40 protein-coding genes and 2 pseudogenes are annotated in these 105448 nt (G+C 61.5%); 23 read left to right on the top strand and 19 right to left on the bottom strand.

The genetic code is table 11. From position 1 onward, the window contains the following. Positions 1-204: 204 nt before the first annotated feature. Positions 205-636 carry a nuclear transport factor 2 family protein gene (locus ACOZK9_RS05200; RefSeq protein WP_058411198.1) on the top strand — a complete coding sequence of 144 codons (432 nt, stop codon included), beginning with the start codon at positions 205-207 and terminating at the stop codon, positions 634-636. A gap of 65 nt (positions 637-701) precedes the next feature. On the opposite strand, the gene ACOZK9_RS05205 is transcribed toward ACOZK9_RS05200, so the two are convergent. Then, positions 702-1256 (bottom strand): YceI family protein, encoded by a 555-nt coding sequence (locus ACOZK9_RS05205; RefSeq protein WP_421555396.1) that lies wholly within the window; start codon positions 1254-1256, stop codon positions 702-704. 95 nt (positions 1257-1351) lie between these two features. On the opposite strand from ACOZK9_RS05205, the gene ACOZK9_RS05210 reads away from it, so the two are divergent. After that, positions 1352-1846 (top strand): PaaI family thioesterase, encoded by a 495-nt coding sequence (locus tag ACOZK9_RS05210; protein WP_152751089.1) that lies wholly within the window; start codon positions 1352-1354, stop codon positions 1844-1846. 44 nt (positions 1847-1890) lie between these two features. Continuing rightward, the gene (gene yghX / locus ACOZK9_RS05215) at positions 1891-2778 is read left to right on the top strand and encodes a YghX family hydrolase (RefSeq protein ID WP_152751091.1); all 888 of its coding nucleotides are present in this window, start codon (positions 1891-1893) and stop codon (positions 2776-2778) included. A 29-nt stretch (positions 2779-2807) separates the two neighbouring features. On the opposite strand, the gene ACOZK9_RS05220 is transcribed toward yghX, so the two are convergent. Both ACOZK9_RS05220 and ACOZK9_RS05225 read right to left on the bottom strand, forming a co-directional pair. Then, positions 2808-3992, bottom strand: a complete 1185-nt coding sequence (locus tag ACOZK9_RS05220; RefSeq protein ID WP_058411202.1) for a DUF2252 domain-containing protein — start codon at positions 3990-3992, stop codon at positions 2808-2810. 52 nt (positions 3993-4044) lie between these two features. Further along, positions 4045-4935, bottom strand: coding sequence for a LysR family transcriptional regulator (locus ACOZK9_RS05225; RefSeq protein ID WP_152751093.1), 891 nt, complete (start codon positions 4933-4935; stop codon positions 4045-4047). A 130-nt stretch (positions 4936-5065) separates the two neighbouring features. On the opposite strand from ACOZK9_RS05225, the gene ampC reads away from it, so the two are divergent. After that, complete coding sequence (ampC, locus tag ACOZK9_RS05230) at positions 5066-6208, top strand: class C beta-lactamase (RefSeq protein WP_421555397.1); 1143 nt, start codon at positions 5066-5068, stop codon at positions 6206-6208. 44 nt (positions 6209-6252) lie between these two features. Here the strand turns inward: ampC and ACOZK9_RS05235 are convergent, their stop codons facing one another. Continuing rightward, positions 6253-7200, bottom strand: coding sequence for a polyprenyl synthetase family protein (locus tag ACOZK9_RS05235; protein ID WP_421555398.1), 948 nt, complete (start codon positions 7198-7200; stop codon positions 6253-6255). A 307-nt stretch (positions 7201-7507) separates the two neighbouring features. On the opposite strand from ACOZK9_RS05235, the gene idi reads away from it, so the two are divergent. Then, complete coding sequence (gene idi, locus ACOZK9_RS05240) at positions 7508-9037, top strand: isopentenyl-diphosphate Delta-isomerase (protein WP_421555399.1); 1530 nt, start codon at positions 7508-7510, stop codon at positions 9035-9037. 127 nt (positions 9038-9164) lie between these two features. Then, positions 9165-10364: an MFS transporter gene (locus ACOZK9_RS05245; RefSeq protein WP_421555400.1), complete on the top strand. Its 1200-nt coding sequence runs from the start codon at positions 9165-9167 to the stop codon at positions 10362-10364. On the opposite strand, the gene ACOZK9_RS05250 is transcribed toward ACOZK9_RS05245, so the two are convergent. After that, positions 10320-10922 (bottom strand): MiaE family protein, encoded by a 603-nt coding sequence (locus ACOZK9_RS05250; RefSeq protein WP_099236368.1) that lies wholly within the window; start codon positions 10920-10922, stop codon positions 10320-10322. The genes ACOZK9_RS05245 and ACOZK9_RS05250 overlap by 45 nt on opposite strands. A gap of 157 nt (positions 10923-11079) precedes the next feature. On the opposite strand from ACOZK9_RS05250, the gene ACOZK9_RS05255 reads away from it, so the two are divergent. Continuing rightward, on the top strand, positions 11080-11943 hold the full coding sequence (locus tag ACOZK9_RS05255) for a universal stress protein (protein WP_058411208.1): 864 nt from the start codon (positions 11080-11082) through the stop codon (positions 11941-11943). Between the two features lie 502 nt (positions 11944-12445). Here ACOZK9_RS05255 and ACOZK9_RS05260 read toward each other — a convergent pair. Next, positions 12446-12916 carry a DUF1289 domain-containing protein gene (locus ACOZK9_RS05260; protein ID WP_058411209.1) on the bottom strand — a complete coding sequence of 157 codons (471 nt, stop codon included), beginning with the start codon at positions 12914-12916 and terminating at the stop codon, positions 12446-12448. Between the two features lie 394 nt (positions 12917-13310). Between ACOZK9_RS05260 and acnB the strand changes: the two genes are divergently transcribed. Then, positions 13311-15920, top strand: coding sequence for a bifunctional aconitate hydratase 2/2-methylisocitrate dehydratase (gene acnB, locus ACOZK9_RS05265; RefSeq protein ID WP_421555411.1), 2610 nt, complete (start codon positions 13311-13313; stop codon positions 15918-15920). Between the two features lie 112 nt (positions 15921-16032). On the opposite strand, the gene ACOZK9_RS05270 is transcribed toward acnB, so the two are convergent. Then, entirely contained in the window at positions 16033-17310 is a 1278-nt protein-coding gene (locus ACOZK9_RS05270; protein ID WP_058411211.1) for a serine/threonine transporter, read from the bottom strand. Positions 17311-17533: 223 nt separating this feature from the next. After that, complete coding sequence (locus ACOZK9_RS05275; RefSeq protein ID WP_259642699.1) at positions 17534-18484, bottom strand: LysR substrate-binding domain-containing protein; 951 nt, start codon at positions 18482-18484, stop codon at positions 17534-17536. A 180-nt stretch (positions 18485-18664) separates the two neighbouring features. Here ACOZK9_RS05275 and ACOZK9_RS05280 point away from each other — a divergent pair, with 180 nt between their 5' ends. From ACOZK9_RS05280 to ACOZK9_RS05295, 4 genes are all read left to right on the top strand, one after another. Beyond that, a complete protein-coding gene (locus tag ACOZK9_RS05280) occupies positions 18665-19555 on the top strand; it encodes a TauD/TfdA family dioxygenase (protein ID WP_058411213.1) in 891 nt (296 codons plus the stop codon). Further along, the gene (locus tag ACOZK9_RS05285) at positions 19552-20181 is read left to right on the top strand and encodes a LysE family translocator (RefSeq protein ID WP_058411214.1); all 630 of its coding nucleotides are present in this window, start codon (positions 19552-19554) and stop codon (positions 20179-20181) included. The genes ACOZK9_RS05280 and ACOZK9_RS05285 overlap by 4 nt, the downstream gene beginning before the upstream one ends. Before the next feature lie 83 nt (positions 20182-20264). Continuing rightward, positions 20265-21107 (top strand): helix-turn-helix transcriptional regulator, encoded by an 843-nt coding sequence (locus ACOZK9_RS05290; protein ID WP_235592369.1) that lies wholly within the window; start codon positions 20265-20267, stop codon positions 21105-21107. Between the two features lie 392 nt (positions 21108-21499). Further along, positions 21500-22840 carry a diaminobutyrate--2-oxoglutarate transaminase family protein gene (locus ACOZK9_RS05295; protein WP_099236374.1) on the top strand — a complete coding sequence of 447 codons (1341 nt, stop codon included), beginning with the start codon at positions 21500-21502 and terminating at the stop codon, positions 22838-22840. A gap of 59 nt (positions 22841-22899) precedes the next feature. On the opposite strand, the gene ACOZK9_RS05300 is transcribed toward ACOZK9_RS05295, so the two are convergent. The 9 genes and pseudogenes from ACOZK9_RS05300 to ACOZK9_RS05350 form a co-directional block, all read right to left on the bottom strand. Next, positions 22900-24858 (bottom strand): MacB family efflux pump subunit, encoded by a 1959-nt coding sequence (locus ACOZK9_RS05300; protein WP_152751288.1) that lies wholly within the window; start codon positions 24856-24858, stop codon positions 22900-22902. Positions 24859-24860: 2 nt separating this feature from the next. Then, complete coding sequence (macA, locus tag ACOZK9_RS05305) at positions 24861-26012, bottom strand: macrolide transporter subunit MacA (protein ID WP_058411217.1); 1152 nt, start codon at positions 26010-26012, stop codon at positions 24861-24863. Positions 26013-26134: 122 nt separating this feature from the next. Beyond that, a complete protein-coding gene (locus ACOZK9_RS05310; RefSeq protein ID WP_421555401.1) occupies positions 26135-47335 on the bottom strand; it encodes a non-ribosomal peptide synthase/polyketide synthase in 21201 nt (7066 codons plus the stop codon). 339 nt (positions 47336-47674) lie between these two features. After that, complete coding sequence (locus ACOZK9_RS05315) at positions 47675-67171, bottom strand: amino acid adenylation domain-containing protein (protein ID WP_421555402.1); 19497 nt, start codon at positions 67169-67171, stop codon at positions 47675-47677. Next, the gene (locus ACOZK9_RS05325; protein WP_478372195.1) at positions 67168-72168 is read right to left on the bottom strand and encodes an amino acid adenylation domain-containing protein; all 5001 of its coding nucleotides are present in this window, start codon (positions 72166-72168) and stop codon (positions 67168-67170) included. Before ACOZK9_RS05325 ends, ACOZK9_RS05315 begins: the two co-directional genes overlap by 4 nt. Positions 72169-72177: 9 nt before the next feature. Further along, positions 72178-73713: pseudogene (locus ACOZK9_RS05330) on the bottom strand (condensation domain-containing protein); the annotation flags it as partial. Further along, positions 73696-76749: pseudogene (locus tag ACOZK9_RS27460) on the bottom strand (non-ribosomal peptide synthetase); the annotation flags it as partial. The pseudogenes ACOZK9_RS27460 and ACOZK9_RS05330, both read right to left, overlap by 18 nt. Positions 76750-76994: 245 nt before the next feature. Then, entirely contained in the window at positions 76995-86666 is a 9672-nt protein-coding gene (locus ACOZK9_RS05345) for a non-ribosomal peptide synthetase (RefSeq protein ID WP_421555403.1), read from the bottom strand. A 474-nt stretch (positions 86667-87140) separates the two neighbouring features. Beyond that, complete coding sequence (locus tag ACOZK9_RS05350; RefSeq protein ID WP_152748400.1) at positions 87141-88838, bottom strand: cyclic peptide export ABC transporter; 1698 nt, start codon at positions 88836-88838, stop codon at positions 87141-87143. Positions 88839-89191: 353 nt separating this feature from the next. Between ACOZK9_RS05350 and ACOZK9_RS05355 the strand changes: the two genes are divergently transcribed. The 7 genes from ACOZK9_RS05355 to ACOZK9_RS05385 all read left to right on the top strand — a co-directional run bounded on the left by ACOZK9_RS05355 (position 89192) and on the right by ACOZK9_RS05385 (position 95474). Beyond that, positions 89192-90007, top strand: coding sequence for a helix-turn-helix transcriptional regulator (locus ACOZK9_RS05355; protein ID WP_058411223.1), 816 nt, complete (start codon positions 89192-89194; stop codon positions 90005-90007). Positions 90008-90067: 60 nt separating this feature from the next. Next, entirely contained in the window at positions 90068-91507 is a 1440-nt protein-coding gene (locus ACOZK9_RS05360; protein WP_152748401.1) for an efflux transporter outer membrane subunit, read from the top strand. After that, positions 91504-91713, top strand: coding sequence for a hypothetical protein (locus ACOZK9_RS05365; protein WP_058411225.1), 210 nt, complete (start codon positions 91504-91506; stop codon positions 91711-91713). The genes ACOZK9_RS05360 and ACOZK9_RS05365 overlap by 4 nt, the downstream gene beginning before the upstream one ends. Before the next feature lie 57 nt (positions 91714-91770). After that, on the top strand, positions 91771-92370 hold the full coding sequence (locus ACOZK9_RS05370; protein WP_152747077.1) for a TetR/AcrR family transcriptional regulator: 600 nt from the start codon (positions 91771-91773) through the stop codon (positions 92368-92370). 151 nt (positions 92371-92521) lie between these two features. Continuing rightward, positions 92522-93472, top strand: a complete 951-nt coding sequence (locus tag ACOZK9_RS05375; RefSeq protein WP_058411227.1) for a 2-hydroxyacid dehydrogenase — start codon at positions 92522-92524, stop codon at positions 93470-93472. Positions 93473-93616: 144 nt separating this feature from the next. Further along, positions 93617-94684 (top strand): phosphotransferase family protein, encoded by a 1068-nt coding sequence (locus tag ACOZK9_RS05380; protein WP_122250811.1) that lies wholly within the window; start codon positions 93617-93619, stop codon positions 94682-94684. Positions 94685-94706: 22 nt separating this feature from the next. Then, the gene (locus ACOZK9_RS05385) at positions 94707-95474 is read left to right on the top strand and encodes an SDR family oxidoreductase (RefSeq protein WP_058411229.1); all 768 of its coding nucleotides are present in this window, start codon (positions 94707-94709) and stop codon (positions 95472-95474) included. Between the two features lie 368 nt (positions 95475-95842). Here the strand turns inward: ACOZK9_RS05385 and ACOZK9_RS05390 are convergent, their stop codons facing one another. Further along, on the bottom strand, positions 95843-96472 hold the full coding sequence (locus ACOZK9_RS05390; protein WP_152748403.1) for a DNA-3-methyladenine glycosylase I: 630 nt from the start codon (positions 96470-96472) through the stop codon (positions 95843-95845). A 240-nt stretch (positions 96473-96712) separates the two neighbouring features. Between ACOZK9_RS05390 and ACOZK9_RS05395 the strand changes: the two genes are divergently transcribed. Together ACOZK9_RS05395 and ACOZK9_RS05400 are read left to right on the top strand one after the other, a co-directional pair. Further along, positions 96713-97213: a DUF4822 domain-containing protein gene (locus ACOZK9_RS05395; protein ID WP_421555404.1), complete on the top strand. Its 501-nt coding sequence runs from the start codon at positions 96713-96715 to the stop codon at positions 97211-97213. A 54-nt stretch (positions 97214-97267) separates the two neighbouring features. Beyond that, complete coding sequence (locus tag ACOZK9_RS05400; protein ID WP_421555413.1) at positions 97268-97708, top strand: hypothetical protein; 441 nt, start codon at positions 97268-97270, stop codon at positions 97706-97708. Positions 97709-97817: 109 nt separating this feature from the next. Here the strand turns inward: ACOZK9_RS05400 and ACOZK9_RS05405 are convergent, their stop codons facing one another. Then, entirely contained in the window at positions 97818-102689 is a 4872-nt protein-coding gene (locus ACOZK9_RS05405; protein WP_421555405.1) for an NAD-glutamate dehydrogenase, read from the bottom strand. Positions 102690-103198: 509 nt separating this feature from the next. Here ACOZK9_RS05405 and ACOZK9_RS05410 point away from each other — a divergent pair. After that, entirely contained in the window at positions 103199-104878 is a 1680-nt protein-coding gene (locus ACOZK9_RS05410) for a dermonecrotic toxin domain-containing protein (RefSeq protein ID WP_152748406.1), read from the top strand. A 179-nt stretch (positions 104879-105057) separates the two neighbouring features. After that, complete coding sequence (locus ACOZK9_RS05415; RefSeq protein ID WP_152748410.1) at positions 105058-105354, top strand: hypothetical protein; 297 nt, start codon at positions 105058-105060, stop codon at positions 105352-105354. Positions 105355-105448: the final 94 nt, after the last annotated feature.

Consider the following 105448-nt stretch of genomic DNA (forward strand, 5'->3'; position numbering starts at 1 on the left):
CGTTTTTTTTTTTTTTTTTTTTTTTTTTTTTTTTTTATTATTTTTTTTTTTTTTTTTTTTTTCTTCCCCCCCCCCCCTCCCACATTCGCTCCATGCATTTCCAGATATTTCAAAATTTAACTTTCTTTCCTCACGGTAAATATTGCATGGTTGTACGACGACTCAAATCGTCGCCTCCGCCCTAACAACAATAAGGAAACACCCATGCCAAACGTCAAAGTATTGATCGGCTTTCTCTGCCTGTTCTCAGGCTATGTCGCCGCTGCGCCTGCCGCTGCTGAAAAGGATGTGGCTCAAGCAGTCGACCACCTGACCCAAGCCATGCTGCACCTGGACCTTAAGCAACTGCATGCCTTGACCGCCGACTCGCTGACCTACGGCCACTCCAGCGGCAAAGTGCAGAACAAGGCGCAATTTATCGCCGACCTCGAAACCCACACCAGCGCCTTCAAAACCCTCGAAATGCAGAACCAGACCATCACCCTGAGTGGCGACACCGCCCTGGTGCGCAACCACTTTCACGCCCTGGCGGTGAACAGCGGCGTCGAAGTGCCCACCGACATTGATAACTTTCAGGTCTGGCAGAAGCAAAAAGGCAAGTGGCTGCTGATCGGGCGTCAGGCTTACAAGTACTGATCCCGACAGGCGCGCCGCCAGCGGCGGGCACCGAGTCAGCCTGGCGTCATACTCGGCTTTGCCCGCTAGCGTTGCGGCGCGACCATCTTGAATTTGATATTGATGTCGTTGGACACCACGCTGTTGCCCGCCCACTCGCCCTCGCCGATTTTGAACGCGTCGCGCTTGAGCACGAATTCACCGTCGAACACACCGATGCCGCTTTGCTCCTTGAGCACCACCGCAATATTCACCGGCCGCGTAATGCCCTTGATCGTCAGGTTGCCGATGATCTGGTAGCGGTTGTCGCCCAGCGCTAACGCACTGCTGGACTCATACACGCCGACGGGATAGGCCGCGGTGTCGAACCAGCCAGGCTGTTGCAACTGGGTATTAGCGTCCGGGCTGCCAGCATCGATGCTGGTGAGTTGGATCTTGAGCAACGCATGCGCCGCCTCGGGCTTTTGCGTGTCGAAGGTCAGGGTGCCTTCAAAGTCGCTGAAGGTGCCGTAAACCCGTTGCCCGAATTGTTGAAAGGTAAAGCTGATCTGGCTTGCCGCGCGGTTGACGTCTTTGTACTCGACAGCCTCGGCGCGGGGCAACCCACCGCAGGCCACTGCCAGCAGAACGACGAAGGGCATTCGACGCGTCATGATTTTATTCGCCTCAGGCGTATGCTCTGCTAAATAGAGCGCTGCCAAACAGCGTAGTCGCCCCCGAACAAAAAGGATTTTGCATGCATACCCTGTCTCTGCAGGACACCGCTGCGCCCGAAGGCATCTGTTACGGCTGCGGCGGCAACAACCCGCATGGCCTGCACCTCAAAAGTCGTTGGGACACCGATGCCGTCCATGTGATTGCCGAGCATCAACCCGAGGCAAAATACAGCGGCTGGCCCGAACTGGTCTATGGTGGGCTGATCGCGATGCTGGTGGATTGTCATTCGAACTGGACCGCCATGGCCTACCACTACCGGGCCGAGCTTCGCGAACCCGGGAGTTTGCCGCGCATCGACTGCGTCACCGGCAACCTCGCTATCAAATTCATCAAACCTGCGCCCATGGGCATAACGCTGAGGCTGCGCGCGCGCGTCGAGGGCGAGGTAGGACGTAAAAGTCGGGTGGTCTGCGAGGTGTATGCGGGTGACGTGCTCACCGCGATTGGCGATTCGGTATTCGTGCGCGTCGACACCGCGCAATTGGCCGCCGCTGCGCATGGCCGCGAGGGCTGATACTGGTCTACATTAACTGTCACCGCTAATCGAGGATTGCACCGATGACTCGTCTCACCGCGAAAGACTTTGCCCCCGAACTGCTCGAACTCTACGACGGCTACGCCCATGGCAAGATCAATCGTCGCGAATTTCTCGACCGCGCCGCGCTGTTTACCTTCGGTGGCCTCACCGCCTCGGCGCTGCTGGCGGCACTGAGCCCCAATTACGCGCTGGCCGAACAGGTTAAATTCACCGACCCCGACATCGTCGCCGACTACATCACCTACCCTTCGCCGAAGGGCAATGGCAGCGTGCGCGGCTACCTGGTGCGCCCGGCCAAGGCTGCCGGTAAATTGCCGGCGGTGGTGGTGGTCCACGAGAACCGTGGCCTCAACCCGTACATCGAAGACGTCGCCCGGCGCCTGGCGAAAGCCGGGTTTATCGCCCTGGCGCCGGATGGCCTCACGTCCGTCGGCGGCTACCCCGGCAACGATGAAAAAGGCGTTGAGTTGCAACAGAAAGTCGACCCCACAAAACTCATGAACGACTTCTTTGCGGCCATCGAATGGCTGATGCACCACGACAGCAGCACCGGCAAAGTCGGCATCACCGGCTTCTGCTACGGCGGCGGTGTCACCAATGCGGCGGCAGTGGCTTACCCGGAATTGGCGGCGGCGGTGTCGTTCTATGGTCGTCAGCCTGAAGCCAAAGACGTGCCGCGCATCAAGGCGCCGATCATGTTGCACTTCGGCGAGCTGGACACGCGCATCAATGAAGGGTGGCCGCCGTATGAGAAGGCGTTGAAAGCGGCTGGGACTACGTATGAAGCATTTATCTACAAGGGCGCCAACCACGGTTTTCACAATGACTCGACGCCGCGTTATGACGAAGCGGCGGCGAATCTGGCGTGGGAGCGCACGTTGGGCTGGTTCCACAAATACCTGGCCTAGGCACACGTTGAGCCCTGATCAACTGAGGCTCAGTGTTCCAGTGCGTACCGGCGGCAATGGTTGAGGTAGCCCTGCTCGTGGCTGCCGACCAATTGCACCACGCTGGTCCATAACCAGGAAGGCGCGTCCAGTTGCCTGGAGCGGTTCTCCTGGAGCACGCCCATCCACGCCTTGCGGGTTGCCCGGTCCATCTGCCGGGCGTGGGCGATGCCGACCACGCGTGCCAGGTAACCGGCCGCGTGCATCGCGTCGATCTCGCTTAATTCATCCAGCTCCAGCTTCATGTCCTGGGGCAGCAGTTCGCGGATGAAAAAACCGTGATCGAGAAAACGTGTCGCCAACATGCGCTCACCCAAGCCCGGGGACAGCTGGCGGGCACCTTCGACGACGCGCCGAGCGTTGTCGCGCGGCATCTTTGCGCGCGCCGAACGCGGTGCGGCGGCGCCCACCGCTTCCTTGATATCGATCAGGCAATATTCCTGATCATCCTTGTCGCCCACGCCCAGCAACGCCGCGTAACGCAACAGGCCGAGGGAACTGCAGCCCTTGACCCAATAAGCCGAGTCGAGCAATTCGACTTTGGCGTCTTTGGGGCGGCCTTTGAGTGAGGTCACCAGCTGGTGCAGGTCTTCAGAGGCGCACAGCGTTGCAAGGGCGCTCTTTTCTGCGCGCGACAACGACCAAAAGTGCTTGCCCAACGGAATCGTCGGCCGGGCACTTTCGATACGCTCGCGGGCGAGGTTTTTCCAGGTGCGCTCTACCGCACTGCGCATGCCCGCCTTGACCTGCGACGGGCGCGGCGGTGCTTCGTCGGGTTTGTCCTTGAAGGCCTGTGCATAGCCCAGCATCATTTCTTCAAGCATCCGCGCGGTGGTCACACCGGGCAAATCCGAACCGCGCGCGGCGGTCGCCAACGACAAGGCCAGGCGCACCAGGTCATGCGCCGGGTTACCGATCACCGTTTGGTCGAGGTCGCGGATATGCATGTCGATGCGGCCATTGTTGTCGCCGGTGGGGCCAAGGTTGCCCGCGTGGCAATCGCCGCAGATCCAGATCGCCGGGCCATGCGGCAGGCGCCGACCCGATTGGCTGTGCAGCCATTCGTAAAACTGCACGGTGCTGCCGCGGACATAGGCGTGGGCGGAGCGCGCCATCTTCAAATTGCGCAATTGCGTGAGGTGGGGAATGCGGTCGGAGGGGCGCGGGATTTTCATGAACACACTCAATACGGGAGAAACGGTAGAACCTTTGCGCCGGGAAAATGTTTCATTTTGTTTCTGAAAAATGACAGGACACTTCTTGCAACCAGCCCTTGAACGCCAGCATCGCTGAGGTTTCGACCCGTGACTGCAGGCGCGTCAGCCAGTAACTGCCGGTCGTAATACCCACCGCGAACGGCTGGCGAATCACATCCGTCGCCAGTTGCCGCGAAAACATCATCGCCGGTGCCAGTGCCACGCCGACGCCTTGCAACGCGGCCTCCATCATCGAGAGCGACGAGTCGAAGACGATGTTGCGCGGTATCAAGGTGTCGGCGGGCAACCCGGCGGCCTGAAACCACAGGGTCCATTCATCGGCGCGATAGGAACGCAGCAAGGTGTGTTTCAACAGGTCGGCCGGCGTGTGCAGTTGCTCGGCAAGCGCGGGCACGCACAGCACGGTGAGCGGCGCCTCAAGCAATTGGCAGGCTTCGGTGCCGTGCCACGCGCCAGCGCCAAAGCGGATCGCGTAATCCAGGCCTTCGGCGGCAACGTCAACGCGGTTGTTGTGGGTGGACAAGCGCAGATCGATAAACGGGTAGCGCCGCTGGAAGTCCGGCAGGCGTGGCAACAGCCAGCCGACGGCGAAGGTGCCGACAGCGCCCACCGTGAGCACTTCGCGATAATGCCCGCCCTCGAATTGGCCCAAGGTATGCGCAATGCGGTCAAATGATTCGCGCAGCACCGGCAGCAATGTTTCACCTTCGCGGGTCAGCATCAAACCGCGCGGCAGGCGTTTGAACAAGGTGACATTGAGTTGCGCCTCAAGGCTTTTGACCTGATGACTGACGGCCGCCTGGGTGACGCACAACTCGATGGCCGCGCGGGTAAAACTCAAGTGCCGGGCCGATGCCTCGAATGCACGCAAGGCGTTGAGTGGCAGATGTGAGCGCAGCATGCGCTACCCCTAATTTTTCTAATGGCTGGTGCGAGATATGATCGTTTGCCGCACGCACAAAATCCACCTAGATTTGCCCCGCCTGCGCAGGCTTTGATCGTCGGGATGACTCACATGGAAACCAACCAGCATGAAACATACCTATCAAAAAACCCTTATTTCAGCCTTACTGTTGGGCTGCGGCTATTGTGCGGCCGCCACCGACATGCGCCAGGTGGTGGGCAGCCGCGTTGAACCGTTGATGCGCCAACAGGGCATCGCCGGCCTTTCGGTCGCTGTGTTGAACCAAGGCAAGGTGCAATACTTTAACTACGGCGTGGCCTCCAGGGAAACGCAGCAACCGGTTACCGAAGACACGCTGTTTGAAGTCGGTTCGCTGAGTAAAACCTTCACCGCAACCCTGGGTGGTTACGCGCAAGCCATCGGCAAGCTCACGCTCTCGGACAAAGCCAGCCAGCACCTGCCCGCGTTGGCCGGCAGTGCTTTTGACAGCATCAGCCTGCTGCAATTGGCGACCTACACGCCAGGCGGCCTGCCGTTGCAGTTTCCCGCTACCGCCGACAGCGCGGCGACCATGCTCACCTACTACCAGCACTGGAAACCTGCGTACGCGCCCGGCACTCAGCGTCTTTATTCCAACCCAAGCATTGGCTTGTTTGGCTACCTGGCGGCGCAGAGCCTCGGCCAGCCCTTCAATGTGCTGATGGAGCAGACCCTGCTGCCGAAGCTCGGTTTAAGTAACACCTACCTCAGCGTGCCCGCGAACAAGGCCGGCCACTATGCTCAGGGCTACGACAGCCAGCAGAAGCCAGTGCGCGTAAGCCCTGGCGCATTGGACAGCGAAGCGTACGGCATCAAGACCAGCACGCAGGACCTGGCCCGCTATGTGATCACTAACATGCACCCCGAAACCCTGGAAAAGCCCCTGCAACAAGCCGTCGCCACCACACACGCCGGCTACTACAGCGTGAATGGCATGACTCAGGGGTTGGGTTGGGAGCGTTACCCTTATCCGATCACCTTGCAGGCTTTGATCGACGGCAATTCCACCGCAATGGCGATGCAGCCGCACACCGTTACCTGGCTGACGCCCGCCCAGCCGCAACCGGCTGACGTTTTGTATAACAAAACAGGATCAACCAGCGGTTTTGGCGCCTATGTGGCCTACGTGCCGAGCAAAGACATGGGCGTGGTGATTTTGGCGAACAAAAACTACCCGAATGCCGAACGGGTGAAGGTGGCGCATGCGATCTTGAGCGCGATGGCTCCGTGAGAACCGATCGCTGCGGCCGCACGATGGCGTGGTAACTTTCGACCTCAGGCCAGGCACTGCAGATAGTAATTATCGGCAGGGCCAGGCTGAAACTGGAGTTCACTCAGCACTTCCACCAACGCAGCGATGTCGTGCTCGGGGTGGTTATGCCGGATAGCTTGCAAGCGCTCATCGAGCGTAGCGTAAGTGCCCACTATTAACGCCAGCGCGGCATCAAATACACCCGCACGACCATAGGCTTTTATCACCTGTTGTTTTTGCAGGTCGGTTTTTTTACCTTTAACTAATGGCTGACCGGCAAGAATCATTAAAATAGACTTTGGCCCGCCCTCAAGGTCCGGGGCAAATCCTTTTTTTTCGAAGTGCGGAATATGGTTAACATCACAGTAATCGTTGACATAGCGATAATACACACCTAGTTCCAGCAGCAGGTGCTTGAGCGCCAGGTAACTGTCGTCATCCACTGGGCTCAGGCACTGACAGACTTCCAGCAACAAAACAAAAAAACCACTGGTATTGGCCTGAGCAATCAACGTGTATTCGGCCATTGTCGGCAGAACACTGCCGTTGCTGAATTTCAGATCCAAGTGCTGCCCGACGTGCAGGTATTCAAGACTCGTAAGGCAGGCCCGCAGAATATTCACATTGGACAGCTCTGCCAGACGTTGCAGGCTGGCGATGTAGCCGTACATACCCGAATTCAGAGCAATTTCAACGCCATATTTGGCCCATACCGAAGGAAGCCCACGGCGCACAAGATCGCCGTCGAGCACATCGTCATGTATCAACGAGGCGGTATTGATAAGTTCTACGGCTTCGCAGAATAAACGCGTCTGATCGGCCGGGAGTTTGTAAACAGCTGCAAGCGCACACCCGATAGCCGTACGCACTTCTTTGCCAGACACTTGCGCTTGGTAGTCGAACGCCTCACGCCATTGCGCTTGCGCCGCCTTATAGTTTTTTTGCCTTGATAACACGTGTGGACCGATCATTGCGTCAGCCTCTAGCGGGCCCGTCAGGCAAGCGTATGTACCCCGCCTTAAAGGCACATGGATTAACTAGAAGTAAAAGACCGGAACTGCAGCGGACACCCCTTTACCTTAACCACTTCAATCTAGTCGATCGGCGAACAATCAGAGACTTATTTTCATGGGTTTTTATCATAGCCGTATAGCGAAAAAATATAACCTTTGCGCAATGGCTCCCTCGTTAATTCCTATACGCTCTAATCTCGAGGCGACGCCCTGCCCTTGAAATGGACCGCATTACCGTCCGACATAAATAGCCCGGGAGGCTGATATGGAAGACGTGCTGATTCTGGTTGACCTGAATGACCAACCCACAGGCTTCGCTGGAAAACAGCAGGTGCATGATGAAGGCCTGCTGCACCGTGCATTCTCAATATTCATATTTGATGAGCACGCCAGGCTGCTTCTGCAACAACGCGCAGACACTAAGTATCACTCCGCGGGATTGTGGAGCAATGCATGCTGCGGGCACCCGCGCCAGGGCGAGAAAACCGCCGACGCGGCGCGGCGCCGGCTGTTCGAAGAGATGGGCCTGACCTGTGAGCTTGAGCAACACTCCACGCTGGTCTACCAGGAACAGGTTTCACCCACCATGACGGAGTATGAATACGATCATGTATTTGTAGGCCGCTGCGCCACCAACCCCATTGCCAACCCAGAAGAAGCCAAAGCCTGGCGCTGGGTGGACGCCGTGCAGCTACAGCAAGAACTGCACAACGCGCCGCTGACGTTCACCGTCTGGTTGCGCACACTGGTATTGCGCGCCGGGTTGACGGGCATCAAGGGGTGGGCACCTCAGCCTCGGCTGGGCGACTCGCAGCCTCTGTCCGATAGCGCGTTTGACCTGCCAGGCTGGCTGGCTGAAGCGGATTACCCGCTCAGCCCCTTTGCCGACGAAGTGCAACTTCACACACGTCAATGGCTCAAGAGCATGGGCCTGGAAAAAACATCACATGACACGCATCAGCAGGACATTTACGTGCCCGGCCTGTATGCCGCGTACATGTGGCCCGATGCGCCGCTGGCGCTATTGCTGATTCTGTCCGACCTTTTAGGCTGGTTCAGTTGCCAGGATGACAGCGCGGACGAGGACTGCACCGACCCGCAAGCGTTGGAGCATTTGCTTCGCGGCGTCTATAGCAGTGCATTCGCAGGCTCCGCCACTGCGCAGGGTCCGCTGGCCGCTGGGCTTACCGATATTATTCGGCGTGCGGCACGCCTCGCGCCGCCACTCTGGAAAGCTCGAGCAGCCCAGCAATATGCAAATTATCTCGAACCCTGCGCCACCGCTTTGATGCACCGAACGCATCACACTCAACCCGGCGTAGAAGGCTACGATAGTCTTTGGCGCAACGCAGGCGGGTTTCAGCTTTGCCTGGAATTCACTTATTGGGCGCAGAACATTTACCTGCCGTCCTCCCTCTACTACAGCCAACCCTGGCAGGAGCTGCGCCTCTTGGCACTCAACCTGTTCAAAGCGGTGAATGATTTACTCTCGTTTCGGATCATGGAAAATCCCGATGAGGATACCTATAACGTGTTGACTCATTTGCGGCACACCCAGGGTTTATCTGCGCATGAGGCTGCTCGCGAAGTATCGCGGCGCATTGATCAATGGGCCCATGCATTTTCGGCTGCGCAGGCACAATTGCCCCATCGCCTGGCCGAGTTGGGCTATGACGAGCAAGCAGTGCACGCCGTGGTGACGTGCGCGCACGCCCTGCATAACCAATGGCGCGGCAACATTGCCTGGCACCTGGCAGTGCCGCGCTACCGGGAAATTCGCTTCAAGGGCGTTTAGCGCACAAAACCGCCACGCCACCTCACTTCAGCGTAGGTGAGCAGATTGAAGTGCGCGCATTCCAGGTGGCAAGCTATGCGGCACACGCGGTTGCCCGCGATCTTTAACGCCATTCACAGGGAGTTGTATGCGCAAGGATTACCTGGCGTTCTTTGTTTCGCTGTTCCTGTCGCGGCTGGCGGATCAAATTCTGCTGTTCATCGTGCCACTGGTGGTGTTTCAGACCACCCAAAGTGTGTCGTGGGCCGGGCTGGCGTTTTTTGTCGAATCGCTGCCGCGTTACCTGGCATTCCCGGTGTGCGGAGCCTTGTGCGACACGTTTTCGCCGGTACGCATTCTGCAGATCAGCCAGCGCTACCGGGCGCTGGCGTGTGGCCTGGCGGTGGCCCTGTACGCGCTGTTCGACGGTCTGTTTTGGTTGGTCGCGCTGTCGGCGCTGTGCGGCGTGTTGACCACGCAGGGCATCATGGCCCGCGAAGTGCTGATGCCGCATATTTTCAAGCATTACACCTACGCCAAGACGCTGTCCTACTCACAAATTGCCGACCAGAGCGGGCTGGTGCTGGGGCCGCTGCTGGCAGCGCTGATGCTGCAAGTCTGGGCGTGGCACTGGGTGGTGCTGGGGGTTGCCGGGCTGTTTGTGCTGGCGGACCTGGCGATGCGGGTTTGGCAGCGCAACAGCACGGTGAACCTGCACACATTCGAGCAGCATCAGGGTATCTGGCTGCAACCGCTGCGCATTGCGTTCACGCATATCCGCAACGTGGTCGAGTTGAAGCGCATCATCACGCTGGCGTTGGGTGTGAACCTGATCATCGGCGTGACGCTGGCCACTTCTGCCGCGATGGTCACCGGCCACTTTGCAGCGGGCAACGATGCTTACGCGCTGCTGCAGGCGGCGGGCGCGCTGGTCACCATCGCCATTCTGTTTTACCTGGCACGCGCCACGTTACCGTTGAAGGTCATGGGCGGGCTCGCGTATTCGCTGATCGGCGCAGGCGCGTTGATCATGGCCGTCAGCACCCACTTATGGGCTTACACCGTGGGTTTCCTGCTGGTCAGCGGCTTCGACAAGATGTTTAACGTGTACCTGCGCAGTACCCGTCAGCGGGTGATTCCGCGGCAGGATTTTGGCAAGACCGTGGGCGTGATCACCTTGCTCAACAATCTGGCTCAGCCATTGGCTGGCTTGATGATTGCGCTGCTGGCGGCGCCGCTGGGCACGCAAACGGTGATCTTGCTGTTGAGCGCAATCACCGTGCTGCTCGGGCTGGCCGTGGCGTCAGGCTGGCACGCCACTGTGAAAACGGAACTCGGTGTCGGGTGACTCGATCAGTTCCTGCTCGGCCGCCCTGACCCGCTCGATCACCTGGGCGATGTCTTTAGCGTCACCGTACTGGTACGCCAGTTTCAAGTAACCCTGAAAGTGCCGCGCTTCGCTTTTCAGCAATCCGAAATAGAACTTGCCGAGTTCTTCGTCCAAATGCGGCACCAGTGCTTCGAAACGCTCGCAACTACGCGCTTCGATAAACGCGCCAACCACCAGCGTGTCCACCAGCTTGACCGGCTCGTGGCTGCGCACCACTTTGCGCAAACCCGAGGCATAACGGCCCGCATGCAGTTGGCGCAATTCGACTTTGCGCTTTTTGATCAGGCGCATGACTTGCTCGTGGTGCACCAGCTCTTCGCGGGCCAGGCGCGACATCATACTGATCAGGTCGACGTGCGCGTGGTACTTGGCGATCAGGCTCAGTGCGGTGCTGGCGGCCTTGAATTCGCAGTTCTTGTGGTCGATCAGCAAGGTCGGCTGATCGGCCAACGCAGCCTGTACCCAGGCGTCGGGCGTGCGGCAGCCGAGGAAGTCGTGGATTTCGGGCAGGTTCATCGGGCTCACGGGCAAGAGGGTCACAAAAGGTCGCCGATTATACCGACCGCGCCGCAGACCACCAGCCACCGACTGTGATGTGTATCAACATGCCGTCTGGCGGGCAGCAACTATAGTGATTGCAGGCACCTTCTTTTGCGTCTCTGGAGATCAGTCCATGCAAGCTATCCGCAGCATCCTGGTGGTCATCGAGCCCGAGCATCCTGAAAGCCTGGCCCTGAAGCGCGCCAAGCTGATCGCCGGGGTCACCGGCGCGCACCTGCATTTGTTGGTCTGCGACAAGCAACACGAGCATTCGGCTTTGTTGAGCCAGCTCAAGTCCGGCTTGCACGAAGCGGGCTACAGCGTGACCACCGAGCAGGCGTGGAATGACAGCCTGCATGAAACCATCATCGACGTGCAGCAAGCCGAAGGCTGTGGCCTGGTGATCAAACAGCACGTCGCCGACAGCCCGTTGAAAAAGGCCTTGTTGACGCCGGCGGACTGGAAACTGCTGCGCTACTGCCCTACTCCGGTGCTGCTGGTGAAAACCTCGACGCCTTGGGCCGGCAAAGTGGTGCTGGCGGCGATTGATGTGGGCAACAGCGACAGCGAACACCAGGCGCTGCACAACACCATCATCGACCACGGCTTTGATATTGCGCGCCTGGCCAAGGCGCAACTGCACGTGATCAGTGCGCACCCGTCGCCGATGCTGTCGGCAGCGGACCCGACGTTTCAGCTCAAGGAAACCATCGAGGCGCGCTATCGCGAGCAGTGCAAGGCTTTTCAGGCTGAGTTCGACGTGGATGACGCGCACCTGCACATCGAAGAAGGCCCGGCAGACGTGCTGATCCCGCATGCGGCGCATCAGTGGCAGGCGGCGCTGACCATCATCGGCACCGTGGCCCGCACCGGGCTTTCGGGGGCACTGATCGGTAACACGGCGGAAGTGATACTCGACGCGGTGGCAAGCGACGTGCTGGTGCTCAAGCCACAAGCCTTGATGGATCACCTTGAAGAGCTGGCCACCAAGGCCTGACTCAAGGGTTTCACACCATCAAAAAAGTGCTGTCAGCCAGCAAACCCCGCCCTCGCAAACACTGGAGATCACTGTGAGAGGGGGCTTGCTCCCACAGTTTTTATCTGTGTTGCCAAGCGGCAAAAGCATCCCTCAGGAAACCCGCCTCGATTCAGCGACGGCAATGTCCAGTCTCAAAACCCTGCCCTCCCAAACATTGGAGGTCACTGTGGCAAGGGGCTTGCTCCCACAGTTTTTTTCTGTGTTGTCAGCTAGCAAACGCATCCCTCAGCAAACCCGGCTCGATTCAGGGGCGGCAATGTCCAGCACAAAACCCTGCTCTCCCAAACATTGGAGGTCACTGTGGGAGGGGGCTTGCTCCCGATGGCGGTGGGTCAATCGGCAAACGCATCCCTGAGGAAACCCGGCTCGATTCAGGGGCGGCAATGCCCAGTCACAAAACCCTGCCCTCCCAAACACTGGAGATCACTGTGGGAGGGGGCTTGCTCCCGATGGCGGTGGGTCAGTCGGCAAACGCATCCCTGAGGAAACCGGGGGCGATGTAGCGTTGATAGTGCGCTTCGGACAGGATGAAAAACTCCCGGTCGATGGCGTCGCGCAGTTCCGGCAATGCCCAGTCGCGAAACTCCGGCAGCAGCACCATGCCGTAGGCTTCCAGGTTGGAGATCACCCGCGCGCCGCGCGCGATCAATTGGTACGCCCAGCAGTACTCGGACTGGTGCGGCACGAAGCGGATCTTGCGTTGCTCCAGTTGCCCGCGCAGGGTTTTGGGGTCGAAGACCTCCAGTTTACCGGCCATCACCTGCACCAACAGCTGCTCAAGCCGGAGCCAGACCGCGCGTTTTTCCTCTTCGTTATAACCATTCCACTGGATGACCTCGTGGTGGAACCGCTTGCAGCCGCGGCACACAAGATCGCCGTAAACCGTGGAGCACAGGCCGACGCAGGGGGTTTTGATGGTGTGGTTGGGCATGGGCAATGACACGCAAATCAGCGAAACAGTGCGCCATGTTAGCCCTTTGTCTAAGGTTGATCACCCAGCAAACTTGGTTAGGCAACTTACCTTTAAATTTTTTTTGCCGTAGAATCATCCGGCCTTGTAAGGCGCCAATAATCCGCTGGAAGCTGTTTTCAAAGCGTCACGAGCACAGTCGTTCCTTCAGAACGGTGTTGGCGCGGGCATGACCCGGTAGGTCAAACCCGCGCCAACCCTCATCAGCACCGTTCTGCAGGCGTAAAACTTTGAAAGCAGCTTCTGTGAGAAATGCCGGCAGCGCTGGCTTTGCGGCCCAAAAAGCCCCCGAGCGCACGCGTGCCGATCATTTCTGGATGAGCGTCCCGTGGGACCACTGATGAGGGTAATAACTGTGCTTGAAGCCTACCGCAAACATATCGAAGAGCGTGCAGCACTGGGTATCGTTCCCCAGCCGCTTAACGCCGAACAAACCGCAGGCCTGGTCGAGCTGCTGAAAAATCCCCCGGCTGGCGAAGAAGAATTCCTCGTTGACCTGATCACCAACCGCATTCCACCAGGCGTTGACGAAGCTGCCTACGTTAAGGCCGGTTTCCTGTCTGCCCTGGCCAAGGGCGAAGCCACTTCCCCCCTGATCGACAAAAAACGCGCTGTTGAACTGCTCGGCACCATGCAAGGCGGCTACAACATCGTCACGTTGGTCGAGCTGCTGGACGACGCTACGCTTGCGCCTGTCGCTGCCGCCCAACTCAAGCACACCCTGCTGATGTTCGATGCGTTCCACGACGTGGCTGAGAAAGCCAAGAACGGCAACCCGCACGCCAAAGCCGTGATCCAGTCCTGGGCTGACGGCGAGTGGTTCAAGAACCGCCCAACCCTGGCCGACAAGATCAGCCTGCGCGTGTTCAAGGTCACCGGCGAAACCAACACCGACGACCTCTCCCCTGCGCCTGATGCCTGGTCCCGCCCGGACATCCCGCTGCACGCCCTGGCCATGCTGAAAATGGCTCGCGAAGGCATCGTGCCGGACGAGCAAGGCAAAACCGGCCCGATGACGCAGATCGAAGAGATGCGCGGCCAGGGTTTCCCGATTGCCTACGTCGGCGACGTGGTCGGTACCGGTTCGTCGCGCAAGTCGGCAACCAACTCGGTGCTGTGGTTCTTCGGCGACGACGTGCCTTACGTGCCGAACAAGCGCGCCGGTGGCTTCTGCTTCGGCAGCAAGATCGCTCCAATCTTCTACAACACCATGGAAGATGCTGGCGCACTGCCAATCGAATTCGACGTCACCAACATGAACATGGGCGACGTGATCGACCTGTACCCGCATGCTGGCAAAGTCTGCAAGCACGGCACCGATGAAGTGCTGACCACCTTCGAAATGAAGACCCCGGTGCTGTTGGACGAAGTCCGCGCCGGCGGCCGTATCCCGCTGATCATCGGCCGTGGCCTGACTGAAAAAGCGCGTACAGAGCTGGGCCTGCCACCTTCGACCCTGTTCAAACTGCCGGAAGCGCCGGCTGAAAGCGACAGGGGCTTTACCCTGGCGCAGAAAATGGTCGGCCGTGCGTGTGGCCTCGAAGAAGGCAAAGGCGTTCGTCCTGGCACCTACTGCGAACCGAAAATGACCACCGTGGGCTCGCAGGACACCACCGGTCCGATGACCCGTGATGAATTGAAAGACCTGGCGTGCCTGGGCTTCTCGACCGACCTGGTGATGCAGTCTTTCTGCCACACCGCGGCCTATCCAAAGCCGATCGACGTGACCACCCACCACACGCTGCCTGACTTCATCATGACCCGTGGCGGCGTATCGCTGCGTCCGGGCGACGGCATCATCCACAGCTGGTTGAACCGCATGCTGCTGCCGGACACCGTCGGCACCGGTGGTGACTCGCACACCCGTTTCCCGATGGGCATCTCGTTCCCGGCCGGTTCCGGTCTGGTCGCGTTCGCCGCAGCCACCGGCGTCATGCCACTGGACATGCCGGAATCGATCCTGGTGCGCTTCAAAGGCAAAATGCAACCTGGCATCACCCTGCGTGACCTGGTGCACGCCATCCCTTACTACGCGATTCAGGCTGGCCTGCTGACCGTGGAGAAAAAGGGCAAGAAGAACGCCTTCTCCGGCCGCATCCTTGAAATCGAAGGCCTGAACGACCTGACGCTGGAACAAGCGTTTGAGCTGTCCGACGCCTCGGCCGAACGTTCGGCTGCCGGTTGCACCATCAAGCTGTCGAAAGCCTCCGTCACCGAGTACCTGAACTCCAACATCACCCTGCTGCGCTGGATGATCGGCGAAGGCTACGGCGATGCTCGCACCCTGGAACGTCGAGCCCAAGCGATGGAAGCCTGGGTTGCCAACCCGGAGCTTATGGAAGCCGATGCCGACGCGGAATACGCCGAAATCATCGAGATCGACCTGGCCGAAATCAACGAGCCAATCCTTTGCGCACCGAACGACCCGGACGATGCCCGTCTGTTGTCCAGCGTTGCCGGCGAGAAGATTGACGAAGTGTTCATCGGCTCGTGCATGACCAACATCGGCCACTTCCGCGCTGCCGGCAAGTTGCTGGAGCAGGTCAAGGGCAAGCTGCCAACGCGTCTGTGGCTGTCGCCGCCGACCAAGATGGACGCTCACCAACTGACCGAAGAAGGCTACTACGGCATCTACGGCAAGGCTGGCGCGCGTATGGAAATGCCGGGCTGCTCGCTGTGCATGGGTAACCAGGCACGCGTAGAGCCGAACTCGACCGTGGTGTCGACGTCGACGCGTAACTTCCCGAACCGTCTGGGTGATGGCGCGAACGTCTACCTGGCTTCGGCTGAGCTGGCGGCGGTCGCCTCCACGCTGGGTCGCCTGCCGACCGTCGAAGAGTACATGGGTTACGCAGCGAAACTGGACACTATGGCCAGTGACGTCTATCGCTACCTGAACTTCGACCAGATCGCCGAGTTCCGTAAAATCGCAGCAAGCGCCAACATTCCGGTGATTCAAGCCTAAGCTGTGTTGATGTAACAAATGAGAGGGGGCTTGCTCCCGATTGCAGTGGGTCAGTCAATAGCTTCAGTGACTGATTCACCGCTATCGGGAGCAAGCCCCCTCTCACGTTGGCTCAAGCAATAAACGAATACACCAGTGCAGTAATCGCCACCAACCCCACCGCCGTCACGAACACGTTCGACGCCTGCCCACGGTACTTGGCCATCGCCGGCACCTTGCGGATCGCGTACATCGGCATCAAAAACAAAATCGACGCGATAATCGGACCGCCCATGGTTTCGATCATCCCCAGAATGCTCGGGTTCAACGTCGCCACAGCCCAGCACACCACCAGCATAAACGCAGCCGTCATGCGGTCCAGCACCTTGGCGGCCGGACGCCGACCCGTCTTCAACACCAACCCTTTAAGACCTTCACTGGCGCCGATGTAATGGCCCAGGAACGACTTGGCAATCGCCACAAACGCAATCAACGGCGCGGCAAACGCAATGGTCGGGTTATCAAAATGGTTGGCCAGGTACGACAGGATCGACAGGTTCTGCGCTTTCGCTTCAGCCAACTGTGCCGGCGACAGGGTCAGCACGCAGCTGAACACGAAGAACAACACCATCACCACCATCAGCAAGTGCGCACGCGACAGAATCTGCGAACTGCGTTCATCGGCATGCGCGCCGTACTGGCGCTTCTGGTCCACCGCAAACGCGGAAATGATCGGCGAGTGGTTGAACGAGAACACCATCACTGGAATCGCCAGCCACAGCGTGCTGAGCAACGCTGAGGGCGCCGGCACTTCACTTGCGGTGCTGAGAATGCCGCCGTTCCAGTGCGGGATCAGGTAAACCGCCAAAAACAGCAACGCGACGATAAACGGATACACCATCAGGCTCATGGCCTTGACGATCACTTGCTCACCGCAGCGCACCACGGCCAGCAGGCCGAGGATCAGCACAAACGCCAGGATCGCGCGAGGCGGCGGCATGATGTGCAGTTGGTGTTCCATGAAGCTGCCGACGGTGTTGGTCAGCGCCACGCTGTAGATCAGCAGGATCGGGAAGATCGCGAAAAAGTACAGCAAGGTGATCAGTGCACCGGCCGTGAGCCCGAAGTGTTCTTCGACCACGTCGGTAATGTCGGAGCCTTCACGGCCGGACAATACGAAACGGGTCAGCCCGCGGTGGGCAAAGAAGGTCATCGGGAATGCCAGCAGCGCCAGGATCACCAGCGGCCAGAAGCCTCCCAGGCCCGCGTTGATGGGTAAAAACAAAGTGCCGGCGCCAATGGCGGTGCCGAACAAGCCGAGCATCCAGGTGGTGTCCTGGCGGCTCCAGCGTGTGAGGGTTGCAGGTGTCGTTGCATAGCGTTCGTCGACGCTATTGGCATGATCATTCATCCGGTCGGATCTCCGCATTTCCACAGCCGGGACGAGTCAGAAAAACCTGACAGGCAGCGCCCCGACCGTAACAGGGGCGCGATTGTCCGGGATTATCGTGAGTATGCAAAGACTTAGCTGAGGAATGGTGCTGCGGTGCAGCCTCTCAACGGCGGTTATAAACCACGCGTTTCATGGATTTTTCGCCCTCTGCCAGCAGTTTTTCAGGGTATTTTGAGGCGGTTCAACTCAAGAACTCCAGACCCCGCTGATTGATCACCGGCACGCTCTCCAGCAAGTAACGCCTGAAGTTGGCCAGTGTCGCATTGCTGTTGCTGCGCTTCGGCCACACCAGGTAATAGCTGTCGCCGGTGCTGACGGCTTTGTTAAAGGGCAGCACCAACGCGCCCTTCACCAGTTCATCACCCACCAGCGTCAGGTCGCCCATGGACACGCCACGGCCTTGAATGGCGGCTGATATGCCCAGCTCCAACGTGTCGAAAATCTTGCCTTTCTGCCACGAAACGGCGGCGATCATGCCCACGCGTTCCAACCAACACTGCCAGTCACGCCGGTCTCGGGACGGGTGGATCAACCCGGCGGAGAACACATCGTGCGCACTCAAGTTACGCTGTTCGAGCAAGCCGGGTGAACAAACAGGGATCAGCCACTCATCAAACAGTTTAATCGACTCAAGGTCGCTGGAAAATCGCCCATTGCCTAACAGCACAGCGCAATCGAACGGTTCAATATCGAAGTTGACAAAGTCTACGTCCATCCATTCGCTGGACAACTGAACCTGCTCTTCAGTGTCCAACGTGTTGAACGTATCAAGTACCTGTAACAACCAGCGCATGGTCAAGGTAGAGGGCGCTTTGACGCGCAGTATTTTCTCCTTGCGGCTGATAGTCGTGCAGGCTTGTTCAATCAATCGAAAACCAATCTTGAGTTCCTGCGCCAACAACTTTCCGGCCTGGGTCAAATAGATTCTTGGCCCTCTGCGTTCGAACAGCGCGCAGCCAAAATGCTCTTCAAGGGTTTTCACGTGGCGGCTGACGGCACTTTGAGTAATAAAAAGATGATCAGCAGCCAATGTGAATGAACTGAAACGTGCCGCCAGCTCAAAAGCACGCAGTGCATACAGCGGCGGCAGGCGGCGTGGCGTGTGATCTAGAGCATCATGACTCATACTCATCCTTACCCATCCTTTTTTTCTGCTTTTAAAGGCAGCGAATTTGCCAAATACTTAGCGGCATAAATAAGACTTATAAAAATCGGAAAGCGGATCAGCCCTATTTCGACTACTTAATTTGTGTATCGGACGCTTATTCCTCTGCAGCCCTTACTCTAGTTAACACATAGCAGACTCCTTAAAATGCCCGATTTCGATCATATTCTGTCCCGCAGCATCACTCACACAAAACTCGACGAAACCCTTCAGTCGGCCCTCTTAAATTTTCGGTTATTTGGTAATAAAAAAGGTTACCTGCACCTCGAAAACTTACCCATTGGTGATATTCCGCCCACGCCCATGGACCGTGCCACGCTGCAAAAGAATTGCACAATAAGCGAACATACAATTCTTAAAGCAACGGCTGTACTGGGTGATCCGATCGGCTATATACAAGAGTCGAACGGCGACATTATCAACAACTTTTTTCCGCAAAAAAAACACTCCAAAGACACTAACTCAGACAGCTATGACTGTGAGCTGGAGTTGCACACCGAAAACGCATTTCATACTGTTTCACCTGATTATCTGGTGCTCTTGTGCCTGCGCCAGGATCCGGCTGCCGAGGCAGCAACCTTTATCAGTTCCATCGACCGTATTCGCGACCACCTTACGCCTGACGACATCCGCTATTTCCTCGAAGAAAAATACAATTTCCTTTCGGACTATTGCATCACAGAAAAAAACTGTCGCATTGACATCAACCAAAAACAAACCGTTCTCTACGGTGATCCTGACGCTCCGTTCTTTCGCTTCGACCCTCAGTTCATGGTCGCGCGGAGCAAATCCGCGCAAATGAAGTTGGAGGTGTTGCGCAAGGCCGCCTGGCAAGTGGCGGAGCCCGTGCACATGAAGGCCGGCGACTTGCTGATTATCGACAACCGTAAAACCGCCCATGCACGCAGTGCCTTTTCGGCCAATCTGGATGGCAATGATCGCTGGATGCAGCGCACCTTCGCTGTGACCGGCTACCGCCACTACGCGCAAAAATTCGGAAAAAACCAACGCGTACTTGATCTGGTAACCAGCCGATGAACTCGTTGCACCTGACCTTTGCCCTCGCCGTATTTTTCCTGATTGCCTCTCCTGGTCCGGTGGTGGCATTGGTCATCTCCGACGCCAAGCATGCCTGGCCTGCAGCCACTATCACTGGGGGTGTGGTGTCCGCCCAATTATTGCTGCTGATGACCCTGACACTCATCTACACCGCGCTGGACGTCAGCCCGGTTCTGCTTGATTGGGGCCAATTGGTCGGCGGCCTTTACTTGGCCTGGTTGGGCATAACCGCCCTGCTGCGTAAGGCCGACGGACCTGCAAGCATTCAATACAGTCAACGGCACTTTTTCTGGCGAGCCCTTAAAGTCGGTTTGTCGAACCCCAAAGACATTCTGTTTTTCCTGGCTTTCCTGCCCGGCTTCATCGAACCCGGCGGTAGCTTCCTCCAGCAGGGCCTGATACTGGCAGTGATCTGGGGCGTCATCGACGCCTCAATATTACTGGCCTACGGTGCGGTCTCCCGACAACTGCTGCCCTATAACGACGTGCAAAAAATCATGGCCAAGGCACCGGGTATTTTTCTGCTTGCGATTGGCCTGTTGTCGATTTACATGGGCACCGAAAAACTGCTGGCCGTGAAAAACGTACAACTTATTTTTAACTAGTCGTTCGCACTGATCTGTGGCTCGTGCCAATCAAACTCACCTAACCGTTCCCCCTTTCAACCCTGAAACATCCGGTGAAAATGATGAACTCACAAACGTTGTTCCCGCGTATCGGTAAGGTCATCGCCAATACAGGCAAACGTAACTTCTCGCGACTGTTGCACGATTTAATACTGACCAAATTGCCCGTGGACGCTACGCACATTACTCAACTTCGGGTAAAGAGCAGCGCGCTCTCATCCGAGGGGGCGAACGATGCCAGTGTTGAGTGGGTAAGTCCGGCCTGCATGGATTCATTGATCGGGTCCAACTTCATGAAAACTCCGCCATTGCTCGTTGACGCTGATGAGCGCGCCATTCATCGCCGCCTCACCGACTTCTCGTCCGATGTGCCTGACCGTCGCCCGGTAGAGTTCAATTCCCAGTTGCACCTGACCTCGCGTAAAGACGAATACTGCTACATTATTTCGGTTTATCGCGAACAACAGGCGAACGATTTCTCCGCACAAGAGCAGCTAATGCTTAAGGATTTCTCGTCCCTGCTGCTGCCGTTGGTAGAGAAACACATTAATGCGATAAGTCCACAGACGCGGATCAATAAAAATCTTCCGCCTGACCTGCTTGTCCCGGAAAACCGGGACATCCATACCCTCAGGCAACGCTTTGAAGACCGCCTGGCGCAATCGGGCCTGCACCTGTCCACGCGTGAAAAACAAATCTGCACAGGCCTTCTGTCGGGGCGCACTGCACCCGAGCTGGCTGAAGCGCTTTCGCTGAAGGTCAATACCGTCGAGAGTTACCTCAAGCGCGCGGTGATAAAAATGGGCATCAGTGGTCGGCATTCACTGATTCGCTGGATGCACGCGGCACCCGGCACTCCTTCACTGATGACGGCCTCAGCGCAACCTGATCGCCGCGTTCACTGAAATAAAGCCCGTTTCGTTTACACCTGACAATGAGGCAGAACGTGCTCGCGTATGCCTCATTACCCTGCGGCTGATTTTGCATCAGCAACACTAAGCGATCGTTGACCTGCCTTTTATATTCAAACTTTCATGCGTATGGCCTGGCAGCGGTCATATTTATCAGCCGTTAAAAAAAACGCCTAAAGACATAGATTTCAGGGACATCCCACGCCTGAATACATGGCGATCAAGACCTCCTTCCTACACACTTTAAAACACGCGTAAACGTTGGCCCTGCGGCTTAACTACCGGCTAATTAACACGCTGGCCGGTTATGCGTTTACACGCTCCCGTGGTTTTGTTTCATCAACTATCCAGCGCTGTTCTTTCCCACAGCCGATGAGTGCATGAATATGGAAGAGTTAAGTTATCTGAAAAAAATCGAGTCGAATGCGCGCAGCTATGCGGCGACATTCCAACGGCTGTTCGTCAGCGGCAAAGGCGTGTGGGTCAAGGATGCCCAGGGCAAGGAGTACCTCGACTGCCTGGCCAACGCCGGCACCCTGGCGCTGGGGCACAACCCGCCCGCGGTGAAAGCCGCCGTAATGGACTTTCTCGGCAGCGACCAACTGCAACAAGCCCTGGACCTGGCCACACCGGCCAAGCATGCGTTTGTGCAGGAACTGTTCTCCCAACTGCCGGCCAACATGCGCGACTCGAGCAAAATCCTGTTCTGCGGCCCGAGTGGTTCGGACGCCGTCGAAGCTGCAATAAAGCTCGCCCGGCATTACACCAAGCGCTCAACACTGATGGCCTTTCATGGCGGTTACCATGGCATGACAGCCGGCGCGTTGTCGGCGATGGGTAACCTCGGCCCCAAAAGCATCAATAACGTCACCACGCAGAACACCCATTTCCTGCCCTTCCCTTATCGCTTCCGCTGCCCTTTCGGCACCGACGGCAAGCAAACCGACCAACTCTCGATTGATTACATTCGCACCGTGCTGTCGGACCCGGAAGGCGGCGTCACGCGCCCGGCCGCAGTGCTCGTCGAAGTGGTGCAAGGTGAAGGCGGTTGCATTCCGGCCTCGGCCCAATGGCTGCGCGGGCTGCGAGAAATTACCCGCGAGCTGGGCATTGTGCTGATCGTTGATGAGGTGCAGACCGGCCTGGGCCGTACCGGCAGCACCTTTGCCATCGAGCACGCGGGCATCACGCCCGACATTCTGGTGCTGTCCAAGGCGATTGGCGGCGGTTACCCGCTGTCGGTGATTGTTTACGCCGAGCACCTCGACACTTGGGGGCCGGGCATGCATGCCGGCACGTTCCGGGGTAATCAGATCGCCATGGTCGCCGGTCGCGCGACCATGCGGCATATCCAGCAACACCAACTGGTTGAGCACGCTGCCGAGCGCGGCGAACAATTGAGCAATGGTTTGCGCGACATTGCCCTGCGTTATGAGCAGATCGGCGACGTACGTGGGCGCGGCCTGATGCTGGGTGTCGAGATCACCAAGCCGGGCGCCGAGGACCGACCGGGCCAAGGCGACGGTGCGCTGGCCCGGGCGATCAAGCTCAATTGCTTCGACAATGGCCTGATTATCGAAACCGGTGGCCGCCACAGCTCGGTCTTGCGCTTCCTGCCTGCGCTGACCATCAGCGCAGCCGAGGTCGGCAGCGTACTTGAACGTTTTGAAGATGCGATCAGCGCGGCAACTGAAAACCGCCTGCACGTCGTCGGCCAATCGGCCTGAGCCAACGCCACAAAAAAGCCCGCCACCGGTCACGGTTGGCGGGCTTTTTTTACGCCGCCTCAGTCGCGGGCAAGCGCTTCAATCGGGTCCAGCCGCGCCGCATTACGTGCCGGCACAAACCCGAAGATAATGCCGATCAGGCTTGAACACACGAACGCGGTAATAATCGACTCCAGCGAAAACACCATCTGCCATTCCTTGATCAGCAGCGAAAACACAAAGCCGATACCGAATGACAATGAAATACCGATAACCCCGCCGATCAGGCAGACCATCACCGCCTCCACTAAAAACTGTTGGCGAATATCTGACTGACGTGCACCCACGGCCATGCGGATACCAATTTCGCGGGTGCGTTCGGTCACCGATACCAGCATGATATTCATCACGCCGATGCCGCCCACCACCAACGAAATCAACGCGATCAGCGACAGCAGCAAGGCCAGCGACTGGCTGGTTTTCTGCACGGTTTGCATAATGCTGTCGAGGTTGTAGGTGAAGAAGTCCTTGGTGCCGTGGCGCTGCTCCATCAGTTTGACCACGTTGTCTTCCACCACCTTGCTCGGCTGGCCGTCCTTGATGCGCACGGTGATGCTGTCCAGGTAACGCTGGCCCAACAGCCGGCCCGCCGCGGTTTCGTAAGGCACCCACACATTCAGCGCCTTGCTGGTGTTGAAGATGTTTTTGTTGTCTGCCGCCACGCCAATCACCGTGCAGGGCAAGTTACCCACCAGGATTATTTGGCCGAGGGCGTCAACGTTCGGCCCGAACAAGCGGTTACGCGTGTTGTGATCGATCACAACCACCTGCGCCTGGCGGGTGTCGTCATCCTGGCTGAAGGTGATGCCTTCGGCCAACTTGATCCCGCGCACCTGGAACGAGCTGGCGCTGACCCCGTTGACCGTCGCGTCGACGTCGATATTGCCAAAGCGCAGCAACAGGTTGCGCCCGGCGTTGGGGGTCGCGCTGTCGATGTAATGCAATTGGCTCAGCGCCGTGACATCTGCCAACACTAGCGTTTCGATGGCCGAGGCATGGCTGTCGCCAAAATCGGTGCCGGGGTAAATGTCGATGGTGTTACTGCCAATCGCCTGAATGTCACTCAGCACGTAGCGCTTGGCGCCCTCGCCGATCGCCACGATCGACACCACCGAGGTGATGCCGATGACAATACCGAGCATGGTCAACAACGTGCGCATGCGGTGTGAAATCAACGCGACCCACGCCATCACAAACGCTTCCTTGAACAACCCCAGGCTCGCCACCAGGCGGCGACCGGGTTTGGCCTTGGTCGCGGTGGCGTCGGGGGCTGCCAGCTCCACGCCGACGCGCTCATTGACGCGGTCACTGAGCACCTCACCGTCACGCATTTCAATAATGCGCTCGGCGTTCGCGGCCACCTTGGGGTCGTGGGTCACGATGATCACGGTGTGGCCGGCCGCGTGCAGCTCCAAGAGGATATTCATCACCTCTTTGCCGCTGGCGGTGTCGAGGGCGCCGGTCGGTTCATCGGCCAGAATCACTTGCCCGCCATTCATCAACGCGCGCGCAATACTCACGCGTTGCTGTTGCCCGCCAGACAACTGGCTGGGGCGGTTGGCCAAGTGCGTCGCCAGCCCGAGCCGCGCCAGCAGTTCCTTGGCGCGGCTGTGGCGCTGGCCCTCGGGCACGCCTGCGTAGATCGCCGGCATCTCGACGTTGTGCATGGCGCTCAGGTGCGGCAGCAAGTGGTAGCGCTGGAAGATGAACCCGAAGTGGTCACGGCGCAGCTCTGCCAGTTCCTGGTCGCCCAAGTCGCGGGTTTCGCGGCCGCTGATGGTGTAACTGCCGTCGGTGGCGTAATCCAGGCAGCCAAGAATGTTCATCAGGGTCGACTTGCCGGACCCCGACGCGCCGGTGATGGCCACCATTTCCCCGGCGTTGATGGTCAGGTTGACATCCTTGAGGGCCATAAAGGCCTTTTCGCCCGCGATAAAACTGCGGCTGATGCCTTTGAGCTCCAACAGTGCTTGGGTCATGGTCAGATCCCCGCCACGGCCGGCGTCGGATCACCGATCACCACCTTGTCACCTTCAGCCAGGCCGTCGTTGATCTGCGCCTTGACGTTGTTGTTGATGCCCACTTTAACGTTGCGGTCCTGCGCATGGCCGGTCTCGTCGAGCACACGCACCACGTAGGAGCCGTCGGTGTTGCGTTTGCCGAGTGCGGCCACCGGCACCAACAACACATCCTTGGCGGTATCGCGCACGATGCGCACTTGGGCGGTCATCGAAATACGCAGGCGGTGGTCCGGGTTGGGTACATCGAACAAGGCGTTGTAGAACACCGCCGTGTTGGTTTTGGGCGTACCCGCCGCCTGCGTGTCGAGGTAGTTCTGCGGCGCCGGTTCAGTGCCGCGCAGTTTGGCGTAATAACGCTTGTTGGCTTCGCCAAGAATGGTGAAGTACACCTCTTGGCCCGGCTGGATGTGGATCACGTCCGCTTCCGACACCTGAGCCTTGACGGTCATGGTGTCCAGGTCCGCCAGTTTGAGCAGCACCGGTGCCAATTGCTCGGCGATCACGGTCTGGCCTTCCTGGGTAACGATGCCCACTACGTCGCCATCGATCGGCGCAATAATGCGCGTGTAGCCGAGGTTGACCTTGGCGGTGTCGATCTGGATGCGTGCATTTTTCAGCTGGGCATCCAACGCGACCAGGTTGGCGTTTTGCACCAGGTAATTGGATTCAGCGGTTTCGAAATCCTGCTTGGAAATCGCCGCATCCGATTGCAGTTTGCTGTAGCGCTCCCACACCGATTTGGTCTGCGCCAGTTGCGCCGACGTGGCCTTGCGCTGCGCCTCCAGGTTTTCTTCGCTGACTTGGGCCTGACGCAGGGTGTTCTGCAGCACCAGCGGGTCGATTTCCGCCAGCCACTGGCCCTTCTTGACCTTATCGCCGAGCTTGACCTTCAGTGACTTCAATTGGCCCGAGACTTGCGCGCCCACGTCAACCTGCTTGACCCCTTGCAGAATCCCGGTGGCCAGCACCGAGTTTTCAATCTCGCCACGTTCCACCTTGGCGGTCAGGTACTGCGGCGGCTCAGCCGGCGCTTGCACGGAATAGATAATCAGCCCTGCCACAACAACCAGACCCAGGCCCCAGACAATCTTGCGAAACTTTGGCTTTTCCATAGATGACCACTAATACGTTTAAAGGTAGACCCGGCCAATCGCCGGGCTGCGCACTAAGCTGCGTGACGGTTCGCTTCAGATAAGGGCGCAAGCGCCTGTGCCGGCTCCCCCTTTGACATGGTTCATGACGTCACCTTGCCTGCCGGTACGACCAAGCCGTCGTGCCACCACGACGCGAGGCTGTACACGTGCGGCGCCTTGAGCAGCGTGAAATGGTTGCCTGGGCCGTACCAGGTGTCCAAACCCTCTGCGTATTTGCCCCAGCCTTCGATCATGTCGGCTTGCTCGCGTTGATTGCCCTGCGCATCCAGGCTCGGATCATCGGCCAGCACCAGGCGCACCGGGCCGATGTAGTGCTGGCGTGGCCGGTAAACCGTGCGTAACGCCGCGCCGAAAGCGCGCGCCGGTCCGTACATCACCTCCGGCGTCGAACGCGCCGACAGCATGCCCGCGCGCACCATTCCCGCGTGCAACGCCGCCAGTTGTTGCGCTTCGTTGAGGCTGACAAACGCTTGCCGGTCAATGCCCAGGGGTTTGCCTGCCGCCAGTTGCATGGTGTCGATCAGCCGCTCCAGCACTTGCGTTGCGGTGTAGGGCTTGCCGACCACGCCATTGCCGCCGGGCGACTCGCTGTCGACCAAGGTCAACGACGCCACTTCACGCCCACGCGCCTGCAACTGCAGCGCCATTTCGAACGCCACCCAGCCGCCGAAGGAATGCCCCAACAGATGCACCGGGCCACTTGGGCACACCTGCTCAAGCGCGACAAGATAGGCACTCGCCGCCGCTTCCACGCGGCTATGCGGCACCGCTTTGCCGTCCAGCCCGCGCGGTTGCAGGCCATGAATCGGCCAAGTCGGGCCGAAGGCATCGGTGAGGCCGATAAAACCGGTCACACTGTCGCCGGCGCCCGGCACGCAGAACACCGGTGCAAGCCCTGCCTGCCCACTTTGAATGGTTAACAGCGGTTGATACGGCGCATTAGTCGCAAGCGCCGGTGCCTTGGAAAGCGCTGCGCCAATGGCTTGCCCGAGTGCCTGGATATGCGGCGCCTGCATCATGCTTTGGTGATCGCCCGGTACATCGATGCGCTGCAACAACGTAGCCGGAACCACCTGATCCCAGCCCAACGTTGCGCTGCTGCGCGAGGCCTCGTCGGTACGCTGTTCGGCGGTAAATAAATGCACCGGGACGGTCAGCGGGCACACGGTGTAATGCGCCTGCGCATGCCCATGCGCCACTTCACGGTCCAGGTAGGCAAACAACGCCTCACGCGGCAGCGCCGCCAGTTGCGGTTGCAGCAACCGGGCGTCACGGCAACGTTGCCACAGGCTGTCAAAATCGAGTTGCGCCACCTCGCGCTCAAGTGTTGCCAGGGTGGCCGGCGCTTGCGGGTCCAACGGCGGCTGCGCGGCGCAGAACGCGCTGCACAGCTCCAACAGGTGCAGGCTGTGGGCGTTGGCCGCCGACCAGCGCGCCTTGCCTTGGTCGACCAGACGCGGCACATGGGTGTCGATCAGCCCGACGAATTCCACCGCCTCGTCCATGCCGAGCAACTGCGCGGCGATCTCATAGGCCAGCACGCCGCCGAACGACCAGCCGGCCACGCGGTACGGCCCGTGCGGCTGAACCGAGCGCATCAGTGCGATATGCCGCGTCGCCAGGCACTCCATGCTGCGCAGTTGCGGTTCACCCCACGCCAGCCCCGGCAAGCCATACACCGGAATCTGCGCGTCGATGTGTTGCGCCAACGCCGGGAAATACACGTCGAGCCCGCTGAACTCATGCACCAGGAACAGCGGGGTTTGACTGCCGCCACGGCGCACCGTGACCAGCCCATCGTGCTGCGGCTGTGGCGCCTGCGTGCGCAGGCGCAGCATCGCCGCCATCGACGCGACACTGGCGTGCTGGAAGCACTCCGCCAACGTCACCTGAACATTCGCCTGCGCCAGTTGGCTGGTCAGACGAATCGCCAGCAAGGAATGCCCGCCCATTTCAAAGAAATTGTCGTGGCGCCCTACCCGCACCAGCTTCAAGGCCTCGGCCCAGCACGCAGCGAGGGTTTCTTCCAGCGCATCCGCTGGCGCCTCGTAGTCGCGGCTGAGCACCGCCTGTTCAGGGGCCGGCAAGGCTTTGCGGTCGAGCTTGCCGTTCGGCGTGACCGGCAGCGTGTCCAGGTGCACAAAGGCACTCGGCAGCATGTACTCCGGCAGGTGGGTCAACAGCTCTTCGCGCAGTTGCTCAAGCGTGCCCGTCGTACCACAGAGGTACGCCACCAACTGCTTGCCGCTGACCTGCCCGGCGCTGTCGTCGCGCGCCATTACCACCGCCGCACGCACGCCTTCGCAGGCCAGCAGCGCACTTTCGACTTCGCCCAGCTCGATGCGGAACCCACGGATTTTCACCTGATCATCGTTACGCCCGAGGTATTCCAGGCTGCCATCCACCAGCCAGCGGCCGAGGTCGCCGGTTTTATACAAGCGGCCCACGCCGTCGCTGAACGGGTCACTCAGAAAACGCTCGCTGCTTAACTGCGGTTGATTGAGGTAGCCACGCGCAACACCAACACCGGCGAGGTGAATTTCGCCCGCCACGCCCACCCCGGTCGGGTTGCCGTGCGCATCCAGCACGTACGCACGCATGTTGGCAATCGGCTTGCCGATCTTGCGTGGCTGCGGGTTGGCGGCGAATACTTCACTGGCGGTGGCAATAATCGTCGCTTCGGTCGGGCCGTAGGTATTCAGCAAGCGCGGCGTATGCCCGCTGCGCAGGAACCAATGCTGCACCGCGTCCGGGCTCAGTTCCTCGCCACCCACCACAATCATGCGCACCGAGGCCGGGATTGCGGCGTCGCGGTCTTGCGCCAGGCCCTGCCAGAAACGCGTGGGCAGGCTGATAATCGACAAGCGTGCTTGCGCCGCCAATGCCCAGAAGTGCGCGGCATCGGTCAACCAGGCGGCACTGCGCAGCACCAGGGTGGCGCCACAGGTCAGCGCGCCGAAAATTTCCTCAATCGACGCGTCGAAGTTGATCGTTGCAAATTGCAGCGTGCGGTCACCAGCGGTCAGCCCGGTCAAGTCGCGAATCGCCTGGATCTCGTTGCACAGCCCGGCATGCTCGATCATCACGCCCTTGGGCTGCCCGGTAGAACCGGACGTGTAGAGCACGTAAGCGAGGTGTTCGGCGGTCAGCCCACGCTCCTCGGCCAGCGGGTTGTGCGGGCTCAAATCGCGCCACGGCTGCAGCACACTGTTCAAGGTCAGCACCTGCACGCTTTCCGGCAGTGCACCGAGCAACGGCAGTACCGCGTACTCGCTGAGCAACACGCGCGGGGTGCTGTCGGCGAGCATGAACGCCAAACGTTGTGGCGGATACGCCGGGTCCAGCGGTACGTAAGCGGCACCAGCCTTGAGGGTCGCGAGCAACCCCACGATCATCTGCAGGCCACGCTCCAGCGCGATGGCCACGCGGTCATCCGGTTGCACACCGAGGGCGATCAGGTGATGCGCCAACTGGTTGGCCTGGGCATTCAGTTCGGCGTACGTCAATTGCTGACCTTCATACTCCAAAGCGATTGCATCGGCGTGGAGCAGCACCTGCTCCTCGAACAGCGCGTGGATCAAGCAATCCTGCGCAGCGTCGGTACGCGTTTGGTTGAAGTCCAGCAGCACCTGGCGGCGCTCGGCCAACGGCAGAATATCCAGGCTGCTCAACGAGGCGTCCGGGGTTCGCTCCAGGGCATCGACCAGGCTCTCCAGCGCGCCGTGCATATAGCCGCAAAGACGCTGCGCACCCACGCCCGGGGTGACCTGGACCGTGAGGCCAAACGCCTCGCCAAAATCATCGACGTCCAGCGACAGCGGGTAGTTGCTGCGTTCTTCGCCGCCCAGCGCCTGAATGCCCGCCCATACCGCGATGTCTTCACTGGAAGCCGCACCGGCACTGTGCCGGTAATTGAGCAAGGCACTGAACAGCGGCGCCGGAGCGGCCACGCCGCTGCAACGCTGTGCCAGCGCCAGCGAAGCGTGTTCGTGGCTTAACAACCTGCTCAAGCGTGCATGCGTGGCCTTGACCCCGGCATACACACTGTCGGCGCCCACGCTGATGCGCAGCGGCAAGGTATTGATAAACAGCCCCAGCGCGCGTTCGCCACCTTGCATGCCGCCCATCAACACGGTGCCGAACACCACCTCAGCCTGGCCACACACATGCCCCAGCACTTGCGCCCACGCCATGTGCATCAGGCTTGCGGCGCTCACGCCCAATTGCCGCGCACTGGCGCGCACACGCTGGCCGAGGTCGTCGTCCACGCGCAGGTGCGCCAGCTCCAGCACGCCGCCCGCGTGCACGTCGTGCAGGCCAAACGGCAGGGTTGGCTCGTCGATGTCGGCGAGCATCTCGCTGAAAAACGCTTCATGCTCCTGCTCGGTCATCCCGAGGCGTGCCTGAGCCACATAGTTGCGGTACGGCACTGGCGCATTCAAACGGCCTTCCTGGCCCGACAGGAACGCCTGCAATTCGTGTTGCAGAATGTCCATGGCAACGTGGTCGAACAGCATGTGATGGAACATCAACAAAGCTGCCCAGTGTTGCTGCTGTGCGTCGTAGGCATACACCAGGCGCATCAGCGGCGCGTCGCGCAAGTCCATGCGGAAATGCTGCGGGTTGAAGCGCTCGCGCAATTGCGCGCCCGCCTCGGCATCGCCTGCCAGCGCGGTCTCTTCCAGCGCGAACGGTACGTGGCGCAACACCACCTGCACCGGCTCGCTCAAGCCCTCCCAGCGCATGGCGGAGCGCAGGATGTCGTTACGTTCGATTACGCCCTGCAACGCGAGGGCAAAGGCTGCGAGCCGCTCGTGAGAATCGAAGTTAAACGACGCCTGCTCCAGGTACAGGTCGCCCTCCTCGGCCAGCAAGTGGTGGTAAAGGATGCCCTCTTGCAACGGCGTCATCGCGTAGATGTCTTGCACGTTGGCCAGTTGGCCCGGCACACCGGCAACCAGGCTGTCGATTTCATCCTGGCTGAGGCTGGCCAGCGGCAGCATTTGCGGGGTAATGCGTCGGCAATCAGCGCTGATAGCGTTCGGCGGGATCACCAGCGCGCGGCTGCCGCCCACTACTTTGGCGAGCCCGGCCAGCGTCGGGTGGGTAAACAGTGCGCCAACGTCGACCCGCAGGTCTTCCTGGCGCAGGCGCTCCACCAGTTTGACCGCCAGCAGCGAATGCCCGCCCAGCTCGAAGAAGTTGTCGTGGCGCCCCACGTGCTCCAGTTGCAACACCTGCGCCCAGACCAGCGCCAGGCTGCGTTCGATACGGCCTTGCGGCGCTTCATAATCACGGCTGGCCACGGCCGACTGATCCGGTGCCGGCAGCGCCTTGCGGTCGAGCTTGCGGTTCGGTGTCAGCGGCAATGCCTCAAGCAGCACAAACGCGCCCGGGATCATGTATTCAGCGAGCAGCGGCGCCAGGTAGCTGCGCAAGCCGGCGGCGCTCAAGCTGGCGCCGGCATGCGGCACCACGTAGGCCACCAGGCGCTTCTCGCCAGGGCGGTCTTCACGCGCAATCACCGCGGCCTCTTTGACCCCGACACAGTTGCCGAGCATGGACTCGATCTCGCCCAACTCGATACGGAAGCCACGCACCTTGACCTGGAAGTCGTTGCGCCCCAGGTACTCGATACGCCCATCCGCCAGGTAGCGCGCCAAGTCACCGGTTTTGTACATGCGCGCGCCTGGCACCTCACTGAACGGGTCGGCGAGGAAGCGTTCGGCACTCACCGCGTCGAGGTTCAGATAGCCTCGGGCAACGCCATCGCCGCCGATGAAAATCTCCCCGGCCACGCCGAACGGCACGGGTTGTTGCTGGCTGTCGAGCAGGTAAATACGTGTGTTGGCCATCGGTTTGCCGATGGTTGCGTTGCCGCTGCCTTCGACACCCGCCAGCGCATCGTGGCTGACGTAGGCGGCGGTGCACGACACGGTCGCCTCGGTCGGGCCGTAGGTATTGATCAAGCGGGTATGGGCCGGGCGCACCTCGTCCCAGAGTTTTAATTTCTGCGCCGACAGTGCGTCACCGGTGACGTTAATCAGGCGTACATGGCGCAAGCGCTCCTCGGCCTGCATCGGCGTGTGGTGCCATTCAGCGGCCAGGGTGTGCCAGTGCGCGGCCGTCAGGTGCAGGAAGGTCGGGCGGATCGCCGGGTCTTGCGCCGCGTCGGTGCCGAACACGTGCCGGCTCGGCGCCAGGGTGGCGCCCGCCAGCAAGGCCGGGAAGATTTCCTCAACCGACAGGTCGAAGTTCAAGGTGTTTTGCTGCAACACCGTGTCGTCCGGCGTCAACCCGAACAGGCGTGCCGCGTCGAGGCTGTAGTTGACCAGCCCACGGTGTTCGATCATTACGCCCTTGGGGTTACCGGTAGAGCCCGAAGTGTAAATCACATACGCCAGGTGCCGGGCGGTCAGGCCTGGCACCTGCGGGTTGTGCTCGGCGCCGCTCAACGGCGTGTCCAGAAGCACGTGCGCGATGGCCAGCGCCGGCAAGCGGTCCTGCAACGCGTGCTGGGTCAGCAGCACCGACGGCGCGCTGTCCTCAATCATGTAGGCCAGGCGCTCCGGCGGGTAATGCGGGTCCAGCGGCACATACGCTGCGCCAGCCTTGAGAATCCCGAGCAGGCCGACCAGTACTTCGTCACCGCGCTCGGCGCAGATCGCCACGCGGTCGTCGGGGCCAACGCCCAAGCTGATCAGGTGGTGAGCCAGGCGGTTGGCGCGGCGGTTCAACTCGGCGTAACTCAAACGCTGATCTTCGAACGCCACCGCAATGGCCTCGGGGCGCGCCTCGACCTGCGCTTCGAACAGCTGATGAATCGTGCTGTGGTGGGCGTAGGCCACCTCGGTGTCATTAAGTTCATGCAGCAGGTAGGCACGTTCCTCGGCGTCGAGCAGCGTGATCTGCGCCAGCAGCGCCTGGTCGTCGGCGACCATCGCGTGCAACAGCCGCTCGAAGTAGCCGATGTAACGGCGCACCGTGGCCTCGTCGAACAGCGCCGTGGCGTACTCAAGGTTGCCGGCGATGTGCCCTTGCACTTCGCTGAGGTCCAGCGACAGGTCGAACTTGGCAAAATTGCTGGTTTCGCCAACCCCTTCAAATTGCAGGTCGCCGAGTACCAGGCTTGGACCGTCGCTGGCCTGCCAGGTCAACAAGGTCTGGAACACCGGGCTGTGCGCCAGGCTGCGCGGCGGTTTGACCACCTCCACCACCTGTTCAAACGGCAAGTCCTGATGCGCTTGCGCGGCCAGCGTGCGGTCTTTGGCGTGGGCCAGCAAACCGGCCACGTTAAGCGCTGCACCGGCTTCGATGCGCACCGCCAGGGTGTTGACGAACAGGCCGATCAGCCCTTCGACTTCGGCGCGCATGCGGTTGGCAACCGGCGAACCGATCACCACCTCTTCCTGCCCGGACAAACGACACAGCAACGCGCCCCACGCCGCCATCATGGTCATGTACAAGGTCGCGCCGTGACGCTGGCTCAAGGCTTTAAGCCCGGCCGTCAGCTCAACATCCAGCAGCAGGCTCAAGGTTGCGCCGCTGTAATCCTGTTGCGCAGGGCGTGGGCGGTCGGTCGGCAACATCAACAACGCCGGTGCATCGGCCAGCGCGTGCTGCCAATACTGGCTTTGTTGCTGCAGCACTTCGCCGCTCAACCAGCGCCGTTGCCACACGGCGAAGTCGCTGTAGTGCAAAGTCAACGCGGGCAGCGGGTCGTCCAGGCCTTGACGGAACGCTGCGTACAGCGCCATCAGCTCGCGGGTCAGCACGCCCATCGACCAGCCATCGGAGACGATATGGTGCATGGTCAGCAACAGCACATGGTGGTCGTCCGCCAGGCGCAACAGGCTCGCTCGAATCAGCGGCCCCTGCTCCAGGTTGAACGGTTCAAGGGCTTCGGCACGCACCCGAGTTTGCAGGGCGTCGTCGCCGTCCACGTCGAGGCGCAAGAGCGCAAAGGCGCGCTGGGCCGGGTCGATGTGCACGCGCGGTTCGTTGTTGTGTCGAACAAAGCGGCTGCGCAGGGTTTCGTGGCGCGCAACAATACGCGTCAGCGCCTGCTCCAGTGCGTCCGCGTCTAACTGGCCGCGCAGGCCCAGGCCAAGCGGCATGTTATAGGCGGTGCTGGCGCCTTCCATCTGCGCCAGGAACCACAAACGTTGCTGGGCAAACGACAGCGGCAAGTCTTGGTCACGCGGCACCGGCAAGATCGCCGGCAAGGTGCTGCGCGCAGCCTGCGCCAGCACTTTCGCCAAGGCGGCCAGTTGCGGCTGGGCGAACAATTCGCCGAGCGCCAGCTCTACGCCCATGCGTTGACGCACTTGAGAGATCAGGCGCATCGCCAACAGCGAATGCCCGCCCAATTCAAAGAAATGCCCCTGGCGACCCACCTGCTCCAGCCCCAGCAGTTCCTGCCAGATCTGCGCCAGCGTGATCTCGATCTCGCCTTCAGGCGCTTCATAGGCAGCACTGACCACGGCGTCCAGCCCCGGCGCCGGCAATGCCTTGCGGTCCAGCTTGCCGTTGGGGCTCAGCGGCAATGCCGCGAGCTGAACATACGCCGACGGCACCATGTACTCCGGCAATACGCCTTGCAGGTGCGTGCGCAGGTCTTCGATCTGCGGCCCCTGCGCGCCTGCCTGCGGCGTGAAGTAGCCGACCAGGCGTTCGTCACGCACCAACACAGCGGCTTCGAGTACCTGCGGATGCGCGGCAAGCAGCGCTTCAATTTCGCCGAGTTCGATGCGCAGGCCGCGGATTTTCACTTGGTCGTCATTGCGGCCGAGGTATTCAAGCGTGCCATCGGGCCGGTAACGCGCCAGGTCGCCGGTGCGGTACATGCGCCCCTGCGCCGTAAACGGATCGTCGAGGAAGCGCTCGGCGCTGAGGTCGTCGCGGCCCAGGTAACCGCGCGCCACGCCGGCGCCGCCGATGTACAACTCACCGACGCTGCCAGTCGGCAGCAGTTGCGCACAGGCGTCGAGCACGTACAGCGTGACGTTGCGCAGCGGCCGGCCCAACGGAATCTCGCCTGCCGTGTACTGGGTAAAGTCGGGGTTGACCGCATGCCAGGCCACCACGTCACTGCATTCAGTGGGGCCATAGCTGTTGATGAACTGCGGCCGTGGCACCGCGAGTTTTTCCAACTGCGAGAGTTTGATTGGCTCGCCGCCCAGCACCACCCGCCGCAGGTTGCTCAACGCGTGCTGTTGATCGGCCTCGATCAGCGTATAGAACGCACTCGGCGCCAGGTTGATGTGGGTGATCTGCTGCTCGGCGATCTGACGCACGATGCTCGCAGGGTCGAACGGGCTGTCCGCCAGGTGCAAAGTGGCGCCGACCGCGAGGCTGGCGAAGATGTTTTTCTGGGTCAGGTCGAAGCTGTGCGAGGTCAACAGCAACACCGCGTCCTGCGCGTTCAGCCCGACTTCATCGAGGTACCAGCCGAGCATGTTGACCACGCCCTGATGCTCGACCATCACGCCTTTTGGCTGGCCGGTCGAGCCCGAGGTGTAAATCACATAGGTCAGGTGTGTGGCGGCCAGCTCGGCAATTTGCGGGTTGTTTAGGCTTTGTTCGGTCGCACCCGCGTGGTCGAGGTCGACCACCGCCAGGCTCAGCTCGGCGGCCAAGTGCGCGGTGCTGCCATGCACCAGCAATGCTGCCGGCGCGCTGTCTTGCAGCATGTAGTGGATGCGCTCGATCGGGTAATTCGGGTCGATCGGCACGTAGGCGCCGCCCGCCTTGAGAATCGCCAGCAGGCCGACGATCAGCTCGGCGCTGCGCTGCACGCAAATCGCCACGCGCACGTCCGGCTGCACACCCAGCGTGCGCAAATGATGGGCGAGCTGGTTGGCGCGCTGGTTAAGCTCACGGTAGGTCAGCGCCTCGCCGGCAGCCTGCACGGCCACGGCATCAGGCGTGCGCATGACCTGCGCTTCGAACAGGCTGTGAACCGTGGCCGGGTTGAGCGCCGTGCGCAGGCCGCTCAGGTCGGCCAATTGATGTTGACGCTCTTGGTCATCCAGCAGCGGCACTTGCTCGAGCACGCACTGATCGTCCGCGACCATCGCGCGTAACAGGCGCTCGAAATAGCCCAGATGGCGAATCACCGTGGCTTCATCGAACAACGCGGTGGCATAGCTCAACGCGCCGATGATCTGGCCTTCGGCTTCGCTCAGTTCCAACGACAGCTCAAATTTCGCTGCAGTGTTGATCTGGCCGATGCTCTCCAGCACCAGATCGCCGAGTGCCAACGCTGCGCCCTCGTTGTTCTGCCAGGTCAGCATCGTTTGGAAAACCGGGCTGTAAGCCATGCTGCGCGCCGGTTTGATGATGTCCACCACCTGCTCGAACGGCAGGTCCTGATGCGCCTGTGCGCTCAGGGTCTGGGCCTTGACGCGTGCCAACAAGGCGTGTGCGGTCGGCGCGCCGGAAGCATCGATGCGCAGCGCCAATGTGTTGACGAACAGCCCGATCAGGCCTTCGACTTCAGCGCGGGTGCGGTTGGCCACCGGCGAGCCGATGACCACCTCATCCTGCCCGGACAAGCGACTCAACAGCGCGCCCCACGCCGCCAGTGTGGTCATGTACAACGTAGTGCCATGCCGCTGGCTCAAGGCTTTGAGGCCCTGCGTCAGTTCTGCGTCCAATTGCAGGTGCAGCACCGCACCGGTGAAGTCCTGTTGCGGCGGGCGCGCACGGTCGGTGGGCAACGCCAGCATCGCCGGCGCACCGGCCAGGGTCTGCTGCCAGTACAGGCTTTGTTTTTGCAGCACCTCACCGCTCAACCAGCGGCGTTGCCACACGGCGAAGTCGGCGTATTGCAATTCAAGCGCTGGCAACGGGTCGGCCTGGCCCTGGCTGAAAGCGGCATACAACGCCACCCACTCGCGGGTCAGCACGCCCATCGACCAGCCATCGCAGACCACGTGGTGCAAGGTCATCAGTAACACATGGTGCGCATCGCCCATGCGCACCAGGCGCGCCCGCAGCAACGGGCCGTTGACCAGGTCAAATGGCGCCAGCGCTTCGTGTTCGGTCAATGCCTGCAACTGCTGCTGCGCGTCGGCCTGATCGCGCAAATCATCCTGCACCAGCACAAACGAGCCCTCGACCGGCGTGATCAGCAACTGCGGCTGATCATTCTCGAGAACAAACGCACTGCGCAGCACTTCGTGGCGGCTGACGATCTGCGCCAGCGCACGTTCCAGCGCCAGCGCGTCGAGTTCACCGCGCAGGCTCAAACCGATGGGCATGTTGTAGGCGGCCCCGACGTTTTCCATCTGCGCCAGGAACCACAGGCGCTGCTGCGCAAACGACAGCGGCAGCGCTTCTTCACGCGACACCGGCAGAATCGGCGGCAGGTTACTGCGCCCGGTCTTCGCCACTGCCTGCGCCAATGCCGACAGTTGCGGGTGGTCAAACAGCGCCGCCAGGTCCAGCTCAACCCCGAGTTGCAGGCGCACCTGGGAAATCAAGCGCATCGCCAGCAACGAATGCCCGCCCAGTTCAAAGAAGTGGTCCTCACGCCCGACCTGCTCGACCTTGAGCACCTGGCTCCAGATCTGCGCCAGCGCGATTTCAACTTCGCCTTGCGGCGCTTCGTAGCCACGGCTAAGCAACGCGTGCTGATCGGGCACCGGCAGCGCCTTGCGGTCGACCTTACCGTTGTTGGTCAATGGCAGGTTGTCGAGGCGCACGTACGCGCTCGGCACCATGTAGTCCGGCAGTTGCTCTTGCAAGTAGTCACGCAGCGCTTCGATTTCAAGCGCCGCGTGCGCGGTGAAATACGCCACCAGGCGCTTGTGCCCCGGCTCGTCTTCACGCGCCAGCACGATCACATCCTTGACCTGCGGGTGTTCGCTCAAGCGATTTTCGATTTCACCCAGCTCGATACGGAAGCCGCGAATCTTCACCTGGTCGTCGTTACGGCCCAGGCACTCCAGCTCGCCCTTGGCCAACCAGCGCCCCAGGTCACCGGTGCGGTACATCAATGCAGCGCTTTCATCACTGAACGGGTCGACGAGGAACTTCTCGAGCGTCAGCTCAGGGCGGTTCAGGTAACCCTTCGCCACCCCTTTGCCGCCAATGTAGATTTCACCGATGACGCCCAGCGGCACCGGTTGCTGACGCTCATTGAGCAGGTAAATGCGCGTGTTCGAAATCGGCCCGCCGATCGGCACGCTCTCGGCCTCTTCAGCCACCGCGCGCACTTCAAACGTAGTGGCATAGGTGGTGGTTTCAGTCGGGCCATAGCAATGCACCAGGCGCAACTGCGGCGCATGCGCCAACAGGCTGCGGAACGCCGCCGGGTCGGCGCGCTCGCCACCGCACAGGAGCATGCGCAAGCCTTTGAGCGCGTCGGGAATCAGCTGCACATACTGGTTAAACAGCGCGGTGGTGGTGAACAAAATGGTGGCTGCCGACGCGCTCAACACCTCGCCGAAGCGCTGCGGGTTGAGCAGCGTAACGTGATCAATCACCACCACTTGGCCGCCATTCAGCAACGCGCCCCACACGTCCATGGTACTGGCGTCAAACGCCGGGTTGGAGGCAAAGGCGATGCGGTCATGCGTGCCAAAATCGGCGTAGCCGTTGTTGATCACCAGCCGCGTGATGCCCCGGTGCGGCACCAGTACGCCTTTGGGCACGCCGGTGGAGCCGGAGGTGTACATGATGTACGCCACCGATTCCGCCGATTGCTCAAGGCCCGGGTTGTGTTCGGGCACATCTACCAGGTCCAGCGCATCCAGGTCGACGCGCTGCACCGCGTGAACGGCATCTTCGTCGCGGGTGGTGAGTAACCATTGCGCGCCGCTGTCTTCGATCATGAAGCCCTGACGGTCCGCCGGGGCATTGATGTCCAGCGGCACATACACCGCCGCGCACTTGCTGATCGCCAGTTGGCTGACCAGCAGTTCAAACGAACGCTCAAGCAGGATCGCCACGCTGTCGCCTGGCGTTACGCCAAGGCCAATCAGGTGGTGCGCCAGGCGGTTAGCCCGGCGATTTAATTGCTCGTAGCTCAGCGACTGTTCGCCGTGGACCGCCGCAGGCGCTTGCGGCCGTGCCTGAACCTGCGCTTCAAACAGCGCGTGCACGGTGGACGCATGCGGGTAGGCGCGCGCGGTCTGATTGAAGGTTTCCAGCAATTGTTGGCGCTCGTCTGCCGGCAAAATCGACATCGTTTGCAGCTCGGTGCCCGGCGCATGCTCCAGCGCATCGACCAAGTGCTGCAACGCGGCCTGCATATAGCCGCACACCCGTTGCGCGCCGACCTTTACCAAGGCTTGAGCATTCAGTTGGAAGCCTGCGACAAAGTCATCGACGTTGAGCACCAGCGGGTAGTTGGTGCGTTCTTCCATGCTCAGCGCCTGGATGCCTTCCCAGGCAGCAATATCAGCGCCGGATACCTCGGCCTGTGCACTGTGGCGGTAATTGAGCAAGGTATTGAACAGGGGCTGCGCCGCCGGCAAACCGCTGCAATGCTGAGCCAGCGACAACGCGGCGTGTTCATGCGCAAGCAGTTGCGACAACTGCGCGTGGGTCGCACGCACCGCTTCGCGGGCGCCGTGCGCGCCCACACTGACGCGCAACGGCAAGGTGTTGATGAACAGGCCCAAGGCCCGGCCGGAGCCTTCGCCGCCTTGCAGGCGACCGAGCAGCACGGTGCCGAACACCACTTCATCGCGGCCCGCCACTTGCCCCAGCACCTGGCCCCACGCCAGGTGCATCAGGCTCGCAGCGCTGACGCCCAGCACGCGTGCCTGCTCGCGCAAGCGCCCGCTGAGCACGCTGTCGAGCATCAGGTGCGCTTCTTCGATGCCGTTGCCGTCGCCCTGCACATCCTGCAAGCCGAACGCCAGCGTCGGTTCGTCGATGTCGCCGAGCATCTGGCGGAAGAACCCTTCGTGCGCCTCGCGATCAGCGCCGTGGCGCGATTGCGCCACATGGTTGCGATAGGGAATCGACGGCGGCAACTGCTCGGTACTGCCCTTGAGGCTGGCCTGCACTTCGCCGATCAACACCTCAAGCGCAGTGTGGTCGAGCACCATGTGGTGGAACAGCAAGATGCCCACCCAGCGCTGGTTAGGCGTGTCCTGGGTGTACGCCAGGTGCATCAGCGGTGCACGGGTCATGTCGAGGCGGTAGTGGCGCGGGTCGAACTGGCGGTGCAGTTGCGCAAGCACATCGCCTTCGTCCGGGTCGATGAGCACTTCTTCAAGGCCCATCGTCGCTTGGCGCCAGACTACCTGCACCGGCTCGTCGAGCCCTTCCCAGGCCATGCTGCTGCGCAGAATGTCGTGGCGGTCGATCACGCTTTGCAGCGCCTTGGCGAACTGGTTGACCAGCTCCGGGCCGGCAAAGGCAAACTTCATGTGCAGCAAGTAGGCGTCGCCTTGCGGCGCAGCCAAGTGGTGATAGAGCATGCCGTCTTGCAATGGCGCCAGGCTGTAGATGTCCTGCACGTTGCGCGTGCCGCCCGCTACGCTGGCGACAATACGGTCGATGGCGGCCTGGTCCAGCGCTGCCAGCGGCAGCAAGTCGGGGGTGATGTGTTGGCAATCGGCGGTAATCCGGTTGGCCGGCACCACGCGCTCCTGATGGCCACTGACCGCGGCCGCCAGCGCAGCCAGGGTCGGCTGGCCGAACAGCACGCGCACGTCGGCGCTCAGCTCAAGTTGGCGCATGCGCTCGACCAGCTTGACCGCCAGCAACGAATGGCCGCCCATTTCAAAGAAGTTATCGTGGCGGCCCACGCGCTCAACGCCGAGCAGTTCTTGCCAGAGCGCGGCGAGGGTTTGCTCCACTTCGCCTTCCGGCCGCTCATACTCGCGACGGGCCAACGCGTCGGCGTCCGGTGCCGGCAAGGCCTTGCGGTCGAGCTTGCCGTTGGTGGTCAGCGGCAAGCTTGCGAGCATGACGAATGCGCTGGGCACCATGTAGTCAGCCAGTGACAGCAACAACTGCGTGCGCAGGTCAGCCGCCGAAGGTTCAGCGCCGTCGGTGGCTATCACGTAAGCCACCAGGCGTTTGTTGCCCGGTTGGTCTTCGCGGGCGATGACCACCGCGTCGCGCACGCCGTTACACGCGGCCAGCCGCGCTTCGATCTCGCCCAGTTCGATACGGAAACCACGGATTTTCACCTGGTCGTCGTTGCGCCCCAGGTAGTCGATGCTGCCGTCGGCCAGCCAGCGCCCCAGGTCACCGGTTTTATACAGGCGCGCATCGGCGCGACCGCTGAAGGGGTCGGCAATAAAGCGTTCGGCGTTCAGCTCAGGCCGGTTCAGGTAGCCACGCGCAACGCCCGCGCCGCCCACATACAACTCGCCCACCACACCGACCGGCACCGGTTCGCGCTGGCTGTCGAGCACGTACACCTGCAAGTCGGGAATGCGCCCGCCAATCGGGCTGACGCCGACCAACTGCGCATCGGCTGCTTGCAGGGCACGGTACGTCACGTGCACCGTGGTTTCGGTGATGCCGTACATGTTCACCAGTTGCGTGCCGGTGTTGGCGACACGCGCATACCACGGTTTGAGCATGCCCGGTTCGAGCGCTTCACCGCCGAAAATCACCTGGCGCAATGAGTGCTTCAAGGCGCTCTGGCCTTGCGCCGCGATCAATTGGCGGAACGCGCTTGGGGTTTGGTTGAGCACGGTCACGCCAGCGCTGCACAGCAGCGCGTAGCACTCGTCCGGCGAACGGCTGGTGAGTTGCGGCACCACCAGCAACTCACCGCCGTGCACCAGCGCGCCCCAGATTTCCCAGACCGAAAAGTCGAACGCGAACGAGTGAAACAACGCCCACACGTCCTGATCATTAAAGTTGAACCAGCCTTCGGTGGCCGAGAACAGCCGCGCTAAGTTGCGGTGTTCGATCATCACGCCCTTGGGCAAACCGGTGGAACCGGAGGTGTAGATCACGTAGGCGAGGTTGGCCGAAGTAAGGCCCGCGACGACCGGGTTGGTTTCGGGCGCGGCGTGCAGTTGCGCTGAATCCAGATCAATCACCGGCGCAGACAGCTCTGTGACGCGCGCGGCAGTCGCGGCCTGCACCAGCACCGCCACCGGAGCGCTGTCGTGCAAGGTGTAGTTAATGCGCTCTTGCGGGTACGCCGGGTCAATCGGCACATAACCGGCACCGGCCTTGAGAATGCCGAGCAGGCCGATGATCATTTCCAGGCCACGCTCGACGCAGATCGCTACACGCTCATCCAGGCGCACGCCCAGGCTCAACAAGTGGTGCGCGACCTGGTTGGCGCGGCGGTTCAATTCGGCGTAGCTCAGGCGCTGGTCTTCAAATACCACTGCCGTGGCGTGCGGCCGTTCGCGTGCCTGGCGCTCAACCTGGTGATGAATCAACGCGGCGTCGGCGAACAGGCTGTCGGTAGCATTCCAGTGTTGCAGCAGTTGCTCACGCTCGACGGCCGGCAGAATCGACAGCCCGAGCACCGACGCTTGCGGCGTCTGTTCGAGCGCCTCGACCAGGTGCTCCACGGCGCACTGCATGTAACCGCACACGCGCTCGGCGCCAATCGCGCCATCAGCCATGACCGACAGGCTGAACGCTTCACCCATGTCGTTGACCGACAAGGTCAGCGGGTAGTTGGTGCGCTCCTTACTGTCGAGCACGCTGATGCCTTCCCATGCGGCGGCGGCCTGTTTGGACACGTCGGCACCGCCGAGCTGACGATAGTTAAGCAGCGAACTGAACAGCGGCGTCGACGCCGTAACCTTGCTGCAACGCTGCGCCAGCACCAGCGAGGCATGCTCGTGGCCGAGCAGCCCGGTCAAGCGTGCGTGGGTGCTCTTGACCATCGCGCGTACGCCCGCCTCACCCAGGCTGATGCGCAGCGGCAAGGTATTGATGAACATGCCCAGCGCACGGTCAGAACCTTCACCGCCTTGCAGGCGCCCGAGCAACACCGTGCCAAACACCACGTCATCGCGCCCCGACACGCCGCCGAGTACCCGCGCCCACGCCAGGTGATACAGGCTGGCCGGGGTCACGCCCAACTGGCGCGCCTGATCGCGCAGGCGCTGGCTGAGCGTGTCATCGAGCAGGCGGTTAACCTCTTCAACACCGTGGCCTTCGCCCTGCACGTCCTGCAAACCGAAGGGCAGCGTCGGCTCATCGATGTCACCAAGCATTTCACTGAAGAACGCCTCATGCTCTTCGCGGCTGACGCCCATGCGCGCTTGCGCCACATAGTTGCGGTACGGCACTGAAGCGGCCAGTTGCGCCTCTTCACCGCGCGTATGCGCTTCAATTTCGGCCGTCAGCATGCGCAGCGAGGTGGCGTCGTCGACCAGGTGGTGCAGCAGCAACACCGCCACCCAACGCGCGTTGGGCACATCTTCGCTGTAACCGATGCGCATCATCGGCGCCTGGCGAATATCCAGGCGATGGTGACGCGGGCTGAGGTGTTCGCTCAGTTGCTCGGCAATATCGCCGGCGGCCGGGTCCAGGTGGATTTCATCCAGGCCCAGTTCGGCTTCACGCCAGACCACTTGCACCGGTTCGTCCAGCCGTTCCCAAACCACGGCGGTACGCAAAATGTCATGCCGCGAAATCACCCCTTGCAGCGCGCTGGCGAAGCTTTGCAGGCGCTCGCGGCTGTCGAAGCTAAAGGTCACGTATTGCAAGTACGGGTCGCCTTGGGCGGCCGCCAGGTGGTGATACAAAATGCCCTCTTGCAGCGGCGCCAGGCTGTAGATTTCCTGGACGTTGGCCGCACCGCCCGGCACGGTCGCAACGATACGCTCGATAGCGGTTTGGTCGAGTTCGGCCAGCGCCAGCATGTCCGGGGTGATATGTGCGCAGCCACTCGGCACGCGATTCGCCGGTACCTCCACGCCTTTGCTCGCGCCGGCCACCGCCGCCGCCAGTGCGGCCAGGGTGGGCTGCCCGAACAGCACACGCACATCGGCGCCCAGCCCGACCTGGCGCATGCGCTCGATCAACTTGACCGCCAACAACGAGTGGCCGCCCAGTTCAAAAAAGTGATCCTGGCGGCCTACTTGCTCAACCTTGAGCAAGTCTTGCCAGATCGCCGCGATAGCAACTTCTACGTCGCCCTCGGGCGCTTCGTAGTGCCTGCGGGCCAACGCATCGGCGTCCGGCGCCGGCAAGGCTTTGCGGTCGAGCTTGCCGTTGGTGGTCAGCGGGAACTGCTCCAGCAGCACAAACGCGGCAGGCACCATGTAGTCGGCGAGTGACAGCAGCAATTGCGTGCGCAACCCGGCAGCGCTCGGCTGCGCGCCTTCGCTGCCAATCACATAGGCCACCAAACGCTTGTCGCCGGGCTGGTCTTCACGCGCGATCACCACGGCTTCACGCACACCGTTGCACGCGGCGAGGCGCGCTTCGATCTCACCCAGCTCGATACGGAAACCGCGAATTTTAACCTGGTCATCGTTGCGTCCCAGGTAGTCGATGCTGCCGTCTGCCAGGCGCCGCCCCAAATCGCCGGTCCGGTACAGGCGTGCATCGGCGCGGCCACTGAACGGGTCGACGATAAAGCGTTCGGCGTTTAGCTCAGGCCGGTTCAGGTAGCCACGCGCAACGCCTGCGCCACCCACATACAACTCACCGACCACGCCAACCGGCACCGGCTCGCCGCGTGGATCCAGCACGTACAGCTGCAAGTCAGGAATGCGCCCGCCAATCGGGCTCACGCCAACCAGTTGCGCATCGGCCGCGTGCATCGCGCGGTAGGTCACGTGCACCGTGGTTTCGGTGATGCCGTACATGTTCACCAGTTGCGTGCCGGCGTTGGTGGCGCGGGCGTACCAGGGTTTGAGAATCCCCGGTTCCAACGCTTCGCCTCCAAAGATCACTTGACGCAGCGAGTGTGTGAGTTGGCTTTGGCCCTGCGCGACGATCAACGCGCGAAAAGCGCTTGGGGTCTGGTTGAGGATGGTCACGCCGGCGCTGCACAGCAGTGCATAACACTCATCCGGCGAACGGCTGGTGAGTTGCGGCACCACCAGCAATTGGCCGCCGTGCACCAGCGCGCCCCAGATTTCCCAGACCGAGAAGTCGAAGGCAAACGAGTGGAACAAGGCCCACACGTCATGCTGGTTAAAGTTGAACCAACGTTCGGTGGCGCTGAACAGGCGCGCCACGTTGCGGTGCTCGATCATCACGCCCTTGGGCAGGCCGGTGGAACCGGAGGTGTAGATCACATAGGCCAGGTTGGCCGAGGTCAGGCCCGCCACCTGCGGATTGTGCGTGGGCCGGGCTTGCCAATCACCGGCATCCAGGTCGATAACCGCTGCCGACAACTCGGCGACGCGCGCGGCGGTGGTCGCCTGTACCAGCACCGCAACCGGCGCACTGTCTTGCAGCGTGTAGCTGATGCGTGCTTGCGGGTACGCCGGATCAATCGGCACATAACCGGCACCGGCCTTGAGGATGCCGAGCAGGCCGACAATCATCTGCACGCCGCGCTCGACGCAGATCGCCACGCGCTCATCCGGGCGCACGCCGAGGCTCAGCAGGTGGTGTGCGAGCTGGTTGGCGCGGCGGTTCAATTCGCCGTAGCTGAGGGTCTCGCCTTCAAACAGTACGGCGATTGCGTCCGGCTGTGCCGCCGCCTGCGCTTCGACTTGGCTGTGGATCAGCGCGCTGTCGGCAAACACGGCGTCGGTGCTGTTCCAGTGGTGCAACAGGTGTTGGCGCTCGGTGGCGGGCAAAATGCCGAGGCTCTGCAATGGCGCATCCGGCGTTTGCTCAAGCGCGGCCACCAGGCTTTCCAGCGCGGCGTGCAAGTAGTGCGCAACACGCGCGGCGCCGATCCCGACATCCGCCAGAATCGTGATATGGAAGTCGTCGCCGAGGTCATCAAGGTTGACGGTCAACGGGTAGTTGGTGCGTTCTTCCGCGCCCAAGGCTTGCATGCCGGCCCAGGCGGACTCGGCTTCGGCGCTGCCGCCAGAGGCACTGTGACGGTAGTTGAGCATCGCGCTGAACAACGGCGTCGGGGTTGCCACGGCGCTGCAGCGCTGGGCCAGGGCCAGCGAGGCATGCTCGTGTTTAAGCAAGGCGGTCAGGCGATCATGTGTCAGCTTGAGGCCGCTGCGCACACTTTGCTCGCCCACGCTGACGCGCAACGGCAAGGTATTGATGAACATCCCAAGGGCACGGTCCGAGCCCTCGCCCGCGTGCATGCGCCCCAGCAATACGGTGCCGAACACCACTTCGTGGCGGCCAGACACCTTGCCCAGCACCTGCGCCAGGGCCAGGTGCATCACGCTGGCGGCACTCACCCCGAGTTGCCGCGCCTGCGCACGCAGCCGCTGGCTCAGGCCGGGCTCAACCATCAAGCGGCTTTCTTCGATGCCGTGGCCGTCGCCCTGCACGTCCTGCAGACCGAACGGCAGGGTTGGCTCGTCGATGTCACCGAGCATCTCGCGAAAGAATGTTTCGTGCTGTTGTTCGCTGACCCCAAGACGCGCCTGCGCTACATAGTTGCGGTACGGCACCGGCTCGCCCAAGTGCTCGGTCAGCCCCAGCAGGAACGCCTGCATTTCGCGCAACACCACGTCCATCGCGGTGTGGTCCAGCGCCATGTGGTGAAACAACAGCACGGCCACCCAGCGCTGGTTCGGCGAGTCTTCGGCGAAGGCCACACGCATCATTGGCGCCTGGCGAATATCCAAACGGTAAGTGCGCGCATCGAAGCGCGCTTGCAGTTGGCTCAGCACGTCACCGTCACGCGGCGCCAGGTGCACCTCTTCGCTGACCAGCGTGGCCTTGCGCAGCACCACCTGTACCGGTTCATCGAGGCTTTCCCAGACCACGGTGGTGCGCAAAATGTCATGGCGCTGCACCACGTATTGCAGCGCCTGAGTGAAGCTTTCAAGGCGTTCGCGGCTGTCAAAAGCGTAGTGCGCTTGCAGCAGGTAAGGGTCGCCCTGTTCGGCGGACAAATGGTGGTACAGCATGCCTTCCTGCAACGGCGCCAGCGGATAGATGTCCTTGACGTTGCCCACGCCACCGGGCACAGCCTCAACGATGCGGTCGATGCTGGCTTGATCGAGCGCTGCCAGCGGCAGCATCTGCGGGGTGATGCGATACGCCGGGCTGACCCAGTCACCACCGTTGCGGCCAATCAACTCAAGCAATTGCGCCTTGTGCTTGCGCAGGTTGTCGAACAGCTCATCGTCGAGCCCCTCATCGTCGCCCAGGATAACCAGGTCATCCCCTTCACGTTGCAGGTGGATCGCGTGGGTTGAAAGAACTGCCATCAATTCGCTGAAGTGCATTTTGTAACCTGCTTAAGATTCGGAAACGGTGACGAGAAAGTCCGGCTTCAGATGCAACGTAATGTCCGAGCGTCGAACAGCAGCGTTTGGGCCTTCATGGGCCAAATGCTGTAGCCGTCAGGTTCAAAAAGAGCATGGGTTGAGCGCGCGCTCTGGGGCTTCCCACTGCGCAGGAAAACTAAAACATCGGTGGGGAGGTGTCTGTCATAGGAAGCAGGGACAACTGCGGGGGGGCAAGGTGTTCGCAGGCAAAACGCGAGCCTTGGTGTGTGGCGGTTTGACGCTGTACCTGGGTAATGCAAAGCGCCTGGTCGGCCCGAAGGCCGCCAGGCGCGTTGATTAAATCCGGCGTTTGCGTTCGAGCGTCGGCACGCTCGACTGCGGCACCTCCAGGTGTTCTACCTTGCCGACCGCCGCTGCCATGCCGGCCAGCGTCGGCTGCGCCAACAGCACGCGCAGGTCGGCATCCAGGCCTTGCTTGCGCATCTGCTCCACCAGGCTGACGGCCAACAATGAATGCCCACCCAATTCAAAGAAGTGGTCATGCCGCCCCACCTGATCCACCTTGAGTACCTGTGACCACAACTGCGCCAATGCCACTTCCACCGGCCCTTGCGGCGCCTCGTAAACACGGCTCAGCAACGCCTCATGGTCCGGCATCGGCAGGGCCTTGCGATCGACCTTGCCGTTGTTGGTCAGCGGCAGGCTGTCCAGGCGTACATAGGCCGAAGGCACCATGTATTCCGGCAGTTGCCCCTGCAGACGCGTGCGCAGCACCTCGATGTCCAGCGCCTCACGCTCGGTGAAGTAGGCCACCAGACGCTTGTGCCCCGGCGCGTCCTGGCGCGCGAGGACCACGGCGTCCTTGACGCCTGGGCAACCGGCCAGGCGGGTTTCGATTTCACCCAGCTCGATACGGAAACCGCGGATTTTCACTTGCTGGTCGTTACGCCCCTGGTACTGCAACGTACCGTCGGCGCGCCACGCCACCAGGTCGCCGGTGCGGTACATCAGGCCGCCGTGACTGAACGGGTCGCTGAGGAACGTCTGCGCCGTCAGCTCGGCACGGTTCAAGTAGCCCAGCGCAACACCCTGGCCACCGACATACAGCTCGCCGGTGACACCCACCGGCACCGGTTGCTGATGGTTATCCAGCACGTAGGCGCGGCTGTTACCAACTGGCCGCCCGATAGGAATGCTGCCCTCGTCCGCCCGCGTAATCCGGTGGGTGGTCGAGAACGTCGTCGCCTCAGTCGGGCCATAACCGTTGAGCAAGTGCTGCGGTGCGCCCTCCTTGAGCACGCGCGCAATCACGCTGGGGTCGAGCACGTCGCCACCGACGATCAGGTAGCGCAGTTGCGCGAACACCGGCAACAGCCCTTCGGCGTATTGATGGAACAAGCCTGCGGTCATCCACAACACGCTGACCGATTGCGCCTGCAACAGCTCGGCAAAACCGCTGCGGGACAACAGCACGTGCTGATCGACCACCACCACGGCGCCGCCATTCAGCAGCGGCGCCCACACCTCCAGCGTACTCGCGTCGAACGCCGGGTTAGATGCAAACGCCACACGGTCATGCGCATTGAACTCGGCATAGCCGTTGTTGATCACCAACCGCGTGATCGCCCGGTGTGGCACCAGCACGCCTTTGGGCGTGCCGGTGGAGCCAGAGGTGTACATGATGTACGCCGCGGTCTCGGCGCTTTGCTCAAGCGCCGGGTTATGCAATGGCGGGTGGTCAAGGTTCAGGCCATCCAGGTCGACGCGCGGCACGTCAAACGTCAGCGTCTGATGTGCGTGGCTGAGCAGCAACGCCGCCGCGCTGTCGCTGACCATAAAGGCTTGGCGTTCAACCGGCGCATTGATGTCCAGCGGCACATACACTGCCGCGCATTTGCTGATTGCCAGTTGGCTGACCAGCAGGTCAATCGAACGCGCCAGCGCCACTGCAACGCTCGCGCCTGGCTTGACGCCAAGGCCGATCAAGTGATGCGCCAGACGGTTGGCACGCGCGTTCAATTCGCCATAGCTGACGCGTTGTTCGCCATGCACCGCGGCCAGCGCGTCCGGGCGAGCCTGTGCCTGCGCCTCGAACACCCGGTGCAGCGGTTCGCTGCTTGGGTAGTCACGTTGCGTCGCGTTGAATGTCTGCACCAGTTGCAGGCGTTCGTGTGCCGGCAGAATCGACACGCGGCGTGTGGCCGTATGCGGTGCCTGCTCCAGCGCGTCCACCAAACCGTTCAGCACGTTGCACACATACCCGAGCACGCGCTGGGCGCCCACCGAACGCGGTGCCAGGGCATTGACCCGGAAGTCCTCGCCCACGTCATCCACCGACAGGATCAACGGATAACTGTCGACCCCTTCGCCGCCGAGCATTTCAATGCCTTCCCACGCGGCGCGCCGGCTTTCGTTAACCGTGTTCGAGCCGTGACGGTAGTTGAGCAACGCGCTGAACAACGGTGCCGGTGCGGCCACGCCACTGCAACGCTGCGCCAGGGTCAGCGAGGCATGCTCGTGCGCGAGCAATTGGCTCAACGCCACGTGGGTGTGTTTCACCGCCGCGCTGAGGCTTTCGTCCGCCAGGCGCACGCGCAGTGGCAAGGTGTTGATGAACATGCCCAACGAACGATCCGCACCGTCACCGGCCTGCAAGCGGCCGAGCAACACGGTGCCGAAGACCACGTCGTCGCTGGCCGACACCGCGCCGACCACCTGCGCCCAAACCCAGTGATACAGGCTGGCCGCACTCACGCCCAACTGCCGCGCCTGCTGACGCAACCGCTGGCTGAACGCCGCGCCCAACCAGTGCTCCGCCTCTTCGCTGGCATCGTGCGCAGCGTCGATCTGTTGCACCCCGAACGGCAGGGTCGGTTCATCGACATCGCCCAGCATCTCGCCGAAGAACGCCTCATGGGCGGCGCGGTCCTTGCCCTGGCGGGCCTGTGCCACGTAGTTGCGGTAAGGCACCGACGCCCCGAGCTGCTGCTCGTGCCCGCTCATGTGCGCTTCGATTTCTTGCGCCAGCACGCCCATCGACGTTGCGTCGTTGACCAAGTGGTGAAACGACAGCATGCCGACCCAGCGCTGCTGCTGCGGGTCGTGCGCAAACCCGAGGTGCATCATCGGTGCGCGGCGGATGTCCATACGGTGGCGGTTAAGGCTGAAGTGTTCACGCAACTGCGCCAGCACATCGCCGCGTTGCGCGACGAACTCTTGCACGTCCAGCGGCGCCTCACGCCACACCACTTGCACCGGTGCTTCCAGTTGCTCCCAGAACAGCGCGGTACGCAATATGTCGTGACGCGCGATGACCTGTTGCAAGGCCTGCGCGAACGCGTCGAAGCGTTGGCGGCTGTCAAACGCGAACAGCACATGTTGCTGGTACGGGTCGCCGTGTTCGGCGCTGATGTGGTGGTACAACAGGCCTTCCTGCAACGGCGCCAGCGCATAAATGTCCTGCACGTTGGCGACGCCACCCGGCACGCTGGCGACGATACGCTCGATGCTCGCCTGATCCAGTGTGGCCAGTGGCAACAGGTCCGGCGTGATCTGCGTGCAGTCGTGGGCAATGCGATTGGCCGGTACGGCCACTTCGTTGTCGGCGCCCACCGCAGCCGCCAGCGCTGCCAGGGTTGGCTGGCTGAACAGCACGCGCACGTCAGCCTGCAAACCGGCCTGGCGCATACGCTCAACCAAACCGACCGCCAGCAACGAATGCCCGCCCAACTCGAAGAAGTTGTCGTGACGGCCCACCTGTTCCAGCTTGAGCACGTCCGCCCATATCTGCGCCAGGGTGGTTTCCACCTCGCCGCGCGGCGCTTCATAACCACGGCTGAGCAGCGCGTCCAGCCCCGGCTCCGGCAACGCCTTGCGGTCGAGCTTGCCGTTGGCGGTCAGCGGCAGGCTTTCCAGGCGCACATAGGCGGCCGGCACCATGTACTCCGGCAACTGCGTTTGCAGCCAGTTGCGCAGCACCTCGATGTCCAGCGGCTGAGTCTCGGTAAAGTAAGCCACCAAGCGCCCTTCACGGGCCAGCACCACGGCTTCACGCACCTGCGCATGCTCGCCCAGGCGGGTTTCGATTTCACCGAGTTCGATACGCACACCACGGATTTTTACCTGGTCGTCGTTACGGCCCAGGTAATCCAGGGTGCCGTCCGCCAGCCAGCGCGCCAAGTCACCGGTGCGGTACATGCGTGCAGCCGGGTTGCTGCTGAACGGGTCCTTGAGGAAACGTTCGGCGGTCATTTGCGCACGGTTCAGGTAACCACGTGCCACCCCGGCGCCGGCCACATACAGCTCGCCCGCCACACCCAATGGCACCGGCTGCTGATGTTCATCAAGCAGGTACACCTGGGTATTGGTCACCGGCTTGCCGATGTGCAATACCTGGCCGGCCTCAACCCGCCCGGACGTAGCAACCACCGTGGCCTCGGTCGGGCCGTAGTTGTTGACCAGGTTAAAGCGCTGCGGCGTGTTGAACTGACGCAGGCGGTCACCGCCGATCAACAAGGTCTTGAGGGTCGGGTGCTCAAGGTTCTGGCTGAAAGCATATTCGGCCACCGGGGTCGGCAGGAAGCTGACGTCCAGCGGCTGCGCCATCCACCATTCAAGCAGTGCATCGATGTCTTCACTGCCGTCTTGTGCCGGCGGCAGGTACAGCGTTGCCCCCGAGCACAGCGTCGGCCAGACTTCCCACGCCATGGCGTCGAAGCCAAAACCGGCGACGCTGGAGGTGTTGCTGGCGTGCGTCAGGTCAAACGCATCGCAGTGCCAATCCACCAGGTTTTCCAGCGTCTGGTGTTCCACCATCACGCCTTTGGGCAAGCCGGTGGAGCCGGAGGTGTAGATCACGTAGGCGAGGTTCGCAGGGGTCAACCCGTAGACTTGCGGGTTGCCTTTCGTCGGGCCTTGCCACAGGCGGCTGTCCAGCTCAAGTACCGGCACCGTCACCGCCGGCAGGCGCTGGGCCAGCGCCGGTTGGATCAACACGGCCACCGGCGCGCTGTCGCTGAGCAGGTAACTCAAGCGCTCCGCCGGGTGCGCCGGGTCGATCGGCACGTACGCGGCACCGGCCTTGAGAATCGCCACCAGGCCGACGAGCATTTCCAGGCTGCGCCGGGCACAGATCGCGACACGGTCATCGGGCCGCACGCCGAGTTCGATCAGTTGGTGTGCCAACTGGTTGGCCTGCCGGTTCAGCTCGGTATACGTGAGGCTTTGCGCCTGATAGACCGCTGCAATTGCATGCGGGTACAGCGCCACTTGCAGTTCGAAGCGCTGGTGAATGGTCAAGCCGTGCGCGTAGTCAAAACGCGTGTCGTTGAAGCCTGCGAGCAGTTGCTCGCGCTCGCTGGCGGGCAGGATCGACAGGCTGTTCATCGGCGTCTGCGGCGCGTGTTCCAGCGCCTCGACCAGTTGTTCGACTACGATGTTCACATAGTCGCAGATACGTTGCGCACCGATCGAGGTCAGCGCCAGTGCACTCAGGCTGAAGGCCTCGCCCAAATCGTTGACGCTCAGGGTCAGCGGGTAGTTGGAGCGCTCGCGCGACTGCAACATGTGCATGCCTTGCCACGCCTGCGCCACCGCTTGACTGACCTCGGCGCTGTCGGTCGGCGTATGCCGGTAGTTGAACAATGCACTGAACAGCGGCATCGATTGCGGCACGCCGCTGCAGCGTTGCACGTGGGCCAACGATGCCAGCTCGTGAGCGAGCAAGCCCGAGAGTCGCGCATGCGTGGTTTTGACCGCGTCCAGCACCCCGACCTGTGAGATGTCGACGCGCAACGGCAAGGTGTTAATGAACATGCCAATCGCCCGGTCGGCGCCTTCACCGCCCTGCAAGCGGCCCATCATCACCGTGCCGAAGACCACCCGCTCGGTGCTGGCAACCACCCCCAGCACGCGGGCCCAGGCCAAATGAAACACGCTGGCAGGCGTAACCCCGTTTTTTCGCGTGAGTGCCCGCAGGCGCTGGCTCAGGCCGGTATCAAGGGCCAAATCGACCTCATCGATGTCGTAACCATCGGCGCGCACATCGCGCAGCGCAAACGGCAGCGTCGGCTCGTCGATGTCGCCGAGCATGTCCCGGAAAAACACCTCGTGTTCCTGCTCACGGCTGGCGAGGCGCGTTTGCACCACATAGTTGCGATACGGCACCGACGCACTCAGCGTGTCGCCCTCGCCCATCAGGAAGGCTTGCATCTCACGCCACACCACGTCCATGGCCATGTGGTCCATGATCGTGTGGTGGAACAACAGCGTGGCGACCACGCGCTGGCCAGCCTCGTCCTCGGCGTAGACCAACTGCATCAGCGGCGCGCGGCTGACATCCAGGCGGTGGCGGCGCGGGTCAACCTGCGCCGCCAGTTGCTCGGCAATATCACCGTCGCGCGGGTCAAGGTGCAGCGCCCGAACCTGCATTTGAGCCTTGCGCCACACCACTTGCACCGGGTGTTCCAGGCCTTCCCAGACAAACCCGGTACGCAATACGTCGTGGCGGTCGATCACCTGCTGCAACGCCTGCGCGAAGCACTGCATGCGCTCAAGGTTGGCAAAGGCGAATTGCCCTTGCTGGATGTAAAGGTCGCCTTCTTCGGCGCTGATATGGTGGTAAAGAATGCCCTCTTGCAGCGGCGCCAACGGGTAAATGTCTTGCACGTTGGCCGCCCCGCCCGCAACGGTCGCGACGATGCGGTCGATGCTCGGCTGGTCCAGCGTCACCAGCGGCAGCAGGTTCGGCGTGATGTGCGTGCAGCCCTGCGGAATGGCGTTCGCCGGCACCGCGACCTCGCGCCCGCTGCCCACGGCCGCCGCCAGCGCTGCCAGCGTCGGCTGGTTGAACAGCACGCGAATGTCGGCGCTCAGGCCTGCCTGGCGCATGCGCCCGATCAGGCCGACCGCCAACAGCGAATGCCCGCCCAGCTCGAAGAAGTGATCATGCCGACCGACTTGTTCAACCTTGAGCACCTCGGCCCAGATGTTCGCCAGCCGTGTTTCGACCTCACCTATGGGTGCTTCATAACCCCGGCTGATCACCGACTGCATGCCCGGCTCCGGCAATGCCTTGCGGTCCAGCTTGCCGTTGGGGCTGAGTGGCAACTCAGCAAGAACCACATAAGCCTGCGGCACCATGTAGGCCGGCAGATGCTGCTGCACATGCTCGCGCAGCGCTTCAACATCAATCTGAACCTGCGCCTCGCGTGGCGTGCAATAGGCGACCAGACGCTCGTCGCGCACCAGCACCACGGCCTCTTGCACGCTCGGATGCGCCGCCAGGCGCACTTCGATTTCACCCAGCTCGATGCGCAAGCCACGCAGCTTGACCTGGTCGTCATTGCGCCCCAGGTATTCCAGCGTGCCGTCAGCCAGGTAGCGCACCAGGTCGCCGGTCTTGTACAGGCGCCCGCTACCGCTGAACGGGTCCGGCAGGAAACGTTCGGCCGTCAGGTCATCACGCCCCAGGTACCCGCGTGCGACACCGGCGCCGCCGATGTACAGCTCACCGGCAACGCCAATCGCCACTGGCTGCAAGCGGCTGTCGAGTACATAGGCACGCGCGTTGGCGATCGGCTTGCCAATCGGCACCGATTCGACCACAGCGTTGCCATCGCAGGTCCATGACGTGCTGTCGATGGTCGCCTCGGTGGGCCCGTACAGGTTGACGATGCCGTGAGTAGTCAGCGCGCGGGCCTGCATCGCCAGTTGCGGTTCCAGCGCTTCACCGCCGCTGAACAGGTAACGGCACTGCACCGCAGGCGCTGGCAGTTGCACCAACAGGCGCAACAGGCTCGGCACAAACTGCGCGACGCTGACCTGCTGTTCGACCAGCGTGCGCGCCATTTGCTCGACATCCCTTGAAGCGTGCGCCGGCAACAGCACCAGGCGCGCGCCGATGGCCAGCGGGGTCCAGATCTCCCAGACCGACGCATCGAAGGCCACCGAGGTGCGCTGCAAGATTCGCTCGTTGGCATCAAAACCAAAGGTGCGGGCCTGCCAGGCGATGTGGTTGACCAGCGAGCCGTGTTCGACCATCACGCCTTTGGGGCGGCCGGTGGAACCGGAAGTGAAGATCACGTACGCGAGGTCGTTCGGGCCTGCCACCGGCGCCGGGTTGTGAGTCGGCTGATTCAGCAAATGCTCAGCGTCCACGTCAACCAGCGCAATCGCGCTGCCCGCCAGCACCGCGCGGGTCGGCGCATGCACCAGCACCGCCAGCGGCTGGCTGTCTTCCAGCGCAAACGCGAGGCGCTGCGCCGGGTACTCAGGGTCGAGCGGCACGTAGCAGGCACCCGATTTGAGGATGCCGAGCAACCCGACAATCATCTGCGGGCTGCGCTCCATGCAGATCGCAATACGCGTGTCGGCCGTGGCGCCGAGGCTTTGCAGGTGATGAGCAATCTGGTTGGCGTGCTGATTCAGTTCGGCATAGCTGACGGCGTGGTCACCCAGCACCAGCGCGATGGCGTGCGGCGTTTGACGCGCGTGCGCCTCCATCATCTGCACCACGCTGGTGTCACGCGGGTAGTCGGCGTCGCTGGCGTTGAAATCCACCAACAGTTGGCGGGTTTGTGCCGGTGACAGAATCGACAGGCTGTCCAGCGAGCGCTGTGGCGCGTGCTCCAGCGCATCCACCAGTTGCTCGATAAGTGTGACCAGATAACCGCAGACCTGTTGCGGATCGACAGAGGCGACCGTCAAGGCATCGAGGCTGAAGCCCGTCCCCAAGTCATTCACACTCAGGCTTATCGGGTAGTTGGTGCGCTCCTCGGACGTCAGAAAGCGCATGCCGCGCCATGCCTGCGCGACGTCGTCGCTGATCGGCGTATCCGTCGCCGGGCTATGCCGATAGTTGAGCAGCGCACTGAACAGCGGCGTCGATTGCGCCACCCCGCTGCAACGCTGCACCAACGCCAGCGACGCGTGTTCGTGGCCGAGCAGGCCAGTCAAGCGTGCATGGGTCGCCTTGACGGCGGCTTGCACGCCCAGGCCATCGATGTCGACGCGCAGTGGCAGGGTATTGATGAACATGCCCAGCGCGCGATCAGCGCCATCGCCGCCCTGCATACGGCCCATCAGCACGGTGCCGAACACCACCTTGCGTGAGTCGGCAATACTCCCGAGCACCTTGGCCCACGCCAGATGGAACAGGCTGGCCGCGCTGACCCCCAACTGGCGCGACCGAGCCCGCAGGCGCAGGCTCAACCCGGCGTCTAGGGTAAACGACGCCTCACGAATGGCATGCCCTTCTTCTTGTACATCCTGCAAACCGAACGGCAGCGTCGGCTCATCAATGTCGCCGAGCATGTCGCTGAAAAACGCCTCGTGCTCTTGCTCACTGAGGCCCAAACGCGCCTGCGCCACGTAGTTGCGGTATGGAATCGGCGCCGCCAGCGGCTCGGTTAACCCGAGCAGGCTGGCCTGCATTTCTTCGCTCACCACTTCCAGCGCGGTATGGTCGAGTGCCAAGTGATGGAACAACAGGATCGCCACCACGCGTTGGTTGGCCGCGTCCTCGGCATACACCAGGCGAATCAGCGGCGCCTGGCTGACATTCAGGCGGTAATGCCGCGCATCGAAACGCGCGTGCAACTGGCCCAGAATGTCGCCGTCAGCCGGGTTGAGGTTGACCTCTTCCACCGGCAAACGTGCCTCGCGCCACACCACCTGCGCCGGGCTGGCCAGGTCTTCCCAGACCACGCCGGTACGCAGGATGTCATGGCGGTTGACCACGTGTTGCAAGGCTTGGGCGAAGTCCTGCACGCGCTCAACGCTGTCGAATTCCAGTTGCGACTGCAACAGGTACGGGTCGCCCTGCTCCGCCGTGATGTGGTGGTAGAGGATGCCTTCCTGCAACGGCGCCAGCGCGTAGATGTCCTGCACATTGGCCACGCCGCCCGGCACCGTTGCAACGATGCGGTCGATGGCCAATTGATCAAGGTCCGCCAGCGGCAACAGCTCGGGCGTGATGCGCTGGCACTCAGGTGTAATCAGGTTGGCCGGCACCGTGACTTCACGGCCACTGCCGACCGCCGCCGCGAGTGCCGCCAGGGTGGGTTGGCTGAATAGCACGCGCACGTCGGCGCTGAGGTTGGCCTGGCGCATGCGTTCGATCAGGTTGACCGCCAGCAGCGAATGGCCGCCGAGTTCGAAGAAGTTGTCGTGACGACCGACTTGCTCGATCTTGAGTACGTCCGCCCAAATTTTTGCCAGAACGTTTTCAACTTCACCTTGTGGCGCTTCGTAACCACGGCTGAGCAGCGCGTCTTGATCCGGCAGCGGCAGCGCCTTGCGGTCGACCTTGCCGTTGTTGGTCAGCGGCAGGCTGTTCAGGCGTACATACGCGGCGGGCACCATGTAATCCGGCAACTGCGCTTGCAGATGGTCGCGCAGTGCTTCGATTTCAACGTTGGCACGCTCGGTGAAATACGCCACCAAACGTTTGTTTCCTGGCTCGTCTTCACGCGCCAGTACCACTACGTCCTTGACCTGCGGGTGTTCGCCCAGCAGGGTTTCGATCTCGCCCAGTTCGATGCGGAAACCACGGATCTTTACTTGCTGGTCGTTACGCCCCTGGTACTGCAAGGTGCCGTCGGCCCGCCACGCTACCAGGTCGCCAGTACGGTACATCAGGCCAGCGTTGCTGAACGGGTCGGCGAGGAATTTCTCTGCGGTGAGGTCCGCACGGTTCAAGTAGCCCAACGCTACGCCTTGGCCGCCGATATACAGCTCGCCGGTGACGCCCACCGGCACGGGTTGTTGGCGAGAATCCAGCACGTAGGCGCGGCTGTTGCCGACCGGGCGCCCGATAGGAATGCTGCCCTCGTCTGCCCGTTTGATTTCATAGGTGGTCGAGAACGTAGTGGCTTCGGTCGGGCCGTAGCCGTTGAGCAAGTGTTGCGGTGCGCCGTCTTTGAGCACCCGCGCGATCACGCTCGGGTCGAGTACGTCGCCACCGACAATCAGGTAACGCAGTGTCGCGAAAATCGGTAACAAACCCTCGGCGTATTGATGAAACAGGCCAGCGGTCATCCACAGCACATTGACTGCTTCAACACTGAGCAAATCGGCAAATGCCTGTTGCGACAGCAGCACGTCATGATCGACGACGATGACCGTGCCGCCATTCAGCAGCGGCGCCCACACGTCGAGCGTGCTGGCGTCGAACGCCGGGTTCGAAGCGAAGGCTACGCGGTCGTGTTGGTTGAACTCGGCGTAACCGTTGTTGATCACCAGCCGCGTGATTGCACGGTGAGGCACCAATACGCCTTTCGGCGTGCCAGTGGAGCCTGAGGTGTACATGATGTACGCCGCTGTCTCGGCTGACTGCTCGATTGCCGGGTTGTGATCAGGCGAGTGGCCAAGGTCCAGAGTATCCAGGTCCAGACGACGGGCACCCTCGGGTGCGTCAATAGACGTCGCCGTGAGTAACCAGTGCGCCGCGCTGTCCTGAATCATGAAGCCCTGACGCTCGGCAGGCGCGTTGACGTCCAAGGGCACATACACCGCTGCACACTTGCTGATTGCCAACTGACTCACCAGCAAATCGACAGAGCGCTCCAGCAAAATCGCCACGCTGTCGCCCGGCACTACGCCCAAACCGATCAGGTGATGCGCCAGTTGGTTGGCGCGCAGGTTCAACTGCGCATAGCTCACAGACTGCTCGCCATGCACAACCGCCAGCGCATCCGGCGTGGCGGCGACACGCGCCTCGAATACCGCATGAATAGCTTGCGTATCGGGGTAAACACGCGCCGTCGCATTAAATTCGCCCAGCACTTGTTGGCTTTCCGCCGCCGGCAACACGGCCAATTGGTCCAGCGGCGTATTCGGCGCCTGTTCAAGTGCCTGCACCAACTGCTCCACCGTGGTCAGCAGATAGTCGCACATCCGTTGGGCACCGATTGGCGACACCACCAACGCACTGAGATTAAATTGCTCACCCAAGTCATCCACGCTCAGCGTGATCGGGTAGTTGGTGCGCTCCTCGGCATGCAAAAAGTACATGCCGTGCCACGCCTCGTCCGTTGCAGCGGCGGCGTCCGCCACGGCGCTGTGCCGGTAGTTGAGCAACGCGCTGAACAACGGCGTGCTGGCCGGCACGCCGCTGCAACGCTGGGCCAATGCCAGCGAAGCATGCTCGTGCCCGAGCAACGCCGTGAGGCGCGCATGCGTGGACTTGACCGCTGAACGCGCGCTGGCGGCATCAACATCCACGCGCAGCGGCAAGGTGTTGATAAACATCCCCAACGCGCGGTCGGCGCCTTCACCGCCTTGCATGCGGCCCAGCAACACGGTGCCGAACACCACGTGCTGGCGGGCCGACAAGCTGCCCAGCACCCGCGCCCAGGCCAGGTGAAACAGGCTGGCGGCACTCACGCCTGCCAGGCGCGCTTGCTCTCGCAGACGCAGGCTCAAGCCGACCTCCAACAAGTGCGTGGCTTCGCCTACGCCATGCCCATCGCCCTGCACGTCCTGCATACCGAACGGCAAGGTGGGTTCATCGATATCGCCGAGCATCTCGCTAAAGAACCGCTCATGCTCCGCGTCCGTGCTGCCCAACCGCGCCTGCGCCACGTAATTGCGGTACGGCACCGCCTGGCCCAGTTGCTGTGCTTGCCCGAGCAGGAACAGGCGCATTTCCTGTTGCACCACGTCCAACGCGGTGTGGTCCATGACCAGGTGATGGAACATCAGCAACGCAACCACACGCTGGTTGGCTTGGTCGTGGGCGTAGTGGATGCGCATCAGCGGCGCCTGGGTCAGGTCGAGGCGATAATGACGCGCATCAAAGCGCTCGCGTAACTGCGTCACGACGTCCGCGCCCGAGCTGTCGGGCAGCATTTCCTGGACCGCCAGGCGGGCCTTGCGCCAGACCACTTGCACCGGGTTTTGCAGGCCTTCCCAGACCAGGCTGGTGCGCAAGATGTCGTGGCGGTCGATTACCGCCTGCAGCACCTCGGCAAATGCCTGGAAACGCTCAAGGTTGTCAAAGCCATAGCTCGATTGCAGCAGGTACGGGTCGCCGCTTTCGGCACGGATGTGGTGGTAGAGCACGCCTTCCTGCAACGGCGCCAACGGGTAAATATCCTGCACATTCGCTGCACCGCCGGGTACTTGCGCGACGATATGCTCAATGCTCGCCTGGTCCAGGCTGACCAGCGGCAACAGCTCGGGGGTGATGCGCTGGCACTCAGGCGTAATCAGGTTGGCCGGCACCGTCACTTCGCGGCCGCTGCCGACCGCCGCCGCGAGGGCTGCCAGTGTGGGTTGGCGGAACAGCACGCGCACGTCGGCGCTGAGGCTGGCCTGGCGCATGCGTTCGATCAGATTAACCGCCAGCAACGAATGGCCGCCGAGTTCGAAGAAGTTGTCGTGACGACCGATTCGCTCGATCTTGAGTACGTCCGCCCAAATTTTTGCCAGAACGTTTTCAACTTCACCTTGTGGCGCTTCATAACCACGACTGAGCAGCGCGTCCTGGTCCGGCAGCGGCAGCGCCTTGCGGTCGACCTTGCCGTTGTTGGTCAGCGGCAGGTTGTCCAGGCGCACATAGGCGGCGGGCACCATGTAATCCGGCAACTGCGCTTGCAGATGGTCGCGCAGTGCTTCGATTTCAACGTTGGCACGCTCGGTGAAATACGCCACCAAACGTTTGTTTCCTGGCTCGTCTTCACGCGCCAGTACCACCACGTCTTTGACCTGCGGGTGTTCGCCCAGCAGGGTTTCGATTTCACCGAGTTCGATGCGGAAACCACGGATCTTTACTTGCTGGTCGTTACGCCCTTGGTACTGCAAGGTGCCGTCGGCACGCCAGGCTACCAGGTCGCCAGTGCGGTACATCAGGCCAGCGTTGCTGAACGGGTCGGCGAGGAATTTCTCTGCCGTGAGGTCTGCACGGTTCAAATAGCCCAACGCTACGCCTTGGCCGCCGATATACAGCTCGCCGGTGACGCCCACCGGCACGGGTTGTTGGCGCGCATCCAGCACGTAGGCGCGGCTGTTGCCGACCGGGCGGCCAATCGGAATGCTGCCCTCGTCTGCCCGTTTGATTTCATAGGTGGTCGAGAACGTAGTGGCTTCGGTCGGGCCGTAGCCGTTGAGCAAGTGTTGCGGTGCGCCGTCTTTGAGCACCCGCGCGATCACGCTCGGGTCGAGTACGTCGCCGCCCACGATCAAGTAGCGCAGCTTGGCGAAAATCGGCAACAGACCCTCGGCGTATTGATGAAACAGGCCAGCGGTCATCCACAGCACATTGACTGCTTCAACACTGAGCAAATCGGCAAATGTCTGTTGCGACAGCAGCACGTCATGATCGACGACGATGACCGCGCCGCCATTCAGCAGCGGTGCCCATACGTCCAGGGTGCTGGCGTCGAACGCCGGATTTGAAGCGAAGGCTACGCGGTCATGTTGGTTGAACTCGGCGTAGCCGTTGTTGATTACCAGCCGCGTGATTGCACGGTGCGGGACCAGCACGCCTTTGGGCGTGCCAGTGGAGCCGGAGGTGTACATGATGTATGCCGCTGTCTCGACTGACTGCTCAAGCGCCGGGTTGTGGCCGGGCTGACGGGTAACATCCAGCGTATCCAAGTCCAGGCGATGGGCGCCCTCGGGCACCTCAATCGACGTCGCCGTGAGTAACCAATGCGCGCCGCTGTCCTGAATCATAAAGCCTTGACGGTCGGCGGGCGCGTTGACGTCCAGCGGCACGTAAACCGCTGCGCACTTGCTGATCGCCAGTTGGCTCACCAGCAAATCCACGGAACGCTCGAGCAAAATCGCCACGCTGTCGCCCGGTAGCACACCGAGGCCGATCAAGTGATGCGCCAACTGGTTGGCCCGCGTATTCAGCTCGGCGTAGGCCACGCGTTGCTCGCCCTGCACAGCGGCCAGTGCCGCCGGTTGTGCGCTCGCGATTGCTTCGAAAATCGCGTGCACGGTCTTCGCTGCCGGAAACTCCCGAGCCGTGGCATTAAAACCCTCCACGACCTGCGCGCGCTCATCCGCAGGCAATATCGCCAGTGAGTGCAGCGGCGTATTGCACGCTTGCTCCAACGCCTGCACTAACTGTTCCAGCGCCTGCTGCACAAACCCGCACACGCGTTGCGCGCCGACCTGTGCAAGGGTCAGCACCGTCAGGCTGAAACCGTCGCCCCACTCGTCAACGTTCAAGGTCAGCGGGTAGTTGGTGCGCTCTTCGCCGCCGAGCCCTTGCATGCCTTGCCAGGCTTGCAGCGCCGGCGTCGAGGGGTTGCCGGCGTGGCTATGACGGTAGTTGAGCAACGCACTGAACAGCGGCAACGGCGCCGCCACCTGGCTGCAACGTTGCGCCAGCGCCAGCGACGCATGCTCATGGCCGAGCAATGCGCTGAGGCGCGCATGGGTCTGGCGCACACCTGCACGGGCATCGCGGCTGTCCACATCAATGCGCAACGGCAAGGTATTGATGAACATGCCCAACGCGCGCTCAGCGCCTTCACCGCCAAGCATACGGCCCATCAACACGGTGCCGAACACCACATTTTGCTTGCCGGTCACACCGGCCAGGACCTGCGCCCAGGCCAAGTGAAACACGCTGGCGGCACTCACGCCCAAGTGACGCAACTGGCTGCGCAGGCGCCGGTTCAGTTGCGGGTCAATCGCCAGGTGCGCCTCTTCGATAGCCTGCGCGTCGCCCTGCACATCTTGCAGGCCGAACGGCAAGGTCGGTTCTTCGATGTCGCCCAATACGTCGCGGAAGAACGCCTCGTGCTCCTGCTCGCTGACGCCCAAACGCGCCTGCGCCACGTAATTGCGGTACGGCACCGGCTCCGCCAGTTCAGCGCTCGGGTCCAACAGGTAGGCCTGCATTTCCTGGCTCACCACGTCCAGCGCGGTATGGTCCAGGGCAATGTGGTGGAACAACAGGATCGCCGCGATACGCTGGTTGGCCGGGTCCTCGGCATACACCAGGTGCATCAGCGGCGCCTTGGCCAGCGCCAGGCGATGGTTACGCGCCCCGAAACGCTGCTCCAGTTGCGCCAGCACGTCGCCATCAGCCGGGTCCAGCGGCACGCTTTGCACGCCCAGCTCGGCCTTGCGCCAAACCACTTGCACGGGTGATTCGAGGCCTTCCAGCACAATTGCCGTGCGCAGGATGTCATGCCGGTCAATCACGGCTTGCAAGGCCTGCACAAACACCTGCAAACGTTGCGCGTCGGCAAAGCTGAAACGCGCTTGCAACAGGTACGGGTCGCCCTGCTCGGCGCTGAGGTGGTGGTAAAGAATGCCTTCCTGCAACGGTGCCAGCGGGTAGATCTCCTGCACGTTGGCGGCACCGCCCGGAACCGTGTCGACAACCCGGTCGATACTCGCCTGGTCCAGTGTGATCAACGACAGCAACGACGGGGTAATGCGTTGGCAGCCGGGTTGAATACGGTTCGGTTCTACCGTGACTTCGCGGCCTTGGCCAACGGCCGCAGCCAAAGCTGCCAGCGTCGGTTGGCTGAACAGCACACGCACGTCGGCGTTCAAGCCCGCCTGGCGCATGCGGCTGACCAGGCTCACCGCCAACAGTGAATGCCCGCCCAGTTCGAAGAAGTGGTCGTGGCGCCCCACGCGCTCAACCTTGAGCACCTCGGCCCAGAGCTGCGCCAAGGCGGTTTCGACCTCGCCCAGCGGTGCCACATAATCACGGCTGAGCAGTGCTTCCTGGTCGGGTTCCGGCAGCGCCTTGCGGTCCAGCTTGCCGTTGGCGGTCAGCGGCAGGCTGCCCAGGCGCACGTAGGCGGCCGGCACCATGTAGTCCGGCAGTTGCGCCTGCAGATAGCTGCGCAGGGCCTCGATGTTCAGCGCGGTGCGCTCGGTGAAGTAGGCGATCAGTCGCCCGTCGCGGGCCAGTACCACCGCTTCCTTGACCTCGGGGTGTGCGCCCAGGCAGGTCTCGATTTCGCCGAGTTCGATACGCACGCCACGGATTTTCACCTGGTCGTCGTTACGCCCCAGGTAGTCCAGGCTGCCGTCCGGCAGCCAACGCGCGAGGTCACCGGTGCGGTACATGCGCGCGTTCGGCGCGCTGCTGAACGGGTCGTCGAGGAAGCGTTCGGCGGTCATTTCGGCGCGGTTCAGGTAACCGCGCGCCACGCCGGCGCCGCCGACATACAGCTCGCCGGCCACGCCCAACGGCACCGGTTTGAGTTGCGCATCGAGCAGGTAGGCCTGCGCGTTGGCCACCGGTTTGCCGATGTGCAAGGTGTGCCCGGCTTCGATCACGCCGGAAGTCGCGACCACCGTGGCTTCGGTCGGGCCGTAGTTGTTGACCAGGGTAAAACGCTGCGCCTGGCTGAATTGGCGCAGGCGATCGCCGCCGATCAGCAAGGTCTTGAGGGTCGGGTGCTGCAGGTTCTGGCTGAAGGCGTACTCGGCCACCGGCGTCGGCAAAAAGCTCACGTCCAGCGGCTGGGCCAGCCACCAAGCGAGTAAGGCATCAATGTCTTCGTTGCCTTGCGCAGCCGGTGGCAAGTGCAGCGTTGCGCCTGCGCACAGTGCCGGCCAGACTTCCCAGGCCATGGCGTCGAAGCCGAAACCGGCGACGCTGGAGGTGTGGCTGCCCGGCTCCAGGGCAAACGCTGCGCAATGCCAGTTCACCAGGTTTTCCAGGGTCTGGTGCTCGACCATCACGCCCTTGGGCAGGCCGGTGGAGCCTGAGGTGTAAATCACATACGCCAGGTGCGCCGGGGTCAGGTCGGTGATGTGCGGGTTGTGCAGCGCCTCGTGTTGCAACAGGCGGCTGTCGAGTGGCAGCACCGGCACCTGCAAGGTCGGCAAACGCTCGGCCAGATCAGGCTGTACCAGCACCGCAACCGGGGCGCTGTCTTCGAGCAGATAGCCGATGCGGTCCAGCGGGTGCGCCGGGTCGACCGGCACATAGGCGGCGCCGGCCTTGAGAATGGCGACCAGACCGACCAGTGTTTCGAGGCTGCGCCGCGCGCAAATCGCCACGCGGTCATCCGGCTGCACGCCGAGCTCGATCAGTTGGTACGCCAAATGGTTGGCGTGTTGGTTGAGTTCGGCATACGACAGCGCCTGCCCGTCATACACCACCGCGAGCGCCTGCGGGTTACGCAGCACTTGCTGCTCGATACGCTGGTGGATGGTCAGCCCGCGCGGGTAGTCGGCCTGGGTCTGGTTAAACCCTTCGAGCACCTGTTGACGCTCAGCCGCAGGCAACACCGGCAGTTGGTTGACAGGCACTGCCGCGCCCTGCTCCAGCGCTTGCACCAGATGCTCAAGGGCGGTGTGCATGTACGCACAGAAACGTTGCGCGCCGAGCATCGGCAGTGCCAGCACGGTGAAGCTAAAGCCGTCGCTGAGTTCATCGACACTCAGGGTCAGCGGGTAGTTGGTGCGCTCTTCGGTGTGGAAAAACTCGATGCCGCGCCAGGCGCTCTGTGCCTGCTCGGTGGCCGCGGCCGCCGCGCTGTGCCGATAGTTGAGCAACGCACTGAATAGCGGTTGTGGCGCGGCGACCGCGCTGCAACGTTGTGCCAGTACCAGCGGCGCGTGTTCATGCCCAAGCAAGGCCGTCAGCCGGGCATGGGTTGCCTTGACGGCGGCCTGTGCAGTTTGCTCGGCGATGTCGACGCGCAGCGGCAGGGTGTTGATCAGCATGCCGAGGGCATGCTCGGCGCCTTCGCCGCTGTCCATCCGCCCGAGGAACACCGTGCCGAACACCACCCGCTGGTTGCCGGTCACCGCCGCCAGCACCTGCGCCCACGCCAGGTGACACAGGCTGGCGGTGCTCACCCCTTGCTGCCGGGCCTGAGCGCGCAGGCGCACGCCCAGCGCTGCCGGCACTGCCAACGAGGCTTCTTGCAGCACGTTGCCATCGCCCTGCACGTCTGCCAGCCCCAACGGCAGTGTCGGCACGTCGACGTCGCCGAGCATCTCGCGGAAAAACGCTTCATGCTGCGCTTCGCTGACACCCAGGCGCGCCTGGGCCACGTAGTTGCGATACGGCACCGGCTTGCCGAGTTGCGCAGCCTGGCCCATCAGGTACTGCTGGATTTCATGCTGCAGCACCGCCAACGCGGCGTGGTCGGAAATAATGTGATGAAGCATCAGCAAGGCCAGCCAGCGACCGTTGGCCGGGTCTTGCGCGCAGGCAATGCGAATCAGCGGGGCCTGGCTGATGTCGAGGCGGTAATGCCGGGTGTCGAAACGCTGTTCCAATTGCTCGCGAATATCGCCATCGGCCGGGTCCAGCGCCACCTCTTCAACCGCCAGGCGGGCGTGGCGCAACACCACTTGCTGGGGTTCTGGCAGCCCGTCCCAGAGCACCGCAGTGCGAAACGCATCATGCCGATCAATCACGTGCTGCAAGGCCTGGTTGAAGTCTTCCAGGCACTCGCGGTTGTGCATGCCGATCATGCACTGCAGCACGTACGGGTCGCCCTGCTGCGCGGACAGGTGATGGAACAAGATGCCCGATTGCAGCGGCGCCAGCGGGTAGATGTCCTGCACGTTGGCGGCACCGCCGGGGATGCTCGCGACGATGCGCTCGATGCTCGGTTGATCCAGCGTCGCCAGTGGCAGCATGTCCGGGGTGATGTGCGTGCAGTCAGCGGGGATCAGGTTAGGCGGTATGCTGACCTGGCCTGCGCGTTCGGCGTGGTACTCACCGGCATTGATCAGTGCGATCAATGCGGCTTTGTGCTCACGCAGTGACGCCAGCACGGCGGGCTCCTTCAGCGCCTGCTTGTTGCCCTGCACAACGAGTTGATCACCCTTGACCGAAAGCTGTACGTCTTTTTCTTTCAATGTCGCCAACAGTTCGAGAACACTCACAGGACCATCTCCATTCTTTCTGTAATTTCGGCGTATTCCCAGAGCGTGGGTTGCTCGAACAGCGCCTTGACGTTCGCATCGATGCCTTCCTGGCGTAACCGCCCGATCAGGCTGACGGCCAGCAATGAGTGGCCGCCCAGTTCAAAGAAATGGTCATGCCGGCCAACCCGGTCAACGTTCAACAATTCGGCCCACAGCGTGGCCAGCGAGATTTCGGTGTCACCCACCGGCGCCTCATATTCACGGCCGCTCAACGCCGCCATGTCCGGCGCCGGCAGTGCCTTGCGGTCGAGCTTGCCGTTGGGGCTCAACGGCAGCGCCGCCAGGTGCACGAACACCTGCGGCACCATGTAGTCGGGCAATTGCGCCAGCAGGTGCGCACGCAGCGCCGCAGTCTCGGCCGGTTCGCCGGTGTAGTACGCCACCAGGCGCTTGTCGCCCGGCACGTCTTCGCGGGCGAGCACTGTGGCTTCCTTGACCTGCGGGAATTCGCCGAGGCGCGCCTGGATTTCCCCCAGCTCGATGCGCAAGCCACGGATCTTCACTTGGTCGTCGTTACGGCCCAGGTATTCAATGTTGCCGTCGGGCAGGAAGCGCGCCACGTCACCGGTGCGGTACAGGCGGCCAGTGCTGAACGGGTCGTCGAGGAAGCGTTCGGCGGTCAGCTCGGGACGGTTCAGGTAGCCACGGGCAACCTGCACGCCGCCAATAAACAGCTCGCCGCTGACGCCCAGCGGCACCGGTTGCAGGTGTTCATCCAGCACGTACAGTTGGGTATTCGCGATGGCTTTGCCGATTGGCGTGTTGTCCGGCGTGAGCGGCCCGCTGCAATCCCAGGCGCTGACGTCGACCGCTGCTTCGGTGGGGCCATAAAGGTTGAACAGGCCGCTGGCCGGCAATTGCTGCTTGAAGCGGCGTACCACACTGCCCGGCAACGCCTCGCCGCTGCACATTACGCGCAACAGCCCGGCGGCCTGGCTGACATCACCGTGGGCCAGGAACACGTCGAGCATCGACGGCACAAAGTGCAGCGTGGTGACGCGTTCGGCCTCGATGATCTCGCACAGGTAAGCCGGGTCTTTGTGGCCTTCAGGGCGCGCCATGACCAAGCGCGCGCCGGTGAACAGCGGCCAGAAGAACTCCCACACCGACACGTCGAAGCTGAACGGGGTTTTCTGCAGCACTGTATCGCTGGCATTCAGGCCGTACGCTTCCTGCATCCACAGCAGGCGGTTGACCACCGCGCTGTGTTCGTTGATCACGCCCTTGGGCTTGCCGGTGGAACCTGAGGTGTAGATGACGTAGGCCGCGTGTTGCGGGCGCAACTCGGCAACCCTCGGGTTACTGGCAAGATGGTGCTGCCACGTGACGTAATCCAGGTCCACCACCGGCACGCCGATGTCACCGAGCACATCACGCGTGGCACCCTCCAACAGCACCACCGCCGGGGCGCTGTCTTCGAGCATGTAGGTCAGGCGTTCCGGCGGATAGGCCGGGTCCAGCGGCACGTAGCTGCCGCCCGCCTTGAGAATCGCCAGCAAGCCCGTGACCATCCGATGGCTGCGCTCGACGCAGATCGCCACGCGTGAATCCGGCTGTACGCCGTGTTCGCGCAGGTGATGGGCGAGCTGGTTGGCGCGTTCGTTAAGCTGCCGATAAGTCAGGTGTTGCGCGCCCGCCGACACCGCGACGGCGTCCGGCGTGCGTAAAACCTGCGCCTCAAACAGGCCGTGCAGGGTCTGTTGCAGCGGGTAATCGCGGGCGGTGTCGTTGAACCCCGCCAGCAGGGTTTCGCGCTCTGCGGCCGGTAGCACCGCCAATTGCTGCAACGCGCTGTGCGGCGCGTGTTCCAGCGCGTGCACCAGGTTTTGCAAGGCCTGTTGCACATAGTTCAGCACACGCTGGGCATCCACCGCGACGGCCTGTACGTTCAAGCGGAAGCTGTCGCCTTGGTCATCCACGTTCAGGGCCAGCGGGTAGTTGGTGCGTTCTTCGCTGGCCAGCGTTTCGATGCCCACCCACGCATCACGGGTCTGGTGCATCACGCCGTCACTGGCGCTGTGACGATAATTGAGCATCGCACTGAACAGCGGCGACGGCGCGACCACGCCACTGCAGCGCTGCGCGAGCGAGAGTGATGCATGCTCATGCCCGAGCAATGCCGACAAGCGCGCGTGGGTAGCACGCACGCCCTCGCGCACGCTGTGTTGATCGAGGTCGACGCGCAGCGGCAAGGTATTGATGAACATCCCCAGCGCGCGGTCGGCCCCTTCGCCGCCCTGCATGCGCCCCACCAATACCGTGCCGAACACCACGTTGTGCTTGCCCGACACAGCGCCCAACACACGTGCATAGGCCAGGTGGAACAGGCTCGCCACGCTGACACCGAGGGTGCGCGCCGCCGCCCGCAGGCGCAGGCTCACGTCGGCCGGCAGGGTTTGGGTGACTTCCGCCACGCTGTTGCCGTCGCTCTGCACATTCTGCAAACCGAACGGCAGCGTCGGCTCATCGATGTCGCCGAGCATCTCGCGAAAGAACGCTTCGTGTTCCTGCTCGACAGCCCCAAGGCGTGTTTGGGCCACGTAGTTGCGGTAAGGCACCGCAGGCGCCAGCGGTTCGGTCGAACCCAACAGGCTGGCGGCCATTTCCCAACTGACCACCTCCAGTGCGGTGTGGTCCAGCGCCATGTGGTGGAACAACAGCACCGCCACCGTGCGCGCGTTGCGCTCATCAACGGCATAGGCCATGCGCATCAACGGTGCCTGGCTGACATCCAGGCGGTAGTGCCGCGCATCAAAGCGCGCGTGCAGTTGGCGCAAAATGTCGCCGTCAGCCGGGTCAAGGCTGACCTCCTCCACCGGCAACCTGGCGCTGCGCACTACCACTTGCGCCGGGGTGCTCAGCCCTTCCCAGACGATGGCGGTGCGCAGGATGTCGTGACGGTCGACCACGCCTTGCAACGCCTGAACAAACTGTTGCAAACGCTCAAGACTGTCGAACGCCATCTGCGATTGCAGCAGGTACGGGTCGCCCTGATCGGCGGTGATGTGGTGGTAGAGAATGCCTTCCTGCAACGGCGCCAGCGCGTAAATATCCTGCACGTTGGCCACGCCGCCGGGTATTTGCGCAACGATATGCTCGATGGCTGCCTGGTCCAGGCTGATCAGCGGCAACAGCTCGGGCGTGATGCGCTGGCACTCAGGCGTAATCAGGTTGGCTGGCACTGTTACTTCACGGCCACTGCCGACCGCCGCCGCGAGGGCCGCCAGGGTGGGTTGGCTGAACAACACCCGCACGTCGGCGCTGAGGCAGGCCTGACGCATGCGCTCGATCAGGCTCACGGAGAGCAACGAGTGGCCGCCCAGTTCAAAGAAGTTGTCGTGGCGCCCGACTTGCTCAACCTTGAGCAGGTCGGCCCAAATCTGCGCCAGCAGGGTTTCCACTTCACCTTGTGGCGCTTCATAACCACGGCTGAGTAGCGCGTCTTGATCCGGCAGCGGCAGCGCCTTGCGGTCGACTTTGCCGTTGTTGGTCAGCGGCAGGCTGTTCAGGCGTACATACGCGGCCGGCACCATGTAATCCGGCAACTGCGCTTGCAAATGGTCGCGCAGTGCTTCGATTGCAACCGCATCGCGTTCAGTGAAATACGCCACCAAACGCTTGTTTCCTGGCTCGTCTTCACGCGCCAGTACCACCACGTCCTTGACCTGCGAGTGTTCGCCCAGCAGGGTTTCGATTTCACCGAGTTCGATGCGGAAACCACGGATTTTTACTTGCTGGTCGTTGCGTCCCTGGTACTGCAAGGTGCCGTCGGCACGCCAGGCTACCAGGTCGCCAGTGCGGTACATCAGGCCAGCGGCGCTGAACGGGTCGACGAGGAATTTCTCTGCGGTGAGGTCCGCACGGTTCAAGTAGCCCAACGCTACGCCTTGGCCGCCGATATACAGCTCGCCGGTGACGCCCACCGGCACGGGTTGTTGGCGCGCATCCAGCACGTAGGCGCGGCTGTTGCCGACCGGGCGCCCGATAGGAATGCTGCCCTCGTCTGCCCGCGTGATTTCATAGGTAGTCGAGAACGTAGTGGCTTCGGTCGGGCCGTAGCCGTTGAGCAGGTGTTGCGGTGCGCCGTCTTTGAGCACCCGGGCGATCACGCTTGGGTCCAGCACGTCGCCGCCCACAATCAAGTAGCGCAGTGCCGAGAAAATCGGTAACAAACCCTCAGCGTATTGATGAAACAGGCCAGCGGTCATCCACAGCACATTGACTGCTTCAACACTGAGCAAATCGGCAAATGCCTGTTGCGACAGCAGCACGTCATGATCGACGACGATGACCGTGCCGCCATTCAGCAGCGGCGCCCACACGTCGAGCGTGCTGGCGTCAAACGCCGGGTTCGAGGCGAAGGCTACACGGTCGTGTTGGTTGAACTCGGCGTAACCGTTGTTGATTACCAGCCGCGTGATTGCACGGTGCGGCACCAGCACGCCTTTCGGCGTGCCGGTGGAGCCGGAGGTGTACATGATGTACGCCGGTGTTTCAGCTGACTGTTCAAGCGCCGGGTTTTGACCGGCTGCGTGGCCAAGGTCCAGCGTATCCAGATCCAGACGATGGGCGCCCTCGGGCACCTCAATCGACGTCGCCGTGAGTAACCAGTGCGCGCCGCTGTCCTGAATCATGAAGCCCTGACGCTCGGCGGGCGCGTTGACATCCAGCGGCACGTAAACCGCTGCGCACTTGCTGATCGCCAACTGACTCACCAGCAAATCCACGGAACGTTCCAGCAAGATCGCCACGCTGTCACCGGGGACCACGCCCAAACTGATCAGGTGATGCGCCAGTTGGTTGGCGCGCAGGTTCAACTGCGCATAGCTCACAGACTGCTCGCCATGCACAACCGCCAGCGCATCCGGCGTGGCGGCGACACGTGCTTCGAATACCGCGTGAAGGGTTTGCGTGTCGGGGTAAACACGCGCCGTCGCGTTAAACTCGCCCAACACCTGTTGACGCTCATCCGCCGGCAGAATCGACAACCGGTTCAGCGCTGCATACGGCGTGTGCTCCAGCGCCTCGACCAATTGCTCCAGGGCCGTATTCAAATAACCACAGACTTTCTGCGCCCCCACCGACGCCACGGCCAAAGTACTCAGGCTGAACTGTTCGCCGAGGTCGTTAACACTCACACTCAGCGGATAGTTGGTGCGCTCATGCACGTCAACCACCTGAATGCCCTGCCACGCCTGCTGTTGCGCGGTGTGTTCGGCCGCTGACGGCGCTGCGCTGTGGCGGTAGTTGAGCAAGGCACTGAACAGCGGTGTGGAATGCGCGACGCTGCTGCAGCGTTGCGCCAATGCCAGCGAGGCATGTTCGTGACCGAGCAAGCCGCTCAGGCGCAGGTGCGTGGCTTTGAGCGCGGCCTGCACGGCTTGCCCGTCGATGTCGACGCGCAGCGGCAGCGTGTTGATAAACATGCCCAGCGCACGGTCGGCGCCCTCACCGCCCTGCAGGCGGCCCATCATCACCGTGCCGAACACCACGCGGTCGGTATTCGCGACAACCCCCAGCACCTGCGCCCACGCCAGGTGAAACACGCTTGCCGGGCTGACCCCGAGTTGACGGGCGCTGGCGCGCAGGCGGCGGCTCACGTTGTCGTTAAGGGTCAGGCAGGCCTCATCGATGCCTGCACCGTCATCCTCGACGTTTTGCAGCCCGAACGGCAGCGTCGGCTCATCAATGTCGGCGAGCATCTCGCGAAAGAACGCTTCATGCGCCTGCTCGCTGACGCCCAGCCGCGCCTGCGCGACGTAATTACGATACGGCACGCTTGCACCCAAACGCTCGGCCTGGCCTTGCAGACACGCGTGCATTTCAGACTGCACCACCTCCAGCGCCGTGTGATCGAGCACCAAGTGGTGGAACAGGAAGAACGCGACGATCTGCCCGCGCGCCTGGTCGTAGGCATGCACCACGCGCATCAACGGCGCCTGGTTAAGGTTCAAACGTGCGTAGCGAGTGTCGACATCGGCGCGTAGTTGGTCGACCACCGAAGCGCCACCTGACGCGGGTTCGAACTGTTCTATGGACAGTTGCGCATCGCGCAGCACCACTTGCATCGGCTGCTCCAGCCCTTCCCAGAGCACGGCGGTGCGCATGATGTCATGCCGGTCAACCACGGTTTGCAAGGCGTTGCAGAACGCGTGCAGGCGCTCAATATCGTCAAACGCGAACTGCGACTTCAATACGTAAGGGTCACGCTGTTGCGCCGACAAGTGCAAATAAAGAATGCCTTCCTGCAACGGTGCCAGCGGGTAAATGTCCTGCACATTGGCAGCCCCACCGGGGACGGCAGCGACGATCAGGTCGATGCTGGCCTGGCTGATGGCCGCCAGCGGTAACAGCTCAGGCGTGATGTGCACGCAGCCGGGCACAATCAGGTTGGCCGGCACCACCACCTCGTGGCCGCCGCCCACCGCCGCGGCCAGCGCCGCCAGGGTTGGCTGGCTGAACAGCACGCGCACATCGGCGCTCAAACCGGCCTGGCGCATGCGCTCCACCAAGTTGACGGCGAGCAACGAATGGCCGCCCAGTTCAAAGAAATGATCGTGGCGCCCCACTTGCTCAACCTTGAGCACGTCTGCCCAGATCTGCGCGAGGGTGGTTTCAACCTCGCCTTGCGGCGCTGCGTACTCGCGGCTGAGTACCGACTCAAGGCCGGGCGCCGGCAGCGCCTTGCGGTCGAGTTTGCCGTTGGCGGTGAGTGGCAATTGGTCCAGCCGCACGTAGGCGGCCGGCACCATGTAGTCCGGCAACTGCGTTTGCAGCCAACCGCGCAGAGTCTCGAGATCGACCGGCTGTTTTTCGGTGAAGTACGCCACCAGCCGACCGTCACGGGCCAGCACCACGGCTTCACGGACAGCCGCATAGTCGCCGAGGCGGCTTTCGATTTCGCCCAGCTCGATGCGCACGCCACGGATCTTCACCTGGTCGTCGTTACGGCCCAGGTACTCCAGGGTGCCGTCCGCCAGCCAGCGCACGAGGTCACCGGTGCGGTACATGCGCGCCTGCGGCTCGTGGCTGAACGGGTCGTTGAGGAAACGCTCGGCGGTCATTTGCGGGCGGTTGAGGTAACCGCGCGCCACACCGGCGCCAGCCACATACAGCTCACCGGCCACACCCTGCGGCACGGGCTGCTGTTGCGCATCGAGCACGTACACCTGCGCGTTGGCGACAGGCTTGCCGATGTGCAGAACTTTGCCGGCTTCGATCACGCCGGAGGTGGCCACCACCGTGGCTTCGGTGGGGCCGTAGTTGTTGACCAACTTAAAACGCTGGGACGTGCCGAACTGGCGCAGTCGATCACCACCGATCAACAGGGTTTTCAGCGTGGGGTGTTCGATGCCTTGGCTGAAAGCGTATTCGGCCACCGGCGTGGGCAGAAAACTCACATCAAGTGGCTGCGCCACCCACCAGCGCAACAGCGCATCGATGTCTTCATTGGCTTGCTGCGCCGGCGGCAGGTGCACGGTTGCGCCCACGCACAGCGCAGGCCAGACCTCCCACGCCATCGCGTCGAAACCGAAACCGGCGACGCTGGAGGTGTGCCCGCCAGGGTGCAGGTCGAACGCCTCGCAATGCCAGTTCACCAGGTTTTCGAGGGTGCGGTGTTCGACCATCACACCTTTGGGCTGGCCGGTGGAACCGGACGTGTAAATCACATAGGCGAGGTGGGCCGGGGTCAGGCCAGCCACTTGCGGATCAGCGGCAAAGCCTGCCTGCCAATCGATGGCATCAAGGTCGATGACCGGCACCGACAGCCCACTGACCAGCGCACGGGTGGCGGTTTGCACCAGCACCGCCACCGGTGCGCTGTCTTGCAGCAGGTAGGCAATACGCTCCTGCGGATGGGCCGGGTCAATCGGCACGTACGCCGCGCCAGCCTTGAGAATCGCCACCAGGCCAACCAGCGTCTCGACACTGCGCCGCGCACAAATGGCCACGCGATCATCCGGGCCAACGCCCAGCGCAATCAGCTGTCGGGCGAGTTGGTTGGCCTGCTCATTAAGCTGTTGATAGCTCAACTGCTGCTCGCCCTGACGCACCGCCACCGTCTGCGCCTGCGCTGCGGCGCGGGCCTCAAACAACGCATGAATCGTCTGCCCGCGCGGGTAAGCCCTGGCCGTGTCGTTGAAGCCTGTCAGCAACGTGTCGAGTTCATCGCCGGGCACAATCGGCAAGTCGCGCATCGGCGTGGCCTGGCCCCGTTCCAGCGCGCACACCAGGCTGTCCAGCGCCGTCAGCAAATAGCCGAGGATGCGCTGCAACGGCATGCTGGCAACCCCTTGCAGGGTCAAGCTGAAATCCTCACCCACGTCGTCCACTGACAACACCAGCGGGTAGTTACTGCGGCCCTCGCCGCCGAGCAACTCAATACCGTCCCAGTGCTGGGCACTGGCGGCCGGCGCCGGGCTTTGCCGGTAGTTGATCAGCGCACTGAACAACGGCGTGGGCGCGGCCACGCCGCTGCAACGCTGGGCCAGCGCCAGCGGCGCGTGTTCATGCCCAAGCAAACGCGTCAGCCGCACATGCGCGGCTTTGGTCGCTGCTTGCACGTCCAGTGCGCCCACGTCCAGGCGCAGCGGCAAGGTGTTGATGAACAGCCCAAGGCCATGCTCACTGCCCTGCGCGCCACCCATGCGGCCCATCAGCACGGTGCCGAAGACCACGTCATCACGCCCGGAAATTCGCCCCAATACCTGCGCCCACGCCAGGTGATGCAGGCTGGCCACACTGACTATTTGCTGGCGCGCCTGGGCCCGCGAGCGGCGGCTCAGGCCTGCGTCCAGCAAGTGCTCAATATCGACCACGTGCGCATCGCCCTGCACATCCTGATGGCCGAACGGCAGCGTCGGCTCGTCGAGGTCGCCGAGCATGTCGCGAAAGAACCCCTCGTGTTCTTGCACCGTCATGCCCAAGCGCGCCTGGGCGACATAGTTGCGGTACGGCGCGGCTGGGCCGAGTTGATCGGCATAGCCGTTCAAATACGCGTGCAGCTCCTGATACACCACTTGCATCGCCACATGGTCGATGGCGATGTGATGGAACAGCAACATCGCCACCCAGCGCTGGTTGGCCGGGTCTTCGGCAATCACCACCCGCAGCAACGGCGCCTGGCCCAGCTGCATGTGCATGGCGCGGGTGTCGAAACGCCGATACAACTGCTCGGTCACCGGCTCGTCGCAAACGTCCAGTTCAACCTGGTTAACCACCAGCTGCGACTGGCGCCAGACCACTTGCACCGGCGCCTCCAAACCTTCCCAGACCACGCTGGTGCGCAGGATGTCATGCCGGTCAACCACGTACTGCAAGGCCACAACGAACGCGTCCAGGTGCGCGCGCGTGGCCATCGCAAACTGTGAGCGCATCAGGTAAATATCACCCTGGCGCGCGGTGACATGGTGGTAAAAGATGCCTTCCTGAAGCGCCGCCAGCGGGTAAATATCCTGAACATTCGCGGCACCGCCCGGCACCGTGGCGACGATACGGTCGATGGCCGGCTGGCTCAATTCCACCAGCGGCAACATCGACGGCGTGATACGCGTGCAATCGGCGGCGATGGCATTCGCCGGCACGTCGAGGTGCCCGGCACGCTGCGCGGAGTATTCGCCAGCATTGATCAACGCGATCAGCGCAGCCTTGTGCTCACGTAGCGAGGCCAGCACGCCCGGCTCGCTCAATGCCAGCTTGTTGCCCTGCAACACCAGTTGATCGCCCTTGACGGAAAGCTGTACGTCTTTTTCTTTCAGTGTCGCCAACAGTTCGATAACACTCACAGGACCATCTCCATTCGTTGCGTAATAGCCGCGTATTCCCACAGCGCCGAGTGTTCGAACAGCGCCTTGACGTTCGCCTCGATACCCTCTTGGCGTAAGCGCCCGATCAGGCTGACCGCCAGCAGTGAATGGCCGCCCAGCTCAAGGAAGTTGTCGTGGCGGCCCACGCGCTCCACGTTCAGCAACTCCATCCAGTGCCTGGCCATGGCGATTTCGATGTCGCCTTGCGGTGCTTCGTACGCATGGCTGCGCAGCAAGCCGAGGTCTGGTGCCGGCAAGGCCTTGCGGTCGAGTTTGCCGTTGGGGTTCAACGGCAAGGCGTCGAGGTGCACGAACACCTGCGGCACCATGAACTCGGGCAGTTGCTCAAGCATGTGCGCGCGCAACGCCTCGTTGGCGCTGTGCATGCCGGTGTAATAAGCCACCAGACGCTTGTCCCCCGGTACGTCTTCGCGAGCGATAACCGTCGCGTCATTCACCTGCGGAAACTCGGCCAGGCGTGCCTGGATTTCACCGAGTTCGATACGCACGCCACGGATCTTCACCTGGTCGTCATTGCGGCCGAGGTATTCGATATTGCCGTCGGGCAAGAAGCGCGCGACGTCGCCGGTGCGGTAAATACGCCCCGGGCTGAACGGGTCCTTGAGGAAACGTTCGGCGGTCAGTTCAGGACGTTTCAAGTAGCCACGGGCAACTTGCACGCCGCCGATGAACAGCTCACCGCGCACGCCCAGAGGCACCGGCTGCAGTTGCTCGTCGAGGATGTACAGGCGCACGTTGCCGATCGGTTTGCCGATGGGCGTGTTATCCGCGGTCAGCGCACCGCTGCAATCCCAGGCAGTCACTTCAATGGCGGCCTCGGTGGGGCCGTAGTGGTTGAGCAAGGCACTGCCCGGTAATTGCGCCTTGAAGCGCCGCACCAGGCTGCCCGGCAACGCTTCACCGCTGCACATCACGCGCACCAGACCGGCGGCCTGGCTGACGTCACCGTGGGCGAGGAAAACATCGAGCATCGACGGCACAAAATGCACGGTGGTGATCTGCTCAGCCTCGATCACCTCGCACAAATAGGCCGGGTCTTTGTGGCCGTCAGGGCGCGCCATGACCAGGCGTGCGCCGGTGAACAGCGGCCAGAAGAACTCCCACACCGACACGTCGAAGCTGAACGGGGTTTTCTGCAACAGCGCGTCCGAGCTGTCCAGGCGGTAAGCGTCCTGCATGCACAGCAAGCGGTTGACCACCGGGCTGTGCTCGTTGAGCACGCCCTTGGGTTTGCCGGTGGAGCCTGAGGTGTAGATCACGTAGGCCTGATGCTGCGGGGTCAGGCCCGGCACCTGCGGATTGTCCGCTGACTGCTGTTGCCAGGTGTTCTGGTCGAGGTTCACCACCGGCGCCGCAAGCTCTGCGAGCAAGCCACGCGTGGCGTCTTGCACCACCACCACGGCGGGCGTGCAGTCGTCGAGCATGTAGGCCAGACGCTCCGGCGGATAGGCCGGGTCCAGCGGTACGTAGCCGCCCCCGGACTTGAGGATGGCCAACAAGCCGACGACCATGTCAATGCCTCGCTCGACGCAGATAGCCACCCGCGACTCCAACTGCACACCCTGCTCGCGCAGGTGGTGGGCCAAGCGGTTGGCGCGCTGGTTAAGCTCGCGGTAGCTCAAGCGCTGACCTTCGGCCTGAACGGCGATGGCGTCCGGTGTGCGCTCAACCTGAGCTTCGAACAGAGCATGAATCGTCTGTTGCAGCGGGTAGTCCCTGGCGGTGTCGTTGAAAGTTTCGAGCAGGGTTTCACGTTCGGCGGCCGGCAGCACCGACAGCTGCTGCAAGGTGGTGTGCGGCGCGCTCTCCAGCGCCTCCACCAAGCTGCCCAAGGCGGTTTGCATGTAAGCCGCCACGCGCTCGGCGTCGACACCGGTAGTTTGCACCCCGAGCAGGAAGCCTTCGCCCTGGTCGTCGACCGAGAGCATGCACGGGTAGTTGGTGCGCTCGCGCACTTCAAGTACTTCGGCACCGGCCCAGCACGGCGGCCCTGCACTGTCCAGCAACGGGCTGTGACGGTAGTTGAGGATCGAACTGAACAGCGGTAACGACGCCGGCACCGCGCTGCAACGTTGCGCCACCACCAGCGGTGCATGTTCGTGGCCGAGCAGCGCACTCAGCCGTGCATGAGTGGCCCGCACCCCGGCGCGCACGTCGTGGGCGCCAACCGCCACGCGCAGCGGCAAGGTGTTGATGAACATGCCCAAGGCACGGTCGGCGCCGTCACCGCTTTGCATGCGGCCCAGCAACACCGTGCCGAACACCACGTCGTCACGCCCACTGACGGCGGCCAGCACACGCGCCCACGCCAAGTGATGCAGGCTGGCGGCGCTGACACCCAAGTGGCGTGCCTGCGCGCGCAGACGCCGGCACAGGTTTGCGTCCAGCTGGATCTTCGCCTCTGCGGCCGCCAGACCGTCGCCCTGCACTTCCTGCAAACCAAACGGCAAGGTCGGTTCGTCGACGTCGCCGAGCATTTCGCGGAAGAACGCTTCGTGCGCAGCCTGGCTCACACCGAGCAAGGCTTGGGCCACGTAATTGCGGTACGGCATCGCCGCATCCAGTTGCGCGAAGCCGCCGTTATGGTAGGCGAGCACTTCCTCGTTGATCACATCCAGCGCCGTGTGGTCCATGGCGATGTGGTGGAACAACAGCATGGCCAGCCAGCGCTGGTTGGCTTCATCGTGCACGTAAGCCAGGTGCAACAGCGGCGCCTGGCTGAGGTTCAAGCGCACCTGGCGCGGGTCGAAGCGTGCGTGCAATTGCTCCAGCACAGTGCCTTGGGCCGGATCAAAACTGAGGGCTTCCAGCGCCAGTTCGGCGCAACGCAGCACCACTTGCACAGGCTGTTCAAGGTCTTCCCAGAGCACCGCTGTGCGCGTGATGTCATGGCGGTTGATGACGGCCTGCAAGGCCTGCACGAAGGTGTCGAGTTGTTCGCGGCTTTGCAGGCTGAAGGTGGCCTGCAACAGGTACGGATCGCCCTGCTCGCTGGTGATGTGGTGGTACAGAATGCCCTGCTGCAACGGCGCCAGCGGGTAAATATCCTGCACATTGCGCGCGCCACCGGGCACCCGCGCGACAATCCGCTCAAGCTCGCCCTGGCTCAGTTTGATCAACGGCAGCATGTCGGCGCGAAGCTGCGCGCAGTCGAGCGGAATGCGGTTGGCCGGCACCTGGATTTCACTGCCGCCGCCCACCGCCGCGGCCAGCGCGAGCAACGTCGGTTGGCCGAACAACACGCGCACATCGGCGCTCATGCCGCGCTGGCGCATGCGTTCGATGAGCTTGACCGCCAGCAACGAGTGGCCGCCCAGTTCAAAGAAGTTGTCGTGGCGGCCCACGCGCGCAACGCCGAGCACCTGCGCCCACAGCTCCGCCAGGGTGGTTTCGGTAGCACCTTGCGGCGCTGCGTATTCACGGCTGGCAAACGCGTCGACATCCGGCACCGGCAAGGCACGGCGGTCGAGCTTGCCGTTGGGTGACAGCGGCAGTTTGGCCAACTGCACGTAGGCCGCCGGAATCATGTAGTCGGGCAACAGCGCTTGCAAATGCGCGCGCAGGCCGTCAATCCCCGGCAGTCCGTGCTCGGCCTGCGCCGTGAAATAGGCGACCAGGCGTTTGTCGCCGGGGCTGTCTTCGCGCACCAATACCGCCGCATCACGAATGCCGGCGTGCTGCACCAAACGTGCTTCGATTTCGCCGAGTTCCACGCGAAAACCACGGATCTTGATTTGGCCGTCGTTGCGGCCCAGGTAATCAATTTCACCGTTACGCTGGTAACGGCCCAGGTCGCCGGTCTTGTACACACGGCCCTGCGGCTGGAACGGGTCGGCGAAGAAACGTTCGGCGGTCAAGTCATCACGGTGCAAATAGCCACGCGCCACGCAGGCACCGCCAATGTAAATCTCGCCGGCCACGCCCAGCGGCACCGGTTGCAGTTGTTCGTCCAGCAGGTAGATGCGCGTATTGGCCACCGGCACGCCAATCGACGGCAGCAGCGGCCATGCGCCAACGTCGCCGTCGAGGGTCAGTGCCGTGGTCACGTGGGACTCGGTGGGGCCGTAATGGTTGTGCAGGCGGCAGCCGGGTAAGCGCTGGAACAGCGCGCGCATCTGCTCACTGATGCGCAGTTGCTCACCGGCGGTGATCACATCGCTCAACGCACACGGCAAGCGCCCGAGTTCCGGGGTTTCCGCCACGGCTTCGGCCAGCGCTTGCAGGGCAATGCACGGTAAATACAGGCGCTGGATACCTTGCTCGCAGATATGCCGGAACAGTTCGCGAAAGTTCAGCCGCACATCGCCATGGATCAGCGACAGCTCGCCACCGGCGCACAGGGTGCTGAAAACTTCCTGGAAGGCCACGTCAAAACCCAGCGCGGCAAATTGCAGGGTGCGCTGGGCCGGGCGGCCGTCGGTCAGGGTTTGCGCGATCTGCCACTGCATCAGGTTAACCAGCGGGCCGTGCGGCATGGCCACGCCCTTGGGCTGGCCGGTGGAGCCGGACGTGTAGATCACGTAGGCGAGGGCATCGGCGTTAACCCCGCTGACCTGCGGGTTGTAATCTGGCTGCTCGTGAATACCGTTGACCGCACGCGCCTGCGCGTCCAACAGCAATACCTGCGACAGCGACGGTGTAAAGCGCTGTTGCAGGCGCTGTTGGGTCAGCAAGACTTTGGGTGCGCTGTCTTGCAGCATGTAGGCCAGGCGTTCGTCGGGGTAGGCTGGGTCCAGCGGCACGTAACCGGCGCCCGCCTTGAGGATGCCCAACAGACCGGCGATCATTTCCAGGCTGCGCTCGGCACAGATCGCCACCCGATCGTTGGCGCCGATGCCTTCGGCGATCAGCCGGTGGGCGATCTGGTTGGCCAGCGCGTTCAACGCGCCGTAGCTCAGCGATTGGTCTGCGTAGGTGACCGCTATCGTCTCGGGCTGGCGCAACGCCTGCGCTTCGAACAGCGCGTGCACGCTTGGGGTGACGGGGTAGTCGGCATCAAACGCGTTGAACGCCGCCAGCAGCAATTGCTGCTCGGCCTGCGGCAGCATCACAAGGCTGTGCAGCGCCTGCTCCGGCTGGTGTTCCAGGGCGTCCGCGATGGCTTCCAGTACTTGGTACATATAGCCGCAGACGCGCTGCGGGTCGACGCCCGCCACCGCCTGCACGCTCAGACCGAAGGCATCGCCCAGGTCGTCGACCGAGAGCATCAGCGGGAAATTGGTGCGCTCCTCGCCGCCGAGCATTTCGACGCCGGCCCAGTTCAGTGCCTTGCCAGCGTCCGCCGCCGATTGCGCGCCCACCGCCGCGTGCCGGTAGTTGAGCAACGCGCTGAACAACGGCGTGGGCGCGGCAACGCCACTGCAGCGTTGCGCCAGTGACAACGGCGCGTGTTCATGGCCGAGCAACGCGGCCAAGCGTGCGTGGGTGGTTTTCAAGGCGCGTTCAACGCCCTGCTCGCCCGCTTCAACGCGCAGCGGCAAGGTATTGATGAACATGCCAAAGGCACGGTCGGCATCCTCGCCGCTGCTCAGGCGGCCCATCAACACGGTGCCGAACACCACGTCGCGGCGACCCGACAAATGCCCGACCACTTGGCCCCAGGCCAAGTGGTGCAGGCTGGCATTGCTCACGCCCAACCGGCGAGCCTGCGCGCGCAGGCGCTGGCCCAACTGCGGCGCTACCGGCAAGCTCGCCTGCTCGATGCCCAGGCCATCGCCTTGCACATCTTGCAGGCCGAACGGCAGGCTCGGCTCGTCGACGTCGGCGAGCATGTCGCGAAAGAACGCCTCATGGCTTGCCTGGCTGATGCCCAGCCGGGTTTGCGCCACGTAGTTGCGGTATGGCACCGACGGCGTCAACTGGTCGCCGCGCCCGTGCAAAAACGCTTCGATTTCCTGGCCAAGCAGCGCCAGCGAGGTGGCGTCATCGATCAGGTGATGGAACTGCAACACCGCGACCCAGCCGCCGCCCGCCAGGTCTTCGGCAACGTTCAGCGCCATCATCGGCGCCCGGGTAAGGTCCATGCGCGTGTGGCGCGGGTCGAAGCGCTCCTGCAGTTGCGTGACCACATCCTTGGGCGACGCCTGCAACTGCACGTACTGCACCGGCAGGCGCGCTTCGCGCCAGACCACTTGCACCGGTTCGTCCAGGCCTTGCCACTCCACCGACGTACGCAGGATGTCGTGGCGCGCGATGACCTGTTGCAAGGCTTCGGCAAAATCCGCCACCTGCTCGCGGCTGCGCATGCGCAGCACAGCTTGCAGCAGGTACGGGTCGCCGTCGGTGCTGGTTTGGTGGTGAAACAGGATGCCTCCCTGCAACGGCACCAATGCGTAGATGTCCTGCACGTTGGCAACGCCGCCCGGAATACCGGCGACGATCAGGTCGATCTGTTCCTGCGGTAACTCAACCAGCGGCAGCATGTGCGGGGTGATGCGGCTGCAATCGGCCGGGATCAGATTGGCCGGCACCTGTACCTGGTGCCGGCTGCCTGCGGCGGCAGCCAGCGCAACCAGCGTGGGTTGGCCGAACAGCACGCCGACATCAGCATTCAGGCCGACTTGGCGCATGCGTTCGATCAGCTTGACCGCCAACAGCGAATGGCCGCCCAGCTCAAAGAACTGGTCGTGGCGCCCTACCCGCTCGACGCCGAGCAGCTCGCCCCACAGGCGTGCCAACGTGGTTTCCAGCGCACCTTGCGGTGCCTCGTAGTCACGCCGGGCGAAGGCATTGTTGTCCGGCGCGGGCAAGGCTTTGCGGTCGAGCTTGCCGTTGGTGGTCAGCGGCAACTGTGTGAGCATCACAAACGCGCCGGGCACCATGTAGTCGGCCAGCGACACCTGCAACTGCGTGCGTAAATCGGCCGCACTCAGGTCGGCACCGTCGGCGGCGATCAGGTAGGCCACCAAGCGCTTTTCGCCGGGTTCATCTTCGCGGGCAATCACCACCGCCTCGCGTACGCCCTCACAGGCGGCAAGACGCGCTTCGATCTCGCCCAACTCGATACGGAAACCACGGATTTTCACCTGGTCGTCGTTGCGCCCCAAGTACTCGATAGTGCCATTCGCCTGCCAGCGGCCGAGGTCGCCGGTGCGGTACATGCGCGCACCCGGCGTGCTGTCAAAAGGGTCGCTGAGGAAACGCTCGGCGTTCATTTGCTGCCGGTTCAGGTAACCGCGCGCCACGCCTGCACCGCCGACATACAACTCGCCCTCGACGCCGTGAGGTACTTGTTGGCCCTGGGCGTCAAGCACATACAGGCGCAGGTCGGGGATACGCACACCGATCGGGCTGGTGCCCACTCGTTGCGCGTCTTCGGGCTGCAATGGGTGATAGGTGACGTGCACCGTGGTTTCGGTGATGCCGTACATGTTGACCAGTTGCACAGCGGCGTTGGCCGCACGCGCATACCAGGGTTTAAGAATTCCCGGCTCCAGGGCTTCACCGCCGAAGATCACCTGGCGCAGCGAATGCGTGAGCGGGCTCTGGCCCTGCGCAGCGATCAGCGAGCGGAAGGCGCTTGGGGTCTGGTTGAGGACCGTGACGCCGGCGTTGCACAGCAGCGCGTAGCAGTCATCCGGCGAGCGGCTGGTGAGCTGTGGCACCACCAACAACGCAGCGCCATGCACCAGCGCGCCCCAGATTTCCCAGACCGAGAAGTCAAACGCAAACGAGTGGAACAGCGCCCACACGTCCTGATGATTGAACTTGAACCAGCCTTGCGTGGCCGAGAACAGCCGCGCCACGTTGCGGTGTTCGATCATCACGCCCTTGGGCAGGCCGGTGGAACCAGAGGTGTAGATCACGTACGCCAGGTTCGCCGACGTCAGGCCCGGCACCTGCGGGTTGCTAAACGCCTCTGCCGGGCCATCGATGGCTTGCAGGTCGATCACCGCCACCGACAGCTCGGCGACCCGTGCCGCCGTTGCGGGCTGCACCAGCACCGCCAACGGTGCACTGTCTTGCAGCGTGTAGCTGATGCGTTCCTGCGGATACGCCGGGTCAATCGGCACATAACCGGCACCCGCCTTCAGAATGCCGAGCAAGCCCACAATCATGTCGAGGCCGCGCTCCACGCAAATCGCCACCCGGTCATCCAGGCGCACGCCCAGGTTCAGCAGGCGGTGAGCGACCTGGTTGGCGCGCTGGTTCAATTCGCTGTAGCTCAAGCGCTGCTCTTCAAACACCACGGCGGTGGCATCCGGGCGGGCCGCAGCCTGGCCTTCAAACAGGCCATGCAGCGTGTCAGCGCTGGGGTATGAACCCACCTCGGCATTCCACTGTTGCAGCAGCGCGCGGTCGGCCTCGGTGCACAGCGAGAAATCACCCACCGCGAGGTCGGCATTCGCCAGCGCCTGCTCCAGCACGTACGTGAAGCGCTCGGCCAACGCCTCGATTTCATCAGCATTGAAATACGCTTGGTTATAGACGAAGTGCGCCCACGCTTTGTCCTTGTAGTTGCTTGCCCGCAAGTGAAACGCCAGGGGCATTTGCTCGTGATTATTGGTGACTTTGACCAGGTCGCCACGCTGCCCGGCAAACTGGAACGGGTGGTCATCCTGCTCGTACGACAGGGTCAGGTCGAACAGTTGCCCTGCTTCCGGGCGCAGGTTCATCTCGCTGAGCGGAAAGCGCTGGTGACGGTAATCCTGCTTGAGCACATCGCGCACTGCGCAAATCACTTCGCCAAAGCTCAGTTCGCGGCCCAGGCTGAAGCGCACGGCGCTGACCTGGGTGAACATGCCGAGGGTGCCCTTGAATTTGGCCGTACGGTTGAGCAACGGCAGGCCCACCACCCACTCATCACGCTGCGTAACGCGGGTGAAGTAGACGTACATCGCCGCCAGCAACACGTGGTAGGTCGAGGCCTGAAAGTCTTTTGCCAACTCGCCCATGCGCGCGTGCAGCGCCACCGGGAATGGCCGAATGTAATGACAGCCTGGCGCCTTGCCCTTGGCAAAGTGATCATGGTGACGCGCGGCAAACAGCGGCTCCGGCAGCGTCTGGTACTTCGCCTGCCAGTAGTCGCGGTCTTTGGCGTAACGGGCCGATTCGCGATAGCGCGCGTCGTCGAAGATGAAGTCGACGTAAGACGTCGCCTGCATGTCGGGCTGCTGCTCTTCGGCCAGGCGCGTGTAGATACCACCCAACGATTGCAGCATTTCACCAAAAGCCCACCCATCCAGGATGATGTGGTGGGCATGGTTGCCGAAGTAGTAATGCGCCTCGCCCAGCTTGATCAGGAAAAAGCGAAACAGCGGCGCCTCGGTCAAGCAGAACGGCCTGGCCATCTGCTGCTCTACCAGCGCCACGGCGCTAGCGGCAGGATCATCCCGATCAGACAGGTCAAACAGCGGCACCTCGACCGGCACCGCGTCCGCAATGTACTGCAGCGGCACGCCATCGGCGTCGGTTTCATTCAGTAGCGTAAGGCGTAGCGCGTCATGTTTGGCCACCAGCCACTCGACGGCGCGCTGCATCAGCTGCGCGTTGACCGGGCCGTTGAGTTCCAGGAAGGCACCGATGTTGTACAGCGGCGAATCCGCTTGGCTGATCTGGTCCAGCCAGATGGCTTTTTGCGCGGCGGTCAGGGGCAACGTGCGGGGCATCTGGATAAGCGAATTCATGCAACCACCTGCGTGACAAAACGTGCGATGACAACGGTGTTTGAAAAGAGCTTTTTCGCGACGAGGTCGCCCATGGCAACTGCAGAAAAACGTTTCATAAAATCCTTCTCAGAGTTTTTTCAGTGCCACCTGAATCACCGCGCAACAACGATTGAGGTTGAGGCGAAACTCAGCGTTTTTTGTCACTAAAATGTCAGGTTTGTAGGGCGGCTCAGACACTCGCCAATTCTGCAAAAAACCACCGGACGGCCACGCACAGGCGTCACCTGAAGACGGTATTGGCAAATTTAAGCACCGGCCTTTTGGGCTGTATGTCACCCGAATCCGTGACATTCACGGGACAGTGAAATATTTCGCAATGAACAATCTATGCTGTTGTTTTATATAGATTTTAAAATCCATAAAAACAAAACGCCCGCGACCAAAAGGGTGGCGGGCGTCAGGCAATCGGGCGAACAGGTACAGCGTTTTACATCAGGCGCGCCGATCCTGCGCAATGAGGCTCACGTCGGACACGATGTGCCCATCGACCAACTTGACGATACGGTCGGCCAGTTGGAAGTATTGATCGTCGTGGGTGATGATCAGCACGGTCTTGCCGCGACGCTTGAGGTCGGGCAGCAACTCTTCATAGAAGAAGCGTTTGAACGGTGGGTCCTGGTCCGCTGCCCACTCATCCAGCACGTACACCGGGCGGTCTTCCATGTAGGCGCAGACCAACGCCAGGCGTTTTTGCTGGCCGTAGGACAACTCTTTGGTGGTGGAATAACCCAGCCCGTCGATCTTGATTTTGTCTTCCAGGCCCAGCGTGGCCAGGTACTTTTGCGCCAGCGCCGGGCTTGCCTCTTCGCCATCCGGCCCGATCAGCCGGTTGAACAGGTGGAAGTCGCTGAACACGGCGGAAAACAGGTCACGGTAATCGCTGCGGGTTTCGTCGGTCACCGCCACGCCGTCGACCAGAATCTCGCCCGCCTGCGGCACATACAATCCGCACAAGGCTTTGACCAGTGTGCTTTTACCGCAGCCATTGCCGCCGATGATGTAGACCAACTCACCGCTGTTGATCGTCAGGTCGACAGGCCCGAGGGCAAAACCGCGCTCGGCATCCGGGCCCTGGTAATTCATCACCACACCCTTGAGCGCGATGTGTTGCCACTGCTTGACGTGCGCAAGGCGCAGCACATTGGAGGTGTCCGGCTCAGCCGAATCAGCATGCCGTTCATTGATCTGAAAGCCGAATTCCGCCAACCGGCTGACCGCAATCCGGCCCTGCGCGACAACCGGCATCGCACTGATCAGTAGCCCCAACGGCCCCAGAATGTAAAGCACGGTCAACACACTCGCGGTCATCACTTGACTGTCGGTGACCATCAAAAACGGCAGGGCGAATACCAGGCTGCCGATCAACAGCGACTGGGTGAGCAAGCCCATGTTCTCGGCGCCGAGGTACCACATGTGCTCGATGAAATTGAACCGTGCCACCCGCGTGGACGACTCTTTGATGGCGGAACGCGCGAACCAGCGGCGGCGAATGCCATTCAGCTTGAGCTCTTTGAGGCCGAACACCAGGCCGTGCGTGTGTTCGTTGAACGCGGTGAATTCGTCACGCACGCGGCCGGTGAACTTCACGCCGCCCAAGAATAGAAAAACGTACAGCATGGCGCCGACGACCAGCAGCCCCAAGGTCACGGCAAATACCGTCCATGACAGGTAGGCGAGGTACGCCAGGCCGACCATGAACACCGTCGACTCGACCAGTATCGCCGGCATCACCAGCAGCGTTGCGTTGAGCTGCGGAATGTCGGTGGTCAACAGCGTCAGCACATTCGGCGGGCCGCGACGGTCGACTTCTTCAAGCGGCGATGCGAGGATTTTCTGGCACAAGGCAATGCGCAAGCGCGTCATTAATTTCATGTTGGCGTACGCGGGAAACAAGGTCGCCGCATTGCGAAACGCCAACGCCAGCACACTCAGGCCAATAAACCAGTACAGCAAGTGCAGCCGCGAGCCCTGCTCATAAATCGCCTGATTAACCACGTTAATGACGGCGATCGCTGCCACGCCGCTGACGATGCCGGTGATCAATGAAAAGAACGCCAGCCAGGGATGGTTTTGCCACAGCAGGCGCAAGACCGAGCCTGGCTTGGGCGGGTTCTCATGCTCTTTTTTCATGGATTCATTCCTCAAATACACTCAAGACCGGGACAGACCCGTCAGGCAAACCGCTCCAACCGGCCAGGGTGCCGGGGCTGCCAAGTGTACGGATTGCTTGAAAATCGGCTGTCCCCCAAAGCCTGTACAAAACGTTTTTCGAGGAAAAGCGTGGCGTATTGGAGGGTTTCGCAGCGGCGTTGCAGTCTTCGTTTAATGCCCGCAGACATGTCCCAGCTTTCCATTACAGACCAGGCCAGCGTGCATGAGGCCTAATGCCGACCCAGACAGTAAGACTTAAAGGAGGGAGCAATGGTTTTCCTCTCAATGCCTCCGACGCTGAACACAATGTCGATATCAAGGATGATTGGACTATGGACCTGACCAGCAGTATTCAAAATGCTGATAGCCCGCACTTCTATTTCATACTCGGCGAGTTGATTTCCAGTACTGATCAGGACCTGTTCGCGCTCAACATGTTGAAGCTGGTCGGCAAGTTATTGCCCATTACCGCGCTGACGCTCAGCGAGTGGGCGATTGATGACGCGCAGGCGATGCTGTTGGACATCAAGGAACTCGGCAGCTCGGGCGACCCAACGGTCATCCCGCCGCCTCAATGCACCCGCCACCATTACGATCATCCGTTGTTAAAAGAGATGTTTGAAATGGAGGACTCGTTGCTGATCCGTGCGAATAACCGGGGCAACGCAGCCAATGGCGCTACCTCCAGGGTCGCGGCCCACCAGTGCATGCTGGTGTCGCGCAAAGCCAAGCGCCGCTGTGTGGTGACCTTATACCGGTCTCACACGCTGCGTGATTTTTCACTGACTGAGCTGTCGCTGCTCAAGAATCTCTCTGAAGCGCTGCTGCCACTGATCGAAAGCTACGCGCAGTTCAGTCGCCAGAGCACGCTGAAAAGGCTCGGCAGTTGGATGACCACCCCGGTGACCGCCAATGAACACACTCAGATGCAGCACGAGTTCCAGAATCGCCTGATGCTGAGCGACATTACGTTATCCACCCGCGAGCAGGAAGTGTGCCTGGGCCTGCTGATCGGTGAAACCGTGCCGGAAATAGCGGAAAAACTCAGTCTTAAAAAAAGCTCCATCGAAACCTATCTCAAGCGCGCGACAGCAAAGCTTGGGGTCAGCGGTCGACATGGCCTGACCAAATGGATGGTCGGTGCCTAGCAGAACTCAACAAGCGGGTTGCTCAGGCATGCCCGGGTCCCTTTCAGATGAGGCTGGTCAATGAACACGTTTCCTTTGTCTTTGCTGACAGTTGCACTGCTGCTGAGCGGCTGTTCGCTTATCCCCGACTATCACCAGCCCGACGCGCCGGTAGCCGCGCAGTTTCCGCAAGGCCCGGCGTATGGCGATTCGGCTAAAACCGTGAATGCAGCGGCTGCCAGGCAAGGGTGGCGCACGTTGTTTCACGACCCGGCATTGCAGGAATTGATTCAGGCGGCCTTGACCAATAACCGCGACCTGCGCGTTGCCGCGCTGAACGTCGAGGCGTTCAGGGCGCAGTATCAGATCCAGCGCGCCGACCTGTTCCCGGCTATTTCGGCGAATGGCAGCGGCAGCCGTCAGCGCTTGCCGGCCAGCATCACGCAGACCGGCAAGCCGTCGATCAGCTCGACGTATTCGGCGACACTCGGCATCAGTTCTTATGAACTGGATTTTTTCGGGCGTATCCGCAGCCTCAGTGAACAGGCAATGCAGAAGTACCTGGCCACCGAGCAAGCACAACGCAGCGCTGAATTGAGCCTGGTGGCGAATGTGGCGAATGCCTACCTGACCTGGCGCGCCGACCAGGAGCTGTTGGGGCTGACCCGCGAGACCCTGGAGTCTTACGAGGAAAGCCTGCGCTTGACCACCAGCAGCCTGCAGGCAGGCGTCTCGTCTTCGCTGGATGCGGCACAGGCACAAACCCGTGTCGAAAGCGCGCGTACCGACTTCGCACGTTATCAACGCCAAGTGGCACAGGACCTCAACAGCCTGACCCTGTTGGTCGGGGGCGCGTTGCCGGCGTCGTTGCCGGCAAGGCCGCTGGCCAGCGACCTGGTGGCTCAGATGCCGTCAGGCGTGCCCTCGGACCTGCTGCAACGACGTCCGGATATTCTGCAAGCCGAATACGAACTTAAAGCGGCCAACGCCAATATTGGTGCGGCCCGCGCAGCATTTTTCCCGAGTGTGAGCCTGACCGCGAATGCGGGCGCGTCGAGTGCCGAGCTGTCTAGCCTGTTCAAAGGCGGCTCCGGCAGTTGGACTTTTCAGCCGCAGATCAGCCTGCCGATTTTCAACGCCGGCAGCCTTCGCGCCAGCCTCAACTACTCCAAACTGCAAAAAGACATCAGCGTCGCCCAGTATGAAAAGGCGATTCAGACCGCGTTCCGCGAAGTCGCCGACGGCTTGGCAGCACGCAAGACCTATGACGAGCAATTGAATGCACAACGCGACCTGGTGGCGGCGAACCAGAACTATTACAACCTCGCCGAGCGCCGCTATCGCCTCGGCGTCGACAGCAACCTGGTGTTTCTCGACGCACAACGTTCGCTGTTCGCCTCCCAACAGGCATTGATCACTGATCGTTTGGCGCAGTTGGTTGCCGAGGTGAATTTGTACACCGCGCTGGGCGGCGCATGGGCAGAAGCCAAACCGCTGGTCGTCGCCGAGACACGCCCATGAGCACCTTTGAGCCTGGCCAATATGTGCGCCTGCGCTCGGGCGGCAAGCGGATGCTGGTCATACACGTGCTGGAAACCGCGCAATTGACCAACACGTCACTGGTGCCCTGTGAGTATCAGGTAAAAAACCGCAAAACCCTGGGGTTCTACATCGCCGCCAACCTGCGGCTGGCGGACGCCCCGGCCTCGCCCGGCAATGCTGTTTGAAACCCCCGCCAACCCTGCACTTTCCGGCCGTGCAGCCTTGACCCTGAGAGCCCCGCCATGCCCCGCGTTTCCCGCAAACAAGCCGATCTCAACCGCGAAATCATCGTCGAGGCCGCCACCCATTTATTCCGCGAGCGCGGCCTGCACGGCATCAGTTTGTCGCAAGTCATGGCCGCTGCCGGCATGACCCACGGTGGTTTCTACGGGCATTTTTCGTCCAAGCAAGCCCTCGCCATCGAAGCGTGCCAACGTGCACTCGAGAAATCGAACCAGGGCTGGCAGGAAAACATCAGCCGCAGTGATGATTCTGCGGCCGCGCGCGACGCCATCCTGCACGCGTACTTATCGCCAGCCCATCGCGACAACCCGGGCGATGGCTGCGCAATAGCGGCGTTTACCCCCGGTATGTGCTACGAGCCTGCCGGCACAATGTTGCAGCACGCGTTTATCGAAGGCGTAGAACACTCGCTGGGGATATTTGAGCAGCTTGAGGATGAAGACCGCCAGGCCTCGCTGGCCAGGTACGCGATGATGATCGGCGCCCTGACCCTCTCTCGTGCGACTCGCGGCAATGGCTTATCAGACGAATTCCTCGATGCAGTGCGAAACACTCTGCTGCCAGATAGCACGTCACACGCGCACGTTCCTGCCTGCTAGGAATGCCTTTCGCAGAAAACCTGTGCTGGATGAACGGTCGGTAAATTCAGAAAAACCTTACGAAAGAAGAAAGTTTTTTACCTCAACAAAACGCTGCTTCTTACAAATACCGCATACTCATCCTCTAAAGCCCTTCAGGATGCGCCTTCCGATGCCCACCACTGTTCTGGTCCTGGTTGAAACCATTAACGACTACCTGCCAATCATCGAGAGTAATGACTTTCATGTGATTCTGGCGCCCACGCCCGCAGAGCGAGCTCAGGCGATCAAGGCCCATGGCGGGCAAATCAAGGCCGTTGTAACGCGTGGACCATTGGGCCTGTATGCCGAAGAAATCGCCGCGCTGCCGTTGCTCGAAATCATCTGCGTGATCGGTGCCGGCTACGAACACGTCGACCTGCAAGCGGCGAGCAATCGCGGGATCGTCGTCACCAACGGCGCCGGGGTGAATGCGCCGACGGTGGCCGATCACGCGATGGCGCTGCTGTTGTCGCTGGTGCGCGGCATTCCCCAGACCGATGCAGCGGTGCGCCGCAGCGAATGGCCGAAGGTGATGCGCCCTTCCCTGGGCGGCAAGCAACTGGGCATTCTCGGGCTCGGCGCGGTGGGCATGGAGATCGCCAAACGTGCTGCCCTCGGCTTCGGCATGCAGGTGAGTTATCACAACCGTCAGCCGCGCGATGATGTGGACTACACCTACTGCGCCACCGCCGTGGAGTTGGCGCGCACCGCCGACTTTTTGATACTCGCCACCCCCGGCGGTGCAAGTACTCGCCATTTGATTGATCGCCACGCGCTGGACGCGTTGGGGCCGAACGGCTACCTGGTGAACATCGGGCGCGGCAGCGTCGTCGTGACCGCCGACCTGGTGTCGGCCCTTGAGCAACGGCGCATTGGCGGCGCGGCGCTGGATGTGTTCGACGACGAGCCTAAAGTGCCCGACGCCCTCAAGCACTTGAGCAACACCGTGCTCACCTCGCATGTGGCCGGGCTGTCGCCGGACGCGGCGCATGACACCGTGCAGCGCGTGGCCGACAACCTGGTGGAATATTTCGCTGGCCGTGCGGTACTGACGCCAGTGGCGCTACCCGCACGCAACTGAGCGTTGCATAAATGACCGATCAGGCACGCTGATCGTGCGCCAACACGCTAACCTATTAAGCCGCCCCGACCTTGTCGCTGGGCGGTGCTGCGCATTAGATTAACCAATAGTCCAAGGCCTACAGAATAAGCAGAAGGGATAAGTATGGCGCTGAACGACCAATCGACGCAGATTCGCGCTGGCGAAGAACTTGATGCCAACCTCATCGATCCCTACCTCAAAGCGCACATTCCGGGCTTGAGCGGCACGCCCAAGATCAGCCAGTTCCCCGGTGGCGCGTCGAACCTGACCTATTTGCTGGAATACCCGGGCCAGGAATTTGTGTTGCGGCGCCCGCCGTTTGGCCACAAGGCCAAGTCTGCCCACGACATGGGCCGCGAGTACCGCATTCTCAATCAGCTAAAAGACGGTTTTCCGTATTGCCCCAAGGCCTACGTGCACTGCACCGACGCGTCGGTGATCGGCGCCGAGTTCTATGTGATGGAACGCGTCAACGGCATCATCCTGCGCTCCGACCTGCCGGCTGAACTGGGTTTGGATGCGAGCAAAACCGAGGCACTGTGCAAGAGCTTTATCGACAAATTTGTCGAGCTGCATCAGGTCGACTACAACGCGTGCGGCCTGGCGGACCTGGGCAAGCCTGAAGGATACGTGCAACGGCAGATTCGCGGCTGGAGCGAGCGCTATGAAAAAGCCCTGACCCCCGACGCACCGCGCTGGGAAGCCGTGCGTGCGTGGCTCAACGACAAGATGCCGGCCGACCACCCGACCTCAAGCATCGTGCACAACGATTACCGCTTCGACAACGTGATTCTCGACCCGCACAACCCGATGCAGATCATCGGCGTGCTGGACTGGGAACTGACCACCCTCGGCGACCCGCTGATGGACTTGGGCAACACCCTCGCCTACTGGATCGAAGCCTGCGACCCTGCGCCGGTGCAACTGATGCGTCGCCAACCGAGCAACGCCCCCGGCATGCTCACCCGCCGCGAGTTCGTCGATTACTACGCCGAACGCTCGGGCATCCAGATCGACAATGTCGACTTTTACTACACCTACGGCCTGTTTCGCCTGGCCGGTATTGTGCAGCAGATCTATTACCGCTTCTTCCATGGCCAGACACAAGACAAACGCTTTGCGCAGTTCATCCACATGAACGCGTTGCTGGAGCAGATGAGCCTGAACGTCATCGGCAAATCCGCGCTCTGATCGCACACAAAAAGGAACCCCCATGTCCAAGACCAACCTGTTCGACCTCGACGGCAAAATCGCTTTTGTTTCCGGCGCCAGCCGCGGTATTGGCGAGGCCATCGCCAAGTTGCTGGCCCAGCAAGGCGCGCATGTGATTGTGTCCAGCCGCAAGCTCGAAGGCTGCCAGCACGTGGCGGATGCGATCATCGAAGGCGGCGGCAAAGCCACTGCGGTGGCGTGCCATATCGGCGAAATGGAGCAGATCACTCAGGTGTTCGCCGGCATCCGCGAACAGTTTGGCCGGTTGGATATTCTGGTCAACAATGCCGCGACCAACCCACAATTCTGCAATGTGCTCGACACCGACCTCGGCGCGTTCCAGAAGACGGTTGACGTGAATATCCGAGGTTATTTCTTCATGTCGGTAGAAGCCGGCAAGCTGATGCGCGAGAACGGCGGCGGCAGCATCATCAACGTGGCGTCGATCAACGGCGTTTCGCCGGGCGTGTTCCAGGGTATCTATTCGGTGACCAAGGCCGCGGTGATCAACATGACCAAAGTGTTTGCCAAGGAATGCGCAGCCTTTGGTATCCGTTGCAACGCCCTGCTGCCCGGCCTGACCGACACCAAATTCGCCTCGGCGCTGGTGAAAAACGATGCGATCCTGAAAATGGCCCTGGCGCAGATCCCGCTTAAACGTGTGGCCGACCCTAGCGAAATGGCCGGCGCGGTGTTGTTCCTGGCCAGCGACGCATCGAGCTACACCACCGGCGTTTCGCTGAACGTAGACGGTGGTTTCCTTTCCTGATCAACATGCTTCATGTGGGAAGGGGCTTGCTCCCACAGAGGCAGCATTCATCCAGGTATTTTTGCGACGGGCAAACGCAAATACCGCAGCCAATAAAGATCAAAATGTGGGGAGGGCCTTGCTCCCACAGAGGCAGCATTCATCCAGATGTTTTTGCGACGGGCAAACGCAAATCCCGCAGCCAATAAAGATCAAAATGTGGGAGGGGGCTTCTCCCACAGAGGCAGCATTCATCCAGATGTTGTTGCGACGGGCAAACGCAAATACCACAGCCAATAAAGATCAAAATGTGGGAGGGGGCTTGCTCCCGATAGCAGTAGCCCGGTCGGCTGATCCACTGACTGGCCCAGCGCTGGTTTGGCTGAGCGTCATGGGCGAGAAAATTGCTGGCGGAGCCTGTCGATTCGCAGGCGACAACAGCAGCCTTCAAGATGGTCGTTGACCATACCCGTTGCCTGCATCAGTGCGTACATCGTGGTCGGGCCGACGTAGGTCCAGCCGCGCTTCTTCAAGGCTTTGGACAATCGCACCGAAGCCGGTGACGTCGGGTTGCCGGTCCAATAGGCCATATCCACCACGGCTGGGCGCTCGTCTTCAGCGGGCTCAAACGCCCAAAGCCATCGCGCCAGTGACCCGGTTTCATCCACCAGCTCACACGCCCTGCGTGCGTTATTGATCGTAGAGACGATTTTCGCGCGGTTGCGCACGATGCCCGGGTTTTGCATCAGCCGTTCAATATCGGCCTCGCCAAATTGTGCGACCTTGCGAAAATCAAAGCCTGCAAAGGCCGCCCGAAACTGCTCGCGCTTGCGCAGAATGGTGATCCACGCCATGCCCGCCTGAAACCCCTCCAGGCAAACCTTTTCGTACAACCGAATATCATGCGCCACCGGCACGCCCCATTCGTGGTCGTGGTAGCGCAAGTACTCAGGCGCAGCCGTGCGCCAAGCGCAGTGCGTCAGCCCTGTTGGGTCGGTGGTCAATCCTGGCTGGTCCATGCATCACCTCGCGTGTCAGGCGACGGATGATAAGCGATAAAAATTCCAACCCGCCATTGGAAATCAAAATATTCAAGAAGAAGCCTACATGAGTATCAGAACTTACTTTCATCCAAGTTCTATATTCAACCTAACATTCGCGCAACTGTTTCAGAAAGATACGTAGCTATTGAGAAATTCAAACTTTCCCAACTAATATCTTTACGCACTTATAAAAAATTACAACGCCAGGAGTTGGAAATGCGAAGACTCACTATTATGGTTGCTGGGCTCTTGTTATCGGGAGTATTCAGCCTGTCCGACAGTTACGCGACGCCCGTTGCGCTGGAACCGGATATTTATGCGCTGGCCTCTTCCGAGCGATGGCTAACCACCAAGGTGTATGTCGAAGGGGCGCCCGAGACGGACGTCAAGGCGAATTACCCCGGCGTGGTAGGCATATCGATGTGGGACCCACAGCGCAACCGCTATGAATTTTTCTACACCGATACCGGGCTGTCGAAACACGCGAATGGCGGCGGCGGCTACTTTCTGGTCACCGGCGACAAGAAAACGCACATCCTGGTCCCCGACATAGGGCCGAACAGAACCATTGTCAGAAGGCTCGAAAAACTTGATAACAGCGAATTTACCTACTCTCGCGAAGTCCCTCGCGACATGGTAGCCAACCAACCACTCGTGCGCATTTATGTGGTGCACGCGCCTTATGACGGCCCGATAAAAACCAGCCTTTCAAACTGATTGACAACGCCCAAACCGCCGATCAAAAAACAATAAGGAACCAGGTACATGAAGATGAATATTTCCGCCTGCGCCAAGTCACTTTTAATACCGCTGGTGCTGACCCTTCTGCTGCCCGGTACCGTCAGCGCACAGGCCGCCGCCGCCCCGGCAAAAAATGTCGCCGCCACCGCTGATAACGCCGTCATGTTGACGGTCTTTCTTAAACACGATCAATCTCGGCCGCTGGGCGCGTTGAAAACCCAGCTTGCCCAGCAGGCGTTTCACAAAGTATTCCCGCCTGCCGGCGTCGAAGTGGTGAGTTGGAACATCACGATGGGCATCGGGCAGGTCGTGGTGTTGCGGCTGCCGGCATCGCGCCTGGCAGAAGTAAACCTTGCGATAGAAAACACCGCCTGGGGCGTTTACCAAACGGAATTCTTTCCAACGTACGATTTCATGGCAATAGCACAAGCCGAGCAGAACAAGGCGCGCCAGACAGGTACCGCCGAGTAATGTGGCCTTCACCACGCCCTGATTGCAGGTGTGGTGCCAGGTAATAAACAGTGCCCCAACAAAAAGCCCCCGTATCTCACGATACGGGGGCTTTTGTTTTACCGAGGGATCAAGCCGGTTGCAGCAGTACCGACTGACCACTCAACGCCAGGTCCAGCAACTCGCGGTTGGCAACCGCATACATGGCGTAGTCCGTGCCGACGGCGGCACGAATTTCCACCATCATCGCGCGCCAGCGATCAGCCATGTCCTGGTGCTGCTCAAGCCACAGGGCCACGCGGGCTTCCATGTCGTGTGGCGCGTCGGCCATTTGCAGCACAGAGATGGTGATCGCGCGTTGCTGCCAGTCCACGTCGTCGCGGAAGGCCTCGCGGGCTTGGGCCTGCCAGTTGTTGGCCACCGGCAGATCGCTGATCTGCTGCAAGTACCACGGCAGGTCCAGGGCGCTGCCGACGGCGAAGTAGGCCTTGGCCACTTCGGCGGCGTCATGCCCGGTCACGTCGGCGGCCTCGATGATCGGCAACAAGGTGTACAGGTGATTCGTCCCTGCGACCATGCGTGCCAACAACTCCGGTACACCCGCTTCGGTGTAAGCCTGGTAACGGGTCTGCCAGCCTTCGCGGGTCGGACCTTCGAGCAGTTCGTCGAGCTTGAGGCCCAACGCGGCCAGGTGCGGACCGAAGTGCGCGGTGTCACGGCCAGCATCTTGCTCGTTGCGACGGCTGCGCAAGAACCAGCGCGTAGCGCGACGGCCGAGGCGCATCAGCTCGTCCATCAGTTCCAGTTGCACGTCGGCCGACACCTGGTGGTCCAAGGCTTCGATCTGACGGAACCAGTGCGGGAGATGGAAAATGTCACGCACGATCACATAAGCGCCCGCCACGTTCGCCGGGCTCATGCCGGTCGACTCTTTGAGCCGCTGCACGAAGGTGATGCCCATGTGGTTGACCAGGTCGTTGGCGATCTGGGTGCTGACGATCTCACGCTTCAGACGGTGGCGACGCATCGCCTCGCCGAACTTGGCCACCAGGCTCGGTGGGAACGCGGTCTCCATGTCACGGGTCAGGTAGTCGTCATCCGGTACCTGCGACTTGAGCAAGGCTTCCTTGAGGTCGATTTTGCTGTAGGAGATCAACACCGACAGCTCCGGACGCGTCAGGCCCTTGCCCAAGCCAGCGCGCTCGCTGAGCTGCTCCTCGGTCGGCAGGTACTCGATGGCGCGGTCCAGCTTGCCGCGGCCTTCCAGGTCGCTCATCAGGCGTTTGTACTCGGCAGCACGCTCGTAGGCACGGCGCGCGGCCAGGGACAGGGCCTGGGTTTGCTTGTAGTTGTTGCCCAACACCAGGTGACCGACTTCGTCGGTCATGCTCGCCAGCAACTGGTTGCGTTGCTTGTCGGTCATGTCACCGGCCTGCACCACTTCGTTGAGCAGGATCTTGATGTTTACTTCGTGGTCGGAGCAATCCACGCCACCGGCGTTGTCGATGAAGTCAGTGTTGGAACCGCCGCCATTCAGGCCGAATTCCACACGCCCCAACTGGGTCATGCCGAGGTTACCGCCCTCGCCCACGACCTTGCAGCGCAGCTCGTTGCCATTCACGCGCAACGCGTCGTTGGCCTTGTCACCCACGTCGGCGTGGCTTTCAGTGCTGGCCTTGACGTACGTACCGATACCGCCGTTCCACAACAGGTCTACCGGCGCCTTGAGCAAGGCGTTCAGCAGTTCGGTCGGGGTCAGTTTGTCGGCCTTGATGTCGAAGCGTTCTTTCATCTGTGGCGAAATGGCAATGCTTTTCGCGCTGCGCGAGAAGATCCCGCCGCCTTCAGACATGATGCTGGCGTCGTAGTCGGTCCACGCCGAACGCGGCAGCTCGAACATGCGCTGGCGCTCGACGAAGCTGGTCGCCGGGTTCGGGTTTGGGTCGATAAAGATATGCAGGTGGTTGAAGGCCGCGACCAGTTGCAGCTTGTCGGACATCAACAGGCCGTTACCGAACACGTCACCGGCCATGTCGCCGACGCCGACCACGGTAATGTTGTCTTCCTGCACGTTGATGCCGCGCTCACGGAAGTGACGCTGCACACCCACCCACGCGCCCTTGGCGGTGATGCCCATTTTCTTGTGGTCGTAACCGGCGGAACCACCGGAGGCGAACGCATCGCCCAGCCAGAAACCGTAGTCGATGGCGATACCGTTGGCGATGTCAGAGAAGGTTGCCGTGCCCTTGTCCGCGGCGACTACCAGGTACGGGTCATCGTCGTCATGCCGTACGACGTTGGCCGGTGGCACCAGGGCGCCGTCCTTGAGGTTGTCGGTGATGTCCAACAGGCCGGAAATGAAGATGCGGTAGCAGGCGATGCCCTCGGCCGCGATCTCGTCCCGGGTGCCGCCCAACGGAAGGCGACGCGGCAGGAAGCCGCCCTTGGCGCCCACCGGCACGATCACCGAGTTCTTCACTTGCTGGGCTTTTACCAGGCCGAGCACTTCGGTGCGGAAGTCTTCTTCACGGTCGGACCAGCGCAGGCCACCACGCGCCACGTTGCCAAAGCGCAGGTGCACGCCTTCGACACGCGGCGAGTAAACGAAGATTTCAAATTTGGGCACCGGCTTCGGCAATTCAGGAATCGCGTGCGGGTTGAACTTGAAGCTGAAGTACGACTTGTTCTGGCCGTTGGCATCCGCCTGGTAGAAGTTGGTGCGCAAGGTCGCTTTGATCAGGTCCAGGTAACGGCGCAGGATGCGGTCTTCGTTGAGCACCTGAACGTCGTCCAGGGCGGTAACGATGGCTTGTTCCAGGCGTTGCTGCTTGTCTTCCAGGTCATCGGCGCTGAGCTTGCGCGCGAGGTAGAAGCGGGTTTTGAACAACCGGGTCAACTCGCGGGCGATGTCGGTGTGGTTGTTCAAGGTGCTGGCGATGTAACCCAAGTCGAAGCCCAGGCGAATCTGCTTCAAGTAACGCGCATACGCACGCAGCAGCGCAACGTCGCGCCATGGCAGGCCGGCAGTCAGCACCAGGCGGTTGAACGCATCGTTCTCGGCGTCGCCGTGAACAATGTGCACAAACGCGTCTTGCAGCGTGTCGTTGAGCTGTTGGATGTCCAGGTTCACGCCTTCGGCGGCGATGAACGCAAAATCATGAATCCAGAACTCACGGCCATTCGCGTGACGCAGGCGGTACGGGAACTCACCCAGCACGCGCAGGCCGAGGTTTTCCAGAATCGGCAGCACGTCGGACAGCGCCAGCGGCGTATCGGCGTGGTAAAGCTTGCAATGCAGCTCGCGCTGGCCCGAGACCTGGCCCAGCGGCTGATAGAAGCTCATCACCAGCGGGTTGGCTTCGGTGAGGCTATTGAGGTGCTGCATGTCGACCACGGCCGAATGCGCCGCGAAACGCTCGCGGTAACCGGCTGGGAAGCCTTTCGGGAAGTCGGCCAGCACGTTGGTGCCATGCGCTTCGCCAAAGCTTTCGATGACCAGGCTGGAATAGTCGTCCTGCCAGCTGCGGCAAGCCTGTATCACTTCTTTTTCCAGTTGCAGCGTGTCGATGTCCAGGCGGTTCTTCGGGTCCACCCGCAGAATCAGCTGCACACGGGCCAGCACCGATTCAGAGAAGAACGTCCAGAATTCGCAGTCCGAGGCTTTCAGGCGATCCATCAGCACTTGCTGGATTTTCTGGCGCACTTCGGTGGAGTAAACGTCGCGCGGCACGTAGGCCAGGCAGTAGCAGAAACGACCGTACGGGTCTTTGCGCAGGAACACGCGGATCTTGTTGCGCTCCTGGATCTGCACGATCGACATCACGGTGCTGAACAGCTCGTCAACCGGGGTCTGGAACAGGTCATCGCGCGGCAGCACTTCAACGACCTGCGCAAGCTCCTTACCCAAGTGAGCCTTGGACTGAAAGCCCGAGCGGCGTTCGATTTCGGCCACTTTACGGCGAATGTAAGGGATCACGCGCACGCTTTCGCCGTACACCGAAGAGGTGTAGAGGCCCATGAAACGGCATTCCTTGATGACTTTACCGTCGGCGTCGATCTGGCGGATCGACACGTAGTCCGGGTAAGCCGGGCGATGCACGCGGCTTGGGTGCGCAGCCTTGGCGAACGACAGCACAACCGGCTCGTTCAGGTAGGCCACCGCGTAGTCTTCGATGCGCAGGTCTTCAGCGGTAAGGCCGGCGCGCAGCAGCTTGGTCAGGCCGAGGAACGAATCGGCGTCATATTCGATATGACCGCCATCCGCCTCGTCACGTACCACAAATTCTTCATAACCGAGGAAGGTGAAGTGGTTGCCCACCAGCCATTCCAGGAAGTTTTTGATCTCGGCTTTTTCTTCGCCGTCGATCACGAACTGGCTGGCGTCGACGCCGGCCAGCAGCTCCTGGACCTTGGCTTTCATCGGCTCGAAATCCGCCACGGCCACGCGCACTTCGCCTAGTACCTGCTCAAGCTCTTTGCTCAGCACGTGCAGTTCGGCGGCATTCGCGCAGCGGTCGATTTCCAGGTACATCAGCGATTCTTGCTGGATGCCTTCGCCCTGAGTGCCTTTGGCGAGGATTTCCAGCAGCTCGCCCTTGCTGCCACGGCGTACGCTGAGCACGGTGGTTTGCAGGGTATGGATGCTGTAGCCACGACGGTTCAGCTCGGTACGTACCGAGTCCACCAGAAATGGCAGGTCATGGTGCAGCACTTCGACCGCGGTGTGGGTCGACTGCCAGCCATGACGCTCGTAATCGGGGTTGTAGACGCGCACTTGCGGTTGGGTGTGATCAAAGCGCTCAAGCAGGCGCCAGGCAGACAACGTGCAACCGGCCAGGTCGGAAAGGCGACGCTGGGTCAGTTCGTCCAGAGAAATGATGCCGAAAAATTGTTCAGCGAACAGCGCCACTTGTGGCAGTGCCTGTTCACTGATGTGCTGCGCCAGTGCCGCTTGCAGTTGGTGCTGAAAGTCGGCCTTGCTGGCTGCGGTGAAGAACGCCATCTGTGGTACTCCGCTTGGGCTTGTTATTGATGGAAGCGTCGCGCGTTATCCCCTCGCGGGGAAGACCGTCAGCGCTGTTCGTCGTAGCGATAGGGCTAACCATAAACGAATCAGGGTGACAGGTGGGTGAAGCTGGACAAGACAATCAGGTCACATCGGATGCAGCGCTCGGCAGGCGACGAAATGACGGGCAGGTCAGAATCCTGGCAGAGGCACATCCACCGACCAGCTTAACGACTGCAGCAAGCACTTTGCTTGCTGCACGGCGACATATTCGGTCAAGGGCAGACAAGCCTTCGAAGGTTGCAGCGAGCCAACGACTCTCAGACGCATCCGCGATAGTTTTTTTAGACTCTGGCAATAGATAACCCTAATGGACCCAACTTGCGTCGGTTTACCAATCACTCTACGCACTCACCGACAACATTGGGCTACTGGACACTAAGTGGCCGCTCGCAGGGTGCAGCCTCACCAAGGATGGCAAACTTTCTATATAGTGAATGCTATACATGATAATCGCCCCATCGAACACCACGCCTGCGCCAGCCTTATTGCCCGCCCTTCAAAATGAAACTGAAAGTGCCCCCAACCTCGTGACATTCGGGGCATGGCGCTTTCCAAATTTCATCCTGGATATAAAAGTGGGAGCCCATAACCAAACGCTCCCCTCCGAAGGCGCATCACCCGCCTATTTTGCCGGGCCGCTGCTTAGAAACAATGCCGTCGAGAGCGCGGCAATTGGCAACTACAAGTCATTAAAGTCCCCAAGCCAACATACGGCCGTTCACGTTAACGCTCAGGTCAAGGAACGCTGGAACGTTGATGTGGACCCGGAAAAAACCTATCTGATAACGTTTGCTTATAACAAATACACCACCCCTCATAAAGCGGTCATCACGCAAAAAATGTCACTGGCTGACGCTGCACGCTTAAATGTTCAAGGGACCCAAAGACCTCCCAATATGTCCTTCAAACACGAAGCTCGCTCAAACACACCAAGCACTTCGTTCGAGGTCCAGCCCTATTCACTGCACACCAGCGCCCCTGGCGAAAATGGGACGTTTAAAACATCGAATGCGGGTACCTTTAACGAATATTACACCGGGATTTACACCGAGCCTTCGGCTGACGCCCCAGACACCTACGGGAAAGACCAACTGCAGCCCATTCCCCCGAAAGCGTTCAAGGAAATGGTAAAGGTGCATGCGTATAAAAAGCCCTACGACGAATACCTGAGCTTTTATTGGTCGCATAACGACACGCGTGAGTCCTATACGAAACTCAACAAGCTCGCCTATATGAAATCGGCGCACATCCAACATCACGAACAGTCGCTGGATGAAGAAGGCAGAAAAATAGCTATGCATTTGGCTGGCGTACCGCCTAACCAGAGCTATATGGATTTTAACGGCAGCACACTGAATAAGCCCTACGTGGCAGCGCCTAATCTGGAAACCAGATTTCTGACATTCGTTGGGTCGCGTTCTACGAACATTTTTTATACGCGAGACATCAACACTCAAAAGACGGTTTTATTCATTCCAGGAAACTCATCGCCCCTTCACACGTTTGAGTCACCTGGCGCGATGAACAAATGGCTGGCAAACGAGTTAAGAGACGAGGACAAGGCCAACGTCTTCAGGCAACACTTTTCGCCCAAGGATCTCTCCTCATCCCTTTTACACCGCGGGTTCGACGATCAACTGAAGGTGATTCGCGCAAGAATTAAAGATCCGGGCGCGGTGGAGTACTTTGAAACACAGGATTATTGGAAAGAAGGTGATGTATTTGGCGGGGACAAGGTTGAAGGGGATCCCTTCAAGGAACTTCAAAAGCGTACAGAAAACGTAATGAAAGTCAGCACGAGCGATCAGTTCGTACTGAATAGTGACCTCACAAAAAAAACCCTGATTAAGGCCCTCAAGATACTCGACACAGGGCTTCTGTTTCTCACCCCGCTGGGTGTGATATTTCCTCCCGTCGGTATTTTGCTAACCGGCCTGAGTGTCACCTCCGGTGCTATAAAAACGGGTATTGGCATCGACGACAAAGTGCACGGGCGTCCTGGCGCCACCGACCGAATCACCTTCGGTGTCTTCAGCGCAATCAAACCTATATTAACGGCAGGTTTGGGTAAAGCGCTGCCGCCAGTCGGAGGCGTGCTTAAAACTATTATCTTAAAGCCATAACCGAACCAGGCGCCGCCTTGGGTTGACACTTGCGCGGCGCAACCCGATTAACTACAGCGCAAACACTTGGACAATGGCAAAATTGCGACTTTGGCGCCCAATTGCGCTGCTTTCCGAGGACTGCCCCATTGATCACTGCCCACTTGATCGTCAACCCCTGCGATGACGAAGAAGACAACATGGCAATGCTCTGCTGCCATAGCGAACAGGGCGAGATGTTCATGCTTTCCCGTTACCCTGATGAAGACGACGTGGATCTGATCTGGGACTACAACGATCCCGTGCCCGTTGAAGGGCTGAAGGTCACGCTGAGTGACACCACGTTGCTGATCGAGCTGGCTGCAGGCGATGCCGATGCACTGGGCGGCAACGAACCGCTCACGATCACCCACAGCACCGCCGCGTCGGACCTGGCAGAAGTTGAGCAAACCCTGCAGAACATCCTTAAAAGCACCGGTACTTTCATCCGAATTTAAACCCCGTGTGAGAGCCGGGCTTGTGTGGGAGCGGGCTTGCTCGCGATGGCGGTGTGCCTGATCAGTAGTTTTCAACTGACACACCGCCATCGCG

The sequence above is a fragment of the Pseudomonas kitaguniensis genome (assembly GCF_049199985.1).
GTDB classification, from domain to species: domain Bacteria; phylum Pseudomonadota; class Gammaproteobacteria; order Pseudomonadales; family Pseudomonadaceae; genus Aquipseudomonas; species Aquipseudomonas kitaguniensis.

What these genes read in the sequence shown, in the direction of transcription:
- ACOZK9_RS05270 (WP_058411211.1), bottom strand. Translation starts at nt 17,310, where the DNA reads ATGAATGATCATGCCAATAGCGTCGACGAACGCTATGCAACGACACCT.
- idi (WP_421555399.1), top strand. Translation starts at nt 7,508, where the DNA reads ATGGAAGACGTGCTGATTCTGGTTGACCTGAATGACCAACCCACAGGC.
- ACOZK9_RS05385 (WP_058411229.1), top strand. Translation starts at nt 94,707, where the DNA reads ATGTCCAAGACCAACCTGTTCGACCTCGACGGCAAAATCGCTTTTGTT.
- ACOZK9_RS05220 (WP_058411202.1), bottom strand. Translation starts at nt 3,992, where the DNA reads ATGAAAATCCCGCGCCCCTCCGACCGCATTCCCCACCTCACGCAATTG.
- ampC (WP_421555397.1), top strand. Translation starts at nt 5,066, where the DNA reads ATGAAACATACCTATCAAAAAACCCTTATTTCAGCCTTACTGTTGGGC.
- ACOZK9_RS05245 (WP_421555400.1), top strand. Translation starts at nt 9,165, where the DNA reads ATGCGCAAGGATTACCTGGCGTTCTTTGTTTCGCTGTTCCTGTCGCGG.
- ACOZK9_RS05255 (WP_058411208.1), top strand. Translation starts at nt 11,080, where the DNA reads ATGCAAGCTATCCGCAGCATCCTGGTGGTCATCGAGCCCGAGCATCCT.
- ACOZK9_RS05295 (WP_099236374.1), top strand. Translation starts at nt 21,500, where the DNA reads ATGGAAGAGTTAAGTTATCTGAAAAAAATCGAGTCGAATGCGCGCAGC.
- yghX (WP_152751091.1), top strand. Translation starts at nt 1,891, where the DNA reads ATGACTCGTCTCACCGCGAAAGACTTTGCCCCCGAACTGCTCGAACTC.
- ACOZK9_RS05365 (WP_058411225.1), top strand. Translation starts at nt 91,504, where the DNA reads ATGAGCACCTTTGAGCCTGGCCAATATGTGCGCCTGCGCTCGGGCGGC.
- ACOZK9_RS05310 (WP_421555401.1), bottom strand. Translation starts at nt 47,335, where the DNA reads ATGCACTTCAGCGAATTGATGGCAGTTCTTTCAACCCACGCGATCCAC.
- ACOZK9_RS05415 (WP_152748410.1), top strand. Translation starts at nt 105,058, where the DNA reads ATGGCAATGCTCTGCTGCCATAGCGAACAGGGCGAGATGTTCATGCTT.
- ACOZK9_RS05400 (WP_421555413.1), top strand. Translation starts at nt 97,268, where the DNA reads ATGAATATTTCCGCCTGCGCCAAGTCACTTTTAATACCGCTGGTGCTG.
- ACOZK9_RS05275 (WP_259642699.1), bottom strand. Translation starts at nt 18,484, where the DNA reads ATGAGTATGAGTCATGATGCTCTAGATCACACGCCACGCCGCCTGCCG.
- ACOZK9_RS05285 (WP_058411214.1), top strand. Translation starts at nt 19,552, where the DNA reads ATGAACTCGTTGCACCTGACCTTTGCCCTCGCCGTATTTTTCCTGATT.
- ACOZK9_RS05235 (WP_421555398.1), bottom strand. Translation starts at nt 7,200, where the DNA reads ATGATCGGTCCACACGTGTTATCAAGGCAAAAAAACTATAAGGCGGCG.
- ACOZK9_RS05200 (WP_058411198.1), top strand. Translation starts at nt 205, where the DNA reads ATGCCAAACGTCAAAGTATTGATCGGCTTTCTCTGCCTGTTCTCAGGC.
- ACOZK9_RS05405 (WP_421555405.1), bottom strand. Translation starts at nt 102,689, where the DNA reads ATGGCGTTCTTCACCGCAGCCAGCAAGGCCGACTTTCAGCACCAACTG.
- ACOZK9_RS05300 (WP_152751288.1), bottom strand. Translation starts at nt 24,858, where the DNA reads ATGACCCAAGCACTGTTGGAGCTCAAAGGCATCAGCCGCAGTTTTATC.
- ACOZK9_RS05290 (WP_235592369.1), top strand. Translation starts at nt 20,265, where the DNA reads ATGAACTCACAAACGTTGTTCCCGCGTATCGGTAAGGTCATCGCCAAT.
- ACOZK9_RS05250 (WP_099236368.1), bottom strand. Translation starts at nt 10,922, where the DNA reads ATGAACCTGCCCGAAATCCACGACTTCCTCGGCTGCCGCACGCCCGAC.
- ACOZK9_RS05355 (WP_058411223.1), top strand. Translation starts at nt 89,192, where the DNA reads ATGGACCTGACCAGCAGTATTCAAAATGCTGATAGCCCGCACTTCTAT.
- ACOZK9_RS05370 (WP_152747077.1), top strand. Translation starts at nt 91,771, where the DNA reads ATGCCCCGCGTTTCCCGCAAACAAGCCGATCTCAACCGCGAAATCATC.
- ACOZK9_RS05225 (WP_152751093.1), bottom strand. Translation starts at nt 4,935, where the DNA reads ATGCTGCGCTCACATCTGCCACTCAACGCCTTGCGTGCATTCGAGGCA.
- ACOZK9_RS05395 (WP_421555404.1), top strand. Translation starts at nt 96,713, where the DNA reads ATGCGAAGACTCACTATTATGGTTGCTGGGCTCTTGTTATCGGGAGTA.
- ACOZK9_RS05205 (WP_421555396.1), bottom strand. Translation starts at nt 1,256, where the DNA reads ATGCCCTTCGTCGTTCTGCTGGCAGTGGCCTGCGGTGGGTTGCCCCGC.
- macA (WP_058411217.1), bottom strand. Translation starts at nt 26,012, where the DNA reads ATGGAAAAGCCAAAGTTTCGCAAGATTGTCTGGGGCCTGGGTCTGGTT.
- ACOZK9_RS05260 (WP_058411209.1), bottom strand. Translation starts at nt 12,916, where the DNA reads ATGCCCAACCACACCATCAAAACCCCCTGCGTCGGCCTGTGCTCCACG.
- ACOZK9_RS05345 (WP_421555403.1), bottom strand. Translation starts at nt 86,666, where the DNA reads ATGAATTCGCTTATCCAGATGCCCCGCACGTTGCCCCTGACCGCCGCG.
- ACOZK9_RS05375 (WP_058411227.1), top strand. Translation starts at nt 92,522, where the DNA reads ATGCCCACCACTGTTCTGGTCCTGGTTGAAACCATTAACGACTACCTG.
- ACOZK9_RS05280 (WP_058411213.1), top strand. Translation starts at nt 18,665, where the DNA reads ATGCCCGATTTCGATCATATTCTGTCCCGCAGCATCACTCACACAAAA.
- ACOZK9_RS05360 (WP_152748401.1), top strand. Translation starts at nt 90,068, where the DNA reads ATGAACACGTTTCCTTTGTCTTTGCTGACAGTTGCACTGCTGCTGAGC.
- ACOZK9_RS05380 (WP_122250811.1), top strand. Translation starts at nt 93,617, where the DNA reads ATGGCGCTGAACGACCAATCGACGCAGATTCGCGCTGGCGAAGAACTT.
- ACOZK9_RS05410 (WP_152748406.1), top strand. Translation starts at nt 103,199, where the DNA reads ATGATAATCGCCCCATCGAACACCACGCCTGCGCCAGCCTTATTGCCC.
- ACOZK9_RS05210 (WP_152751089.1), top strand. Translation starts at nt 1,352, where the DNA reads ATGCATACCCTGTCTCTGCAGGACACCGCTGCGCCCGAAGGCATCTGT.
- ACOZK9_RS05390 (WP_152748403.1), bottom strand. Translation starts at nt 96,472, where the DNA reads ATGGACCAGCCAGGATTGACCACCGACCCAACAGGGCTGACGCACTGC.
- ACOZK9_RS05350 (WP_152748400.1), bottom strand. Translation starts at nt 88,838, where the DNA reads ATGAAAAAAGAGCATGAGAACCCGCCCAAGCCAGGCTCGGTCTTGCGC.